102 protein-coding genes and 1 riboswitch (2 of these 103 cut by a window edge) are annotated in these 114640 nt (G+C 59.9%); of the genes, 65 read left to right on the top strand and 37 right to left on the bottom strand.

Going from position 1 to position 114640, the window contains the following annotated elements; translation table 11 throughout:
* The 7 genes from Q0I19_RS01110 to Q0I19_RS01080 form a co-directional block, all read left to right on the top strand.
* Positions 1-1054 carry the 3' end of a hypothetical protein gene (locus Q0I19_RS01110; RefSeq protein WP_294759537.1) on the top strand. 2171 nt of this gene lie to the left of the window's left edge, so 1054 of the gene's 3225 nt are visible here — the last part of the coding sequence; the start codon falls outside the window, past its left edge; it ends in the stop codon at positions 1052-1054.
* 571 nt (positions 1055-1625) lie between these two features.
* Positions 1626-2066 carry an Lrp/AsnC family transcriptional regulator gene (locus Q0I19_RS01105; RefSeq protein WP_294759535.1) on the top strand — a complete coding sequence of 147 codons (441 nt, stop codon included), beginning with the start codon at positions 1626-1628 and terminating at the stop codon, positions 2064-2066.
* Positions 2066-3244 carry an aminotransferase class I/II-fold pyridoxal phosphate-dependent enzyme gene (locus Q0I19_RS01100; RefSeq protein WP_294759622.1) on the top strand — a complete coding sequence of 393 codons (1179 nt, stop codon included), beginning with the start codon at positions 2066-2068 and terminating at the stop codon, positions 3242-3244. Before Q0I19_RS01105 ends, Q0I19_RS01100 begins: the two co-directional genes overlap by 1 nt.
* A gap of 3 nt (positions 3245-3247) precedes the next feature.
* The gene (gene ispE / locus Q0I19_RS01095) at positions 3248-4135 is read left to right on the top strand and encodes a 4-(cytidine 5'-diphospho)-2-C-methyl-D-erythritol kinase (RefSeq protein WP_294759534.1); all 888 of its coding nucleotides are present in this window, start codon (positions 3248-3250) and stop codon (positions 4133-4135) included.
* 60 nt (positions 4136-4195) lie between these two features.
* The gene (locus Q0I19_RS01090) at positions 4196-4783 is read left to right on the top strand and encodes a stage II sporulation protein R (protein WP_294759532.1); all 588 of its coding nucleotides are present in this window, start codon (positions 4196-4198) and stop codon (positions 4781-4783) included.
* Positions 4784-4806: 23 nt separating this feature from the next.
* Positions 4807-8112, top strand: a complete 3306-nt coding sequence (locus Q0I19_RS01085) for a PD-(D/E)XK nuclease family protein (RefSeq protein WP_294759530.1) — start codon at positions 4807-4809, stop codon at positions 8110-8112.
* Positions 8113-8123: 11 nt separating this feature from the next.
* Positions 8124-11585, top strand: coding sequence for a UvrD-helicase domain-containing protein (locus Q0I19_RS01080; protein ID WP_294759528.1), 3462 nt, complete (start codon positions 8124-8126; stop codon positions 11583-11585).
* A gap of 68 nt (positions 11586-11653) precedes the next feature.
* Here the strand turns inward: Q0I19_RS01080 and rpsT are convergent, their stop codons facing one another.
* Entirely contained in the window at positions 11654-11920 is a 267-nt protein-coding gene (gene rpsT, locus Q0I19_RS01075) for a 30S ribosomal protein S20 (protein WP_294759526.1), read from the bottom strand.
* A 136-nt stretch (positions 11921-12056) separates the two neighbouring features.
* Here rpsT and Q0I19_RS01070 point away from each other — a divergent pair, with 136 nt between their 5' ends.
* From Q0I19_RS01070 to Q0I19_RS01020, 11 genes are all read left to right on the top strand, one after another.
* Entirely contained in the window at positions 12057-13118 is a 1062-nt protein-coding gene (locus Q0I19_RS01070; RefSeq protein ID WP_294759524.1) for a stage II sporulation protein P, read from the top strand.
* Between the two features lie 97 nt (positions 13119-13215).
* Entirely contained in the window at positions 13216-14601 is a 1386-nt protein-coding gene (asnS, locus tag Q0I19_RS01065) for an asparagine--tRNA ligase (protein ID WP_294759523.1), read from the top strand.
* Positions 14601-15632: an A/G-specific adenine glycosylase gene (locus tag Q0I19_RS01060; RefSeq protein WP_294759521.1), complete on the top strand. Its 1032-nt coding sequence runs from the start codon at positions 14601-14603 to the stop codon at positions 15630-15632. Before asnS ends, Q0I19_RS01060 begins: the two co-directional genes overlap by 1 nt.
* Before the next feature lie 115 nt (positions 15633-15747).
* The gene (locus Q0I19_RS01055) at positions 15748-15987 is read left to right on the top strand and encodes a phosphatase (protein WP_294759519.1); all 240 of its coding nucleotides are present in this window, start codon (positions 15748-15750) and stop codon (positions 15985-15987) included.
* A 66-nt stretch (positions 15988-16053) separates the two neighbouring features.
* Positions 16054-17277, top strand: a complete 1224-nt coding sequence (locus Q0I19_RS01050; protein WP_294759517.1) for a M23 family metallopeptidase — start codon at positions 16054-16056, stop codon at positions 17275-17277.
* Between the two features lie 34 nt (positions 17278-17311).
* Positions 17312-19231 carry a peptidoglycan DD-metalloendopeptidase family protein gene (locus Q0I19_RS01045; protein WP_294759515.1) on the top strand — a complete coding sequence of 640 codons (1920 nt, stop codon included), beginning with the start codon at positions 17312-17314 and terminating at the stop codon, positions 19229-19231.
* A gap of 95 nt (positions 19232-19326) precedes the next feature.
* Positions 19327-20124 (top strand): dipicolinic acid synthetase, encoded by a 798-nt coding sequence (locus Q0I19_RS01040; RefSeq protein ID WP_294759513.1) that lies wholly within the window; start codon positions 19327-19329, stop codon positions 20122-20124.
* The gene (locus Q0I19_RS01035; protein ID WP_294759512.1) at positions 20111-20695 is read left to right on the top strand and encodes a dipicolinate synthase subunit B; all 585 of its coding nucleotides are present in this window, start codon (positions 20111-20113) and stop codon (positions 20693-20695) included. Before Q0I19_RS01040 ends, Q0I19_RS01035 begins: the two co-directional genes overlap by 14 nt.
* Positions 20696-20753: 58 nt before the next feature.
* Positions 20754-22007: a UDP-N-acetylglucosamine 1-carboxyvinyltransferase gene (locus tag Q0I19_RS01030; protein ID WP_294759511.1), complete on the top strand. Its 1254-nt coding sequence runs from the start codon at positions 20754-20756 to the stop codon at positions 22005-22007.
* A 216-nt stretch (positions 22008-22223) separates the two neighbouring features.
* Positions 22224-23459 carry a cell division protein FtsZ gene (gene ftsZ / locus Q0I19_RS01025; RefSeq protein ID WP_294759508.1) on the top strand — a complete coding sequence of 412 codons (1236 nt, stop codon included), beginning with the start codon at positions 22224-22226 and terminating at the stop codon, positions 23457-23459.
* A 41-nt stretch (positions 23460-23500) separates the two neighbouring features.
* A complete protein-coding gene (locus tag Q0I19_RS01020) occupies positions 23501-24478 on the top strand; it encodes a hypothetical protein (RefSeq protein ID WP_294759506.1) in 978 nt (325 codons plus the stop codon).
* A 56-nt stretch (positions 24479-24534) separates the two neighbouring features.
* On the opposite strand, the gene Q0I19_RS01015 is transcribed toward Q0I19_RS01020, so the two are convergent.
* From Q0I19_RS01015 to Q0I19_RS01000, 4 genes are all read right to left on the bottom strand, one after another.
* Positions 24535-25131: an HD domain-containing protein gene (locus Q0I19_RS01015; RefSeq protein WP_294759504.1), complete on the bottom strand. Its 597-nt coding sequence runs from the start codon at positions 25129-25131 to the stop codon at positions 24535-24537.
* Positions 25132-25139: 8 nt separating this feature from the next.
* Positions 25140-25361, bottom strand: a complete 222-nt coding sequence (locus tag Q0I19_RS01010; RefSeq protein ID WP_294759502.1) for a PC4/YdbC family ssDNA-binding protein — start codon at positions 25359-25361, stop codon at positions 25140-25142.
* Positions 25362-25434: 73 nt separating this feature from the next.
* Positions 25435-26352 (bottom strand): class B sortase, encoded by a 918-nt coding sequence (locus Q0I19_RS01005; RefSeq protein WP_294759500.1) that lies wholly within the window; start codon positions 26350-26352, stop codon positions 25435-25437.
* Between the two features lie 69 nt (positions 26353-26421).
* Positions 26422-26757, bottom strand: a complete 336-nt coding sequence (locus Q0I19_RS01000; protein ID WP_294759498.1) for a hypothetical protein — start codon at positions 26755-26757, stop codon at positions 26422-26424.
* A 303-nt stretch (positions 26758-27060) separates the two neighbouring features.
* Between Q0I19_RS01000 and rfbA the strand changes: the two genes are divergently transcribed.
* From rfbA to Q0I19_RS00930, 14 genes are all read left to right on the top strand, one after another.
* Positions 27061-27945: a glucose-1-phosphate thymidylyltransferase RfbA gene (rfbA, locus tag Q0I19_RS00995; protein ID WP_294759497.1), complete on the top strand. Its 885-nt coding sequence runs from the start codon at positions 27061-27063 to the stop codon at positions 27943-27945.
* Between the two features lie 14 nt (positions 27946-27959).
* Entirely contained in the window at positions 27960-28862 is a 903-nt protein-coding gene (gene rfbD, locus Q0I19_RS00990; RefSeq protein ID WP_294759495.1) for a dTDP-4-dehydrorhamnose reductase, read from the top strand.
* A 3-nt stretch (positions 28863-28865) separates the two neighbouring features.
* Positions 28866-29930 carry a dTDP-glucose 4,6-dehydratase gene (rfbB, locus tag Q0I19_RS00985; RefSeq protein WP_294759493.1) on the top strand — a complete coding sequence of 355 codons (1065 nt, stop codon included), beginning with the start codon at positions 28866-28868 and terminating at the stop codon, positions 29928-29930.
* Between the two features lie 46 nt (positions 29931-29976).
* A complete protein-coding gene (locus tag Q0I19_RS00980) occupies positions 29977-30915 on the top strand; it encodes a hypothetical protein (protein ID WP_294759492.1) in 939 nt (312 codons plus the stop codon).
* 430 nt (positions 30916-31345) lie between these two features.
* Positions 31346-32926: an asparagine synthase B gene (gene asnB / locus Q0I19_RS00975; protein ID WP_294759491.1), complete on the top strand. Its 1581-nt coding sequence runs from the start codon at positions 31346-31348 to the stop codon at positions 32924-32926.
* Between the two features lie 73 nt (positions 32927-32999).
* Positions 33000-33100, top strand: a riboswitch (THF riboswitch).
* Positions 33101-33191: 91 nt separating this feature from the next.
* Positions 33192-33773: a folate family ECF transporter S component gene (locus tag Q0I19_RS00970; protein ID WP_294759489.1), complete on the top strand. Its 582-nt coding sequence runs from the start codon at positions 33192-33194 to the stop codon at positions 33771-33773.
* A gap of 314 nt (positions 33774-34087) precedes the next feature.
* Complete coding sequence (locus tag Q0I19_RS00965) at positions 34088-35422, top strand: BMP family ABC transporter substrate-binding protein (RefSeq protein WP_294759488.1); 1335 nt, start codon at positions 34088-34090, stop codon at positions 35420-35422.
* Between the two features lie 120 nt (positions 35423-35542).
* Positions 35543-37087: an ABC transporter ATP-binding protein gene (locus Q0I19_RS00960; RefSeq protein ID WP_294759486.1), complete on the top strand. Its 1545-nt coding sequence runs from the start codon at positions 35543-35545 to the stop codon at positions 37085-37087.
* Complete coding sequence (locus Q0I19_RS00955) at positions 37084-38187, top strand: ABC transporter permease (protein WP_294759485.1); 1104 nt, start codon at positions 37084-37086, stop codon at positions 38185-38187. Before Q0I19_RS00960 ends, Q0I19_RS00955 begins: the two co-directional genes overlap by 4 nt.
* Positions 38188-38189: 2 nt before the next feature.
* Positions 38190-39182 carry an ABC transporter permease gene (locus tag Q0I19_RS00950; RefSeq protein WP_294759483.1) on the top strand — a complete coding sequence of 331 codons (993 nt, stop codon included), beginning with the start codon at positions 38190-38192 and terminating at the stop codon, positions 39180-39182.
* A gap of 131 nt (positions 39183-39313) precedes the next feature.
* On the top strand, positions 39314-40675 hold the full coding sequence (locus Q0I19_RS00945; protein WP_294759481.1) for an MATE family efflux transporter: 1362 nt from the start codon (positions 39314-39316) through the stop codon (positions 40673-40675).
* A gap of 15 nt (positions 40676-40690) precedes the next feature.
* Positions 40691-41446: an exodeoxyribonuclease III gene (locus tag Q0I19_RS00940; RefSeq protein WP_294759480.1), complete on the top strand. Its 756-nt coding sequence runs from the start codon at positions 40691-40693 to the stop codon at positions 41444-41446.
* 84 nt (positions 41447-41530) lie between these two features.
* Positions 41531-42064 carry a sigma-70 family RNA polymerase sigma factor gene (locus tag Q0I19_RS00935; protein WP_294759479.1) on the top strand — a complete coding sequence of 178 codons (534 nt, stop codon included), beginning with the start codon at positions 41531-41533 and terminating at the stop codon, positions 42062-42064.
* Positions 42061-42585, top strand: coding sequence for a hypothetical protein (locus Q0I19_RS00930; protein WP_294759477.1), 525 nt, complete (start codon positions 42061-42063; stop codon positions 42583-42585). The genes Q0I19_RS00935 and Q0I19_RS00930 overlap by 4 nt, the downstream gene beginning before the upstream one ends.
* A gap of 396 nt (positions 42586-42981) precedes the next feature.
* Here Q0I19_RS00930 and Q0I19_RS11440 read toward each other — a convergent pair whose 3' ends face one another.
* On the bottom strand, positions 42982-43218 hold the full coding sequence (locus Q0I19_RS11440; protein ID WP_366012149.1) for a twin-arginine translocation signal domain-containing protein: 237 nt from the start codon (positions 43216-43218) through the stop codon (positions 42982-42984).
* Between Q0I19_RS11440 and Q0I19_RS00920 the strand changes: the two genes are divergently transcribed.
* On the top strand, positions 43154-44104 hold the full coding sequence (locus tag Q0I19_RS00920) for a hypothetical protein (protein WP_294759474.1): 951 nt from the start codon (positions 43154-43156) through the stop codon (positions 44102-44104). The genes Q0I19_RS11440 and Q0I19_RS00920 overlap by 65 nt on opposite strands.
* A gap of 190 nt (positions 44105-44294) precedes the next feature.
* Here the strand turns inward: Q0I19_RS00920 and Q0I19_RS00915 are convergent, their stop codons facing one another.
* Positions 44295-45956 (bottom strand): putative manganese-dependent inorganic diphosphatase, encoded by a 1662-nt coding sequence (locus Q0I19_RS00915; RefSeq protein WP_294759472.1) that lies wholly within the window; start codon positions 45954-45956, stop codon positions 44295-44297.
* A gap of 170 nt (positions 45957-46126) precedes the next feature.
* On the opposite strand from Q0I19_RS00915, the gene typA reads away from it, so the two are divergent.
* A complete protein-coding gene (typA, locus tag Q0I19_RS00910; RefSeq protein WP_294759470.1) occupies positions 46127-47959 on the top strand; it encodes a translational GTPase TypA in 1833 nt (610 codons plus the stop codon).
* A gap of 72 nt (positions 47960-48031) precedes the next feature.
* On the opposite strand, the gene Q0I19_RS00905 is transcribed toward typA, so the two are convergent.
* Positions 48032-48406 carry a Fur family transcriptional regulator gene (locus tag Q0I19_RS00905; protein WP_294759468.1) on the bottom strand — a complete coding sequence of 125 codons (375 nt, stop codon included), beginning with the start codon at positions 48404-48406 and terminating at the stop codon, positions 48032-48034.
* A 297-nt stretch (positions 48407-48703) separates the two neighbouring features.
* On the opposite strand from Q0I19_RS00905, the gene Q0I19_RS00900 reads away from it, so the two are divergent.
* The 6 genes from Q0I19_RS00900 to Q0I19_RS00875 all read left to right on the top strand — a co-directional run bounded on the left by Q0I19_RS00900 (position 48704) and on the right by Q0I19_RS00875 (position 52941).
* On the top strand, positions 48704-49279 hold the full coding sequence (locus Q0I19_RS00900; RefSeq protein ID WP_294759467.1) for a DUF3793 family protein: 576 nt from the start codon (positions 48704-48706) through the stop codon (positions 49277-49279).
* 352 nt (positions 49280-49631) lie between these two features.
* Complete coding sequence (locus tag Q0I19_RS00895; protein WP_294759465.1) at positions 49632-49844, top strand: FeoA family protein; 213 nt, start codon at positions 49632-49634, stop codon at positions 49842-49844.
* Between the two features lie 21 nt (positions 49845-49865).
* Positions 49866-50090, top strand: coding sequence for a FeoA family protein (locus Q0I19_RS00890; protein WP_294759462.1), 225 nt, complete (start codon positions 49866-49868; stop codon positions 50088-50090).
* 19 nt (positions 50091-50109) lie between these two features.
* Positions 50110-52272, top strand: coding sequence for a ferrous iron transport protein B (feoB, locus tag Q0I19_RS00885; RefSeq protein WP_294759461.1), 2163 nt, complete (start codon positions 50110-50112; stop codon positions 52270-52272).
* Between the two features lie 6 nt (positions 52273-52278).
* Positions 52279-52452, top strand: coding sequence for a FeoB-associated Cys-rich membrane protein (locus Q0I19_RS00880; protein ID WP_294759460.1), 174 nt, complete (start codon positions 52279-52281; stop codon positions 52450-52452).
* A 117-nt stretch (positions 52453-52569) separates the two neighbouring features.
* The gene (locus tag Q0I19_RS00875) at positions 52570-52941 is read left to right on the top strand and encodes a metal-dependent transcriptional regulator (protein ID WP_294759459.1); all 372 of its coding nucleotides are present in this window, start codon (positions 52570-52572) and stop codon (positions 52939-52941) included.
* 48 nt (positions 52942-52989) lie between these two features.
* Here the strand turns inward: Q0I19_RS00875 and Q0I19_RS00870 are convergent, their stop codons facing one another.
* The 3 genes from Q0I19_RS00870 to asnB (Q0I19_RS00860) form a co-directional block, all read right to left on the bottom strand.
* The gene (locus Q0I19_RS00870; protein ID WP_294759457.1) at positions 52990-54450 is read right to left on the bottom strand and encodes a UDP-N-acetylmuramoyl-L-alanyl-D-glutamate--2,6-diaminopimelate ligase; all 1461 of its coding nucleotides are present in this window, start codon (positions 54448-54450) and stop codon (positions 52990-52992) included.
* Positions 54451-54492: 42 nt separating this feature from the next.
* On the bottom strand, positions 54493-55725 hold the full coding sequence (locus Q0I19_RS00865; protein WP_294759455.1) for an ATP-grasp domain-containing protein: 1233 nt from the start codon (positions 55723-55725) through the stop codon (positions 54493-54495).
* Positions 55726-55786: 61 nt separating this feature from the next.
* Positions 55787-57637 (bottom strand): asparagine synthase (glutamine-hydrolyzing), encoded by a 1851-nt coding sequence (gene asnB, locus Q0I19_RS00860; RefSeq protein WP_294759454.1) that lies wholly within the window; start codon positions 57635-57637, stop codon positions 55787-55789.
* Positions 57638-57874: 237 nt separating this feature from the next.
* Here asnB (Q0I19_RS00860) and sufC point away from each other — a divergent pair, with 237 nt between their 5' ends.
* From sufC to sufU, 5 genes are read left to right on the top strand one after another with little or no spacing between them, the layout of a single operon-like run.
* A complete protein-coding gene (sufC, locus tag Q0I19_RS00855) occupies positions 57875-58633 on the top strand; it encodes a Fe-S cluster assembly ATPase SufC (protein ID WP_294759453.1) in 759 nt (252 codons plus the stop codon).
* Positions 58630-60048: a Fe-S cluster assembly protein SufB gene (gene sufB / locus Q0I19_RS00850; protein ID WP_294759451.1), complete on the top strand. Its 1419-nt coding sequence runs from the start codon at positions 58630-58632 to the stop codon at positions 60046-60048. Before sufC ends, sufB begins: the two co-directional genes overlap by 4 nt.
* 35 nt (positions 60049-60083) lie before the next feature.
* Positions 60084-61169 carry a SufD family Fe-S cluster assembly protein gene (locus Q0I19_RS00845; RefSeq protein WP_294759450.1) on the top strand — a complete coding sequence of 362 codons (1086 nt, stop codon included), beginning with the start codon at positions 60084-60086 and terminating at the stop codon, positions 61167-61169.
* A complete protein-coding gene (locus Q0I19_RS00840; protein ID WP_294759621.1) occupies positions 61144-62364 on the top strand; it encodes a cysteine desulfurase in 1221 nt (406 codons plus the stop codon). The genes Q0I19_RS00845 and Q0I19_RS00840 overlap by 26 nt, the downstream gene beginning before the upstream one ends.
* On the top strand, positions 62361-62789 hold the full coding sequence (gene sufU / locus Q0I19_RS00835) for a Fe-S cluster assembly sulfur transfer protein SufU (protein ID WP_294759449.1): 429 nt from the start codon (positions 62361-62363) through the stop codon (positions 62787-62789). The genes Q0I19_RS00840 and sufU overlap by 4 nt, the downstream gene beginning before the upstream one ends.
* 57 nt (positions 62790-62846) lie before the next feature.
* Here the strand turns inward: sufU and Q0I19_RS00830 are convergent, their stop codons facing one another.
* The 6 genes from Q0I19_RS00830 to Q0I19_RS00805 all read right to left on the bottom strand — a co-directional run bounded on the left by Q0I19_RS00830 (position 62847) and on the right by Q0I19_RS00805 (position 68096).
* Positions 62847-64034 carry a DEAD/DEAH box helicase gene (locus Q0I19_RS00830; RefSeq protein ID WP_294759448.1) on the bottom strand — a complete coding sequence of 396 codons (1188 nt, stop codon included), beginning with the start codon at positions 64032-64034 and terminating at the stop codon, positions 62847-62849.
* Between the two features lie 114 nt (positions 64035-64148).
* Positions 64149-64727 carry an RICIN domain-containing protein gene (locus tag Q0I19_RS00825; RefSeq protein ID WP_294759447.1) on the bottom strand — a complete coding sequence of 193 codons (579 nt, stop codon included), beginning with the start codon at positions 64725-64727 and terminating at the stop codon, positions 64149-64151.
* Between the two features lie 137 nt (positions 64728-64864).
* Positions 64865-66010 (bottom strand): DUF2812 domain-containing protein, encoded by a 1146-nt coding sequence (locus tag Q0I19_RS00820; protein WP_294759446.1) that lies wholly within the window; start codon positions 66008-66010, stop codon positions 64865-64867.
* Positions 66003-66359 (bottom strand): PadR family transcriptional regulator, encoded by a 357-nt coding sequence (locus tag Q0I19_RS00815; protein ID WP_294759444.1) that lies wholly within the window; start codon positions 66357-66359, stop codon positions 66003-66005. Before Q0I19_RS00815 ends, Q0I19_RS00820 begins: the two co-directional genes overlap by 8 nt.
* A gap of 118 nt (positions 66360-66477) precedes the next feature.
* Positions 66478-67032: a DJ-1 family glyoxalase III gene (locus tag Q0I19_RS00810; RefSeq protein ID WP_294759443.1), complete on the bottom strand. Its 555-nt coding sequence runs from the start codon at positions 67030-67032 to the stop codon at positions 66478-66480.
* Positions 67033-67052: 20 nt separating this feature from the next.
* Positions 67053-68096 carry a PTS sugar transporter subunit IIC gene (locus tag Q0I19_RS00805; RefSeq protein WP_294759442.1) on the bottom strand — a complete coding sequence of 348 codons (1044 nt, stop codon included), beginning with the start codon at positions 68094-68096 and terminating at the stop codon, positions 67053-67055.
* A gap of 152 nt (positions 68097-68248) precedes the next feature.
* Between Q0I19_RS00805 and Q0I19_RS00800 the strand changes: the two genes are divergently transcribed.
* The gene (locus tag Q0I19_RS00800; protein ID WP_294759440.1) at positions 68249-68572 is read left to right on the top strand and encodes a hypothetical protein; all 324 of its coding nucleotides are present in this window, start codon (positions 68249-68251) and stop codon (positions 68570-68572) included.
* 61 nt (positions 68573-68633) lie between these two features.
* On the opposite strand, the gene Q0I19_RS00795 is transcribed toward Q0I19_RS00800, so the two are convergent.
* Both Q0I19_RS00795 and murC read right to left on the bottom strand, forming a co-directional pair.
* A complete protein-coding gene (locus tag Q0I19_RS00795; protein ID WP_294759438.1) occupies positions 68634-70265 on the bottom strand; it encodes a hypothetical protein in 1632 nt (543 codons plus the stop codon).
* Between the two features lie 80 nt (positions 70266-70345).
* Positions 70346-71713 carry a UDP-N-acetylmuramate--L-alanine ligase gene (gene murC / locus Q0I19_RS00790; RefSeq protein ID WP_294759436.1) on the bottom strand — a complete coding sequence of 456 codons (1368 nt, stop codon included), beginning with the start codon at positions 71711-71713 and terminating at the stop codon, positions 70346-70348.
* Between the two features lie 230 nt (positions 71714-71943).
* Here murC and Q0I19_RS00785 point away from each other — a divergent pair, with 230 nt between their 5' ends.
* The 3 genes from Q0I19_RS00785 to Q0I19_RS00775 all read left to right on the top strand — a co-directional run bounded on the left by Q0I19_RS00785 (position 71944) and on the right by Q0I19_RS00775 (position 73922).
* Positions 71944-72159, top strand: coding sequence for a hypothetical protein (locus Q0I19_RS00785; RefSeq protein WP_294759434.1), 216 nt, complete (start codon positions 71944-71946; stop codon positions 72157-72159).
* 105 nt (positions 72160-72264) lie between these two features.
* On the top strand, positions 72265-73005 hold the full coding sequence (locus Q0I19_RS00780; RefSeq protein WP_294759433.1) for an ATP-binding cassette domain-containing protein: 741 nt from the start codon (positions 72265-72267) through the stop codon (positions 73003-73005).
* Positions 73002-73922, top strand: a complete 921-nt coding sequence (locus Q0I19_RS00775; protein ID WP_294759431.1) for a SufD family Fe-S cluster assembly protein — start codon at positions 73002-73004, stop codon at positions 73920-73922. The genes Q0I19_RS00780 and Q0I19_RS00775 overlap by 4 nt, the downstream gene beginning before the upstream one ends.
* A gap of 48 nt (positions 73923-73970) precedes the next feature.
* Here Q0I19_RS00775 and Q0I19_RS00770 read toward each other — a convergent pair whose 3' ends face one another.
* Positions 73971-75140, bottom strand: a complete 1170-nt coding sequence (locus tag Q0I19_RS00770) for an AI-2E family transporter (RefSeq protein ID WP_294759428.1) — start codon at positions 75138-75140, stop codon at positions 73971-73973.
* Between the two features lie 162 nt (positions 75141-75302).
* Between Q0I19_RS00770 and Q0I19_RS00765 the strand changes: the two genes are divergently transcribed.
* A complete protein-coding gene (locus Q0I19_RS00765; protein ID WP_294759426.1) occupies positions 75303-75737 on the top strand; it encodes a DUF523 domain-containing protein in 435 nt (144 codons plus the stop codon).
* 54 nt (positions 75738-75791) lie between these two features.
* On the opposite strand, the gene Q0I19_RS00760 is transcribed toward Q0I19_RS00765, so the two are convergent.
* Both Q0I19_RS00760 and Q0I19_RS00755 read right to left on the bottom strand, forming a co-directional pair.
* Positions 75792-78035, bottom strand: a complete 2244-nt coding sequence (locus tag Q0I19_RS00760) for a hydratase (protein ID WP_294759424.1) — start codon at positions 78033-78035, stop codon at positions 75792-75794.
* 14 nt (positions 78036-78049) lie between these two features.
* Positions 78050-79042, bottom strand: a complete 993-nt coding sequence (locus Q0I19_RS00755) for an isocitrate/isopropylmalate family dehydrogenase (protein ID WP_294759423.1) — start codon at positions 79040-79042, stop codon at positions 78050-78052.
* 272 nt (positions 79043-79314) lie between these two features.
* Here Q0I19_RS00755 and Q0I19_RS00750 point away from each other — a divergent pair, with 272 nt between their 5' ends.
* Positions 79315-80688 (top strand): citrate synthase, encoded by a 1374-nt coding sequence (locus Q0I19_RS00750; protein ID WP_294759422.1) that lies wholly within the window; start codon positions 79315-79317, stop codon positions 80686-80688.
* A 69-nt stretch (positions 80689-80757) separates the two neighbouring features.
* On the opposite strand, the gene Q0I19_RS00745 is transcribed toward Q0I19_RS00750, so the two are convergent.
* Complete coding sequence (locus Q0I19_RS00745; protein ID WP_294759421.1) at positions 80758-82179, bottom strand: glycine--tRNA ligase; 1422 nt, start codon at positions 82177-82179, stop codon at positions 80758-80760.
* Positions 82180-82292: 113 nt separating this feature from the next.
* The gene (gene hisS, locus Q0I19_RS00740) at positions 82293-83537 is read right to left on the bottom strand and encodes a histidine--tRNA ligase (protein WP_294759420.1); all 1245 of its coding nucleotides are present in this window, start codon (positions 83535-83537) and stop codon (positions 82293-82295) included.
* Between the two features lie 117 nt (positions 83538-83654).
* Between hisS and Q0I19_RS00735 the strand changes: the two genes are divergently transcribed.
* From Q0I19_RS00735 to Q0I19_RS00705, 7 genes are all read left to right on the top strand, one after another.
* Positions 83655-84809: an MFS transporter gene (locus tag Q0I19_RS00735; RefSeq protein ID WP_294759418.1), complete on the top strand. Its 1155-nt coding sequence runs from the start codon at positions 83655-83657 to the stop codon at positions 84807-84809.
* A 381-nt stretch (positions 84810-85190) separates the two neighbouring features.
* Complete coding sequence (locus Q0I19_RS00730) at positions 85191-85892, top strand: hypothetical protein (RefSeq protein WP_294759620.1); 702 nt, start codon at positions 85191-85193, stop codon at positions 85890-85892.
* 20 nt (positions 85893-85912) lie between these two features.
* Positions 85913-86911 (top strand): GGGtGRT protein, encoded by a 999-nt coding sequence (locus tag Q0I19_RS00725; protein WP_294759416.1) that lies wholly within the window; start codon positions 85913-85915, stop codon positions 86909-86911.
* 297 nt (positions 86912-87208) lie between these two features.
* Positions 87209-88306, top strand: a complete 1098-nt coding sequence (locus Q0I19_RS00720; protein ID WP_294759414.1) for a linear amide C-N hydrolase — start codon at positions 87209-87211, stop codon at positions 88304-88306.
* 155 nt (positions 88307-88461) lie between these two features.
* A complete protein-coding gene (locus Q0I19_RS00715; RefSeq protein WP_294759413.1) occupies positions 88462-89208 on the top strand; it encodes a tRNA threonylcarbamoyladenosine dehydratase in 747 nt (248 codons plus the stop codon).
* A 59-nt stretch (positions 89209-89267) separates the two neighbouring features.
* The gene (locus Q0I19_RS00710; RefSeq protein WP_294759412.1) at positions 89268-90137 is read left to right on the top strand and encodes an ATP-binding protein; all 870 of its coding nucleotides are present in this window, start codon (positions 89268-89270) and stop codon (positions 90135-90137) included.
* Between the two features lie 115 nt (positions 90138-90252).
* A complete protein-coding gene (locus tag Q0I19_RS00705; RefSeq protein ID WP_294759411.1) occupies positions 90253-91107 on the top strand; it encodes a hypothetical protein in 855 nt (284 codons plus the stop codon).
* A gap of 53 nt (positions 91108-91160) precedes the next feature.
* Here Q0I19_RS00705 and Q0I19_RS00700 read toward each other — a convergent pair whose 3' ends face one another.
* From Q0I19_RS00700 to Q0I19_RS00685, 4 genes are all read right to left on the bottom strand, one after another.
* A complete protein-coding gene (locus Q0I19_RS00700) occupies positions 91161-91901 on the bottom strand; it encodes an amino acid ABC transporter ATP-binding protein (RefSeq protein WP_294759410.1) in 741 nt (246 codons plus the stop codon).
* Positions 91894-92718 (bottom strand): amino acid ABC transporter permease, encoded by an 825-nt coding sequence (locus Q0I19_RS00695; RefSeq protein WP_294759409.1) that lies wholly within the window; start codon positions 92716-92718, stop codon positions 91894-91896. Before Q0I19_RS00695 ends, Q0I19_RS00700 begins: the two co-directional genes overlap by 8 nt.
* A gap of 69 nt (positions 92719-92787) precedes the next feature.
* On the bottom strand, positions 92788-93657 hold the full coding sequence (locus Q0I19_RS00690) for a transporter substrate-binding domain-containing protein (protein ID WP_294759408.1): 870 nt from the start codon (positions 93655-93657) through the stop codon (positions 92788-92790).
* 215 nt (positions 93658-93872) lie between these two features.
* Positions 93873-95603, bottom strand: coding sequence for a carbon starvation CstA family protein (locus Q0I19_RS00685; RefSeq protein ID WP_294759407.1), 1731 nt, complete (start codon positions 95601-95603; stop codon positions 93873-93875).
* 450 nt (positions 95604-96053) lie between these two features.
* On the opposite strand from Q0I19_RS00685, the gene fba reads away from it, so the two are divergent.
* A complete protein-coding gene (gene fba / locus Q0I19_RS00680; protein ID WP_294759405.1) occupies positions 96054-96917 on the top strand; it encodes a class II fructose-1,6-bisphosphate aldolase in 864 nt (287 codons plus the stop codon).
* 60 nt (positions 96918-96977) lie between these two features.
* On the opposite strand, the gene Q0I19_RS00675 is transcribed toward fba, so the two are convergent.
* Positions 96978-97841, bottom strand: a complete 864-nt coding sequence (locus Q0I19_RS00675; protein ID WP_294759404.1) for an AAA family ATPase — start codon at positions 97839-97841, stop codon at positions 96978-96980.
* Between the two features lie 72 nt (positions 97842-97913).
* Between Q0I19_RS00675 and Q0I19_RS00670 the strand changes: the two genes are divergently transcribed.
* The 6 genes from Q0I19_RS00670 to Q0I19_RS00645 all read left to right on the top strand — a co-directional run bounded on the left by Q0I19_RS00670 (position 97914) and on the right by Q0I19_RS00645 (position 107799).
* Positions 97914-100541, top strand: a complete 2628-nt coding sequence (locus Q0I19_RS00670) for a peptidoglycan-binding protein (RefSeq protein ID WP_294759402.1) — start codon at positions 97914-97916, stop codon at positions 100539-100541.
* A gap of 3 nt (positions 100542-100544) precedes the next feature.
* Complete coding sequence (locus tag Q0I19_RS00665; RefSeq protein WP_294759400.1) at positions 100545-101234, top strand: peptidoglycan-binding protein; 690 nt, start codon at positions 100545-100547, stop codon at positions 101232-101234.
* A gap of 487 nt (positions 101235-101721) precedes the next feature.
* Positions 101722-102504, top strand: a complete 783-nt coding sequence (gene rlmB, locus Q0I19_RS00660; RefSeq protein WP_294759399.1) for a 23S rRNA (guanosine(2251)-2'-O)-methyltransferase RlmB — start codon at positions 101722-101724, stop codon at positions 102502-102504.
* A 35-nt stretch (positions 102505-102539) separates the two neighbouring features.
* Positions 102540-105947, top strand: coding sequence for a hypothetical protein (locus Q0I19_RS00655; RefSeq protein WP_294759398.1), 3408 nt, complete (start codon positions 102540-102542; stop codon positions 105945-105947).
* Positions 105948-106025: 78 nt separating this feature from the next.
* Complete coding sequence (locus tag Q0I19_RS00650) at positions 106026-106889, top strand: putative manganese transporter (protein ID WP_294759397.1); 864 nt, start codon at positions 106026-106028, stop codon at positions 106887-106889.
* Positions 106890-106917: 28 nt separating this feature from the next.
* Positions 106918-107799 (top strand): aldose 1-epimerase family protein, encoded by an 882-nt coding sequence (locus Q0I19_RS00645; RefSeq protein WP_294759395.1) that lies wholly within the window; start codon positions 106918-106920, stop codon positions 107797-107799.
* 72 nt (positions 107800-107871) lie between these two features.
* Here Q0I19_RS00645 and Q0I19_RS00640 read toward each other — a convergent pair whose 3' ends face one another.
* From Q0I19_RS00640 to hisG, 8 genes are all read right to left on the bottom strand, one after another.
* Positions 107872-108699 (bottom strand): histidinol-phosphatase HisJ family protein, encoded by an 828-nt coding sequence (locus tag Q0I19_RS00640; protein WP_294759394.1) that lies wholly within the window; start codon positions 108697-108699, stop codon positions 107872-107874.
* A gap of 1 nt (position 108700) precedes the next feature.
* A complete protein-coding gene (gene hisIE, locus Q0I19_RS00635) occupies positions 108701-109357 on the bottom strand; it encodes a bifunctional phosphoribosyl-AMP cyclohydrolase/phosphoribosyl-ATP diphosphatase HisIE (protein ID WP_294759393.1) in 657 nt (218 codons plus the stop codon).
* 70 nt (positions 109358-109427) lie between these two features.
* Positions 109428-110186, bottom strand: a complete 759-nt coding sequence (gene hisF / locus Q0I19_RS00630; protein ID WP_294759391.1) for an imidazole glycerol phosphate synthase subunit HisF — start codon at positions 110184-110186, stop codon at positions 109428-109430.
* An 18-nt stretch (positions 110187-110204) separates the two neighbouring features.
* Positions 110205-110921 (bottom strand): 1-(5-phosphoribosyl)-5-[(5-phosphoribosylamino)methylideneamino]imidazole-4-carboxamide isomerase, encoded by a 717-nt coding sequence (gene hisA / locus Q0I19_RS00625; protein WP_294759389.1) that lies wholly within the window; start codon positions 110919-110921, stop codon positions 110205-110207.
* 10 nt (positions 110922-110931) lie between these two features.
* Positions 110932-111549, bottom strand: coding sequence for an imidazole glycerol phosphate synthase subunit HisH (hisH, locus tag Q0I19_RS00620; RefSeq protein WP_294759387.1), 618 nt, complete (start codon positions 111547-111549; stop codon positions 110932-110934).
* Between the two features lie 23 nt (positions 111550-111572).
* Positions 111573-112637 (bottom strand): histidinol-phosphate transaminase, encoded by a 1065-nt coding sequence (gene hisC, locus Q0I19_RS00615; RefSeq protein WP_294759386.1) that lies wholly within the window; start codon positions 112635-112637, stop codon positions 111573-111575.
* 25 nt (positions 112638-112662) lie between these two features.
* Positions 112663-113949, bottom strand: coding sequence for a histidinol dehydrogenase (gene hisD / locus Q0I19_RS00610; protein ID WP_294759384.1), 1287 nt, complete (start codon positions 113947-113949; stop codon positions 112663-112665).
* Positions 113946-114640, bottom strand: the final stretch of a protein-coding gene (hisG, locus tag Q0I19_RS00605) for an ATP phosphoribosyltransferase (protein ID WP_294759383.1). The gene runs 889 nt beyond the window's last position; the window shows 695 of its 1584 coding nt (coding positions 890-1584); the start codon falls outside the window, past its right edge — the gene reads right to left on this strand; it ends in the stop codon at positions 113946-113948. Before hisG ends, hisD begins: the two co-directional genes overlap by 4 nt.

Raw genomic sequence — 114640 nt, 5'->3', positions numbered from 1 at the left:
AATCACCGGCAAAAAACAAGGCGTCGGCGGCATCGTCGGCAACATGGAAATGGGTTCCGTGCTGTCCAGCTGGAACTACGGCAATGTGACCGCAGCGGACGCCACCTGTGTGGGCGGCATTGCGGGAACCAGCAAGGCTACCATCCGCGAAAGCGGCGCCAAATGCCGCTTGGCCGGTGCCAAGCAGGTGGGCGGCATTGCGGGCAGCGGCTACGACATCGACACCTGCCGTGCCATGGTCGTTATAGATGCAGGTACCGAGCAGCTCGGCGCGATCGCCGGCACGGTGGACGACCCGCGCTCGGGCAATATCACAGGCAACACCTTTGTGGACGAGGGCGTGGCCGGTTTGGACGGCGTAAGCTATGCCGACATTGCCGCCCCGCTGCCCTTTGATGCGTTCGCTGCCCAGGAAAACCTGCCCGGCGCGTTTAAGAAAATCACCGTGCATTTCAATGCCAAGGGCAACTGCGTGGCGGAGTTCACGCTGGACTACGGCGGCAGCTTTTCTGCAGAGCAGTATCCGGAAGTTCCGCAGCAGGACGGCAGCTGGGGCACCTGGTCGGACGTGGATTTGACCAACCTGACCTTTGATGCCGTAGTAGAAGCCGAATACAGCGATAAGACGAGCGTTCTGCAAAGCGAGCAGCAGCGCGATGGCCGTGCCCTGCTGTTGGTGGAGGGCAGCTTTGACTCCAACGACAAGTTGACCCTGCAGCCCTGCGAGGAAAATCCGCAGCCCGGCACGCTGGAAAGCTGGCTACTGCCCGTGCAGGACGAGATAGCGCACACGGTGCGCTATCTGGCCCCGCACGACCCCGACACGCTGCAGCTGTGGCTGAAAACCGCCGACGGCTGGCAGGCATGGGACGCACAAACGGACGGCAGCTACCTGAAATTTACCGCACCCGCCGATGCCACAGCCTTTGCGGTGACGGAAAACCCCGTCAGCGGCAGCCGACTGCTCATCGCGGGCATCGGAGCCGCCGTGGCGGTCGTGCTGTTGCTGCTTTTGCGCAAACACTGTAAGCAGAAAAATAAAAAGAAGGCGTAAAAGCTCAGACTGTCGATAAACCTAACGGGATGATTGCAACCTTTCGTTTGGTTTGTAGGGAACGGTCTTGACCGTTCCGTGCCGCCGTGCCAAAAGTACGACGTAGCGAGAAAACCGCGCGCCTTCCGGCGCGATTTTATGCGCTGCGCGCGGCCAGATGTGCGGATGGGTCAAGGCCCATCCCTACAAATCTTCTGGTAACAGACTTTTTCTACAAGCTGAGCGTAAACGCTCTTATAGGGGCGAGCATCGCTCGCCCGTACCCGATTGCCTTGTAAGAAACCACCGCGGAAAACGCGATGCTGCGCCAAGTTGGCGGGCGACCGATGGTCGCCCCTACACATCCCATAGACCAAGAATGTGTTCTTTGACACGTCAAGCCCTCCCCCTACAGGGAGGGCTTTTGCGTTGCCGGTTTCGTTGCCGGTTTTCAAAAAACCTTTGCAATTTCCGGCGGCTATGGTATACTTATACTGTATTCGTATACGGCGGCGCCTTTTGCGTCCGCCGCCCATAGAGAGAGGTGTGCATGATGGAAGAATTGCTCCGTATTTTGGAAAGAAACGCCCGTATGCCGATTGAAGATATCGCCGCCATGATGGATAAGACCCCCACCGAGATCGCCGCTATGATGGATGACGCCGCCGCCAAGGGCTTTATCCGCGGCTTTGAAACGCTGGTCGACTGGGAACGCGCCGGCATCAATCAGGTCGAGGCTGTCATTGAGCTGCGTGTGACCCCCCATAAGGCCCGCGGTTTTGACGATATTGGCATGACCATCGCCCAGTTTGATGAGGTCGATACTGTGCTGCTGATGAGCGGCAGCTACGACTTGCAGGTCATCATCAAGGGCCATAGCTTTCAGGAAATCGCCATCTTTGTGGCCAAGCGCCTGTCCCCGCTGGACGACGTGATCTCCACAGCCACCAGCTTTGTACTGCGCCCCTACAAGCGCAGCGGCCGCCTGTACCTCGAAGAAGAACCCGATGAAAGAGAGTGTACCGTACTGTGATGAACTACGACGAATTGCTTTCACCGGCTGCCAAACAGATGCGTCCGTCGGGCATCCGCAAGTTCTTTGACCTGGCTGCCGATATGCCGCACTGCATCTCGCTGGGCGTGGGCGAGCCGGACTTCAAGACCCCGTGGAGCGTCCGCGACGCCGGTATCCGCAGCCTGGAACAGGGCCGTACCAAGTACACCGCCAACGCAGGGTTAAAAGAACTGCGCGCCGAGGTCTGCAACTACCTTGCCCGCCGCTTTGAGCTGCACTATGAACCGCAAAATGTGCTGGTCACGGTCGGCGGCAGCGAAGCCATCGACCTGGCTATCCGCGCGCTGGTCAAGCCGGGGGATGAGGTCATCATTCCCGAACCCTGCTTTGTCTGCTACGAACCGATCACCCAGCTGGTGGGCGGCGTGCCTGTGCACATTGCCACCCGCGCCGAGGATGAGTTCCGCCTGACGGCCGAGCAGCTCAAGGCAGCCATCACCCCGCGCACCAAGCTGCTGATTTTCCCTTACCCCAACAACCCCACAGGCGCTGTGATGAGCACTGCCGACATGGAATCCATCGCAGAGGTGCTGCGCGGCACCGATATTCTGGTGCTTTCGGACGAAATTTACTCCGAGCTGACCTACGGTCTCGACCGCCATGTGTCCTTTGCGTCGCTGCCCGACATGGCCGAGCGCACCATCGTGGTCAACGGTTTCTCCAAATCTTACGCCATGACAGGCTGGCGGCTGGGTTATGCGGCCGGGCCTGTGCCCATCATCAAGGTCATGACCAAGATCCACCAAAGCTGCATCATGTCCGCGCCGACCACCAGCCAGTTTGCGGCCATCACCGCGCTGCGCCAGTGCGACGACCAGATCGAGATGATGCGCGACGAATACAACCGCCGCCGCCGCTATGTGGTGAAATCGCTCAACGACATGGGGCTTACCTGCTTTGAGCCGCGCGGGGCATTTTATGTGTTTCCGTCCATCCAGATCAGCGGCCTGAGCAGCGAGGAATTCTGCGAGCGCCTGTTAAAGGAAAAAGAAGTTGCCATCATTCCCGGCTCTGCATTCGGTGCCTGCGGCGACGGCTACGCCCGCATCAGCTATGCGTACAGCGTGGACCACCTGCAAACTGCCATGCGCCGCATCCGCGCCTTTTTGCAGGAAAACGGCTGGCTGAAGGAGTAAACTATGCAAAAACGTTCCGTGACCGTGCTGGCCCCCGCCAAGCTGAATCTTTCGCTGGATGTGGTGGGCACCCTGCCCAACGGCTACCACGATTTGGACATGGTCATGCAGACCATTGACCTGTATGAAAAAATCACGCTGAGGACAAGCCGCGACCTGCGTCTGGCTCTGCCCGGCAGTTTTGTGCCTGCCAACGACAAAAACACTGCCGTCAAGGCCGCCCTTGCCTTTTTTGACTACACGGGGCTGCTGGCCGGTGTGGATATGAACGTTTATAAACGCGTGCCCGTGCGCGCCGGCATGGCGGGCGGCAGTGCCGACGCCGCCGGTGTGCTGGTGGGGCTGAACGAGCTGTACGGCGCCAGGCTGTCCATGAGCGAGCTGTGTGCCATCGGTGCGGGCATCGGGGCCGATGTGCCCTTTGCCCTGCTGGGCGGCACCTGCCGCGTGCGCGGTGTGGGCGATTTGATGAAAGCCCTGCCGCCCTGCCCGGACTGCCGCTTTGTGGTGGTCATGCCCAGCGTGGGCGTCTCGACCCCCGAAGCCTTCGCCCGCTATGATACCATGGGCAGCCCTGTGCACCCCGACTGCGAAGCGCAGGAACAGGCGATCCGTAAAAACGATCTGGCTGCCGTCTGCGCCGCCGCAGGCAACGCCCTGGAGCACTGCTCCGGTGCGGTGGAAACGCCTGCCATCTGCGAGATTCTGCGCGCCAACGGTGCCATTACCGCCCAGATGACCGGCAGCGGTGCCGCCGTGTTCGGCATTTTTGCCGACGATGCGCAGGCGCGGGCCGCTGCCGCCGTGCTGCGCAAAAGCTACAGGCAGGTCTATGTCTGCCGCCCCACCACGGGCGGCCCGCGCGTGACCGCCGTGCGCACTTTGGGTTAAAAATTTGTATACATCGCCCACCCTTATCCCATACTGTTTGTAGTCAAGGGAGGGTTGGCGATGTTTTTTACTGTACAGCGCAAAAGAGTGGCAAACCGGATTCTGGCGGCGGCCTTTGTACTTACCGTTTTGGCGGCCCTTGGGCATGCATTTGCGGCGCAGCAGGTCTGCCGCGATACCGTGCGGCTGCATATTTTGGCCAACAGCGATACCTTGCCCGACCAGCTGCTGAAATTGCAGGTGCGGGACGCCGTTCTGGACGCCCTGCCCGCTGCGCTGGCCGCAGCCCCCGACGCGCAAGCCGCCGCCGACATACTGCAAGCCAATCTGCCCCGGCTGCAAAGCGCCGCGCAAGCCGCCCTGCGCAAAGCCCACAGCGGGCAAACCGTGCAGCTGCAGTTGGAACACTGCCATTTTGACGCCAGGGACTACGGCACCTTTGCCCTGCCTGCAGGGCAGTATACCGCCCTGCGTGTGGAGCTGGGCCGGGCAGACGGGCACAACTGGTTCTGCGTGGTGTACCCGGCGCTGTGTGTGGCAGGGGCAACACCGCACTATGCCACAGGCGCGCAAAACGCGCTGGTGTTTGGCCGCTATCAGGTGCGGCTGGCCGCGTGGGACGCCTTACAAAAGGCGCTGCACCGTTAAATATAAAGGAACAGGTACACACTATGCTCACCTTATTGCTTGGCACCTCCGGCAGCGGTAAATCCTACCGTATGCTGGCAGAGCTGCGCGCCCGCGCCGAGCGCGGCGAACACAGCCTGCTGATCGTGCCGGAACAGTTCACCTCCTCCACCGAGGGGCTTTTGTACCGTACACTGGGGGACAGCCTGTCCGCCTATGTGGAAAGCTACTCCTTTACCTCGCTGGCGGAAACGATTTTGCGCCGCTACGGCGGTGCCGCCGTGCAGACACTGGACGAAGCCGGGCGTGCCCTGCTGGTGCGCCGCGCCGTGGACAGCCTGCTGGACAAGGTGGTGTATTACAGCCGCCAGCGCAAATCCGCCGCCTTCTGCGAGAAGGCGGCGCAGACCATCGGTGAGATGAAAAGCGCCGGCATCACCCCCGATGCACTGGCTGCCTACGCCGCCGTGCCGGGCATGGACCAAGAGAAAATCGACGAACTGGCGCTTATTTATGGTGCGTATGAATCGCTTTTGGGGCAGAGCGTCATGGATCCCACCGACCGCCAGCAGCTGGCGGCGGAGCGTTTGCAGCCGGACTTTTTTGCCGGGCGCGCCGTGTTTGTCGATGAGTTTGATACCTTCAACGCCCCCAAACGCGCCCTGCTGGCGGCCATGCTGCCGACGGCGGATGTGACCGTCTGCCTTTGCTGCGACGGGGAAACCGACCCCGACCACGGTCTGGGGCTATTCAGCGGTGCCAAAAAGGTGGCGGCCACCCTGCGCCGCATGGCCGCTGACGCAGGGGTGGACGTACACACCGAGATCCTGCGCGACGATCTGCGCCATGCCGATGCCCCCGCCCTGGCCGAACTGAACCTGCTGCTGGCCGATCCCACCTACACCCCCGAACCCCTGCCCGCCGATGCCCCCGCGCAGATCACCTACTGCGCCGCGCCCACCCGCCAGGCCGAGGCCAAGGCCGTGGCGGCCGAGATTGCCGCCCGCGCACGGCAGGGCACACCCTACCACCGCATGGCCGTTATCTGCCGCGACACCACACGGTATCTGGCGGCGCTGCGGTACGAATTTCGGCTGCAAAATATCCCGCTCTTCTGTGACGACGCCACCACCCCCGAAAACACCGCCCCCGCACAGGCCGTGTTTGCCGCGCTGGACATTTTGCGCATGGGCCTTGGCAGCCGCACGGTACAGCGCCTGATAAAAACAGGGCTGGTGCACCTGCCGGAGCGGGTGCTCTGCGCGCTGGAAAACTACACCTATACCTGGGGACTTTCCGCCGAGGACTGGCGCCGCCCCTTCACCCGCAGCGCCGCGGGCTATGACGGCATGGAGACCGAGCAGGAGCAGCAGGTTTTGGCCGACGCCGAAACCGCCCGCGCCGCCATTGTCCCCACGGCACAGGAATTTGCCGCCAAGGCAAAAGGAGCCTCCGCCGCCGAGCTGACCAAACAGATTTTTATATTTCTGCAGGCACTGGGGGCCGAGGACTCTCTGAACGAGCTGGCAGCAGACCTGCGCGCCGCCGGACGCCTGCCGGAAGCCGACGAGGCCCTGCGTGAATGGAACGTTGTGATGCGGCTGCTCAACCAGCTGGCGCTGCTTCTGGGGGACGAGGTCTTTGCCCCCGCCGATTACGCCGAGCTGTTCACCCTGCTGCTGCGCACCACCGACATGGGTCATATCCCGCAAAGCCTGGACAGCGTCATTGTGACCTCTGCGGGGCGTATGCGCCTGCCGGAAACCGACGCCGTGTTTGTTGTGGGCCTTACCGAAGGAGAGTTCCCTCAGACGCCCGGCGACCGCGGCCTTTTGAACCACGCCGATCGCGATATCATGATGCGCGAGGGCGCCGACCTGCCCGACTGCTTTGAAAACAAACTGCTTCGTGAGGGCATCTGCTTTTACAAAGCGCTGACCGTGGCGCGCCGCTACCTGTGGCTGAGCTGGCCCGCCGCCGCCCACGGGCAAGACACCGCCCCCGCCAGCGCCGCACTTTTGCCTGTACTTACGCTTTTGCAGGTGCCGCCCTACACGCCCTCGGCTGCGGACATGGCAGCGGCACCCACCGCCGCGCTGGATCTGTACAGCAGCCTGTGCCAACAGCCTGAGCAGGGAGGTGTGTGCGCCGCTATCCTGCAGGTGCTGAAAGAGACCCCCGCCGCTACCCACGGCTTTGACGCCGTGCACCGCGCCATCGGGGCCGGCGGCTTTACGGTGGTGGACACCGCCGCGCTGGAAACCGTGCTGGGCAAAAGCCTGCGGGTCAGCCCCACCAAATTTGAGCGGTACCAGCTTTGCCCCTTCAGCTATTTTATGCAGTATGTGTTGGGCGCTGCACCGCGCAAAAAAGCAGAACTTGCCCCCAACATCAGCGGTACGCTGACCCACTGGGTGCTGGAAAACGCCCTGCGCCGCCAAGGCGAGGGCTTTACCGAACTTTCTGCCGAGGAATTGGAAACCCTGGTGGACGCACTGGTGCAGGAATATATCGACGCCAACCTACCGGGTATGACGGTGCGTATGCAGTATCTGGTGCAGCGCATCCGGCGCAATCTGGTGGGGCTGCTGGGCTTTTTGCAGCGGGATTTCCGCCAGTCCGGCTTTAAGCCTGTGGCGTTTGAGCTGCGCATCAACGACCGCGATGACGGCACCCCCACCGTGCCGCCTGTGGAGCTGGAAGCCATGGGTGGGCATACTGTGCGCGTGGTAGGCACTGTGGACCGCGTGGACGCCATGCAGCTGGGGGAAACGACCTACCTGCGCGTGGTGGACTACAAGACCGGCGGCAAGAATTTTGCCTTAAAAGAGGTCTACTGCGGCCTGGACTGCCAGATGCTGATCTATCTTTTTACGCTGGAACGCAACGCAGGCAATTTGTTCCCGAACGCACAGGCGGCGGGCATCGAATACCTGCTGGCCGACCCCGCACAGGAAAGCATTACCCGCACCGAGGCGGACGAGCAGGACGGCAGCCTGCTGCCCACCTACCCGATGAACGGGCTTTTGCTGGATAACGAGAGCGTCTACCGCGCCATGGACACCCGCGCCACCGGCGAGTTTGCGCCCATCAACTTCAGCGCCAAGACCGGTAAGCCCCTGAACGCCAAAAATTCGCTGGCCGACCGCGACAAGCTGGACAAGATCCGCGCGCATCTCGACACGCTGCTGACCGCCATGGCGGACGATCTGTACGGCGGCAAGGTGGACGCCCTGCCGCTGGGCGGCGCAAAATCGCCCTGCCAGTACTGTGATTTCCGCGCTGTCTGCGGCCACACCGACGGCCAAAACGAGCGCGAGCCAAAAATCCCGCAAGATTTGTTTGAATAAGAGGTATTTCTATGCCCGATATCCAATTTACCCCCGCCCAACAGGCCGCCGTTGAGGCCCGCGGCGGCAGTCTGCTGGTGTCCGCCGCAGCGGGCTCCGGCAAGACGCGCGTTCTGGTTGAACGGGTGGTAGGGCTTATCACCGACCCAAACCACCCCATAGAAGCCGATCAGCTGCTGATCGTGACCTTTACCAACGCTGCCGCCGCCAAGCTGCGCGGCGACATCGCCGCCCGCCTGGGGGAAGAGGTGCGCGCCCACCCCGAAAACGCCCGCCTGCGCCGCCAGCAGATGCTGCTGCAGCGGGCCTCCATCGGCACGGTGGACGCCTTCTGCCTGCACTTTGTGCAGCAAAACTTTGCCGCGCTGGACATACCGCCGGACTTTGAAACCGCCGAGGAGGCTGACCTGGCCCGCATAGAGCAGGAAACGCTGGCCGAGGTGCTGGAAACCGCCTATCAGGATGCGGATTTCCGCGCCTACGCCGATTTGTTTGACCGCGGCCGCAGCGATGCCACCGCCGGCGAGACCGTGCTGGAGCTGTACCGCTTTGTGCGCGCGCTGCCCCACCCCGACAGGGCGCTGCAGAACTTCGCCGAAAGCTGGCAGAACGACGCCGCCCCGCAGGATACCCCCTGGGGACGCGAACTGTTAAAAATTGCGTACCAACGCGCCAAAGACGCCCGGCGGATGCTTTTGACCGCCGCCACCCTGGCCACCCGTGACGATGCGGCCCAAACCGCATACAGCGGCGTTTTGCAGGACGATGCCGACCGCGCGGGGCGCATCTGCAAAAAACTGGAATCCGACGACTGGGACGCCATCGTTGCAGAGCTGGACGACACCGCCGGTGCCAACCGCAAGGCAGGGCGCATCAAGGGCGGCAAGGAATCCAACGCCACGGCGCTGGCTGTGTCTGAACTGCGCGACCGCGCCAAAAAGCAGCTGGCCGCCCTGCGCACCGACTGTATCCTGTGCACGGCGCTGCAATGGCAGCAGGACCGCGAAAAAGCCGCGCCGCTGGTGGCAGCCCTTGTGCGGGTGACCCGTTTGTTTTCCGAAAAATGCTTTGCCGCCAAATGCGCCGAAAAAAAGCTGGACTACGCCGATTACGAGCACTTGACGCTGGATCTGCTGGTGGACGGCGAAAACCGCCGCACCGCGCTGTGCCGTGTTGTCAGCGGGCGCTATGCCGCCATTTTGGTGGACGAATATCAGGACACCAATGCCCTGCAGGACGCTATCTACTTTGCCTTGGCCCACACCGAGGCGGACAACCTGTTTTTTGTGGGAGACATCAAGCAGAGCATTTATCGCTTCCGGCAGGCCGCGCCCGAGGTGTTCATCGAAAAACAGCAGGTCTGGCTGCCGTACCCGCAGCCCGCGCCGCTGGCATCGACGCTGAGCCTGGACCGCAACTTTCGTTCTGCGCCCCGCGTCATTGACGGCATCAACTACTTCTTCTCGGTGCTGTTTTCCGAGCAGGTCGGCGGTGTCGAGTACGGCGACGGCCAGCGCCTTGTGGTGGGGCTGCCCAACCCCGACTACCCCGGTTTCTGCGAGCTGGATGTGACCGTCGGCACTGTCGAGCAGGACGCCGAGCAGATAGCCCGCCGCATTGCCGAGATGGTGGACGCGGGCTTTGCCGTGCGCTGCAAGCAGGGCACACGCCCCTGTACCTACGAGGATTTTTGTATCCTCTTGCGCGGACGCAAGGATTTTACCGCCTACGAGGCCGCCCTACGAAAGCACGGCATCCCCGTGTTTGCCGATACATCGTCCGATATTTTGGATACACCTGCCATCCGCCCCTTTGCGGCGCTTTTGCAGGTGCTGGATAACCCCGCGCAGGATATCCCACTGGCCTCGGTTTTGCTAAGCCCGATGTTCCCCTATACGCCCGACGACCTGGTGGCCCTGCGCGCCCGCTGCCCCAAGGGTAGCCTGTATGCCGCCGTCCTGTACAGCGGGGGAGAGCGCTTTGCCCCCTTTGTCGAAGCCCTGCAGGAGTACCGCCGCCTGGCCCGCACACTGCCGATCGACCGCCTGCTGGAGGAACTGCTGGCGCGCACGGGGTATCTGGCTGCCGTGGGCACCCTGCCCGAAGGCCCGCGCTGCCGCGAGGATCTGCTGGCCTTTACCGGCTGGGCTGCCGGGGCGGGGCGCAGCGGGCTTTCGGCACTGTGCCGCGCCATGGAATCCGCCAAACGCGGCAAGGGGCTGGTGTTAAGCCCTGCCGGGCAGACCCGCCCGGGCTGTGTCTCGATTATGACGGTGCATCGCTCCAAAGGGCTGGAATTCCCCGTCGTGTTTGTAGCAAACACCACCCACAAATTCAACCAATCAGACGCTGTGCGCCCCGTGCTCAGCCACAGCACACTGGGCGTCGGCGTTATGATGCGGGCGGGCAGCACCTCCAAGCGCTACAAGACATTGCCCTACGCCGCACTGACCCAGACCATCCGCGCAGAGACCGTCAGCGAGGAGATGCGCATTTTGTATGTGGCGCTGACCCGCGCGCAGGACGCATTGATCATCACGGCGCCCATTGCCACGGCGGCGGGTACCAAGCTGCCCGCACTTTGCGCCCAGACCGAGGCCGCAACCCCCGAAATGCTGCAAAGCATGAGCAGCTGGGGCGCCTGGCTGATGACGGCGGCGCTGCTGCACCCCGACAGCCACGCCCTGTGGGATCTTACGGGTATGCTGCCGCACAGTCTGCCCACCCGTGTGCCGCTGGCTGTGCGGGTATACACGGGGCAGGAGGCCGAGGTCGAAGCCGTGCAGGCGGACCTCGCCGCACCTGATGCCGAATTTGCACAGCGTCTGCAGCAAAACTTTGCCTGGCGCAGCCCCCGCGCCGCGCTGGAAACGATACCCGCCAAGGTCAGTGTCAGCGCCGTGACCCACGCTGCCAAGCCTGTGGCGCTGGAACGCCCGGCATTTATGCAAAAATCCGGCCTGACGGGCGCCGAGCGCGGCACGGCGATCCATGCCTTTATGCAAAGTGTGCCGTTTGACAGCCCCGCGCCCGACCTTACCGCCGAGGTACAGCGCCAGATCGACGCCGAACTTCTGGACAAGAATTTGTCCGAAAAGCTGCGTCTGGACGATGTGCGGCCGTTTTTTGAAAGTGCCGTCTGGCGGCGCATCCGACAGGCCCGGCAGATTTTGCGCGAGGAACCGTTTATCACCGCACTGCCCGCCGACCGTATCGTGCCCGGCAGCAATGTGCCCGATGCCGAGGTGCTGGTGCAGGGCATTGCCGACCTGGTGCTGGTGTTTGACGACCACGCCGAAATTCTGGACTACAAGACCGACCGCAGCACCGATGCGGACTTTTACCTGCGGGAGTACGCCGGCCAGCTGCGCCTGTACCGCCGCGCCTTTGCCCAGCGCCTGAGCGTCCCTGTGACCAAGCTGACCGTTTACAGCTTTACCATGCAGCAGGAAATCGACGTGCCGCTGCGGTAAATCGCGGCATGGCCGTAATAAAAATGAAAATGCCCGCCGTTTTCACGGCGGGCATTGTTCAAGTGATTTTACTGAGCAGCGGCCTTGTTGGCGCGCTTAGCCATGCGGCTGATCTTGCGGGCAGCGGTGTTCTTATGGATGACACCCTTGCTCTGGGCAGAGTTCAGTGCAGAGGCAGCAGCCTTGATGGCAGTCTCTTTGTCAGCAGCGTTGCTTTCGATGGCAGCGTCAGCCTTCTTAATCACTGTTTTCAGGTTGGACTTGATGGCCTTGTTGTGCATAGCCTCTTTCTTGGCCTGAACAACACGGTCCTTCTGAGATTTGATATTAGGCATTCGTTCCACCTCCTTGGTTCCCCATAACAGTACAAGTTATCTTACCACGTTTTGCGCCGACTTGCAAGGCCTTTTTGAAAAATAATTCTAATTTTCGATGCAAAATCATAAAATTATGGTCAAAGGGGGTGCAGCCATGCCCAAAAAACACCTTGCATGGGTCGCCGTGGGGCAGACGATCCTGTTTTTGCTGTGCACGGCGGCGGGGTTTGCGGCGTTTTTGCAGCTGCCTCAGCGCAAAATCGCGCGGCAGGTTCTTGCGGCAGCCGCCGTGCCGACCGCTGCCGAAGCCCCACAGCCTACCCCCGCACCGACCCCCGTCCCGACTGCCGCCCCTGCCCCTGCTGCGCCCACGCCCGGCCCGACGCCCGCTGCCACCCCCACACCTACACCGCCGCCGAACGCAGGGGCGATCCGCAGCGAGTATCTTTCCCCCGATGCGGGCACCGTCAAGCTGGCGGCAGGCACCATCCGCAACATGACCGAGCACGCGGACGCCGACCTGCTGGCCGCCGTGACCACCGCCAACCTGCCTTTCACGGTGGACGTCGGCAGCGCCGAGCCGCAGGTTCTGATTTTGCACACCCACGCCACCGAAACCTACCAGACCCATCCCGAACTGTATTTTGACCCGGATTTCACCGCCCGCACACGCAATACGGCGCTGAATATGTGCGCGGTGGGGCAGGTGATGGCCGATGTGCTGAACGCTGCGGGCATCACGACATTGCACGACACCACCCTGCACGATTCGCCCAGCTACACCGAAAGTTACGCCCGCAGCCGCGCCACGGCGCAAAGCTACCTGCAAAAATACCCCAGCATCAAAATCGTGCTGGATGTGCATCGCGACGCCATCGAGGACTCCGACGGCACGCGCGTCAAGCCGCTGTGCCAGATCGACGGGCAGGACACCGCCCAGGTCATGCTGATTGCGGGGTGCGACAACGGCACCACCGCCAAACTGCCGAACTGGAAACTGAACCTGCGCTTTGCCGCCGCATGGCAGCAGGAGATGGCGGCGCAGTATCCGGGGCTTGCGCGCCCCGTGCTGTGCGGCTACCGCTTTTATAACCAGGACCTTGCCGTCGGGTGTTTGCTGCTGGAGGTCGGCGGCCATGCAAATACCCTGACCGAGGCCAAGCGGGCAGGGGAGCTGGCCGCCATGGCACTGGTAAGCGCACTGACGGATTCCTGATTTCTACCGCCAACCCGCGTCAGCCCCTTTACTTTTTTGCAATAACCATATATAATAGGATGTATTCATAAGTATAAAAATGAGGAGTGGACTACCTATGCAAAGAACCGAACTTGCATCGCTGTACAAATCCACCCCCGCCGACGGCACCAAGGTGACTGTCTGCGGCTGGGCCAAAACCGTGCGCGATTCTAAAAATATCGGCTTTATCTCTCTGTCTGACGGCAGCTGCTACAAGCCTGTGCAGGTCGTTTTTCAGGCCGACAAGCTGTCCAACTATACTGAGATCGCCAAGGCGGGTCTGTACACCAGCTTTGAGGTCACCGGCACACTGGTCGTGACCCCCGGCGCCAAGCAGCCCTTTGAAATTAACGCCGACGAAATCACCGTGCTGGGCAGCTGCGGCGGCGACTATCCGCTGCAGAAAAACAAGATGGGCATGGACTACCTGCGCACCATGACCCACCTGCGTCCCCGCACCAACACCTTCAACGCCGCGTTCCGTGTGCGCGGTCAGGCTGCCTTTGCCCTGCACCAGTTCTTCCACGAGCACGGCTTTACCTATGTGCACACCCCCATCTTCACCGGCTCTGACTGCGAGGGCGCGGGCGAGATGTTCCAGGTCACCACGCTGGACCTCAACGACCTGCCCCGCACCGAGGACGGCGCCGTCGATTACTCCAAGGACTTCTTCAAGCGTGCCGTCAACCTGACCGTTTCCGGCCAGCTGGAGGCAGAGGCCATGGCTATGGCGCTGGGCAACGTCTACACCTTCGGCCCGACCTTCCGCGCCGAAAAGAGCTACGACACCCGCCACGCCGCCGAGTTCTGGATGATCGAGCCGGAAATGGCATTTGCCGACCTGAACACCTATCTGGAAACCGCCGAAGCTATGACCCGCTATGTCATCCGCTATCTGCTGGATCACTGCCCCGATGAGCTGGCGTTCTTCAACCAGTTCTTTGACAAGGGTCTGATCGAGCGCCTGAACCTCGTGGCCGACAGCGACTTTGCCCGCGTCACCTACACCGACGCCATCGAACTGCTGAAGAAAAACAACGACAACTTCCAGTACAAGGTCGAGTGGGGCACCGATCTGCAGACCGAGCACGAGCGCTATCTGACCGAGCAGATCTTCAAAAAGCCCGTCTTTGTCACTGACTACCCGAAGGAGATCAAAGCCTTCTACATGCGCCAGAACGACGACGGCAAGACCGTTGCCGCCGCCGATATGCTGGTTCCCGGCATCGGTGAGCTGATCGGCGGCTCCCAGCGTGAGGAGCGTCTGGACGTGCTGGAAGCCCGCATGAAGGAGCTGGGTCTGAACACCGCCGACTACGACTGGTATCTGGACCTGCGCCGTTACGGCAGCGTCAAGCACGCCGGTTACGGTCTGGGCTTTGAGCGCCTGCTGATGTACGTTACCGGCATCCCCAACATCCGTGACGTCATCCCGTTCCCGCGCACCTGCGGAGGCTTCTGATGCAGCCCATTGCCGCCCCGCTGCTGCAATGGTTTTACGCAAATAAAAGGCTCCTGCCCTTTCGGCAGGAGCCTTCTGCGTACCATATCTGGGTCAGTGAAATCATGCTGCAGCAGACCCGTATGACCGCCGCCGTGCCGTACTACAACCGCTTTATCGCCGCTTTGCCTGACCCGGCGGCGCTGGCAGCCTGCCCCACCGACGCCCTGCGCAAGCTGTGGCAAGGGCTGGGGTACTATAACCGCGTCAATAACATGCAAAAGGCGGCGCGCATCGTATGCGAGCAGTACGGCGGCGAACTGCCTGCCGACTACGCCGCCCTGCGCGCCCTGCCGGGTATCGGGGATTACACCGCCGGCGCCATTGCCAGCATCGCCTTTGGGCTGCCCGTGCCCGCCGTGGACGGCAATGTCCTGCGCGTTTTTGCGCGGCTGTACAACGACGATGCCGACATTATGACCCCCGCCGCCAGGCGGCTGTTCACCGGGCGGGTCATCGACCAGATGCCCAAGGATACCCCAGGTGCCTACAACGAAGCCCTGATGGAGCTGGGCGCGCTGGTCTGCATCCCCGGTGCGCCGCACTGCGAAACCTGCCCCTTGCAGCCGCTTTGCCAAGGCTGCGCGGCGGGCCGCGCCGACAAGCTGCCCGTAAAACCCGCCCCCAAGGAAAAACGCACCGTCCCCGTGACGGTAGCGCTGATTTCGAGCGAACAGGGGCTGCTTTTGCAGCGCCGCCCCGCCAAGGGGCTGCTGGCCGGGCTGTGGCAGCCCGCCGCATGGGAAAGCGCCTTAACGCGCGAACAGCTGCAGGCCGAGCTGGAAAAGCTGGGCGTACACGCAACGCTGGGCGAAAGCCTGCCCCCCGCCAAGCATGTGTTTACCCACCGCATCTGGCAGCTGGGCGGCTGGCAGGGGACAGCCCCCGCTGCGCCCCTGCCTGCGGGCTATGTCTGGGCCGCCCCGAACCAACTGGCCGAGGTCTACCCCATACCCAACGCCTTTGCGGCGTACCGCACACTGTGGCCCTGATTTTGCGCTGTAAAACGGCAGATTGATACCAAAAATTTACATCTTCGGTGTTGTAAATTTTGGCAAAGTCGGGTATAATTACCTTGTAATATTATTGCGAAGGGAGAACCCCCCTATGATGAAGAAATCTACCTTTGGTGCCGTGCTGGCCTTTATGTTTGCCGCTGCCGGTGCTTTGACCGCCGCCGCGTTGTATCTGTATCACCGTGAGAAGGAACTGGACGAGTACGAGCGCCTGCTGTTCAGTGATGATATGGAAGATTATGACGACGATGAGGACACCGTCTACGAGAAGATCCAGGACGATGACACCGCACCTGCTGAGGATACCGACCCGGACGCCATCAAATTCTGATACCAACGATTCATGCCGGGCGCAGCCGTGTCTGCGCCCGGCATGTTTTAACAGGAGAATCCCAACATGCGCAGATTCCTTTTATGGCTGGTCATGGTGGCCGCCACGCTGGCGTTGATCCTGGGCGGTTCCGTCGGCTACTTTTACAGCCGCGCCGGTGCAGCCGACCTGCCGCAGCAGCCGGTTGTTTTCGGCGGGGCAGAGCTTACCTCCAACGGCTGGGACTGGACGGTCCCCGTTTTGGGGGACAGGCTTTCCAAACAGGTGCAAAGCCCGACCAACCTGTCGGTGCAGCATCTGGGAACCTTCAGTGAAGGCGTTCCCGCGCTGGAATTGCCCGGCTGGGTCAGCCGCGCAAAAATTACCGTGACCGCCCCCTCCGGCGTGCAGTGGAGCGGCTCTGCCGCCGAGTTTGACAGCTATTCCTATGATGCCAACGGCACCTACCGCCTGACCCTGACCGTCTGGCACGTTGCGGACGAAGCCTCTGAACCGGAGGGCTGGTCTGCCTACTGTGCGGACTTTACCCTGCAGCAAAAGCCCAAGGTGGCGCTCAGCGCCGACCGCGCGGTGCAGGGCAGCGTCGTGGCCCTGTCCCTGACAGGTCTGGTAGAGGGCGAACCTGCTTTGCAGACCGACCTCGGCACTGTATGGTTCCGCAAGACGCAGGCCGGTTACATGGGGTACATCCCCGTAACATACAACGCAGAAAGCGGCGTACACACGTTGGATTTGAGCTGCGGCGACTTTTCGCAGCAGCTGGAACTGACGGTAAGCTCCGCCCAGACCGACACCGTCACGGTGGCCGAGGATACCCGCACGGGCGGCGAGGAATACCGCAACAATATCTGGCCGCTGTTCACCACAGGCAGCGCCGAAAAATTGTGGCAGGGCGCCTTCCGCGCACCCAGTGCCGCAGCGGTGCAGCTGCATTACGGCGATGTACAGATGGTCAACGGCGCCCGCGTCGGACAAGCCACCGGCCTTGCCTATGCCCCCGCCCCCGGCGAGCAGGTCACCGCCCCGCAAAGCGGCAAGGTGCTGTTTGCGGGCAGCCTGCAGCTTACCGGCGGCACGGTGGTCATCGACCACGGCTGCGGCGTAAAAAGCTATCTGTACGGACTGGCAGCCATAGACGTACAGGTCGGTCAAAATGTGGAAACAGGAACCGTTTTAGGTGCCGCCGCCGACAGCGGCACAGATTACGAGCTGCGCATCGGCAGCAAGACCGTGGACCCCGAATCGGCCATGACAGGCCGCGGCGGTCTGCAATTCCGAGAGTATGAATGATTTCCCAACGGGGAATTTTGGGGAAGGTTTGGAAATGGAAGACGAGAAAAAACTGACGGCTCCGTCGGTCAGCTCACAGCAGGAAACCGCGGCAGATAAGAAGTCCGCCCCTGCCGAAACGCAAAGCCAACCGGCAGATACCGCCGCAGCGGCAAGCCCTGCCGCTGACGCACCGAAAAAGCCCGCCAACACAACACGGAAGAAACCCTCCGCCACAAGAAAGAAAAGCACCACCGGCACAGCGGCAAAGAAAACCGCCGATAAAGCGACAAAGAAAACCGGCACCACAGCGGCCAAAAAGTCCGCTGCCACGCCCAGGAAAAAGCCCGCCGCCAAGCCGAAGCCGACCGCCGAGACGGCCAAAGCACCCGAAGAAGCACCGAAGCAGCCTGACGCAGCGCCCGAAAAAACCGACGCAATGCTGCCCGAAACCGCTGCTGCCGTGCCGACGGAAGCCACGGAGGAGGCCGCCCGCAAGGAAAAGCGCGCCGCCGACATGACCCGCACACTGCAAATTACCATCGAGCAGATCATGGAGGAATCCGAAAAACGTGCACAGGCCGAGGCCGACGAACAGGCCGCCCGACCCACATCGGAACCCACCCCCGAGGATGAGTACGATGCGGACGACGAGCCGGAGGTGACCGCACTGGATATCCTGCACAGCGTCGCCAAGGGTCTGAGCAAGTGGCTGCTGCTGGTCGTGCTGTTTGTGGCGGTCATCGCGGGCGGCGGTGTGGCATGGCTGTACCGTTCGGCCACGCCGGACATGATCCCGCAGATCGAAGTCACCTTTGCGGGGCAAACGCCCACGGTCAGTGCTTATAACTGGAAAATCCCCGTTGTGGGGCATCTTTTCCGCCGCAGCTACAAAGAAACCGTCAGCTCCAAGCCCACGGCGCTGGAGCAGGACGTCACAGAGCTGACCCCCCGCCTGCGCGTCACACCTGTCGACTACACCACTGCGTTCACGGTCGCCGATGCCGACGGGCAGGAGGTCTACTCAGGCACAGCCGAAGGCTTTTCGTCCTATCGCTTCACGGCCAACGGCAATTATACTGCCAAACTGGTCATTACCCGCGAAAAGGAATACGCCGACGAAACCGAGGTTATCGGCTCCGAAACGCGGCTGTTCAGCTTTACCGTCAGCCACAGTCCCTCGCTGCGCATCAGCCCGGCGCGCTCGACGCCCGGCAGTGTGGCCGCTGTCTGCGTGGGCAAAACGCTGGACGGCAAAGAGCCGCAGCTGCAGACCTCGCTGCCGCACACGGCCTTTTTGGCCACGGCCAACGGCTGGGTCAGCTACCTGCCCCTGGCCCGCGACACCGAACCCGGCAATTATGAGGTCGTGGTCACGGCGGACGGCTTTGCCAAGCCGCTGATGCTGACTGTCTCCGCCGGCGACTTTGCCTACGTCGATTATTACAGCGCCAGCCAGCGCAACGCCTACTATATCGGGGACGAGGACATGCCCGCCGCCGTAAAGGCCTGCCTGCCCGGCGCAACGGCACTGCCCCAATGGCTGGAGGACGGCTTTGCCGAGCCTCTTGCCGACTATACGACACAGCTGGCCTTCGGCACGACCGAGTATGTGGGCCGCCCCCGCGACGAGCGCGACACCGACCCCGGCACCGGTGGGCGCACCAGCGTGAATGTTGTTGTAAAAACGCCTGCGCGCGGTATGCTTACCGCCCCGGCGGCGGGCCGCGTCATGCTGGCCGATGAGCTGCCCGACCCCTACGGCAACACGCTGGTGATCGACCACGGCTGCGGGCTGCTGAGCATCTTCTACGGTCTGCAGGAACTGCAGGTCGAGCACGGCGATGAGGTCAAGCAGGGCCAGGAACTGGCCAAGGCCTACCGCATTACGGTGGCTGAGATGCGCCTGATGGGCGTAGCCATCGACCCCGAACCGATCTGGCAGAACCGCAGCGACGCCTTAAAACAGCAGTAACTCCTTCAGGAGGCACCTTTTATAAGGGTGCCTCCTTTTTTCACGCCCGGCGCGACCTTGGCATAGTATGGCGCAAACACAAGGGGGTGGCCGCTGTGGCTAAATGTATTTGCATCGTCGGGCAGGACGCCCGCCAGTGCGCGGCCGGGCAAGTGCTGCGCCGCGCCGGGTATCGGGTGACTGATCCTTCCGGGGCAGGGCAGGCGGAATACCTGCTGCTGCCTATGTCCCAAAGCCGTGTCGGTGACGAACTGGCCCGCTGCCTGCAGGCTGCACGGCCGGGCACCGTCGTGCTGGCAGGGCGTCCTGGTGCGCCTGTGCGGGCTGCCGTGCGGCAGGCGTATCTGCCGCTGATCGATTATTTTGAGCGCCCGGAGCTGGAATGTCTGAACGCCGTGCCCACCGCCGAGGGCTGCCTGCAGCTGCTTTTGCGGCTGCGGCAGTACACCGTGTGGGAGAGCGAGTTTCTGGTATTGGGCTACGGACGCATCGGAGCCGCCGTGGCGCAGCGGCTTTTGGCTCTGGGCGGGCGGGTGACCGTGGCGGCGCGCCGTGCCGAGCAGTTGGCCTATGCCCGCTGTGCGGGCTGCGGAACTGTACCGCTTGCCCGGCTGGAGCATATTTTGCCGAGGCAGACAACGCTTATCAATACGATACCCGCGCCGATCCTGCCCCGCAGCCGTCTGGCGCTGCTGCCGCCGGGGGCGCTTGTGCTGGACCTTGCCAGCCTGCCCGGCGGTACCGACTTTACCGCCGCACAGGAGCTGGGTCTGCAGGCCGAACATGCACTTGCGTTGCCCGGCAAATGTGCCCCCAAAACCGCCGGCTTGCTGATCGGCCAGACGGTACTGGCTCTCTTGCAGGAAAGGAGCGACCCTCATGACAAGACCTGACACCCCGCGTGTGGCGGCCTTTGCGCTGTGCGGCAGCTTTTGCAGCTTTGATGCCGTACTGCCGCAGATCACGGTGCTGGTGCAGCGCGGCTGGACGATTTTACCCGTTTTAAGTTACAGTGCGGCCGTGCAGGATACCCGCTTCGGCACGGCCGCCGCCCTGCGCAAGACGCTTTGCCGCCTTACGGGGCATGAACCGCTGACAACCCTGCAGCAGGTCGAGCCGCTCGGCCCCAAACATCTGGCAGAGATGCTGATCATCGCCCCTGCCACCGGCACCACCATGGCGATGCTGGCGGCGGGCATCAGTGCAACGCCCGTCACACTGGCAGCCAAAAGCCTTTTGCGGGGCGGCAAGCCGGTGGTGGTCGCGCCGTCCAGCAACGATGCACTGGCGGGCACAGCCCCCGCACTGGGGCAGCTTTTGCAGCGCCGCCACTACTATTTTGTGCCCTTCGGGCAGGACGACGCCCTGCACAAGCCGGCCAGCCTGAAAAGTGATTTTACCCTTTTGCCGGACACGGTGGAGTGTGCGCGGCGCGGCGTGCAGCTGCAGCCCCTGCTTTTGTAATAGCCCGCAGCCCGCGCCCATATACATGGGTAATGACTTTGTGTAACGGGGGCAGTGTATGCAGACTATCATCATCACGGGCGGGCGCACCCTGCAGGGGACTGTGTGCCCGGAATCTGCAAAAAACAGCGTACTTCCGCTGATGGCGGCCGCCTTGCTGTGTCGGGGGCGCGTGACGCTGCACAGTGTGCCGCGCCTGGCCGATGTCGAAACCAGCATCGCCCTGCTGCGGGCCGTGGGCGCTGATGTGCAGCGGCGCGGAGCCGACCTTGTGCTGTGCGCCGACACCCCGCTGTGCGGGCAGATTCCTGCCCGACTGTCCGGCGCGATGCGCAGCTCGGTGTTTTATCTGGCCCCGCTGCTTTGCCGCACGGGGACGGTGCGTCTGCCGCTGCCCGGCGGCTGTCGGCTTGGGCCGCGTCCGGTGGATATCCATTTGGCAGGGCTTACCGCGCTGGGTGCCGCGGTCGAATTGGAGGGGGACGCCGCAACACTGCGTGCCGCCGACGGGCTGCGCGGCGCGGATTTCACGCTGCGGCTGCCCAGTGTCGGTGCCACGCTGACCCTGATGATGGCCGCCTGCTGTGCCGTGGGCACCACCGTGCTGCGGGGCGCTGCCTGTGAGCCGGAGGTAGCCGATACGGCACGGTTTTTGACCTGCTGCGGGGCGGATATCCAAGGCGCGGGCACACCCACGCTGGTCATACAGGGGGCCAGACCGCTGATGGGCACGGCCTACACCCCCATGCCCGACCGCATCGCCGCCGCCACCTATGCCGCCGCGCTGGCCTGTGTCGGGGGAGAGGTGACCGTTGCGCACTGCAGCCCCCGATACTATGCGGCATTTCTGGCATTTTTGCGCAAATGCGGCGTTGAAATTTTTTGCGGCGATCATTCAGTGACCCTGCGCCGCGATGCAGCTGTGCCGCTGCACGGCGGGCACAGCCTGTGCGCCAACGCCTGGCCGGCCTTTGCCACCGACACCGCCCCTTTGGCCGCCGCCGTACTTCTGCAGGCCGATGCGCCGAGCGAAATCTACGACGCCCTGTTTGCCCGCCGTTTTGCCTGCGCCGCAGGCTTTGCCGCCATGGGGGCGGTTTGCAGTGAGCAGGGCAGACGGCTGCAAATACAGGGCATCGCACGGCTGCACGGTGCCGAGGTCGAAGCCCCCGACCTGCGCGGCGGGGCCGCTTTGCTGTTGGCCGCCCTGGCAGCCGAGGGCACAACGCTGCTGCACGATGCGGGGCATCTGGCGCGCGGCTATACCGATTTGCCCGGACATCTGGTTGCCTTGGGCGCATATATACGATAAAAAGTGCATTTTTGTGGTTTTTGGCGGTTTTTTTGCCCGCCTGCGGAGCACAAACAGGTAATTTTTTATGAAAATTTCTCTTAGCTATTGAAATTGACAGGAAAATTTGGTATTCTAATAATCAGTTATATACAAAAAATACGGAGCAGTGTGCCCATTTGTGGCCGTTCATCTGCTTTCCCATGAAACAATAAATACTTTTAGGGGGACATACTCATGGCTTTCGTACTCGACGAAGAAATGCAAAATGTGACCAACATTAAGGTTATCGGTGTTGGCGGCGGCGGCGGTAACGCTGTAAACCGCATGGTGGAGTCCGGCCTGTCCGGGGTCGAGTTCGTCGCTATGAACACCGACCAGCAGGCTCTGCTCAACTCCAAGGCCACCCAGAAGGTTCAGCTGGGCGCCAAGCTCACCAAGGGCCGCGGCGCCGGTGCCGACCCTGAGGTCGGCCAGCGCTCTGCCGAGGAGAGCAAGGACGAAATTTCCAACGCCCTGAAGGGTGCCCAGATGGTCTTTATCACCGCCGGTATGGGCGGCGGCACCGGCACGGGCGCTGCCCCTGTCGTGGCCGAGACTGCCCATGACCTGGGCATCCTGACCGTCGGCATCGTCACCAAGCCCTTCGCCTTTGAGGGCAAGCGCAAGATGAGCCTGGCCGAGCAGGGTATCGCCAGCCTGATGATGCACGTCGACTCTCTGATCGTTATCCCCAACGAGCGCCTGAAGCTCATCAGCCAGGAGCGCATCACCCTGATGAACGCCTTTGAGGCTGCCGACAACGTTCTGCGTCAGGGTGTCGAGAGTATCTCCAGCCTGATCAACATCCCCGCCTTCATCAACCTGGACTTCGCCGACGTGCGCTCCATCATGAAGGACGCCGGCTTTGCCCACATGGGCGTCGGCGTCGCCAAGGGTGCCGGCAAGGCCGAAAATGCCGCCAAGGCTGCCATTTCCAGCCCCCTGCTGGAGACCAGCATCGCCGGTGCGCGCGGTGTCATCATCAACATCACCTCCAGCCCCGACATCGGCCTGGATGATGTCGAGACTGCCGCCTCCATGGTCACCCAGTCTGCCCACCCCGATGCCAACATCATTTGGGGCACCGCTTTTGATGAGCGCCTGAACGATGAGATGAGCATCACCGTCGTGGCCACCGGCTTTGAGAGCACCCCCGAGGTGGATGCCCCCATCCAGGCTCACATGGACGCCAAAACCACCCAGACAGCCGCCCCCGTGCAGGCTGCCGCGCCTGTCAAGCCCGCTGCGCCCGTGCAGCCCGCCGCAGCCAAGCCCACCATCAACCCCGTTATGCCCAACCCCATCTTCACCCAGAGCTTCAGCACCGGCGTGGACACCCCTGTTTCCGCCCCGAGCGCTGCCCCCGTTGAGGAGGAGGACGACGGCGATTACTTCAACGATCTGCTCAGCATCTTGAACAAGCGTTCCTGATCTGACAAAGGAAATTCTGCCCCGAGAGGATGTGAAAAGTCATGGCGTCTGAACCGAAGAATATTCAGGAACAGGGTTTCCGTTCCAGTCTGTTCGGCTTTGACAAAAATGACGTCCTGGCTTACATGAACACCCTCGCCAACGAGGCGCAGCAGCAGGAATTGGAATATCAGCAAAAGCTGCAGGCTTTGCAGGATCGCATTGATGCCCTGGGCCATGCGCACAGCGGCACCGATGCGCAGACTGCCTCCCTGCAGGAACGGCTGGCTGCCGCCGAGCAGCGCGCCGACGCCGCCGAGGCCAAGCAGCGCGAGCTGACCCAGACATTGGAGGAAGTGCAGCGTCAGGCAGATACTTACCGTGACAGCCAGAAGGAAAGCCAGAAATCCGCCAACATGTGGCAGCTGAAATGCCACGACCTGCAGCAGCAGGCCGAGACCCTGCAGCAGCAGTTGGCGGCCTCGCGCCAGATGAATGCAGCCATCCAGACCCCCACGCCCGACGCTGTGCGCAGCGCCCAGCTGGAGGCCCGTAAAATTTTGCAGGATGCCAAGCTGTATGCCGACAGCGCCGAAAAAGAATTGCAGCAGCAGGCCGAGCAGCGCAAGACCCGCATGGCGGAAAACGCACGCGGCATTGCGGCAGGTGTCATGCTGGTGCGTGAGCGTCTGGCCCGTGTGGACGAGCGTTTGGCCGCTGCCACGCTGGATCTGGACGGCTTGACCCAAACGATTTATCAGGCTTTGGACGAAACCGAGTCCGAGCTGAAGGAACTGGGCACCCAAATGCGGGATTACGCGCAGGGTACACCGGAAACCGATGCTTCCAACACCGCCCCGCAGCCTGCGGCCGCAGCGGACAAGCCGGAGACTAAGCAGTTCCGCGTCAAGGCGCAGGCGCAGCCTGTACGCCAAAAACCGCAGCCCAAGCCTGCCAACCGTCTGCGCAACAACCGCCGCCCGGTTTCCCAGCTTTTGCAGGATCAAATCGACCGCCTGGACGAGCAGAATAACAAATAACACAGCAACAAGACCCCCGCAGCGAACGCTGCGGGGGTCTTTGCTTCTGTATGCGGTTATTTTGCGTGGCCGTTTTCCACATTGCTGGTGCCCTGCTCCAGCAGGTAGGTGGCGGTCAGGTCTGCAATGTGCAGCTTGACGGCCAGCGGGTAGGTGTTGTAGGCGTCGCTTACGGCAAAGCTGCCACCGCGCACGGCATCATCAAACCCGCCCATGTGCCAGCGTATGGCAATGGCCTCGGCGGTTTTCAGGCGCATAAAATGTTCGATCAGATACACGCTTTTTTCGCCGTGGCCGTAGGGCAGCCGGTCAGCCACCTGATAAAACGGCACTTTTTCCCATTGGCCGGTCTCGTCGTTTTTGACGTTGCGGGTGCCCACCTTGTAAAAATTCGCCTTGCACAAATCGTGCAGCAAGCCGCAGATGGCATAGCTTTCGGCGTTTTCGCCTTCGGTGTAAAAATGCTGCATCATGGCATTGTACACATTGATGCTGTGCATCACAAGGCCCTGCTCACAGGCACCGTGAAACCGTGTGGAGGCCGGCGCCGTAAAGAAGTCGGTCGTTTCCAGCCATTTCAGCAGTCGGTCTGCACCGGGGCGGGTGATGTTTTTCGTGTAAATTTCCACAAACTGGGCATGATAATCCGGCATAGGGGACCTCACAGTTCAATTTCGTTCAGGATATCCTTCAAAGCCTTCAGTTCCTCGGCGGTCATGCTGATGCCCTTGGCCATGCGGCTGCCGTCGGGGGACCAGTCACGGATATCATATTTGGGGGCAGCGCCGTTCCAGCTGATCATATTCAGCTGGCGTTCCCAGCCGCGGGCGTTGGTGCTCAGTACGGCGATGCGTTCGGTAATTTCATAGGTAAATTCTGCCATGGTTCAAAACTCACTTTCCATAATAATCTACTGCATCATCATAGCCGATTTGGCGGCAAAATGCAAGAGATAATCAAGAATTTACCCGCACGGCAAGCAGCGCAAACCGCTTGTCGGTGCCAAAGGCAGTGTCACCGCAGGTCGAAAGCACCAGCAGCCGGTCACCGTACTGCGGCTGTACGCCTGTATCATACAGGCTCAGATCCAGGATGGCCTGCACACGCTGCTTCCATTCCAGCTGGGTGTCTGCGTCAAAAAAGGTGTAGTAGGGCAGGGGATCCTGCCCCAGGGCGGTGTCCAGCACTGCCGCCACCTGCCAGGTGCCCGGCTCATAGATCGTGTCAAAGGTAAAGGTCGGGTGCGCCTGGTAAAAGGCCTCGTCGCGATACTGCAAAAGCGGCGCAAAGCGCGCGCCGTCCGCCATATTATGCCCGTAAATCAGCCAGTTGGCTGTGGCATAGCCCGGCGTCACGCAGCAGTTAGCGTCCATAAACGGCGTGCCGCCCACGGCGTAGTAGCGGTCAAAGCCGCGGCGCAGGTAATATTCGTTGTCGTCGGGGGTCTGCATCACCGGCAGGTCGATGCCGTCCATGCGCAGCCAACCGATCAGATCGGGGTTTTGCTCGTACAGGTCGCGGTAGGCGGGCAGGATATCACTGCCCGCCGTCACGTCCTCGGCAGCTTCGGGGGCCTCGTGCGCAGCGGCATCGGCCGCGTCCGTGTCGGCCAGCACATCGCGGGTGGCCGCCTGCGGCGCCACCGTCACAGTATCGGGCAGGGGCGCAGGTGTCTGCACGGCAGGCGGCGGGGTGGGCAATCCGTCGTGCAGCAGCGTTTGCCGCACGGCCAGTACGGCTGCGGCGGCCAAGGCAGCCACACCCACGACCTGCAGCAGCCCCGCACGTCGGCGCTGCTTTGTGCGCAGCGCCGTGCGCGCCGCAAAGGGATAGTAGGCACTGTCACCCCGCAGCTTGCGGTAACGCTTTGCCATGGCAGCCTCCTTTCAGACAGATAAAACTCGTGCAGATAAAACAAAAAACGCCCCAAAGGGCGTTTGAGATCAGATTCGGCGCAGCATCAAAAGCCCGGCAGAGCAGAAGCAAATCAGCCCCGTGGCCCCCAACAGGTACATCACCGGGAAATCCCCCGTTTCGGGCGTTTCGACTTCCTGCGGGGCGGCCGTGGCCTGCGGCTCTGTGCGGCTGCCGTTGGCGGTGACGATCTCCACCTTGGCGGCGGTCTCATCCACCTTTACGGTGTCGTTTTTCTCACTGCGGGAGGTCGTGCCGGTGGGGGTGGCAGTTTGCAGGGGGACGTTCTCGCCCCGCATCATGCCGCAGGCTGCAAAAAGAACCACGACGACAATCAGCGCCGCAGCACACAAAAAGCGTCTCAAACGAAAACGCCTCCTTACTTTACAATTTGTCAGGAAAAAGGCCAAAACAAGCCGAAAAAATCTATCCGAAATGGCGGAATCACACACCATCGCAATTTACATTAAACGTATTGTATCACAGTTTGCCGCCCGCGTCAAGCGGACAACCCATCCATTCCCAAATTTGGCACGCTGCAGCGGCTCCGCACAGATTTCCCCTTGCGCAAAAGCAGCAAATGCGGTATAATACATTTATTATTGTGTGAGATTATGCCCCGTGGGATGGGCGGCGCGCACGGATATAATATAAAAGGAGATGTTACGATGAAAGGTATTATCCTTGCCGGCGGTGCCGGCACAAGACTTTACCCGCTGACGATGGTCACATCCAAGCAGCTGCTGCCCGTGTACGACAAACCCATGATCTACTATCCGCTGTCCACCCTGATGCTGGCGGGCATCCAGGATATCTTGATCATTTCCACCCCCACGGACACCCCCCGCTTTGAGGCGCTTTTGGGGGACGGCAGCCAGTACGGCTTGCACCTGCAGTACAAGGTGCAGCCCAGCCCCGACGGCCTGGCTCAGGCCTTTATCCTGGGTGAGGAATTTATCGGTGATGACTGCTGCGCCATGGTTCTGGGCGACAATATCTTCTACGGTGCGGGTTTCTCCAAACGGCTGAAGAATGCCGCCGCCAACGCCGCCGCAGGCCGCAGCACGGTCTTTGGCTACTTTGTCAACGACCCCGAACGTTTCGGCGTTGTGGCCTTTGACAAGGACGGCCGCGCCACCTCCATTGAGGAAAAGCCCGCCCAGCCTAAGAGCAACTACGCCGTGACCGGCCTGTACTTCTACAACAACGAAGTCGTCAAGATGGCCAAGCAGGTCAAGCCCAGCGCCCGCGGCGAGCTGGAGATCACCACCCTGAACCAGATGTATCTGGACGCCGGCAAGCTGGACGTGCAGCTGCTGGGCCGCGGTTACGCCTGGCTGGACACCGGCACGATGGATTCCCTCGTCGAGGCTGCCGCCTTTGTGCAGACTGTCGAGAAACGCCAGGGCATCAAGATTTCCGCCCCGGAGGAGATCGCCTACAAGTACGGCTGGATCACCAAGGAAAAGCTGCTGGAAAGCGCCGCCCGCTACGGAAAATCCCCCTATGGCCAGCACCTGAAGAATGTGGCCGAGGATAAGCTGCAATACTGATACGAGGCATTTGTATGAAAATTTTGATTACCGGCTGCCACGGCCAGCTCGGCACCGAGCTGCAGCATCAGCTCGCCGATGAGCACTGCGCCCTGGGCCCCTTGCCGATGCGCCTGCAAAAGGCCACTGTCATCGCTGTCGACGTGGAGGATCTGGACATCACCGACCGCGAGGCCACCATCAACTACATCAGCCGCCATAAGCCCGACACCGTCATCAACTGCGCGGCGTTCACCAACGTTGACGGCTGCGAAACCGCCCGCGATGCCGCCTTTAAGGTCAACGCCCTCGGCCCGCGCAACCTGGCCCTGGCGTGCGAAAAGATCGGCGCAAGGCTGATCCATGTTTCCACCGACTATGTGTTCCCCGGTACCGCCAACGGCGGCATCCCCCTGGACGAATGCTGCGTACCTGCGCCCATTTCCGCCTATGGGCAGACTAAACTTCTGGGCGAACAGTATGTGCAGCGTTTCTGCCGCCGCCACTTTATTGTACGCACGGCATGGCTGTACGGTTACTACGGCAAGAACTTTGTCAAGACCATGGTGCGCTTAGGACAAACCCACGACGAGATCACCGTCGTCAACGACCAGCTGGGCAACCCCACCAATGCGGTGGATCTGGCTTACCACATCTTAAAGCTGGCAGTCAGCCACGATTACGGCGTTTACCACTGCACGGGCACCGGCGTGTGCAGCTGGTATGATTTTGCCGCCGCCATCATGCAGGAGGCAGGGCTTTCCTGCCGTGTGCTGCCCTGCACCAGCGACGAGTATGCCGCCGCCCACCCCGAAAGCGCCCGCCGCCCCGCGTGGAGCGCGCTGGAAAACCGTATGCTGCGCTGCACGGTAGGGGACGAAATGCGCGACTGGCGCGAAGCGCTGAAGGACTATTTTGCCAACTGGAACGGAGAATAAACTATGAAAACTTACCTGATCACCGGCTGCGCCGGTTTTATCGGCTCGAATTTTGTCCACTACATGCTGGAAAAGTACGAGGATATCCGCCTTGTCAATCTGGACAAGCTGACTTATGCCGGCAACCTGGAAAACCTCAAGGACGTCGAGGGTGACGCCCGCCACATCTTTGTGCAGGGCGATATCTGCGACAAGGCGCTGGTCACCGAGCTGATCGCCAAGTATGACCCCGACTATGTCATCAACTTTGCGGCCGAGAGCCACGTTGACCGCAGCATCAAGAACCCTGAAATTTTCGTCGAGAGCAACGTTCTGGGCACCGTCAACCTGCTGCAATGCTGCAAGGACGCCTGGTATGATGCCGACGCCAAGACCTGGAAGGACGGCAAAAAGTACCTGCAGGTTTCCACCGACGAGGTCTACGGCGCCCTGGGTGCCGAGGGTTACTTCATGGAGACCACCCCGCTGTGCCCGCACAGCCCGTACTCCGCCTCCAAGGCCAGCGCCGACATGTTCGTCAAGGCATTCCACGATACCTACGGTATGCCGATGAACATCACCCGCTGCTCCAACAACTACGGCCCGTATCAGTTCCCCGAAAAGCTGATCCCGCTGCTCATCCATAACGCCCAGCAGCACAAAAACCTGCCCGTCTACGGTGACGGTATGCAGATCCGCGACTGGCTGTACGTTATGGACCACTGCAAGGCCATTGACATGGTTGCAACAGGCGGCAAGGACGGCGAGGTCTACAATGTCGGCGGCCACAACGAGCGCCCCAACATCTTCATCGTCAAAACGGTCATTGCCCAGCTGCACGACCGCCTGAAGGACGAGGGCATCAGCGAGGAGCTGATTACCCACGTTGCCGACCGTCTGGGTCACGACCGCCGTTACGGCATCGACCCCACCAAAATCAAGGAGGATCTGGGCTGGTACCCCGAAACTCCGTTTGAAAAGGGCATCGTCCTGACCATCGACTGGTATCTGGCCCACCCCGACTGGATGGCCCATGTCACCAGCGGCGATTACCAGAAATACTACGAGCAGATGTACAAAAACAAGTAATCTTTCCCGTAAAACGCATCTTCCCCAAAGGAGCAGCTAACAAACTATGGCAAATTATAAAGAAGAACAAACCCGCAACAGCCGCCGCCTGGCACGGCAGATTTTAGGCGCTGTGGCCCTGCTGCTGGTGTTTATCGGCCTGCTTACGGTGGTGGGCTGGGGTGTCACCGGTGTGCGTACCCTGCTGGATGATTCCGACCTGCGCAATGAATACGCAGATCAGCTGTACGGCATGGTCATGCTGGACCCTGTGACCTTTGACGACGTAAGCACCGTAGATCAGAGTGTGTTTAAGCAGGCTGCCATTTGGGGCACCGTGTACCGGGCGCAAAAGGACGGCCTGGGTCTGGATCAGTATGAACGCGACGCCGACACCGGCTCTGTCATGCTGCCCAAGCTGGAGATCGACACCTATATTACGAACCTGCTGGGGGCGGATTACGCCCAAAACGTGACGGTGGGTTCCTTTGAGACCCCGGAGTTTATTTATCAGTACAACGAGGAAAAACAGTGCTATCTGGTGCCCGTTACGGGTTCTGTGGCACAGTACACCCCGCTTGTGGAAAAAATCAAGACCAGCGGCCGCCAGCGTGTTGTCACCGTCGGCTATGTACCCACGGCGTTCAACAACGACAACGGTGAGCTTTCGCTGACGGCCCCCACCGAGCCGACCAAATACATGGACTATGTATTTACCCGCAACGCCAAGCGCCAGTGGTGCCTGACCGCCCTGCGGGACAGCGAAATGAAAGTAGCCGCCACGCCCACCCCGACCCCGACGGCAACGACCCTGCCCGATGTGCAGGTCATTCTGGAAAACCAGATGAACGCCTCGTCCGCCCCTGCGGAGGAGGAGGGCGCCACCTCGGCCGACAGCGATGCGGCAGGGGAGGAGACCCCCGAAAGCGCAACCTCTGAGGAGGAAACGGCTGAGAGCACGACCTCCGAGGATACCGCGTCCGACAGCACAAGCAGCGTAGGGTAAAACGAAAAATTTCAAGGCTCTTCCCGAAAGGGGAGAGCCTTGATTTTTTTGCAATTTCCTATTGACACGGCGGCAAAATGGTGCTATTCTTTACCCATTAAAAGCGATGAGCAGGAAAAGTACCGTGCCCATGCCGCACAGAGAGCCGGACACCTGGTGTAAGCCCGGACGGAAACGGCACGCGAAAGAACACCTGTCAGCTGCAAACTGAACCCGCAAAAGGCAGTAGGGGCGCCGTAGGCCGTGCGTTACAGCGGCAGCGTTTCAAAGGTGAACGTGTACGGAAAAGTGACCGTATGCCGTTATTTCGGCTGCGGTAATTTAGGTGGCACCGCGGATCCAAGACAGCGATTCGTCCTAATCGTAGGGCGAATGGGCTGTCTTTTTTGTTGCCGTTCGCGGGGTAAGAAAAGGAAAAGGAGTGTCATCTATGTGCTGTGTTATGGGCTATGTCGGGCATGATCTGCCCAAAGAAAAATTTACGGAGTATCTGCTGCGCACCACAAGCCGCGGTCCCGACGACCAACGCGTCGAAAAGACCGAGTTCGGCTGGCTCGGCTTTGGTCGTCTGGCCATCATGGGGCTTACACCTGAGGGAATGCAGCCGTTTTTCCGCGGCAAGGATTGCGTAGTCTGCAACGGTGAACTGTACGGTTTCCGTCCTGTCAAGGCAGAACTGGAAAAAGAGGGCTACACCTTCTCCTCCGACTCGGACTGCGAGATCATTCTGCCGCTGTATTACAAGTACGGGCTGGATATGTTCCGCCATCTTGACGCCGAGTTCGCCATGATTTTGTACGACAGCCGCAAAAAGCTGGTCATTGCCGCGCGCGACCCCATCGGTATCCGCCCGCTGTTCTACGGCTACAGCGAAAGCGGCTGCATCGCCTTTGCGTCCGAGGCTAAAAACCTGGTGGGACTGTGCCGGGAAATTTATCCGTTTCCCATCGGCTGCTACTACTGCAACGGCAAATTTGTTCGCTACTGCGACATTGCCGACACCCCCGCTTTCAGCCGTGACGAACTGCCGCAGATTTTGACGAACATCCGCGAAAAGCTGGTGGCCGGTGTCGATAAGCGGCTGGACGCCGATACCCCCGTGGGCTTTCTTCTGTCCGGCGGGCTGGATTCCAGCCTGGTGTGCGCCATCGCCGCCAAAAAGCTGGGCAAACCCATCCGCACCTTTGCCATCGGTATGAGCGAGGACGCCATCGACCTGAAATACGCCAAGCAGGTTGCCGACTATCTGCACGCCGACCACACCGAGGTCATCATCAACAAGGATATCGTGCTGGACGCGCTGGAAAGCGTCGTGGCGCTGCTGGGCACTTGGGATATCACGACCATCCGCGCCTCGGTGGGTATGTATCTGGTCTGCAAGTACATCCACGAGAATACCGACATCCGCGTGCTGCTGACGGGTGAGATCTCCGACGAGCTGTTCGGCTACAAGTACACCGATTTTGCCCCGTCCGCCGCCGAATTTCAGGCCGAAAGCCAGAAGCGCCTGCGCGAACTGTATATGTACGATGTGCTGCGCGCCGACCGCTGCATCAGCGTCAACAGTCTGGAAGCGCGCGTACCCTTCGGCGATCTGGATTTCGTGCGCTACGTTATGGCGATCGACCCCGCCAAAAAGCTGAACACCTACGGCAAGGGCAAGTACCTGCTGCGCAAAGCATTTGAGGGCGACTGGCTACCCGAAAGCATCCTCTGGCGCGAGAAAGCGGCCTTCAGCGATGCGGTGGGGCACTCGATGGTGGACGACATCAAGGAGTACGCCGAAAGTCTGTACACTGACGCCGACTTTGCCGAAAAAGCCGCCCGCTACCGCTGGTGCCCGCCCTTTACCAAGGAAAGCCTTTTGTACCGCGAGCTGTTTGAAAAATACTACCCCGGTCAGGCGCAGATGATCGCCGGCTACTGGATGCCCAACAAGGCATGGCCGCATTGCGACGTCAGCGACCCCAGCGCCCGCGTGCTGGCCAACTACGGTGCCAGCGGTGTGTAAAAAGCACTTGCATTTTTTGGGAATTTATGTATAATAATTGGATAGGACAGCCAAACGCTGTCCGAACAATTTTCGCAGAGTAGAGAACCGTGCGTAAAGTGCCTGACCAACGGGGAGTTGTGGCAGGACGAAAGGCAAAACGCGCCTGCGGTACGGTTTTCGCATCCCACTGCTGCATGATGTAGTGCAACGGGGGTGTGCCCGTGCACACTCTTTTGCCTCCTGTTTTATGCGGCAAGCCGCGTAAAATGAGGAGGTATTTTTTATGCAGCAAAATCCGTCCGTCCTTTCTGCCGCTTACTGGCAAAGCGCCAGGGCAGAGCTTCGCAACGTCCGCGTGCTGGCGTTTTCCGGCCTGGTGTGCGCCATGGCCATCGTGCTGGAGAGCTTTCCCGTCTATATCTTAGGCCCCAGCCTTAAAATTTATTTCAGCTTTGTGGTCGTTTCGCTGGGCTGCGCTTACTACGGCCCCGTGGTCGGCATGATTGCCGGCGGCATCATCGACTCGGTCGGCTTTCTTTTGGCGGGTTACGGCGAGCCGTATTTCCCGGGGTATCTCGTCACCGCCGTTTTGTCGGGGCTGATCTACGGTGTGCTGCTGTATAAGCGCCGCCCCACGCTGCTGCGCATTATCGCGGTGCGCCTTATCATCAACTACGGCAGCAATGTTTTGCTGGGCAGCGTGTGGAAGGCCATGCTGTACGGCAAGGGTTACGTCTATTACGCCACCAGCGGCTTTATCAAGAACACGACGATGCTGCCCATCGAGGTGTTTTTGATGTGGGCGGCGCTTACTGCAGCTGAACGCATGGGTCTCGACCGCAAATATTTGCACAAACGCGGGTGAAAAGTCATACTTTTCACCGAAAAATATAGGCAGAAGTATGACTTCTGCCTTTTTTTATTGTGAGTAATGCCCATTGTTTTTACAAAATATTCACGAATTTTCCGTTTTTATCCAAACTTTTTCCAAATCTGTAAAATCCATTGAAAACCCAAAATCAAACGTTTACAATATACACCGTGAGGCAAACAGAAATGCGTCCTGTTGCGGCAATGTCACAGCAGGTAAGGACGCATTTTTTGTTTTTCTTGCAAGGGTAGACACATTGAGGGTGTTTACCGCAACCGTTTTACGCTTTTTAGGGAGGAAAAACACACATGAAGAAATTGATGGGCATTCTGCTGGCCGCCTCTATGGTGTTCAGCTTGGCAGCCTGCGGTTCCACCGCTTCCGGCAGCAGCTCTGCTGCCGCCAGCAGCAACGGTACCGCCGCTGCTGACAATGCTGACAATGCTGACAACGCCTATGCCGGCCTGAAGATCGGTGCCATCGTACTGGGCGACGAGACCGAGGGTTACAGCGCCGCTCACATCAACGGCATCAAGGAAGCCGCTGCCGAGTTGGGCATCAGCGATGACCAGATCGTCTGGAAATATAAGGTTCCCGAGGGCGGCGAGACTACCGATGCCGCCGAGGACCTGGTCGGTCAGGGCTGCAACCTGATCATCTCCAACTCCTACGGCCACCAGACCTACATGGTTGAGGAAGCCGAGAAGTACCCCGATGTCAACTTTGTTGCCATGACCGGCGACTTTGCTGCCATTTCCGACCTGGACAACTTCTACAATGCCTTCACCTCCGTATACCAGAGCCGCTACGTCTCCGGTGTCGTTGCCGGCATGAAGGTCAAGGAGCTGGTCGAGTCCGGCACCCTGACCCCCGAGACCCAGCCCAACAGCTTCACCGCTGACGGCAAGGTCAAGATCGGCTACGTCGGCGCCTTCGGCTATGCCGAGGTCGTTTCCGGCTACACTGCCTTCTTCCTCGGCGTGCAGAGCGTTTACCCCGACGTCGAGATGGAAGTCATGTACACCAACTCCTGGTTCGACATCGACAAGGAGGGCGCTGCCGCCGAGGCTCTGATCTCCAACGGTGCCGTTATCATCGGCCAGCACGCCGACTCCACCGGTGCCCCCGCCGCCACCCAGAAGAAGAAGGACGCCGGCACCATCTGCTACTCCATCGGTTACAACATCGATATGCTGGCTACCGCCCCCACCGCTGCTCTGACCTCCGCCACCAACGTCTGGTCTGTCTGCTACAAGGAGCTGTTCGAGGGCGCTGCCGCCGGCAGCATCCCGCAGGACTGGGCTAAGGGCTACGAGGACGGCGCTGTCGCCATCACCGATCTGGGCCCCGAGGTTGCCGAGGGCACTGCCGAGAAGGTCGCCGAGGTCGAGGCTGCCCTGAAGGACGGCACCCTGCATGTCTTTGACACCAGCAAGTTCACCGTGGACGGCAAGGCTGTTGAGTCTGCCCCCATCGATCTGACCTACTACGATTTCAGCACCGGTTCTCCCGTTGCTGTTTACGCAGGCGAGACCAAGGAAGCTGTCTCTGACGGTTACTTCCACGAGAGCGAGCTGCGCGCCGCCCCCTACTTCACCCTGCGCATTGACGGCATTGTTGAGGACACCGAGCCTGTTGCTTAATTCCTAACGCCGTAATAAAAGGGAAGGCTGCGCCAGTTCGCAGCCTTCCCTTTTGGCGGTTGTATACGATGTTTTCTTTCCCTACGATATAACGACAAAAAACGAGAGGAGCCTGCAACCATGGCGCAGACCGAATACGCTGTACGCTTGGAGCACGTTACCAAGACCTTTGGTTCCGTTGTGGCCAACAAGGATGTTTCGCTGGGGGTACGCCGCGGCGAGATTTTGTCCCTGCTGGGCGAGAACGGCAGCGGCAAAACCACCCTGATGAATATGATCGCGGGTATTTATTTCCCCGATGAGGGCGACATCTACGTCAACGACGAGCCTGTCACCATTCGTTCCCCCCGCGACGCGCTGGACCTGGGCATCGGCATGATCCACCAGCACTTCAAGCTGGTAGACGTTTTTTCCGCCACCGAAAACATTGCCCTGTCGATGGGCGGCAACGAAAAGTTTGACCTGAAAAAGGTCCACGACAAGGCCCGCGCCATCTGCGAAAAATACCAGTTTGCGCTGGATCTTGACCAGAAGGTCTACGAGATGAGCGTCAGCCAGAAGCAGACGCTGGAGATCGTCAAGGTGCTGTACCGCGGTGCCGATATTCTGATTTTGGACGAACCCACGGCAGTTCTGACCCCGCAGGAAACCGAGCGCCTGTTTGCCGTCATCCGCAATATGAAGGCGGACGGCAAGGCGGTCATCATCATTACCCATAAGCTGCACGAGGTGCTGGCTATCAGCGACCGCGTGGCCATTCTGCGCAAGGGCGAGTATGTGGGCGATATTGACACCAAGGACGCCACCGAGGCCACGCTGACTGAGATGATGGTCGGTGAAAAGGTCGAGCTGAACATCGAGCGCCCCGAGCCTGTCGACCGTGTAAAGCGTCTGGACATCCGCAACCTGACCGTGCGCAATGCCGACGGCATCACCGTGCTGGACGACGCCAGCTTTTCCGTGTACGGCGGTGAAATTCTGGGCATTGCGGGCATTTCCGGCAACGGCCAGAAGGAATTGCTGGAGGCTATCGCCGGTTTGCAGCCTGTCGAGCCGTCGGCAGCCATTCAGTTCTTTGCCCCCGAAAAAGAAGATGAGCCGATTGAACTGGTGGGCAAGACCCCCAAGGCCATCCGCGAGGCGGGCATCCACCTGTCCTTCGTGCCGGAGGATCGTCTCGGCATGGGGCTGGTCGGCTCCATGGGCATGACCGACAACATGATGCTGAAAAGCTACGGCAGCGGTAGTTCCCCGCTGGTGGACCGCAAGACCCCGCACGATCTGGCCGAGACCATTCAGCGCGAGTTGGGTGTTGTTACCCCCGATTTGAACACCCCCGTCTCCCGCCTGTCGGGCGGCAACGTGCAAAAGGTGCTGGTCGGCCGCGAGCTGGCCGCCAACCCCATTGTGCTGATGACCGCCTACGCTGTGCGCGGGCTGGACATCAACACCTCCTACACCATCTACCGCCTGCTGAACGAGCAGAAAAAGAACGGTGTAGCAGTTATTTATGTCGGTGAAGACCTCGACGTCCTGCTGGAGCTGTGCGACCGCATCCTGGTACTTTGCGGCGGCAAGGTCAACGGCATTCTGGACGGCCGCAAGGCCACCAAGGAGGAAGTCGGTCTGCGCATGACCCGTCTGGCAGAGGAGGAGCAAGTATGAGCCAAACCGTAACCGCGTTGCATGAGCCGCTGCTGCGCATTGCCAAGCGCGAGGGCACCACGCTGCCGCAAAAAATTCTGGTGCGCGCCGTCGCCATTTTGCTGGCACTGGTCGTGGACGCCCTGTTTATCTTTTTTGTCACCGGGCTGAACCCGCTTTCGGTCTACGGCGTTATGTGGAACGGCACCTTTGCCAACACCACCCGCTTTAACTGGATGCTGCGCGACCTGTCCATTTTGCTGTGCGTCGGCATTGCCTTGGCGCCCGCCTTCAAGATGCGTTTCTGGAACTGCGGCGGCGAGGGGCAGATCCTCGTCGGCGGTCTTGCTTCCGCCCTGATCATGGTGTATCTGGGCAGCAACCTGCCCGCCCCGCTGTTGTTTGCCGCCATGGCCATCGGCAGTATGGCCGCCGGTGCGCTGTGGGCGTTTGTGCCCGCGTGGTTCAAGGCGCGCTGGAACACCAACGAAACCCTGTTCACCCTGATGATGAACTACGTTGCCACCAGCATTGTGGCCTGCGTCACCAACATTATGCGCGGTCAGGCATCCAGCCTTGGCACGCTGAACAAAGCCACCAAGGCGGGCTGGTTCCCCATTATTCTGGGGCAGCGCTACACCATCAACATCATTGTGGTGTTCGTGCTGATGTTCGCTATGTACGGCTACCTGAAATACCTCAAGCAGGGGTATGAGATCAGCGTTGTGGGCGAAAGCGAAAACACCGCCCGCTACGCCGGCATCAATGTGCGCAAGGTCACCATCCGCACGATGATGCTGTCGGGTCTGATTTGCGGCCTGTGCGGCTTTTTGATCGTCGCCGGCAAGGATCAGACCATCTCCACCACCTCGGCGGGCGGACGCGGCTTTACCGCCATCATTGTGGCGTGGCTTGCCAAGTTCAACACCTTCTCGATGGCACTGATTTCCTTCCTGCTCGTGTTCCTGGAGCGCGGCGCTTCCGAGATCGCCTCCGCCTACTCGCTGAACGAGTACGCCGCCGATATCATCACAGGCGTCATCCTGTTCTTTATTCTGGGCAGCGAGTTCTTTATCAACTACCGCGTCATTCCCCGCGGCGCACATAAGGAGGGCAAGTAATTATGCACAGCAGCTTAGTTGCATGGATCATGCGTGCCATTCCTTTCGGCACCATTATTATGTACGGCGCCTTGGGCGAAATTCTGACCGAGAAATCCGGCAACCTGAACCTGGGTGTGCCCGGTATTATGTATCTGGGCGGCTTTGCCGGGTTTGCCAGCGCCTGGGCGTACGAAAACAGCGTACCCAACCCCAACGGCGCGGTCAGCGTGCTGATTGCCCTGTTCTTTGCCATTGTGGCCTCGATGCTGGGCGGCCTGATCTACGCCTTTCTGACCATTTCGCTGCGCGCCAACCAGAACGTCACCGGCCTGGCGCTGACTACCTTCGGCATGGGTGTGGCCAACTTCTTCGGCGTGTTCATTCTGAACGGTGCCAGCTACTCCGCCGCCCCCGTTGCCAACAAGGCGTTTGCCGCCAAAATTCCCGTTCTGTCAGGTCTGGGCGATCTGGGCAGCACGGTGTTCAGCTATGGCTTTCTTGCCTATGCCGCCATCGTGCTGGCCATCGTGCTGCACTGGTTCCTGACGCGCACCCGCGCGGGTCTGAACCTGCGCGCCGTGGGCGAAAACCCCGCCACCGCCGACGCAGCGGGCATCAATGTCACGCTGTACAAGTATCTGGCGACCTGCATCGGCGCGGGCATCTGCGGCATCGGCGGTCTGTACTATGTGCTGGACTACAACCAGGGCATCTGGGCAACCACAGGCCAGATTGAGGCGCTGGGCTGGCTGGCTGTGGCGCTGGTCATCTTTACCACATGGAAGCCCCTCAACGCCATCTGGGGCGCGTATCTGTTCGGTATGCTGTACTGGCTGTACCAGTTCCTGCCCAGCCTGTTGGGCATCAAGATGGCCATCTATATGACCGACCTTGTGCAGATGCTGCCCTATGTGGTCACCATCGTGGTGCTGATCGTGGTATCCATGCACAAGAAAAAAGAGAACCAGCCTCCCGCCCATCTGGGTCTTGCCTACTTCCGCGAGGAACGCTGATTTCCCCAAAACCTATGCCTGCGGCTTTCCGTGGGCATTTTTTTGTTGCGCAGCGCGGGGGATGGTGCTATACTGGATATATACTGGGAAAGTTTGTGGAATTTTTTATAAGTAAAGAGGGGATCGCTGCTATGCAGCCGTTACAAAAAGAGAAGATTTTTACAAACCGCCAGCTGCTGACACTGCTCTGGCCGCTGATCATCGAACAGGCGCTGAACGTACTGGTCGGCATGGCGGACACGATGATGGTTTCCTCGGCAGGGGAGGCCGCCATCTCCGGCGTGTCGCTGGTCGATATGATCAACATGCTCATCATCACGGTGTTCGGCGCGCTGGCCACCGGCGGTGCCGTGGTCACCAGCCAGTATCTGGGCGCCAAAAAGCCGGAGGATGCCGCCCGCAGCGCCGGGCAGCTGGTGGGGTTAAGTGCTCTGCTGGGCAGCGGCGTGGCGGTGTTCTGCCTGCTGACCCGCGCCCCTATGCTGCGGTTGCTGTTCGGCACCATTGCCGACGACGTGATGCAGGCGGCGCTGTTGTACTTTACCATCACGGCGCTGTCCTTCCCGTTTTTGGCGCTGTACAATGCGGGTGCTGCCATTTTCCGCTCCACCGGCAACAGCGCCGTGTCGATGAAGGTTTCCTTCCTTGTCAACGCCATCAACTTTTGCGGCAACGCCTTCTGCGTGTTCGTGCTGAAAATGGGCGTGGCGGGCGTTGCCGTGCCGACGCTGATTTCCCGCGCCGTGGGTGCCATCGTCATTTTGCTGCTGGCGGCGCGCCCGGACTATGTTTTGCAGATCACGCCCTATTCCGTCACCCATTTGCAGCGCTCCACCGCCAAAAATATCCTGCGCATCGGGGTACCCTCGGCCTTTGAAAACAGCCTGTTCCAGCTGGGGCGCGTGCTGGTCGTGTCGATGATCTCGCTGTTCGGCACGGTGCATATTTCCGCCAACGCCGTGGCCAACAATCTGGACGGCGCGGGGTGCATCATCGGCAATGCGATGTGCCTTGCAATGATCACCGTTGTGGGGCGCTGTGTCGGTGCGCAGGATTTTGAGCAGTGCGTCCACTACACCAAAAAGCTGCTTTTGTGGGACTATGTCGCACAGGGGCTCAGCAACGCCGCCATTCTGCTGGCGCTGAACCCCATTTTGAATCTGTATACCCTGAGCGCCGAAACCCGCGCCCTGTCCGCCACGCTGGTTCTCATCCACTGCGGTATGGGCATTTTGCTCTGGCCCATCGGCTTTGTGCTGCCCAACGCCCTGCGTGCCGCCAACGATGTGCGCTTTACGATGCTGGTTTCCATCATCTCGATGCTGGTCTGGCGTATGGGCTTCAGCTGGGTGCTGTGCGTGCAGCTGGGCTGGGGCGCACTGGGCGTATGGTGGGCGATGATCGTGGACTGGGTCTGCCGTTCGATTTGCTTTATCGCCCGCTTTGCGAGCGGCGCGTGGAAAAAACAGGCTGCCCGCAAGCTGGCCGCCTGATTGTGGGAGGAACCTATGAAATTTATCAGCTGGAACGTCAACGGTCTGCGCGCCTGCCTGAAAAAGGGCTTTGAGGAGCAGTTCAATGCGCTGGACGCCGACTTTTTCTGCATACAGGAAACCAAGATGCAGCCCGGCCAGGCAGACTTTGCCCCCGCCGGCTACACCGAGTACATTTACAGTGCCGACAAAAAGGGCTACTCCGGCACGGCGATCTGGGCAAAAACGCCCGCCCTGTCGGTGCGCTACGGGCTGGAGCAGGACCTGCACAACCACGAGGGACGCGCCATCACGCTGGAATACCCCGATTTTTACCTTGTCAACCTCTATGTCCCCAACGCCCAGAACGAGCTGGCGCGCATCGACTACCGTATGCAGTGGGAGGACGACCTGCGCGCCTACCTGCAAAAGCTGGATGCCGACAAGCCGGTCATCGTCTGCGGGGATCTGAACGTTGCGCACGAGGATATCGACCTGAAAAACCCCGGCCCCAACCGCGGCGCGGCGGGCTTCAGCGATCAGGAGCGCGGCAAGCTCAACGAGCTGCTGGCTGCCGGCTTTACCGACAGCTTCCGCCATCTGCACCCCACCGATACCGGGATGTACAGCTGGTGGAGTATGCGCTTTCGCGCCAGAGAGCGCAACGCGGGTTGGCGCATTGACTATTTCCTTGTCAGCGACCGCCTTGCCGACAAAATTGAAAAGGCGGATATCCTGATGCCGATCTTGGGCAGCGACCATTGCCCCGTACTGCTGGAAATGCCGCTGTAAAAAAAATCAAAATAATATCCCCCGCGTTGCAAAAAACGGCGCGGGGGATTCGTATTCATATACAGAAGGCAACAAACAAAGGAGGTGTGGGGACTGACAAACGAAGAATTTACCGGGCTGATGCAGCAGTATCAACGGCTTGTCTACACCGTTTGCCTGCAATTTGTACATGACCCCCACACCGCCGAGGATCTGACGCAGGACACCTTCTTATCTGCGTTTTCCGCCATTGACCGATGCGAGCCGCAGTATTACAAGCAGTGGCTGGTGCGCGTGGCGGCCAACAAATGCAAGGATCACCTAAAAAGCGCGTGGGTGCGCAGGGTCGAGGCACCGGGTGACGACGCCATGCCGGAACCGTCCACATCCCCCGGCAGCGACAACGGCGACCCTGCCGAGCAGCTTGCCAACCGCGCGGGTGCCGAGGAACTGGCAGAGCTGGTACGCGCCCTGCGCGAGCCTTACGGGCGCATCGCCGTGCTGTATTTTTTGGAACATAAAGAAACCGCCGAGATTGCCGCGCTGGTGGGACGCCCGCCCGCCACGGTAAACAGCCAGCTATGGCGCGCCAAGAATCTTTTGCGGCAGCAAATTTTGGAAAGGAGACAGAGGGAATGAGCCTGTTTTTTGACAACAATAAACTCTTTGATGCCGAAGGGCATCTGACCGATGACGGCTTGTACGCCTTAAAGGACGGCACACTGGATGACCTTGGCGCTTTGGAAGCTGCCGAGCATCTGACCTTCTGCGATTATTGCTTACTGCGCTACACGGCGCTGATCGACGCCGCGCCGGAGTGCTTAAAAACCCCCATGCGCGACCTGATCCCGCAGGTGCAAAATCTGATGCGCCTGCGCCGGTTCCGCATTATGACAAACCGCTATGTTTCCACTGCCGCCGCCGTGGCGCTGGCCTTTATGATGTGGCGCTGCATTTCCATCGGTGCGGTGGACATCACCGTGCCGCAGCTGAACCAGGCAACCGAGCCACGCCCCAGCTTTGGGCAGACCGTCAGCACTGTGGTGGGGGGCTTTTACAAAAGCCTTGACAACGCTTGCCGGGATTTCACCCTTGTCGCACAAAGCGGCATTGACCAATTAAAAACACAGAACGGCAGCACGACTGCCCAGGGGGACTGATTCTATGAAAAAGAACGCATTACTGACCTTTATTTTTGCCTGCATCCCCGGCGCGGGGCAGATGTACTACGGCTATATGCAGCGCGGGCTGGCGATCGTTTCGTTGTTTGGCGTCTGTTTTATGGTAGGTACCATCTTTGACCCCTTTATCATTACGCTGCTGATCCTCTGGATGTACAGCTTTTTTGACACCTACGACCTGATCCGCCACCTTGCCGCCGGGGAGCCGAAGGAGGACAGCCTGCTGCTGCTCGGCAATTGGAAAGACTGCAAGGAGCTGATTCCCCAACACAACAAGCTGCTGGGCTGGGGGCTGATCATCATCGGCGGCTGGGCAATGTATGACACGGTCATTTCCAACTGGCTGGCGAACATCCTGAATCGCCTGTTCGACGACTACGGTATAGTGTACAGCATCATCCACGGCATCCCCAATGTGTTTATCGCCGTGCTTCTGATTGCCGCCGGTTTCAAGCTGCTGGGGCTGCACCCGGCAGCACCTGCAGCCAAAAACGACCTGCCGCCGTTCCCCGGCGAGGACGACCACGAATAAGGAGGACTTTGCACAATGGAAGAAATCAAGACTGCGGCTCCCGCACAGGAACCGCCTAAAAAAGTGCGCCGTGTCGGCACCGTTGCCTTTGCCCTGCTGCTGATCGCGTCCGGCTTTTTGCTGATTGCCCAGCAGTTCCTGCCGAACTTTGACCTGCTGTATGTGTTCCGCTTTGCGCCCGCTTTGCTGATTTTGCTGGGCATCGAGGTGCTGATTTACGGCACCAACACCAAGGTACAGATGAAATTTGACTGGCTTGCCATTGTCGGCAGCGCCGTAACCCTTTGCATTGTGGGCGCTGCCACGCTGGCGCCGTATGTCTGGCAGTATATGGGACCTGCCAACGCAGCTGCCGAGAATGCATACGAGCACCGCTTTACCGATGGGCTGTACAACGCCATGAACGATGACCCCGCCCTGAAAAGCCACGTCAGCAGCCTGTTTGTGTCGGTATCGCTGAACCACTACGGCGACAACACCCTGCAGGAGGGTGACAATGTGTACGCCGAAGCCTGCCTCGGCAATACCTACTACGCAACCGCCGAGGACTTTGCCGCCGACTGCCTGCGCATCTATCAGGCTGCGAAAAAGGCGGATATACCCGTGCGCGACTACTCCTTTTACACCGATACCGACCGCAGCAACACAGCGCGCGGCTATAGGTTGGACTTCCTTGCCAGCCAGGCGGAGGCTCTGACCGCCGCCGAGTTGGCAAATCAAGTCGACGAAACCTACTACTATAACGGCGTCATCTACGGTACGCTGGAGGAACGCCTTGACGCCGAGCGCGCGGATACCGACGAAATCGCGAACGATGCGTTTGCCCCCGAAACAGAGGAAACCGCCCCGCTGGAACCCGCCCCCGCCGAGGAACCCGCTCCTGCCGAGGAGCCCGCCCCCGCCGAGGAACCCACCGAGGAACCCACCGAGGACATCGCCGCCAGCGAGCAGACCTATAACGGTTAAACCCGCCGAGAAAGCCTTCCCCCGCAGGGGGAAGGTGGCGCGGAACGCGCCGGATGAGGGGCAACTGTCCAGCAGGCACCCCCTCATCAGTCACCTGCGGTGACAGCTTCCCCCAAAGGGGGAAGCCATAAATACCTGCTTTGACAAACAAAAGCCACCCTTTCGGGTGGCTTTTTTCGTATCTGCGTAGTTATTCCTGATGCGCCTGCAGGGCGGCGAGCAGCGGCGGGATCAGCTGCTTCTTGCGGCTGACGACCCCCGGCAGCACCGCCATACCGTCCTTGACCTCCACATGGAAGGCATCCCGAACGATCTCCTCGGCGTCAAAACCAAACACCATCAAATCGGTGCTTTGGGTTTTCATATCGGTGAACATATAGAAAATCAGCGGCAGCCCCTCGCGGCGGCTTGCCTCCGGCAGGAAGGGACGCACCAGCGCTTCAGCGGCGGCGCGGGAATTGTCGGTCATGTAAATCGACTGTCCTACGCCGAATTTTACATCGCCGCGGCTGAACGCCTTAAAGTCCGAGCGGAAAACATCCTCGGCATCGCGGCCTGTCAGGTCAGCCCCTGCCTCAAACATCTGCTCGGCATAAACGGGGATATCCTCGCCCGCCAGCTCCGCCAACGCCTTGGCGGTCGCTTCGTCCAAAAGGGTCGAGGTGGGGGAACGGAACATCAGCGTATCGCTCAAAATCGCGCTCAGCAAAAGCCCGGCGACCTGCTTGGTGGGCGTAACGCCCTGTTCCTTGTACATCTGGTACAAAATCGTGGCAGTGCAGCCCACAGGCACATTGCGGAAATACACAGGCCCGATGGTTTCCAGGCTGCCGATGCGGTGATGGTCGATAATCTCCAGAATCTCCGCCTGCTCCAGCCCGTCCACGGCCTGGGTGCGCTCGTTGTGATCCACCAGAATGACCTGCTTGCGGTGTACGTTCAGCAGGTTACGGCGGCTGATGACACCGCAGTACTTGCCGTTTTCGTCCAGAATGGGGAAGTAGCGGTGGCGCACGCTGGCCATGACCTTCTGCGCGTCCTCCACGGGCGTGTTTACGCTGAACTTCAGCAGGCGGTTGGTGCGCATAAAGTGGCGCACGGGCGCGGCAGTCGTCACCAGACGGCTGGCGGCGTAGGTGTCGTAAGGCGTGGTCAGAATGTAGCAGCCCTTTTCCTTGGCGCGCGCCACAATGGTGCGGGGCACGGCAGAGCCGCAGCAGACGATCAGCGCCGCCGCGCCGCAGTCAATGGCGCACATCTGGGTTTCGTACCGGTTGGATACCAGCACCAGATCGCCGGGCTTGACCAGCTCCTCCATAATTTCGGGGCTGGTGCCGATGCAGATATTGCCTTTCGTGATGCGGGCGTCCTTATCGCCCACCAGCAGCTCGGCGTCCAGCGTTTCCAGCAGATTGGTCAGCGGGGTGTTGGCGGCAGCCAGAACACCCGTGTCCAGCAATTCCATGTTGGCATCGGCAATATCCTTGATGGTGATAAGCCCCTGCAGCTCGTCGCTTTCGTCGGTGATGCAAAGGGTGTCGATCTCCACCTCGCGCATCAGGTTCCATGCCGCGCGCACGCTCATCTCGCCTTGGATGCCGGGCTGCGTGCGGATGTCAATGTCCTTGATCTGCGGGCTGATATCGGTGCAAAGGCGCGGGGCGTCCACGCCGAAATGCTGCAAAGCAAACTTGGTTTCGCGGTTGACGTGCCCGGCGCGGCGGGCCTCATACAGCCCGGTAAAGCTGCCGCCGTTTTTCAGCCAAGCGTAAGCCAGCGCCGAGCAGATGGAGTCCGTATCCGGATTCTGGTGCCCGATGATGTTAATATGGCGCGGTGCGGTCTTGGGCATAACTTTCCAACTCCTAAAATCAGAATAATTTTCAACTTTTTTATTATACCACACATTTTTTCAATTTGCGATTCTTGACAAATACCATTTTATATCGTAAAATAAAAGGGTATGTGAATACAGGGGCAATGCCCCTTTGGATATGGCTTTTTCACAAGAAGGGAACGTATATGATTCAGGAAAATCTTCGTAACGTCGCCATCATTGCGCACGTTGACCACGGCAAGACCACGCTGGTTGACCAGATGCTGAAGCAGTCCGGCGCTTTCCGCGCCAACCAGCAGGTTGCCGAGCGTGTTATGGACTCCGGCGATATCGAGCGCGAGCGCGGCATTACCATTCTCGCCAAGAACTGCTCTTGCACCTACGAGGGCGTCAAGATCAACATCGTTGACACCCCGGGCCACGCCGACTTTGGCGGCGAGGTCGAGCGCGTGCTGAAGATGGTCAACGGCGTTCTGCTGCTGGTTGACGCAGCCGAGGGCTGCATGCCCCAGACCCGTTTTGTTTTGCAGAAGGCTCTGCAGCAGAACCTGTCTCTGGTCATCGCCGTCAACAAGATCGACCGCCCCGACGCCCGCATTGCCGAGGTCATCGACGAGATCCTTGAACTGCTGATGGATCTGGGCGCTACCGACGAACAGCTCGACAGCCCGATGGTTTTCTGCTCCGGCCGTAACGGCACCGCCAGCTACGACTGGACTGATCCTTCCTCCGGCACCGACCTCAAGCCCCTTTTCGATACCATCCTCAAGTACGTTCAGCCGCCGGAGGGCGAGCCTGACGAACCGCTGCAGATGCTCTGCTCCAGCGTGGACTACAACGACTTCGTCGGCCGTATGGGCGTGGGCCGTGTGCAGAACGGCGTCATCAAGGTCGGCTCCGCCATCCAGGTGTGCGACTGGCACAACCCCGATGTGCATATGAGCGGCCGTATCACCAAGCTGTTTGACTTCAAGGCCAACGGCCGTGAGCCCATCGAGAGCGCCCAGGCAGGCGATATCGTCGCCTTTGCCGGTCTGCCCGATATTTCCATCGGCAACACCATCTGCGATCCAAGCAAGGTGCAGCCGCTGCCGTTTGTTAAGATCAACGATCCTACGGTTGAAATGACCTTCTCTGTCAACGATTCTCCGTTCGCCGGCAAGGAGGGCAAGTATGTCACCTCCCGCCAGATCCGTGACCGCCTGATGCGCGAGCTGCTGAAGGACGTCGCCCTGAAGGTCGAGGACTCTGCCACCAACGATTCTTTCCGTGTCATGGGCCGCGGCGAAATGCACCTGTCCATCCTGATCGAGACCATGCGCCGCGAAGGCTACGAGCTGCAGGTCAGCCCCCCGCACGTTCTGACCCACGAGGAGGACGGCAAGGTCATGGAGCCTATGGAGCGCGTTGTCATCGACGTGCCCGAGGTCTACCAGGGCAATGTCATGACTGCCCTCGGCGCCCGCAAGGCCATCCTGATGAACATGCAGATGATGAACAGCCGTTCCCGCATCGAGTTCCGTATGCCCAGCCGCGGCCTGTTCGGCTATCGCAGCCAGTTCCTGACCGACACCCACGGTGAGGGCATTATGAACACCATCTTTGACGGCTACGAGGAATGGTGCGGCGATATCCAGACCCGTTCCACCGGCTCTCTGATCAGCTTTGACACCGGCGACGCCGTGACCTACGGTCTGTTCAACGCGCAGCAGCGCGGCACCCTGCTGGTCAACGCCGGCGAAAAGGTCTATGCCGGCGAGGTCGTTGGCTGCACCCCGACGGGCGAGGACATCACCGTCAACGTCTGCAAGACCAAGCACCTGACCAATACCCGTGCTTCCGGTTCCGACGACGCGCTGCGTCTGGTACCCATCAGCAAGCTCAGCCTGGAGGGCTGTCTGGAGTTCCTGGCCCCCGACGAGCTGCTGGAAGTCACCCCCGAAAACCTGCGCATCCGCAAGCGCATTCTGGATCACGACCTGCGTATGAAGGCCGCCAGCAAAAAGAATAAGGGCTGATAAGCCATAAAAACACCCCTGCGCCGATAAACGGCGCAGGGGTTTTTGGTTGTATGGGGCGTAAAAGGGGGGTTATCCCTCGTCCTTTTGGCGGCATTTGGGGCAAAGGTAGTGGATGGTCAGCGCGTAGCTGCGCACCTCGGTGCCGATGGCGTTCTCAATTTCGCGCAAAAGCCCCACCACCGGCAAATCGGCAAGGTCGCCGCAGCCGTCGCACAAAAGATGCCCGTGGGGTACGGGGTTAAAGTCGTATCGATCGGGGCCGTCGGGCATTTCCAAGTGACCGATCTGGTTGTCCAGCTCCATCAATTTGAGATTGCGATACACCGTGCCGCGGGCAATGCGGGGCATCTGCTCCCGCGCGCGGGCAAAAATCTCATCGGCGGTCAGGTGGTTGGGGCATTCCTGCCGCATAATATCCAAAATCAATGTCCGTTGACGGGTCATGGCGTTCTCCTTGTAAATAAGAATCTTTCCTAAATTTAAGTGTATAGGAATCTTATTGTCTTGTCAAGTCCTGTACTGTATAAATTACAAATAATGTCGCGGCGGGGCAGGGGAGAAAAAGAAACTGAAAAAACGCTTGACAAGCCCCGCAGCGTATGGTATATTCTTGGTGTTAGTTATTACTAACCGCTGATTTGCTCTGCCGCACACCATAGTTTTGCTCCCTGTGGTGTGCGGATTTCTCGCCATTTGAGTTAGGTATGCCTAACTTTAATACATAGAATAAGGAGATGTCCTATGTCCGCAAGCCGCCGCAGCTTTGCCTTTGACCTTGCCACCCTGTGCGCCCCCACCTTGGCGGGGCTAAAACCCGCCAGCCTGTTCCGCTACCAGCCCGGGGCAGGGCAGGACGGCGGCTCCATGGCCGCCGCATGGCATACAGCCCTGTGTGACCGCGGTGTCGCGGTTCGGGTGCTGAAGGCGTGCCCGCGCACGGGTGCGGTGCTGGTGTATGTTTACCGCCCCGCACAGATCGATACCCTGCTGAAAAACCGCGATGTTCTGCAATTTCTGCAAAGCGAGGGCTACCGCCCCGGCACGACGGACGAGCTGCTGGCACAGCTTTCGCAGCGGCTTTGCTGTGAGGAAGATTTCCCCCATGAGATCGGCATCTTCTTGGGCTATCCGCTGGCCGATGTGGTGGGTTTCATCCAAAACCGCGGGCAAAATTTCACCGCCTGCGGTCACTGGAAGGTTTACACCGACCCTGCCGCCGCGCAGCAGCAGTTCGCGCGCTACAAAAAATGCGAAACTATTTACGCCCGCTGTTACAGGCGCGGCACGCCCATTCGGCGGCTGACCGTGGCTGCCTGATTATAGCAACACCGCATTGCCTTAGAAAGGAGGCGCTGCCTTTATGCGCATACCGTATCCCAACCCGTGGCATCGGGTGTTTGCCAAGCCCGCCTTTTGGGCGGCGCTGCTGATTTTGGCTGCCGCCTTTGCGGCTTCCCGCGTGTTTTAGGCAGGGCGTACGTCAATTTGGCAGGCGGTTAGTCAAAAATAACTGTGCAGAATTCTGAATTTTGGTTATTTTAGGCTAACCGCTTGACTTTATAAGTTAGTCGTGCTAAACTGACATCGTTAAGCGGTTAGAGCGTTCTAACCGCAATGCTTTGCGCCGTATGTTAGGCAGTGCTAACGCGCGGCAGAGGGGAGTGTGCCTATGCCTTTAACAATGGCAAAATCCGGCGAAACCGTCACCATCGTCCGGATCACCGGCAAGGACGAGGTTCGCCTGCATCTGGCAGAGCTGGGCTTTGTGGTGGGGGAGGTCATCACCGTTGTCAGTGAGATCGGCGGCAGCCTTATTTTGCAGGTCAAGGAAGCCCGCATCGCACTGGACCGCACGATGGCGACCCGCATCATCGTACAGTGAACGCAACGAGGAGGAATTTGTATGAAAACACTCAAGGATCTCAAGGTCGGCGAAACCGCCGTTGTCAAGCGCCTGCACGGCGAAGGTCCCGTCAAGCGCCGCATTATGGATATGGGGCTGACCAAGGGCGTTGCCGTGCATCTGCGCAAGGTTGCCCCTTTGGGCGACCCGATGGAGCTGACCGTGCGCAACTATGAGCTCAGCATCCGCAAGGCGGACGCCGAAATGGTAGAAGTAGAGGAGTAAACGAAAGGGGAACGAAGGTATGGCCATTAAAATTGCACTGGCAGGCAACCCGAACTGCGGTAAAACCACCCTGTTCAACAGCCTGACCGGCTCAAACCAGTACGTCGGCAACTGGCCCGGCGTCACCGTAGAAAAGAAGGAAGGCAAGCTGAAGGGACACGAGGATGTCATCATTCAGGACCTGCCCGGCATCTACTCGCTGTCGCCCTACACGCTGGAGGAGGTCGTCGCCCGCGGCTACCTCGTCAGCGAAAAGCCCGACGCCATCCTGAACATCATCGACGGCACCAACATCGAGCGCAACCTCTACCTGACCACCCAGCTGATCGAGCTGGGGATTCCTGTGGTCATGGCGGTGAATATGATCGATCTGGTGCGCAAAAACGGCGACAAGATTGACCTGCACAAACTCAGCAAGGAACTGGGCTGCGCCGCCGTGGAGATCAGCGCCTTAAAGGGTGAGGGCTGCCGCGAGGCCGCTGAGAAGACGGTTGCCGCTGCCAAGGCTGCCCGCAGCGGCGAACTGCCCCACGTTTTCACCGGCAGCGTGGAACACGCCATCGCCCATATCGAGGAATCCATCCAAGGCAAGGTCGATGCACGTTTTCTGCGCTGGTACGCCGTAAAGCTGTTTGAGCGCGACGAAAAAGTGCAGGAAGAGCTGGCACTGGACAAGGAGCTGCTCGCCCACATTGAGCAGCACATCGCCGACTGCGAAGCCGAGATGGACGACGATGCCGAGAGCATCATCACCAACCAGCGCTACGCCTACATCAGCACCGTGGTCAGCAAGTCGGTCAAAAAGAAGCCCCGCACCGAAAACCTGACCGTGTCTGACAAGGTGGACCGCGTTGTCACCAACCGTATTTTTGCGCTGCCCATCTTTGCGGTGGTCATGTTCCTGATGTACTCGCTGTCGATGGGCACCTCGATTGCCGACGGCGGCTGGTCGATCGGCACCTTTGCCACCGACTGGACCAACGATATCCTGTTTGGCGAGATCGTTCCCAATGCGCTGGGCGGTCTTTTGGAGAGCATCGGCATTGCCGACTGGCTGTACGGGCTGATCATGGACGGCATTGTCGCCGGTGTCGGCGCGGTTCTGGGCTTTGTGCCGCAGATGCTGGTTCTGTTCTTCCTGCTGTCCATTCTGGAGGACATCGGTTATATGGCGCGTGTCGCCTTTATTATGGACCGCATCTTCCGCAAATTCGGTCTGTCCGGCAAGAGCTTTATCCCCATGCTGGTCGGTACCGGCTGCGGCGTTCCCGGTGTTATGGCGTCCCGTACCATCGAGAACGAGCGTGACCGCCGTATGACCATTATGACCACCTGCTTCATTCCCTGCGGCGCCAAGATGCCCATCATCGGCTTGTTTGCCGGTGCGCTGTTCGGCGGCAGCACTTGGGTTGCCACCTCGGCCTACTTTATCGGCTTTGCCGCCATTGTCATTTCCGGCATTATCCTGAAAAAGACCAAGCTGTTTGCCGGTGACCCCGCCCCCTTTGTTATGGAGCTGCCTGCCTACCACATCCCCGCGTGGGGCAACGTGCTGCGCGCCACTTGGGAGCGCGGCTGGTCCTTCATCAAGCGCGCCGGTACCGTGATTCTGGCATCCACCATCATTCTGTGGTTCCTGCAGGGCTTCGGCTTTGAGAACGGCGCCTTCGGCATGGTCGAGGATCAGGATAACTCTGTGCTGGCCGCCATTGCGGGCTGCATCTCCTGGATCTTTATCCCCTTGGGCTTCGGCGATTGGCGCGCTACCGTTGCGTCCATCTCCGGTCTGATCGCCAAGGAGAACGTGGTCGGCACCTTCGGTGTTCTGTACCACTACGCGGGCGAGCTGTCCGACAACGGCGACGAGATCTGGCCCGAGGTTGCCGCCAACTTTACCGCCATCTCCGCTTACAGCTTTATGATCTTCAACCTGCTGTGCGCGCCCTGCTTTGCCGCTATGGGTGCCATCAAGCGCGAGATGAACAACGGCAAGTGGACGGCGGTCGCCATCGGCTATATGTGCCTGCTGGCGTACTGCGCAGCACTGGTCGTCTACCAGATCGGCGGTCTTATCACCGGCGAGATCGGCTTCAATGTCTTTACCGTCGTTGCGGCTGCTTTGGTGGCGCTGGTTCTGTACCTTTTGTTCCGCCCCAACAAGTATGAAAACGTGAAGGGATGAGCTTTTATGATGTCGTTTCTGGCTGCCAATTTCAACCTGCCCACCGTGATCGTGGCCGCTATCGTGTTCGGCGGCGTGGGCTGGCTGTTGTACCGCACGCGCAAGTCCGGCGGCTCCTGCGGGGGCTGCAGCGGCGGATGCCACGACTGTGACGGACACTGCTGCCACAGCGGCAAATAAACGCATAGGCGCGGGGCATTTGCCCCGCGCCTTTTTGTGTTCTTGTGCCGGTTTGCCTTGCAAAAAAAGCCCCGCCGTGGTATGATAGAACTACTATAAGTAAAGGGGGATGCCGCCTTGAAGATACACGAATCTGCCGAGGATTATCTGGAACAGATCCTGATGCTCAAAGAGCAGAAAGGCTCCGTGCGCTCCATCGACATTGCCGTGGCCATGGGCTTTTCCAAGCCGAGCGTCAGCATTGCCATGAAAAACCTGCGCGAGAACGGCTATATTTCGGTGGATGCCGACGGCTTCATTACGCTGGAGGAACCGGGTCTGGAGATTGCCCGCCGCATCTATGACCGCCACCGCAAGCTGACTGCCTTTTTTGTGGCGCTGGGTGTTGACCCGGACATTGCCGCCCACGATGCCTGCAAGATCGAGCATGATTTAAGTGACGAAACCTACAGCAAGATGATTGCCTTTGCCGAGCAGTACAAGCAGTGACACAGCGACAAAACGCGCCCCGCATCGAAACGATGCGGGGCGCGTTATTTATTGCTGCATTTCCTTGCAGACGGAACGAATGATATCCCGTTCCGCAAAGGGCGTTTTCACGCCGTTGATCAGCTGGTAATCCTCGTGTCCCTTGCCGGCAAACAGCACAATGTCGCCGGGCCGCGTCATGGTCACCGCCTCGCGGATAGCCTCGGCGCGGTCCACCACAATTTTGTAGGGTGCCCCCGGTGCCATATGCTGCGCAATTTCCGCCGTGATGGCGGCGGGGTCCTCGTGGTCGGGGTTGTCGCTGGTCAGGATGCTGAAATCTGCATAGGCAGAGGATGCCTCCGCCAGCTCGCGGCGGCGCAGCTGGGTGCGCTCGCCCACCGAGCCGAACACGCAGATCAGCTTACGGGGCGCATACGCCCGCAGCGTCTTTAGGGCGCTGGTCAGCGACAGCCCGTTGTGGGAGTAATCGACAATAAAGGTGCGGCCGGGCAGCCCCTCGACCACCTCAAAGCGTCCCTGCACCGTTGTGTGCGCCAGCACGGCGGCACAGCGGTCGGGCGCCACGCCAAAGGCGCCGCACAGGGCAATGGCGCACAGCGCGTCCGACGCGCTGAACGCGCCGGGGCTCATCACCTGCACGGGGGTCGTCTTGCCGCCGTGGCGGCAGGTGAAGGTCACGCCCAAGGCGGTTTCGCTGCGGTACTGCCCCAAGCCTTCGGCGCGGTAGTCGGCAGCGCGGTCAATGCCAAAGCTGACCTGCTGCCCCGCAAAGCCCTGCCGCATATAATCGGAGGTATCGTCGTCGGCGTTATAGACCATCACGCGGGCGTTGTATTCGGCAAACAGGCGGCGCTTGGCGGCCTTGTAGTCGGCAAAATCGGGGTGTTCGCCGGGGCCGATGTGATCCTCAGACAGATTGGTGAACGCCACCACCTCAAAGGGTACGCCGTCCACGCGGTTGTGGCGCAGCGCCTGGCTGCTGACCTCCAGCACACAGTGGTGTACCCCGGCATCCAGCATTTTGCGGAACAAGCGGTGCAGTTCCAGACTTTCCGGCGTGGTGTTGGCGGTTGCCTCATGCTCACCGGCAATGTTCACGCCGTTGGAGCCGATGTAGGCGCAGGGCAGCCCCGATTCCGACAAAATCGCTGCCGTCAGCAGCGCCGTGGTCGTCTTGCCCTTGGTGCCGGTAATGCCGATCAGATGCAGCTGCTCGGCGGGGTTGCTGTAAAAATCGGCACCGATCACCGCCAGCGCGGCGCGGGTGTCGGGGGTCAAAATCTGCACGGCATCGGCGGGCAAATTTACCGTATGCTCGCACAAAAAGGCGCGGCAGCCGTTATCATAGGCGCTTTGGGCGTAGGTGTGACCGTCCGCCCAAGCCCCGACAAGGCAGACAAACAGCGTGCCTGCCTTCGCCTTGCGGGAATCGTACACGATAGCCGCGATTTCCGCATCGGACTCCCCCGTGTGAGGGATCCGAGTGATAAAGTCATTTAGCTTCATAGAACATCCCTTTTTCAGATACAGACAGCCCGTGCCGCCCGATCAGTTTTGACCCGGCTTGGGGTAATAGGTCTTGAACTTCTTGAACTGGCGGCGCAGCTGCTCCAGCACGCAGGCGTAGCGCACAGGGTTCCAGCGCAGGTCGGGGGCGTACAGCAGCGAGCATTTTTCTTTTCCGGCTGCCTTCAGCGCCTTCGCCTTGCGGACAAGGGCGGGGTCCTCGGTGTAGGTAAAGGCCACCTGTGCGGGCACATGGTGCCAGAACACCTCGTTGCGGTTCAAAACGCAGTCGTCGCCGTTGTCGTCCCATTTTTCTACGACCAGACGGGCAAGGTTCATGCCGCCTGCGGTGACGTAATAGTTGCTGCGGCCTTGGCGCAGGTTGATTTCAAACACGCGGAAATCGCCCGGCTCGTCGCTGCACTTGATGTCAAAGTTGGAAAAACCCGTGTAGTGGCAGGCCTCCAGCATTTGGCGGATGTTTTCCACCAGCGGCAGGGCGGCGGTGTCCTCGGTCACGATGGCGGCGTGGTTGCCCAAGCCGTGGGGGGTGTGTTCCTCGATCATCGTGTGTCCCAAACACATGGCGCGAACCTTGCCGCTTTTGTCGGAGAAAGCGGTCAGCACGCGCATATGGTCGTCGCCGCCCGGCACCATCTTTTGCAGCAGCATCTTGTCGGGGTAGCCGCTGGCGTAGACGGTGCGCACGATCTCGGCGGCTTCGTCGGCGGAATGGGCAGTGTAGACCTTTTTCATGCTGTCAAAGGGGAATTTCCAGTAATCCACGCTGGAACTGGGCTTGACGATCAGGGGGTAGCCAAAGCCCAGCTTTTCCTCGCTCAATTCGGCAGCGTCCACGGGCGCGGTCAGCACCTTGGTGGCGGGGTAGGGGATGCCGAACTTGTCGCAGACCTCGTAAAACTCGGCCTTTTTCTGCACGGTGGTGTACAGATCGGCGGCGGGGCCGGGGGCAATATACTCCGGCAGCTCCGCCTTGCGGCGGATGATCATGGCGGCGTAATCGTCGGTGCAGCCGAACAGGTACAGCCGCTTACCGGTATGCTGTGCGGCAAAGTCCTTTAATATGCGCATCATCGTGGTTTCGTTGTCCATATCCGGCACAGTGGTAAAGTGGACAATGCGGGAATACTTGGTCGGTGCCATGGGGTAGCGGCCAAAGGCGTAGCTTTCTACGCCGTAAGCCTCGTGAAAGGCGCGGGCAAAGTTATAGCAGTTTAAATCGGCGCCCAGAAATACAGGTACGATATCGGACATTTGCGGAAACATCTCCCCATCAAAAATTCAAATTTTTCTTTTATCCTGCCACGTCGCAAACTTACGCATCGAACTTTTCAAAGAACTGTTCGTGCCATGTCAGGAAGGTCAGCGCCGTCCAGACCTTGCGGCGGTTGTGCTTGGGGTCTGCCAAAAGCGCCAGCAGCTTATCCTGGTCAAAGTACTCGGCGGCGACGTCGCTCTCAAATTTTGCACGCACCTTGGCGGAAAATTCCGGGTCCTCCAGCCATTTGGCGATCGGCACGGGGAAGCCCTTCTTGGTGCGGTTTGCCCAGGCATCGGGCAGGGTCTTGTTGGCGGCGGTGCGCAGCACGGCCTTGGTGTCGCCGCGCAGCTTGTAGCTTACGGGGTAGGTTTCTGCCTCGCGCAGCACCTCGCGGTCAAGATACGGCACGCGCAGCTCCAAAGAATGCGCCATACTCATCTTATCCGCCTTCAGCAGGATATCGCCGGGCAGCCACAGGTTCAGATCCAGATACTGCTTTTTCTCCAGCTCGCTCAGATCCTTGACGCGGTCATAGATGGGCGCTGCCACCTCGCGCGCGGTGGGACCCACGCGGTATTTGGGCTTTAAGATGTCATACGCTTCTTTTTCGTCAAAGACCAGCGCCTGACCGATAAACCAATCCTCCGGTCTGCCGCTGCCCTTGATGATAAAGTCGTGTCCCTTAAAATAGGGCAGCTGCTGGCTGATATCGCTGGCAATATGGCGCAGCCCGGCGGGCAGACGCTTGTATTTTTTCATCAGGTCGGTGTCGGCGTACCATTCGTACCCGGCGTAAATTTCGTCCGCGCCCTCGCCCGAAAGCACCACCGTGACATGCTGCTTGGCCAGCTGGCACAGGAAATACAGCGGCACGCTGGACGGGTTGGACTGCGGCTCATCCATATGGTACTGGATGTCGGCAAATGCCTCCAGACACTGCTCCTTGGTCAGCATATTGCGGTAATTGCGGATGCCCAGCTTTTGGCTCAGCTCGGCAGCCTCGGTGGTTTCGTCAAATTTGTGGGTGCCGTCGGGGCTTTCAAAGCCGACGGAGAAGGTTTCGTTGGGCATCAGGCAAGCGGTGATATAGCTGGAATCCACGCCGCCGGACAAAAACGACCCCACCTTGACATCGCTGATGCGGTGGGCAGCCACGCTCTCGCGCACGCGGGCGTCGATCTCGTCGGCAGCCTGCTCGTAGGTCAGCGACGTCTTGCGGCGGAAATCGGCGTCCCAGTAGCGCTCGATGTGCATCGTGCCGTTTTCAAAGGTGAACCAGTGCGCGGGGGGCAGCTTGTAGGTGCCCTTAAAGAAGGTTTCGTTCATGGCGCTGTACTGGAAGGTCAGGTAGGAGCGCAGGGCTTCGGGGTTGACCTCACGGCGGAAACCCGGATGCTCCAGCAGGCTCTTGATCTCGCTGCCAAACAAAAGCTCGCCCGCCTCGGTTTTGGTATAATAGAACGGTTTAATGCCAAAAATATCCCGTGCACCGTACATTTTGTTGGTCTTGGTGTCCCACACAACAAAGGCGAACATCCCGCGCAGCTTGGCGGCCAGCGCGGTGCCGTATTCCTCATACCCGTGCAGGATGACCTCGGTATCGCAGTGGGTGGTAAAGATATGCCCCTTGGCCTGCAGCTCGGTGCGCAGCTGCATAAAGTTGTAAATTTCGCCGTTGAACACCACCACCACGGTGCCGTCCTCGTTATACATCGGCTGCTTACCGGCGGCCAGGTCGATGATGCTCAACCGACGAAAGCCCAGCGCCACAGCCGTCTGCGGGGTGTCGCCGCTGAGGTGGTACCCCTCCATATCCGGACCGCGGTGAATGATGCGATCCGCCATTTTATGCAAGATGGCCTCGCGCTCGGCACGCAGCCCGGTAAAGCCTACAAATCCACACATAGTTTTTATCCTCTCTATGCAAGTAACACAGTTATACATTTTTATATTACCACAACTGCCCGCAAAATAAAAGCCTTATGCACAAATTTGGCAGTTTTGGGGGCAAATTCCCTATAAAACGGTATGGATTTGCCGAAATTTCATTTTGGGGGTTGCATTTCCTATCGAATTGGTATAGTATAATTCATAGAAATTCACTGGGTTATAAAACCCCGTTCACAATAAGGAGGCTTTTCTATGAACAGCGCATTGCTGCAAGTCAAGGATTTACAGGTCACAGTGGGGGAGGAGCACAAGGTCCTTCTGGACGGTGTTGACCTTACGGTAAACGCAGGGGAGGTCCATGTTCTCATGGGCCACAACGGGGCGGGCAAATCCACCCTGATGAGCGCCCTGATGGGCGACCCGCGCTACACCGTGACCCGCGGGCAGATTGTGTTCCGCGGGCAGGATGTCACCCACGAGCCTGCCGATGTCCGCGCGCGGCTGGGAATGTTCCTGTCCTTCCAGACGCCGGAGGAGATCCCCGGCATCACGCTGGAAAATTTCCTGCGCACCGCCCAAGGCGCCGTGACCGGGCAGCCCGTCAAGGTGATGGCGTTCCGGCATGAGCTGGCGCGGCAGATGCAGGCGCTGCAGATCGACCCCGCCTACGCCGACCGCTACCTGAACGTCGGGTTTTCCGGCGGCGAAAAGAAAAAGGCCGAGATGCTGCAGCTGCTGATGCTCAAGCCCAAGCTCGCCCTGCTGGACGAGACCGACTCCGGCCTGGATGTGGACGCCGTCAAGACCGTTGCCGCGGGGGTGCGCGCCTACCACAACGCCGATAACGCGCTGCTCATCATCACCCACAACGCCAAAATTCTGGAGGAACTGACCGTGGATTTCGTCCACGTTCTGGACGATGCCCGCATTGTGCGCACCGGCAGCGGCGCACTGGTCAACGAAATTTTGCAGGAGGGCTTTGCCTCGGTAAAGGGGGACGCCGCAAAATGAGGGCTTACGAAACCGAAAAAACCAACGTTGCCGCCGTGGACCGCAGCATCTACGACATCAAGGACGCCGCCAACGCCGCGTTTGAGGTCGGCTCCGGTCTGACGCCGGAGATCGTAGAGCAGATTTCTGCCGAAAAGCACGACCCCGCCTGGATGCGGGACTTCCGCCTGCAATCCCTGCAAATCTACGACCGCACCCCCGTGCAAAACTGGGGACCGGACATCAGCGGACTGGATATGCGCAACATCGTGACGTATGTGCGCCCCAACACGGCCATGCAGGGCAAATGGAGCGATGTCCCCGCCGACATCAAAAACACCTTTGAGCGTCTGGGCATCCCGCAGGCAGAGCGCTCGGGGCTGGCGGGCGTGGGCGCACAGTATGATTCCGAGGTCGTCTACCACAACGTCCGTGCTGAGGTCGCCGCGCAGGGCGTTGTCTACACCGATATGGAAAGCGCCCTGCAGGGCGAATATGCCGAGCTGGTCCGTACCCATTTTATGAAGCTGGTCCCGCCCACAGACCACAAGTTTGCGGCGCTGCACGGCGCGGTGTGGAGCGGCGGCAGCTTTGTGTATGTCCCTGCGGGTGTGCATGTGGAAATCCCGCTGCAGTCGTATTTCCGGCTCAACGCGCCCGGCGCCGGGCAGTTTGAGCATACGCTGATCATTGTGGAAAAGGGCGCTTACCTGCATTTTATCGAGGGCTGCTCCGCCCCCAAATACAATGTTGCCAACCTGCACGCCGGCTGCGTGGAAATTTACGTCGGCGAAAACGCCCGTGTGCGGTATTCGACCATTGAAAACTGGTCCAAAAATATGTACAACCTCAACACCAAACGCGCCAAGGTCGCGGCGGGCGGCACCATCGAGTGGGTGTCCGGCTCCTTCGGCTCGCACACCTCCTGCCTGTACCCCATGAGCATCCTGCAGGGCGATGGCGCGCGGATGGAATTTACCGGCATCACCTTTGCCGGGGCCGGGCAGGAGCTGGACACCGGCGCCAAGGTGGTACACGCCGCGCCGCACACCACCAGCCATATTTCCACCAAGAGTCTGGCGCGTGACGGCGGCATCTCGAACTTCCGTTCCAGCGTTGTCGTGCTGCCGAACGCCGAGGGCAGCAGATCGAGCGTCAGCTGCGAATCGCTGATGCTGGATGACCGCTCGCGCTCCGACACCATCCCCGAGATGGACATCCGCTGCGACAAGGTCGATGTCGGGCACGAGGCAAAGATCGGGCGCATCAGCGAGGATGCCATCTTTTACCTGATGAGCCGCGGCATCTCGGAGGAGGACGCCCGTGCGCTGATCGTAGGCGGCTTTGCCGAGCCGATCGCCAAGGAACTGCCTCTGGAATACGCCGTCGAGATGAACAACCTGATCCATCTGGAAATGAAGGGCAGTATCGGCTAAGGCTGCCGCAACATAGGATTGTATAGGTGATTTTTATGAACACAACACTCAACCGCCTGCCGGTACCCACATGGAATCGGCTTGGCGTGAACACTGCCCCTGCGGCGGCCGCACTGCCCGCCGCACCGATCGGCGGCGTGAACACAGCGCAGGTCGCTGAAAGCCCGCTGCCGACAGGGGTCTGCACCGCCGCGCCGGATTTTGCTGATTTTGCAGCCAGCGGCGTCGGTTCCGATGCTGACGCATGGATACTGCAAAGCGCAAATTTTGTGCGCCATATCGCGGTAAACGAAACCGTATCCGCACCGCTTATCTATGAAACCACGCTGGACGATGCCCACCCGGCAGCCGTTGGCTACCTGACCGTGGACGCCGCCGCCCACACCCGCCTGACCGTTGTGCAGGTTCTGCGCGGCGATGCCGAAAACGGCGCCGCTGCCCAGCTGACCCGTATTCGGGCAGGGGAGGGGGCCGTGGTAACGCTGGTGCAGGTGCAGCTGCTGGGCGCCCGCGCCCGCCGCTGGAATGCCGTCGCCGTCGAAACCGCCCAAGGCGGCAGGGTCGAGCAGGTGCGGCTGGAACTGGGCGGCGCGCTGACCGTGTGCGGCACACGCACCCTTCTGCACCGCCGTCAAGGCTCTTATGAACTGACCGCCGCCTACTGCGGCAGCGGCAAACAACTGTTGGATTTCAACGATGTCAGCGTACACACCGCAAAGGACACCGTTTGCGAGATGCACACCGCCGGTGTGCTGGCGGGTGAGGCGGATAAAATTCTGCGCGGCACCGTGGATTTCAAGCGCGGCGCCGTGAACGGCATCGGCCACGAAAGTGAGGACGTGCTGCTGTTCAGCCCGCATGTGCGCAACCGCACCGCGCCGCTGATCCTCTGCGGCGAAGAACGGGTCGAGGGGCAGCACGCCGCCAGCGTCGGGCGTCTGGACGACGCCAAGCTGTACTATCTGCGCTCACGCGGGCTGAGCGCCGCACAGGCGCGCCGCCTGATGGTGGACGCCCGCTTTGCCCCCGCCATTGAAAAACTGCCCGACGAGGCACTGCGGCAGGAGGTACGCCACTTTGTGGCAGAAAGGCTGGATGCGTATGAACCCTTGGATCGCTGATTTTCCGATTTTGGCGGCGGATGAAAACGGCAATCGCCTTGTCTATCTGGACAGCGCCGCCACCACCCAGCACCCCACCCAGGTGCTGGACGCTGTGGCAGACTACTACCGCCGCGACAACGCCAACCCCCACCGCGGTGTGTATGAGCTGGCGATGCGTGCCACCGATGCGCACGAAAATGCACGCCATACCGTGGCAAAATTCTTCAACGCGCAGGACGACGAGATTGTCTTTACCCAAAACACCACCGAATCGCTCAATCTGGTTGCTTACAGCTACGGGCTGCATTTTCTGCACGCAGGGGATGAGATCGTCCTCTCTGTGGCGGAGCATCACTCCAATCTGGTGCCGTGGCAGCGGGTCGCCGCCGCTACGGGGGCTAAACTTGTGTACCTGTACCCCGATGAGGGCGGGCACCTGACCGAGCAGGAGCTGGACAAAAAAATCACCGACCGCACAAAACTTGTCGCTGTGGCGATGGTTTCCAACGTACTGGGGCTGCGCGCCCCCGTGGAAAGCATCGTGCGGCGCGCCCACGCCGTGGGGGCGGTGGTCGTGCTGGACTGCGCCCAAAGCGCACCGCACGTTCCCGTGGACGTCAAGGCGCTGGACGTGGATTTTGCCGCCTGCTCGGCCCACAAGCTGTACGCACCCATGGGCGTGGGGGCGCTGTACGCTAAGCGGGAACTTTTGGACAAAATGCCCCCGTTTTTAAGCGGCGGCGATATGATTGCCGCCGTACACGAGCAGACCGCCACCTACGCCGAGGGACCGCGCAAATTTGAGGCGGGCACCCGCAACGTGGGCGGCGAGGTCGGCTTTGCCGCCGCGCTGGACTACATGACCGCCATCGGCTGGCAGACCCTGCAGCAGCACGAGCACGCCCTGCTCAAGCAAATGCTGGACGGTATGCGCGCCCTGCCGTGGCTGACCGTCTACGGCGAGCCGACCGCCGATGCCCGCTACGGCGTGGTCAGCTTCAACGTGCGGGACGTACACCCCCACGACGTCGCCACCATTCTGGATGCAGGCGGCGTGGCGGTGCGTGCGGGGCATCACTGCGCCCAGCCGCTTATGGAATACCTCGGCATCGGCAGCTGCTGCCGCGCCAGCGTTGCCCTGTACAACACCCCGCAGGACATTGACGCACTGCTGCAAAATCTGGAAAACGTCAGAAAGGTGATGGGCTTGTGAACCTGAACGAACTGTACACCCAAATTATAACCGAAAACAGCCGCAGCACCGCCAACCGCCACCCCGTGGCGGGGGCGACCCACAGCCTGGAGGGGGTCAACCCCAGCTGCGGCGACGACATCACCCTGCAATTGCGCATTGCCGACGGCGTCATTCAGGACGCAGGATTTATCGGCAGCGGCTGCGCCATCTCGCAGGCGTCGGCATCGCTGATGATCGACCTTGTCAAGGGGCGCAAGGTGACCGATGCCAAGCGGCTGATCGGGCTGTATTTCCAAATGATAAAAGGAAAAATCACCCCCGAGGAACTTGACGAATTGGAGGATGCCGCCGCCTTGCAGGGCATCGCCCATGTGCCCGCCCGCGTAAAATGCGCCGTATTGGCATGGCACACCTTGGAGGAAGTTCTGGATAAAGCATCGTAACAGCGCAAAAAGCAGCCGTGTCGACAAAGCCGACACGGCTGCTTTTTTCTGCCTTTTTTAGAAATAGCACTTGATTTGGAAACGATCTTCCTGCTTGTTTTCCTGCACGACCAGCTTTTCGTGGTTAAAGTCAAACTTCACCGCCTGGCAATCCTCCAGATTGCGGGTCAGGCGCAGCAGCTGATCCACCCGCTTTTCCTCGTCCTTGGTGTAAAACAGGTAGCTGGCACCCTGTCTGCGGGCGCGCCCCGTGCGCCCGATGCGGTGGGTGTAATGCTCGTTTTCGTCGGGTACATCGTAGTTGATCACAGCGTCCACATCCGAAACATCAATGCCGCGTGCCGCCACGTCGGTGGCAACCAGCACATCGATTTCACCCGCCTTAAAGCGGGTCATAATGCGGTTGCGCTCTGCCTGCGACAAATCGCCGTGCAGGCAGTCCACATTAAAGTTCAGCCGTGCCAGCTGGTTGGCAAGCATCCCGGTGTTGTACTTGGTGTTGCAGAAAATCATCACACGCTTGTACCCTTCGCTGATAATGATCTGCGCGGCGTCCGCCAGCTTGTCGCGCCCGGTGGTCAGCAGCTTGTACTGGGCAATTTTGGGGCTGGAATCCTCCACAGGCTGTACGCTGACCTCGGCAGCGTTGTGCTGGTACAGCCAGCCGATGTCCAGCACCTCGCGGCTGATGGTGGCAGAGAACATCGACAGGCTCTTGCGGTGCTTCATCAAATCAATGATGTGGCGCACGTCCTTGTAAAAGCCCATATTCAGCATCTCGTCCGCCTCGTCCAGCACAACGGTTTCCACATCGGAAACATCAATGGCATGGTGGCGGTAGTGGTCCATCAAGCGCCCCGGCGTGGCAACCACGATATGGCAGCCCGCCTTCAGCTGGCGCTGCTGCTTTTCCAGCCCCGCGCCGCCGTACACGCAGACGATTTTGATTTCCGGGCGATACTGCGCCAGATTTTGCAGATCCTGCGCGATCTGCTGTGCCAGCTCGCGGGTGGGGCTTAGCACCACAGCCTGCGGCTTGCAGACGGTCGGGTCCACCTTGGACAGAATGGGGATGCCGAACGCCACCGTCTTACCGGTGCCGGTGGGTGCCTTGGCGATCATATCATGCCCCGCCAGCATCAGCGGGATCGCCTTTTCCTGAATTTCCGTCATTTCGGTAAAGCCCATGGTCTGGGTGGCGCGGATAATTTCCGGCGCGACGCCGGTAAGCTGGGTAAACTGCATAGGTTGTAACTGCCTTTCCGTCAAATTTGTACATTTACAGTCATTATATCAGCATTTTTTGCTTTCTGCAAGACGCAAAAATCCCCGCCCTGTGGCGGGCGGGGACAAAGCGGTTTATTTTTTGGTGGCACGGCGTGCCGATTTACCGCCGGTCTTTTTGGCGGTCTGGGTGCGGGTGGATTTTACAGGGGCTTTGCGGGGGGCTTTCGGGGCGGGGTCAATTTCTTTCAGCAGGCGTTCGGGTACAGGCTCCAGCCGCCACTGCTGGTTTTCGCCAAAGACATCCTGCCAGATCTGCGCCTGTGTGCCGTTTTCCACACGCATACCCACCAGGTCGATGACCTTATCGGCCAGCACGTTGCGCAGCTTGACCTTGCCGCCGCCGGCCTCCACGACCTGCCAGCGCTGCCCGGCACCTGTGGTACTGCTCCACTGGTGCACCCAAGTGCCGTTAACCACGCCGGACATGGCTAGATCCATGACCTTGCCGGTAAAGCGGTTGCGGATGCGGTATTCGCCCTCACCGGCTTCCTCAAAGCTCCACTGCTGCCAAGGCTGACCCTCATAGCTCCACAGCTGTACGGATGCGCCGTTCTCGGTATTGAAATCTGCCACTTCCAGCACACGGCCATTGGCGGCGGCGATGGTATAGAATGCCTCCGGGCGGATAACAGTCTGGGCGGATTTTTTCATAACGGGTTCCTCCTTTGCGGAATCGGCAGCCTGCCGTTCCGTTTTGCAGTCTGCCGTTCCGTTTTTCTTATTATAGCACGTTTCCGCCGCGCGGTTTTGCCAAATTTTCGCCGCCGTTTTTGTCGGTTTTGTCAGGGCTATCCCTGCATTTTCTCCGCCAGTATCGGCAAAAAGTCCTCGGTGCGGTTCGGCATCTCGCCAAACCACAGCGCACTCATCACGGTGTCGCCCTTGACCAGAATCACCTGCTCAAACACACCCTCGTTGTCGTAGGCGTAGGCGGCATCGACCCCCGCGGGGCAGGGGATCGCCACCGGGTCGGGTGCCATATCCTTTTTAAGGCCATGCAGTTCTTTCGCAAGGCGCTGCGCCATCCACGGGGCAGCCGTCCGGTAATAATCCACATACAGGTGGCAGGGTGCGGTGCCGATGTAAGCGTCCTCGTCATAGTGCAGGATGCAGGGTGCCAGCACACTGCCTTGCGCGGTCAGGCTGGTCTTTTCCTGTACCGCGTCGCTGCCTGTCAGGTCGGTCAGCGTGGCAAAGGGCAAAGCACCGTACTCGTCCGCCGAAATCTGCGTCGGCTCGCCCCAGCCTGCCGCCACCGCCACCATACCGACAACCAAAACCAGCGCGCCCAGCACGCTTGCGCGGTAGCGCACTGCCTCAGCGCGCCACGGCTTATTGTGGTCAAGGGGGATTCCCTGCTTGAGCTGTCGGGTCAGCCTGCGCAGGTTCAGCCAGCCGCTGACGCCGTACAGCAGGTAGTCAGCAAAAAGCAGCGCGGCAAGCAGCACCGTACCCGGTGCTTTGACCAGTGTACCCAGCCAGAAAAAGCCGCCCCGCATCCCCATATTCAGCGCCACCACGGCGGCATTCAGCAGCACCACCACGGCGGTGATGCGCGCATCCCGCCGCACCATTTTTAGGCTCAGTGCCTGTACAGCGGGGTCGGTGTCCAGCTCGGGCGCGGCAGGGTCGCTGCAAAGGTAGACAAACAGCTCGCCGCGTGCGGCAACAAACTGCCATCCCTCGCCGGAAAACAACTCCTGCTGCTCCGGGTCGGGGGCTTCGGGCGGGTTCTCAAACAAATTTCCTTCCAGCCGCGCCGCCGTAATGCGGTAGCGCACCTTGGCAGGCTCTGCGCGGCGGAAATGGGCAAACACGCTGCCCCACCGGGTGAGAAACAGACCCTTGGCTGCCTGCTCCTGCAGCCAGCTTTCCATACGCTCCACATCATAAAAATGGCAGGGCAGGGGACGCAATACAACGTCATTACGCATCTTCGTTCACTCCTTTGGTTGTCAGTTCCGCAGGGGAAAGCACCTCTGCCGCGTCTGCGTTTTGCAGGCACCGCAGCAGGCGGCTGCGCTCCCCTTGGTAGGCGGCTTTTCCGGCGGCGGTCAGGCGGTAGTAGCGCTTGCAGCCCACCGTGCCAGCCTGTGTCAAAAAGCCTTCTTTTTCAAATTTGGCCAGCAGGGTATACAGGGTGGCAGGTCCCAGCCGCACCGCACCGCCCGAAATTTCCGCCGCAAAGGCGGTAATTTCGGTGCCGCAGGCGTCGCCGCGGGTCAATGCCATCAGGGTATAGAACATAGCCTCGGTCAGATTCTCCAGTGCTTGCTTGGGCATCTTGGTTCACCTCGTATAACGATATCGTCTAATGATATTGTATTACGATATCTTGGTTTTGTCAATAAAAAAATCCCCGCTTTTTTCAAAAAAGCGGGGAACAGTCTGACGAAAAATTTTACCGCACCACAATGGCTTTGGCAACACGGTCGGCGGCGTCCTGCCCGTTCAGGCGGGCAGCCAGCGCCAGCGCAAAGGGGATCGCCGCGCCCAGTGCCTCACCGGTAATGATGTTGCCGTCCTCGGTGACCTGCTCGCCGGTGTAGGTCGCCCCTGCGGCGGTCAGCGGCGCGTCCATACCGGGGTAGACGGTGGCGCGCTTGCCTTTCAGCACGCCGAAATCCGCCAGCACGGTGGGTGCTGCGCAGATGGCGGCAATGTACTTGCCCTTGGCGGCAAAGTCCTGCACAATGCGGCGCACAACGGTGTCGGCTTTCAGGTTATCCACACCGGGGATACCGCCCGGCAGCACACAGGCGTCATAGGCGTCCGTCAGCACCTCCTCTGTCAGGGCGTCCGCTACCACCGTAATACCGCGCGCACTGGTCACGGCTTTGCTGCCGCCCACTGCCGCAATGGTCACTTCCACCCCGGCACGGCGCAGAATGTCCACGCACAACAGACCCTCGCACTCCTCCAGACCGGGAGCAAAAAATACCAACGCTTTTGCCATAGTAATACCTCCTTACAAAATCAATCCAGTTTCAGGTCGCCGTCCTTGATGTAACCCTTTTTGCGCATAAACTCGCAGAAGATCACACTCAGCACGGCGGGCAGAACAAAGCATACCAGCACAAGGCCCAGCCAGTCAAAGGCAGTCACAGCCTTGCCGGCCTCGACCCAGCCGGTGTACACGCCGATCTGACCCACCAGACCGCAGGTGCCCATACCGCTGGATACGGCAGGGCCGTTCATCTCCAGACGGAACAGGCAGGTCGCAATGGGGCCGGTGATGGCCGCGGCCAGCGTCGGGGGGATCCAGATGCGAGGGTTGCGGATGATGTTGGGCATCTGCAGCATGCTGGTGCCCAGGCCCTGGCTGACCAGACCGCCGACACCGTTTTCACGGTAGCTCATCACGGCAAAGCCGATCATCTGGGCGCAGCAGCCTGCCACGGCAGCACCGCCGGCCAAGCCGGTCAGGCCCAGCGCGGCGCAGATGGCCGCGCTGGAGATGGGCAGCGTCAGCGCAACACCCACCAGAACAGAAACCACAATGCCCATCAGCAGGGGCTGCAGCTCGGTAGCCCACATGATGACACTGCCCACGGCGCTGGCCGCCTTGCCGATGGCGGGGGCAAACAGCACGCTCAGGCCGGTGCCGACCAGAATGGTAACGGCGGGGGTGACCAGAATATCGACCTTGGTCTCCTTGCTGACAATCTTGCCGACCTCGGCAGCGACGATGGCAATCAGGTACACAGCCAGGGGGCCGCCTGCGCCTCCCAGTTCATTGGCAGCGCCGCCTACGGCAATCAGGCTGAATAGCACCAGCTGCGGTGCATGCAGCGCATAGCCGATGCTGGCAGCCATGGCGGGGCCAGCCACGGCGGCGGCATAGGTACCGGCAGTGACCAGAAAAGCAATCCCCAGCTGCTGGCCCAGCGTCTTGATGATGGTACCGATCAGCAGGCTGGCAAACAGCCCCTGCGCCATGGCACCCATGGCGTCAATACCATAGCGGTGCGCGGAAAAAACAACGTCCTTCCGCTGTAAGAAACTCTTAAAATCTTCCATGCAATTTCCCTCTTTCCGAGCCTTTTTGGCAGGCTCATTGCCTGTAATTGTAACACGATGTTGCATAAAAGACAAGTTACGGGCATTGAAAAAAGCCCGCGTATGCGTTAAAATAATATAGACATTTTGTACATAGTTATAAAGGAGTTCCTATGGATAACCGTTCTGTTTCGCGCCGCGTGCGGTTTTCAGCCGCATTGTGCTACGTCAGCGTATTGATTTTGATCCCTGCCTGTACGCAATCCCGCAAGGATGACTTTGTTAAGTTCCACTTAAATCAAGGCTTGGTCGTGCTGGCGCTGGCCACTGTCTGCGGTGCCGTCTCTCTGCTGCCCTATTGCGGGGAGCTGGGCCTGACATTGACCCTGCTGGTGGACGCTCTGTCGCTGGTGGGGCTGGTGCAGGCACTGCGCGGGTATATGACCCCGCTACCGTTGGTGTCATATATCACAAGGAATTTCCACCCGTTTGGGTAAAGAAAAGGCCGCACCCCGTTTTTTGCGGGATGCGGCTTTTTGCGTATATACGGCCTTTCGGTCACTCGGTTTTCAGGTGATACGGCGCAAAGGCGTTGCTGCCTTCGGGCACCGCCGTGACGGTTTTTCCTGTTTGCTCGCTCAAATAGCTGCACAGCGCGTCAATGCCGTGGTAATCCACATACACATCGCTGCGGTCAACGGCATCCCGCAGGGGGTTCGTCATGCCGTAGTTTTTCAGCGTTTGCAGATACTGCGGCGATCCGTTGTACCACCCGCCCTGCATTACAATGTTGGAGAAAAATCCCTTTTCCCGCGGCTGCCAGACAAGGTAGCCGTTGATTTCCGTCGTCTTTTCGCCGGACAGCAGGTACACATGCTCCTTGTCAGCGGCCATAGCCGTCAGGTATTCCTCCTCGCCCTGTGCCAGCTGCTCCAAAGCCTGCCTGCTCGCTGTAAGGCCGTGATAGGTCGGCACAGCCATGGCCAGCGTTACCGCTGCTGCCGCCGCAAGCGCCCATGTACCGCGCCTTGCGGCCATCGGGTTTTCCTTGTCCGCGCGGGCAAGACCCGCCGCCGCAAAAACCGTCGCGCCCAGCATGAGCGATAGTTCGACCCATTCGGGCAGACGGTTGACATAACACAGCAGCAGCATCTCCGCCGCGGTCATACCTGCGGCCCACAGCACGCCGCCGGGGTGCCCGCTTGCCACAGCAAGCCCCAGGCACAAAAGCAGCATCAGCGCCGTGCCTCGGCCGTACAGGCTGCCGCCCAGCGCACGGATATGCCCGCCCAGCGCCCTGACCGCACCTGTCAGGCCGTACCCGTGGATGCGGCTGCTGATTTCCTGCAGCCGCTGCGCCGTGAAATTCTCGGTATCATAAAAATCCCAGCGCAAAAGCTGGGTGTACTCGGCATCGGTCACACCGATGTCAGCCGGTGTGTTTTCCTCACCCAAAAAATTGCACTTAAAATCGCTGAATTCTGTGCGGGCCGCGTTGTACTGCAGGTAGGCCGCCCAGTCGGGGTCGGCCTGATAGGCCGCGCGGTCAACCAGTTTTGCCCCAAACACCAGGCAGAACATGGCCGCCGCCACAGTCAACGCCCGCTTTTTTTCGGGCTTGTCCAAACGGATAAACCTCTGCAGCAAAACCCAGGCCGACAAGCCCCCCACGGCAAAAAACATGTCAAACCGCAGCATGGCCCCCAGCAGCACCAGCGCCAGCCCCAACAGGTTTGCGCGGCTTTTTTTGCCCAGATTCTCCAGCAAAACCACCAGACCCGCGCACAGCGCCAGCGCCGCCGTCTGGGTATACTGAATACGGAACAGTGCATTTGCCCCAAAGGCAGCCATCATCGCCACGGCAAGCACCGCACCCCGCAGACGGCCAAAGTGCCGTATGCCGTAATAGGTCAGCACCGCCGTGCCCGCATACAGCAGCCCCACCTGGGACAGTGCAAACCAGTTCAGGCTGTCGTTCAGGCATTGCAGCCCCCGCAGCAGCCAGCCGTACAGAATATTTACATACACTAGATGCACGCGATCCGGCCCGTAGGCGCCAAACGCAATGTTGGAAAGTATCGCGTCGTCGTTGGTTCTGTACCAAACACCCCAAACCCCGATGACCACCGCAAAAAACACGACGGTCAGGGCGCAGCTCAGGGCGGCATCCTGTTTTTGATCTTTTGTCATTTTGACCACACAATCCGCAAATACAGCAGCACCGCGGTGTAGGTCACATCGCGGTGCTGCGGAATAGCCATTTTAATTTTTTACTGCACCATCATGTCGGCAGCCTTGTACAGGTCGCCGCAGCTCATGCAGACCACCAGGTCCCCCTTGCGGGCATTCTGCTTAACCCAGTCGGCAGCCCCCTGCAGACCGTCGACCACCACACTGCCGGGCAGCCTGGCGGCCAGATCCTCGCTCTTGACGCTGCCGTCGTCAGCCTCGCGGCCGCCCATAACCGGCAGCAGCACGACCTGGTCGGCTTCCTTCAGCACCTTGACAAAGTCGTCCATCAGCATCTTGGTGCGGCTGTAGGTGAACGGCTGGTGCACAGCGATAACACGGTCATAGCCCAGTTCCTTGGCGGTGGCCAAGGTGGCGGCCATCTCGGTGGGGTGGTGGGCGTAATCGTCCACGATCACGGCGCCGTTGCATTCGCCCTTGATTTCAAAGCGGCGTCCGGTACCGTGAAATTCCTTGGCGGCGCGCACGGCGTCCTCAGGCTTCAGACCCAGCGGGCGCACACAGCAGCACATAGCCAGGGCGTTATAAATGTTGTGGTAGCCGGGCACACCCAACTCGATGTGGGCAAAGAAATCCCCCAGTTCGGTGACGTCAAAGGCATAAAAGCCGGGCTTATACTCCACAATATTGACAGCGCGGAAACGAGCCTCCTCGCGGATGCCGAAGCTCAGCACCGGACGGTCGATGGTGTTGACGACGTCCAGCGTATTGCGGTCGTCCATGTTAAAGACCACCGTGTGGGACAGCAGGGCAAACTTCTGGAATGCCAGTTTCAGCTGACCCATGGTGCCGTAGTATTCCAGGTGGTCGTTGTCGATGTTCAGGATCACGCCGACCGCGCTGGTCAGATGCAAAAACGTCTCGTGGTACTCGCAGGCCTCAATGACCACACTGCTGCCGCTGCCGGCCTTGCCGTAGCCGCCGATAAGGGGCAGCTTGCCGCCGATGACGGCAGCCGGGTCCTTGCCCGCCAGCTCCAGCATGGTGGTGATCATGCCGGTGGTAGTGGTTTTGCCGTGGGTGCCGGCGACACCGACGCTCTGGATATAGGCACGGCTGACATAGCCCAGCAGAATGCTGCGTTCCACCGCCTTGATGCCGCGCTCACGGGCGGACTTGAGTTCGGGGTTGTCGTCATGGATGGCGGCGCTGTACACGACCAGATCGGGGTTGCCCAGGTTGGCGGCATCGTGGCCGATATGCACCGTTACGCCCAGGGCACGCTCTGCCTCGGTGTTGTGGGTCTCCTCCACATCCGAACCGGTGATGGCGATACCGCGACTGTGCAGGATCTGGATCAGGGGGTAGGTACCGGAGCCGCCGCAGCCGATAAAGTGCACGGTTTTTACGCCGTCCAGCAGGGCGGAATCAAACATAGGATACATCATTGGGACGTCACCTCAAAAAATCAGCACCCGATTCGGGCGCAATTTTAATTTTACCAGTAGATTTACATTATTATAATATTTTTTTTCGGTAAAATAAACACTTTCTACAAATTTTTGGTATAATGACAGAAAAGGAACTGCATTTCTTGACAGTTTGCACATTCGCATGGGCGGATGTATGACTTTTTGTCCGCCGCCCGGCGTCAAAGTCCGATAAACAGGAGGGTAAAATGGCAAAAATCATCTGGGGCGTTGACCCTTTGGCTATCAGCCGACTGCACGAACCGGCAGGGGAGTGCCCCCTTACCGCCGCCGAATTGGCACGTCTTAGCATACCTGCGCGCAAGCGTGAGCGTGTAAGGCAGGAGCTGACGCGCCTGGCCGCCGATTTTGACAAGCCCACACTGGAAAAGCTCGCCGTGCAGATCGCCCGGCGGCTGTGGTAGGGCAATTCCCCTTAATTCCTGTACATTGGTGGGAATTTGTTCTTGTGCTTTCGGGCGCAACGTGGTATAGTATAGCTTGTTAGTATTTTTGTAAGGAGCATCTCTATGCTGGAATTACGTCATGTCGGCTTTGAAACCGCCGACAATAAAGAGATCCTGCACGACGTCAACCTGACCGTGGAGGAGCGCTTTGTCGCTGTCACCGGTCCCAACGGCGGCGGCAAATCCACGCTGGCCAAGGTCATTGCCGGTATTTATCAGCCCACCTCCGGCCAGATCTTGCTGGACGGCGTGGACATCACCCACATGTCTATCACCGAGCGTGCCAACCTGGGTTTGAGCTACGCTTTTCAGCAGCCCGTTCGCTTCAAGGGGCTGCGCGTCAAGGATTTGCTGAGCCTTGCCGCCGGCAAGGACACCGACGTCAACCAGGCCTGCAGCTATCTGAGCGAGGTCGGCCTGTGCGCGCGCGACTATGTGGACCGCGAGCTGAACGACAGCCTGTCCGGCGGCGAACTCAAGCGCATTGAGATTGCCATGGTTCTGGCACGCGGCACCAAGCTGTCCATTTTTGACGAGCCGGAAGCCGGCATCGATTTGTGGAGCTTCCAGAACCTGATCCGCGTATTTGAAAAAATGTACGAGCAGACCCGCGGCAGCATCCTGATCATCAGCCATCAGGAGCGTATTCTGAACATTGCCGACAAGATCGTCGTTATCAAGAACGGCCATGTCGAAAAGGTCGGCGCCCGCGCCGATATCCTGCCCGCCCTGCTGGGCAGCGCCGATGCGGCCAATCCTGCCTGCAGCGTGCTGGCAGACAAAGTGGAAGGGGTGCGCAAATGATCGACGCGATTGAACAAAACCTGCTGCGGGAGGTCGCCGACCTCGACAGCCTGCCGGTCGGCGCTTACAACATCCGCGCCAACGGCGAGCTGGCCGGGCGCAACACCACCGCCAACATTGATATCGTGACCAAGCAGGACAAGCCCGGCATCGATATCTTTATCCGCCCGTTCACCAAGAACGAGAGTGTACACATCCCCGTCATCCTCAGCCAGACCGGGCTGAAGGACCTCGTTTACAACGACTTCCACATCGGGGAGGGCGCCGACGTCACGATCATTGCCGGCTGCGGCATCCACAACTGCGGCGGCGGCGATGCCCAGCACGACGGCATCCACACCTTCTACCTGGCCAAAAATGCCAAGCTGCGCTATGTCGAAAAGCATTACGGCGAGGGTGACGGCCGCGGCAAGCAGGTCATGAACCCCACCACCATTGTGCATCTGGCCGAGGGCGCGCAGATGGAGATGGAAACCGTGCAGATTGCCGGCATTGATGATACCATCCGCAACACCAGCGGCGATTTGGCCGCAGATGCCAGCCTTGTCATCCACGAAAAAATCATGACCACCGGCAGCCAACGCGCCGTGACCAACTTTGACGTTGAGCTGAACGGCGACAACTGCTCTGCCAACGTGGTGTCCCGCAGCGTTGCCAAGGACAACAGCGTGCAGGAGTTCAACAGCCACATCAACGGCAACTGCGCCTGCGCCGGTCACAGCGAGTGCGACGCCATCATTATGGACCACGCCTCGGTCATTGCCAACCCCGGCTTGGTCGCCAACAATGTGGACGCCAGCCTGATCCACGAGGCCGCCATCGGCAAAATCGCCGGCGAGCAGCTGATCAAGCTGATGACTCTGGGCCTGACCGAAAAAGAGGCAGAGGATCAGATCGTCAACGGCTTCCTGAAATAAGAACCTATACAAAAGCCCCGCTTTGCTGTGCGCAAAGCGGGGCTTTGTTTATTCTTCGGTTTCTGTTTCGGGGGCAGGGGGCAGGTCGTTGCCCTCGCTGTCAATGCCGCGGCGCGCCAGCAGCACATGCACAAGTTCCTGCATCAGGCCGTACAGGGTGGCAAACACCGGCACACCGATGACCATGCCCACCAGGCCGAACAAATCGCCGCCCACAATGATGGAGAACAGCACCCACAGCGCCGAAATGCCGATGGACTGACCCAGAATTTTGGGGCCGATAAAGTTGCCGTCAAACTGCTGAATGACCAGAATCAGAATGACAAAGACAAACGCCTGTACGGGGTCGACCAGCAGCAGAATAAAGATACTGGGCACCGCACCGATAAAGGGGCCAAACACGGGGATAATGTTCGTGATGCCGATGAATACGCTGATCAGCATCGCATAATCCAGCCGCAGAATGGTCATGGCCACAAAGGTGATAACGCCGATAATGGCCGAGTCGATGATTTTGCCAACAAAAAAGCCGGTAAAGTTGGCGTTGGCGTAGCTGCAGATACGCAGCACATTGGCTGCCATCTTGCGCGGGAAAAACGCATGCGTCAGCGTGCGCAGCTGGTGCAGCAGGTGGTCGCGATCCGCCTGCATGTAGGCGCTGGCCGCCACGGCGGTAAAGATGCCCACAAAGTTGGACGCCACATTGCCGATGGACGCCAGGATCTGCGGCATGGCGTCGGTTGCCAGCTTGCTGATTTTGTTGACCAGCGTGGCGGTATCGCTCAGGGTTTGTATGGCTTTGTCTAAATTGACCGCGTAGGTTTCCTGAATGTACAGCAGGGTATCCTTGGCGTTGGACGCATAGGTCGAGAAGTTGTTGAACAGCATCATCACGCTGGCCACAATTTGGGGAATGACCATCCACGCCAGCAAAAACAGCACCAGTACTGCCACGGCGTAGGCCAGCAAAATGGCTACCCAGCGAAACTTTTTGCTGTTTTTCAGCAGCTTTTCCTCAAAAAAATTCACCATGGGGTTCAGTATATAGGCAAGCACCACGCCCCCCGCAAACGGTGACAGAATGTTCAGGAATTTTTGTACGCCGCCCACAAAGTACCCGATATTGTTCAAAAGCAGATAAAACGCAATGCTGGCAAAGGTCAGGCACATCCAGTCCAGCATCGTGTCAGGCTTTTTTTCCAAAAAATTCTTGCTCACACCTTATAGCTCCTTTTTCCGTATTATTACTATTGTACCGCTTTCCGCGCGGGGGGACAAGACCCGCTTTGCATAATTTACAGAACTTTTACGGTTGCGCAAAATCTCTTGTGCGCGTATACTGAGTATAACGATTCTGTGGCAGAAAGGATTGCATACACGATGAAAATTTTGGTCAGCACCTGTCTTTTGGGCGTTCACTGCAAGTATTCCGGCGGCAGCAACCATGTGTCCGGCATGGCCGAGGCTCTGCAGGCGGCAGGGCACACACTTGTGCCTGTCTGCCCTGAGGTGTACGGTGGGCTGCCCACGCCACGCACCCCCGCCGAACGGGTGGGGGAGAAAGTTCTGGCAAAGGATGGGCGCGATGTGACCGCCCAATACCAAAAGGGCGCTGCGGCCGCCTTGCAGCTGGCGCACCTGACCGGCTGCACCGCCGCCGTCCTCAAAGCCAACAGCCCCAGCTGCGGCTGCGGCACCATTTACGATGGCACCTTCAGCGGACGCAAAATCTGCGGCAACGGCGTAACAACGGAGGTTCTGCTTGCCGCCGGGCTGGCGATTTATAACGAGGAAACCTATACCGAGCTGCTGTAATTTCACAGCAAGCAGCGCCCCCGCGGGAATTCCGCAGGGGCGCTGCTGTTTTGTTTAGTGGTTTTTGTAATAATTGATCAGGCAGCCGTCCGCCAGAATCTGCCGTTCGGCGTCGGTCATTGCGCCCAGCCGCACCGCAAAGGGTACAAGGCGTCCGTCCGGCTTGACCGCCACGGCGGGCAGCTGCTCCGCTGCCGTCAGCAGCGCCTTGCGCACGCCGGGCAAAAAGACGTAATCGCCCTTGGCAAGCAGGTCGGGGGTATCGGTCACAAAAGGCAGCATGCCCCAGTTGATGCAGTTGGAGCGATACCGCTTGGTCGCGTACTCGGTGGCGATATTCGCCGCGCCGCCCAGCACGCGCTGGCAGCTGGCGGCCTGCTCACGCGCAGAGCCGTCACCGGGCTTGTTGGCGTAAATCGTCGATCCTACGTTTGTATTTTGGGTATCCACGGCATAGCCGCCCTTTTGCAGGGCTTCGTACACTGCCTGCAATTCGGCAGGCACAGCACCCTTGCGGCGCTCGGCGTCCAGCGCCTGCACCGCCTTGGCGGCGGGCACATAGTCGGGGTCCTTGCGGGACAGCGTAAACTCCGCCAACCGAAGCGGGTTGGAACGGAAGGACGACGTCTCGCCGGAGGGGATCAATTCATCGGTCGTCGTCACAGGGTCGGTGATGTAGCTGACCACCTTGACCAGCAAGTCCTCGCTCAACGCGGGCTGGGCGGGCCAATCCTTGATGTTGGGGCCAAAGCGCAGGGCGTAGTCCGGCTCCGGCTTGCCCCAGCCGTTGTAGACGCGCTTTTCGTACACAGAGCCGTCAAAATGGTAGGCAGGCAGGGTCGGCTCGCTGTCGCAGACCTCGCTGGCGGCGGTCAGGTAGCCGCCGTTGGCAGCCGTGGCGGCAATGGAACGGGCGTCCATCAGCGCCACCGCGCTGATCTGTCCCTCGCCGGGCTTGGAGCCTTCGCGGTTGGGGAAATTGCGGGTCGTGTGACGGATGGACAACTCGCCGTTGGCGGGGGTGTCGCCCGCGCCGAAGCAGGGGCCGCAGAAGCACTCGCGGAAGATACCGCCCGCCGATACAATATCCGCCACCGCGCCGTTTTTGACCAGCTCCAGATAGGTCGGCATACTGTCGGGGTAGACGCTCAGCTTAAAGGCGCCGTTGCCGCAGCTGCGCCCCTTGACAAGGTCCGCCACGGCGCAGATGTTTTCAAACGTGCCGCCGCTGCAGCCCGCCACAATGCCCTGATCCACATAGATACGGCCGTCGGGGCATATCTTGCTCAACAAATCCATCTGCACCTTGCCGCCCAGCTGGCGGTTTGCCTGCTGCTCGATCTCGTGCAGAATATCCTTGGCGTTCGCCTTTACCTCGCGGATGGGGTAGGCATAGCTGGGGTGCATCGGCAGGGCGATCATACATTCCACCGTCGAAAGATCCAGCTCAATGCAGCCGTCATAGTACGCGCCCTCGGCGGGCTTCAGTTCCTTGTACGCTTCGGGGCGGCCGTGCTGCACAAAGTACTGTTTCGTCACCTCATCGGTCTGCCAGACCGAACTCCAACAGGTGGTTTCCGTCGTCATAACGTCAATGCCGTTGCGGTAATCGGCGCTCAGATTGGCAACGCCGGGTCCGATAAACTCCATGACCTTGTTCTTGACATAGCCGTTGGCATAGGTGGCACCCACCAGCGCCAGCGCCACGTCGTGCGGGCCGACGCCGGGGTTGGGCTTGCCGGTCAGGTAGACCGCCACCACACCGGGATAGCTCATATCGTAGGTGCGGCCGACCAGCTGCTTGGCCAGTTCGCCACCGCCCTCGCCCACAGCCAGGGTGCCCAGCGCGCCGTAGCGGGTGTGGGAATCCGAACCCAAGATCATCCGCCCGCAACCGGACATCATCTCGCGGTTGTAGCTGTGGATGACCGCCATATTCGGCGGCACATAGATACCGCCGTACTTGTGCGCGGCGGACAGCGCAAAGCGGTGGTCGTCCTCATTGATGGTACCGCCCACGGCGCACAGACTGTTGTGGCAGTTGGTCATGACATAGGGCAGGGGAAAGCGCTCCATGCCGGAGGCACGCGCCGTCTGGATAATGCCCACATAGGTAATGTCGTGGCTGGTCATTGAGTCGTATTTCAGCCGCAGCTCCTGCATAGAATCGGCGGTGTTATGTGCTTTTAATATGCCATAAGCGATGGTGCCGCAGCGGCCTGCTTCGGTATCCGCCCCGACGGGAGCCGCCTGTACCTTGCCGCCCCGATAGCAAACGCCCGTTTCGTGCAATTTCATAGCCAAACTCCTTTTTACAACCGTTGGATCAGCGCAGCGGTAAATGCCTTTGTACCGGCCGTGCCGCCCACGTCCGCCGTGACCACCTTGCCCTCTGCCGTCTGGTCATAGATGGCACGGTTCAGCCGTTCGGCCTTGTCGGTCATGCCCAGATCGTTCAGCATCATGGCAAAGGCCATCAGAATCGCGCTGGGGTTCGCCTTGTCCTGCCCGGCAATGTCGGGGGCAGAACCGTGCACCGCCTCATATATCCGCGTGGTATCGCCGATATTGGCGCTCGGCGCAAAGCCCAGGCCGCCCACCAGCCCCGCGCACAGGTCGCTGATGATATCGCCGTACAGGTTGGGTGCCACCAGCACGTCAAACTGTTCGGGCTTTTGCACCAGCTTCATGCACAGCGCGTCAATGATCACATCATCGGCGGCAATGTCGGGGTACTCGGCGGCGACATCGCGGAATACACTTAAAAATAAGCCGTCGGTCAGCTTCATAATGTTGGCCTTATGCACTGCCGTGACTTTTTTGCGCCCGTTCTTGCGGGCATAGTCAAAGGCAAAGCGGCAGATTTTGTCGCAGGCGGGGCGGGTGATGAGCTTGACGCCGTTGGCGATATCGTCGTTGAGCATATACTCGATGCCCTTGTACAGGTCCTCGGTATTTTCGCGCACGATGACCACATCAACGTTGTCATAGCGGCTTTTTACGCCCGGCAGTGTGTGTACGGGGCGCAGGTTGGCGTAGGTGGCAAAGCGCTGGCGCAGCTGCACATTGATGCTGCGGAATCCCTTGCCGATGGGTGTGGCCGTGGGGCCCTTCAGCGCCAGGCCGCAATCCTCGATGGCATCCAGCAGGCCCGGCTGCAGCAGCTCGCCCTCCACGGCGGCATACTCCGCCCCGGCGGCAAATTCCTGCCACACAATGCCGGTATCCAGCGCCTCGGAAACAGCACGCACGCTTTCGGCAATTTCACGGCCGATGCCGTCACCCGGAATCAGAACAGCCTTCATAAGTATTTCCCCCTCATTAAATTACACTGTATATTTACCACTATACCCGCTTTGGGCGGCCTTGTCAATGTGTGCGGTAAAATTATTTTGTTTTGTATGCGTGTATCTTAATTTAATAAATTTTTAACCAAATATTTTTGCAAAAACTTTAAGTTTTGCTTGACGCAAGCCCCAAGTGCGGTTAAAATAGTAAATAAGCATTGCAACTCAGCCAAACCCGCCGCGCGGGTCAAAGCAGTATATTTATACATTTGCAAGGAAAGGGGCTGCCTATGTACTATCCCGATGTACCGGCCTTGGAGCCGGACGAGCTGGAACTGCTCTGCCATGAATATATCGAACACAACGCCACGCTGGACCCGCATCTGGCGGATAAACTCGGCGTCAAGCGCGGTTTGCGCAATCTGGATGGCACCGGCGTGCTGGCCGGTATCACCAACGTTTCCAGCGTTATCGGCTACGACAAAAAAGAGGACGGCACCATTGTGCCCATTCCGGGTCGGCTGGTCTACCGCGGTATCGACATTGACACCCTGGCAGCCGAGGCGGACGCCAACGACCGCTTTATGTTTGAGGAGGTCATCTGGCTGCTGCTGTTCGGCTCTCTGCCCACGCAGGAGCAGTTTGCCAAATTCCAAAAGCTGCTGGAGCATCACCGCGAACTGCCCGAAGGCTTTGCCGATGATATGATTTTGAACTCGCCCTCGCCCAATCTGATGAACAAGATGGCGCGCAGTGTGCTTGCCATGTACAGCTACGACGAACACGCCGAGGACAACAGCCTGCCCAATATCCTGCGCCAAAGCATCAACCTGATTGCTGAGCTGCCCACCATGATGGTCAACGCCTACCAGATCAAGCGCCGCGTCTATGACCGTTCCAGCATGTATTTTCACCTGCCCACGCCGGGGCAGAGCACCGCCGAGCATATTTTAAGCACCTACCGCGCCGACCAGAAGTTCACCCACGAGGAAGCGCGTCTGCTGGATCTCTGCCTGCTGGCACACGCCGACCACGGCGGCGGCAACTGCTCGACCTTTACCTGCCGTGTGCTGTCCAGCTCCGGCACCGACACCTACGCCTCCATCGCGGCAGCCATCGGCGCGCTGAAAGGCCCCAAGCACGGCGGTGCAAACCTGAAGGTCATGCACCAGCTTGACCATATCCTTGCCAATGTGGAAAACCCCGCCGACGATGACGAGGTGCGGGAGTATCTGCGCAAGATTTTGCGCAAGCAGGCAGGGGACGGCAGCGGCCTGATCTACGGCATGGGTCACGCCGTGTATACGTTAAGCGACCCCCGCGCCCAAATCCTGAAAACCCACGCCAAGAGCCTGGCTTACAAAAAAGGCTATGATGAGGAGTACGAGATGCTTTGCAGCATCGAGCGTCTGGCACCGCAAGTCTTTGCCGAAGAAAAGCACGGCCCCAAAAAAGTGTGTGCCAACGTCGATTTGTTCAGCGGTCTGATTTACCGTATGCTGGGCATCAGCGAGGATCTGTACACACCGCTGTTCGCCATTGCGCGTGTGCCCGGCTGGTGCGCCCACCGCGTTGAGGAGGTGGAGTTCGCCAACCGCATCATCCGTCCGGCGTACAAGTACCTGGGCCACGACCAGGAGTATGTGCCGCTGAACCGGCGGTAAGAACGTTCCGCAGCAACAGCAAAGCCCCCTGCCTTGCGGCAGGGGGCTTTTATAGTATTTCTATTTACCTCAGAACGCAACCTTCTTGGCAATGTAGTCCTTCAGCTCGCTGATGGGCATACGCACCTGCTCCATGGTGTCGCGGTCACGCACAGTCACGCAGCCGTCGGCTTCGACCTTGTCGTCGCCCACGGTCTGGAAGTCCACGGTGATGCACAAAGGCGTGCCGATCTCGTCCTGACGGCGGTAACGCTTGCCGATGGAACCGGCATCGTCGTAGTCGACCATAAAGTCCTTGGCAAGCTCGTTGCGGATCTCCATCGCCTTGTCGCCCAATTTCTTGGACAGCGGCAGCACGGCGCACTTGAACGGTGCCAGATAGGGGTGCAGACGCAGCACGGTGCGCACGTCCTCCTTGCCCTTGGCATCGACCATATGCTCCTCGTCGTAGGCCTCGCACAGGAAAGCCAGCGCCACACGGTCACAGCCCAGAGAAGGCTCGATGACGTAAGGCACATAATGTTCGTTGGTTTCGGGGTCAAAGTATTCCAGGCTCTTGCCGCTGGCCTCCTGATGACGGCTCAGGTCATAGTTGGTGCGGTCGGCAATGCCCCACAGCTCGCCCCACTCGGTGAACGGGAAGGCGTACTCAATGTCGGTGGTCGCGCGGGAGTAGAACGCCAGCTCGGCAGGCTCATGGTCGCGCAGACGCAGGTGTTCTTCCTCAATGCCAAGGCTCAGCAGCCAGTTCTTGCAGAAATCCTTCCAGTAGGCGAACCACTCCAGGTCGGTGTCGGGCTTGCAGAAGAACTCGCACTCCATCTGCTCGAACTCGCGGGTGCGGAAGGTGAAGTTGCCGGGGGTGATCTCGTTGCGGAACGCCTTGCCGACCTGGCACACGCCGAAGGGCAGCTTGCGGCGGGTGGTGCGCTGGATGTTGGCAAAGTTGACAAAGATGCCCTGCGCGGTTTCGGGGCGCAGATAGCAGGTGGAGGAGGAATCCTCGGTAACGCCGATGGCGGTCTTGAACATCAGGTTGAACTTGCGGATGGGGGTAAAGTCGTGCTTGCCGCAAACGGGGCAGACGACCTCGTCATGCTCGGCAATAAAGGCGTCCATCTCGTCAAAGGTCATCGCATCGACGTCCACGTTCTTGCCCTGCTCGCAGTCGGCGATCAGCTTGTCGGCGCGGTGGCGGCTCTTGCAGGCGCGGCAGTCCAGCAGCGGGTCAGAGAAGCTGGCAACGTGGCCGGTGGTGACCCAGGTCTGGGGGTTCATCAGGATGGCGGCATCCAGACCCACGTTGTAGGGGCTTTCCTGCACGAACTTTTTCAGCCATGCCTTTTTGACGTTGTTCTTGAACTCAACGCCCAGGGGACCGTAGTCCCAGCTGTTGGCCAGGCCGCCGTAAATTTCGCTGCCCGGATAGATGAACCCGCGGTTTTTGCACAGGTTCACGATCATGTCAAGGGTCTTTTCACTGTTCTTCATACATTACTCCTTCCGCATGGCTGGCTGCCACACAAAGCGATTTATTTCCCACCGCGCCGCGTTTTCGGCGCGATAGCCACATTATACCACGCCCCGCCGCGCAGGGCAAGCGCTCAGGCGTTGCCGCCCAAGGTCTTGATGTCGTCGTTGTCGGCAAAGGCCACGGCATTGTAACCGGCAGCCTCCAGCGTTCCGAACTGCTTGCCCAGCTTTTTGGCTTGGGGCAGCACGGTCACGTCGTAGTCGGCGCGCAGGGTCTCGGCCTTGTGCAGCACGTCGGCAAAGTCGGCATCCTTCAGATACAGCAATGCCAGATGCGGCTTGGCGCCGGGGATCTGGTAGCCCTGCTCCAGCAAAATGCCGCAGACACGCTCAAAACCGATGGAGAAACCGACCGCAGGCACCTGCTGCCCGATAAACTTGCCCACCATGTTGTCATAGCGTCCGCCGCCTGCCACCGCGCCGCTGAACTGCGGGCAGGTAACCTCAAACACCATGCCGGTGTAGTAGCCCTGACCGCGCACCAGGCTGGGCGCATAGGCAATGCCGTAGCGTCCGCCGGCGATTTTTTCGCTCACGGCAATGACGTAGCGCAAATCGGCGGTCAGCGCCTCATCGTCGACCTTGGCGGCGACGGTATCCAGGCTGAAATCCCCCGCGCGCAGGAACTCGTCCAGCGCCTGCACGGCGGACTCGGCAAAGCCCTTCTCGGTCAGTTCCTTCTTAACGCCGTCCGCGCCGATCTTGTCCATCTTGTCAAAGCTGATGCAGACGGAATCCAGCTGATCCTCGGCAAAGCCCATCTTCTGCAGCATGGCGCGCAGGATGCGGCGGTCATTGATGTTGACGGTAAAGCCCGTAAAGCCGATGCTCAGCAGGGCGCGGGCGGTCACGTCGATCAGCTCCACCTCGGCATTGGGGGAGGAATCGCCCAGAATGTCGATATCGCACTGCACAAACTCGCGCAGACGGCCCTTCTGCGGGCGCTCGGCGCGGTAGACGCGGTCGGTCTGGATGACCTTAAAGGGGTTGGGCAGCTCGTTGCGGTTGGCCGCATAATAGCGGGACAGCGGCAGCGTCAGGTCATAGCGCAGACCCATATCGGACAGCTGCTTTTCGTCGCCGCTTTGCAGGGCGGCGGCCAGCTTGTCGCCGCGCTTCAGCACCTTAAAAATCAGGTTCAGGTTGTCGCCGCCGTCGCTCTTGTCCAGGTTTTCCATATCCTCCAAGATGGGGGTGGAAATGCGCTGGAACCCGGCTGCGCGGTAGGTAGATAAAATCCGGCCCTGGATATAATCCCGCAGGGCCTGCTCGCGGGGCAGCAGATCGCGCATACCCTTCAACGGTTGTGTTTTCATGGCGGTTGCTCCTTTATACACAATGTAGGATTCAAGTCTTATCCTTATATAATAGCTTGCCCGCCGCATTTTGTCAACGAAAAACGTCCATACTAGCCCCTATGGGGAGGGGATGGCGTGGACAAAGCAAACCGAGGGCCTTTTGTTTTGGCAGCAGGGGCGGCGGTGCAGCTGCTTACCGGTATACCGGCGGCGTGGGGCGTATTTCAAAAGCCGCTGATGCAGGGGTACGCGCTGTCGCGCGGGCAGGTGATGCTGGGCTTTGCCTTTTTGGTGGCAGCCTACGGCGTGGGCTGTGCGGCGGGCGGGCTTTTGCAGGACAAGCACGGTCCTAAGTTTGCCGGGCTGTGGGGCACCGCGCTGCTGGGCGGGGGATTTCTGGCGGCGTCCCTGGTGCCCGCGGGCAACACGGCACTGTTTTTGCTGGTGTTCCCGCTGCCGGCCGGGCTGGGCAGCGCCTTTTTGGCACCGTCTGTGTTGGCCTGTGCGCAAAAATGGTATAAGGGCAAAAAAGGTCTGGCCACCGGCGTGACCGGCGCGGCGATGGGGTTTTCGGGTGCGTTCTACACGCTGTTTGTGCAGGGGGTGGGGCAGCGCTTCGGCATACGGGTGTGCCTTGCCGCCTTGGGTGCGGTGATGCTGGTCGTCTGCGGGGCAGGAGCGGCGCTTTTGCAGGACCCGCCCCCGGCAGCCGCCGCACCGCCGCAGCAGGGGCTTACCTATAAAGAGATGCTGCACACCGCACAGTACGCCCTGTGCGCGGCGGCGGTGGCACTGTCCGCCCCGGCGGTGCTGCTGTTCAGCCCCGAAATTTTGAAGATTGCCGCCGAGCGCGGTGTGCCGGAATCTGCCGCCCCGCTCAGCATTGTGCTGGGTTCGGCATTCAGCGCGGCGGGACGTCTGCTCTGCCCGGCTGCCAGCGACCGCCTGGGCCGCAAGTCGGTTTTGCTGGGCATCTATGCGGGGCTGGCGGCAGGTTCGCTCTGGTTTGCCTTTGCGCAGGGGCAGACGGTGCTGTTTTCCTACGCCTTGCTGACCTTTTTTTATTCGGGCGGTGCGGCGGTGCAGCCTGCCCTGAACAGCGATCTGTTCGGCCTTGCCCACGCAGGGGTGAACTACGGCTTTATCGCACTGGGAATGAGCGGCGGCAGCCTGATCAGCTATATCGGCAGCCAGGCGCTGCCCTTAGCCGCGCGCCACTGGCTGGCAGGGCTGTGCGCCCTGGCGGGCGGTGTCTGCATTGCCTGCCTGCACCCGGTGAAGAAGGAGTGATAGGGGTGAAGCCTGACTGTCAATAAACTTAACGGGACGATTGTGAACCCTCGGTAGGTTTGTAGGGAACGGTCTTGACCGTTCCGTGCGGTCTAGCCGGTAGTACGATGTATCGGTAAACCACGCGCCATTCGGCGCGATTTAATGCGCTGCGCGCGGCCAGATGTGCGGATGGGTCAAGACCCATCCCTACAAATCCTCCGGTAACGGGTATTTTCTACAATCTGTGCCGCCCTGCGGGCGGTTTTTGTCTTTTTGCAGCAATTTTTCCAAATTTCCACAAGTTAGCTTTGTCTAACCTCTTGAAAAACCGACTTCGACCCTTTATAATAAAATTAGCTGTGAAAAGCATAACAATTACGCAAAGGAGAGAATATTATGATCGAATACTCCGCACAGGTCAGCAATATGTGCCCGATCACAAAAGGTCCTAAGCACGGTCCCGCCCCCATCCCCGAAGAAGGCGAATGGGTAAAGGCCTATAAAATTGAGGACATCAGCGGCTACACCCATGGTGTGGGCTGGTGTGCTCCCCAGCAGGGCACCTGCAAACTGAGCCTGAACATCAAGAACGGCATCATCGAGGAAGCTCTGGTCGAGACCATCGGCTGCTCCGGCATGACCCACTCTGCCGCTATGGCCGGTGAGATCCTGCCCGGCAAGACCATTCTGGAAGCCCTGAACACCGACCTCGTCTGCGACGCCATCAACGTTGCCATGCGTGAGCTGTTCCTGCAGATCGTCTATGGCCGCAGCCAGACCGCTTTCTCTGAGAACGGTCTGCCCATCGGCGCAGGTCTGGATGACCTGGGCAAGGGCCTGCGTTCCATGACCGGCACCATCTTCTCCACCAAGGCCAAGGGCGTCCGTTATCTGGAACTGACCGAGGGTTACATCATCAAGACCGCTCTGGACAAGGACAACCAGGTCATCGGTTACCAGTTCGTCCGTCTGGGCAAGATGATGGAAGACATCCGCCACGGCAAGGATCCCAAGGAAGCCTACGAGAAGAACATTGGCACTTACGGCCGCTTCTCTGCCGAGCAGGGCGCTGTCAAGTACATCGACCCGCGTGAAGAATAAGAGAGGGAGGAACATACATTATGGCAACTTTTGAATCCCAAAACCGCCGTATGCCCAAGATCGAGGCCTGCCTGAAGGCAAATGGTCTGGAGAGCCTGGACGCCTGCAACGAGCTGCTGCTGTCCAAGGGCATCGACTGCGATAAGATCATCCGCGGCATCCAGCCCATCTGCTTCGACAACGCCGTCTGGGCTTACACCCTGGGCACTGCCATCGCCGTCAAGCGCGGCCTGAAGAGCGCTGCCGACTGCGCCGCCGCCATCGGCGAGGGCCTGGAGGCTTTCACCATCCCCGGTTCCGTTGCCGAGCAGCGTAAGGTTGGCTTGGGTCACGGCAACCTGGGTGCCATGCTGCTGCATGAGGACACCCATTGCTTCGCTTTCCTGGCCGGTCACGAGTCCTTCGCTGCCGCCGAAGGCGCCATCGGCATTGCCCGTACCGCCAACAAGGTCCGCAAAGAGCCTCTGCGCGTTATCCTGAACGGTCTGGGCAAGGACGCCGCCCAGATCATCAGCCGTATCAACGGTTTCACCTATGTGCAGACCGACTACGACTTCAAGACCGGCGAGCTGAAGGTCGTCAACACCATTCCTTACTCTGACGGCGAGCGCGCTGCTGTTAAGTGCTACGGCGCCAACGACGTTCTGGAAGGCGTTGCCATCATGAAGGCTGAGGGCGTTGAGGTTTCCATCACCGGTAACTCCACCAACCCCACCCGCTTCCAGCATCTGGTTGCCGGCACCTACAAGAAGTGGGCCATCGAGAACGGCAAGAAGTACTTCTCCGTCGCTTCCGGCGGCGGCACGGGCCGTACCCTGCACCCCGACAACGTGGCTGCCGGCCCTGCCTCTTACGGCCTGACCGACTCCATGGGTCGTATGCACGGCGACGCCCAGTTTGCCGGCTCCTCCTCCGTGCCTGCGCACGTTGAGATGATGGGTCTGATCGGCGCCGGCAACAACCCCATGGTCGGCATGACCGTGGCTTGCGCTGTTGCTGCTTCTCAGGCTAACGCCTGATTCCCTTTGCAATAGTTTTTATGGGAGAAACCTCGTTTGTGGGTTTCTCCCATTTTTTATGCCCTTTTTTGTGTATCGCGCCAAACTTGCGCGCGGTACCTTGCGCAGATACAAAAAACTATGATACACTTTATATATAAGGGAGAACCATGCAGGGGCGAGCATTGCTCGCCCGCCAACTTTGCCACAACGCAAATGCCCGCGGGCGACCTATGTTACTCTTGACACAATGGTCGCCCCTACATAATCAACCAGGTTCAGCAGAATCCGCCGATCCGCAAAAAGGAGGGAACCATTATGAAGCTTGCCGCCCGTATCGCTTTGGGGGCGCTGGCTGTTGTGGCCGTGGCCGCCGTCGGCTTCGGCGCGCTGTATGCCAGCCGCATCCGCACTGCCAACTCCATCATTAAACTGACCGACTACGACGATTACAACCTTTACCGCATGCAGGTCAGCTATAACTACGACCTGGACAAAATGATCGCCAACACCACTGCCGACAACCAGAGCTTCATCGACGAAGCCGTCAAGCAGGCGCTGCCGCTGCTGCCCATCTCCATCAAAGCGCCCAGCTTCGGGTGCAGTGCGTTCCGCGCGCAGGCCACGGACGGCGACCACCTAATGGGCCGCAACTACGACTTTAAGCGTGATACCTCGGCCATGCTGGTCTGCACCGCGCCCAAGGACGGCTATAAGTCCATCGCGTTTGCCGCGCTGGATAATCTGGGCATCAAGCAGGCCGACGCCAGCGCCAAGGGCAAGATTGCCAGCCTGCTGGCCCCGTTCGCCTGCCTGGACGGCATCAACGAAAAAGGCGTGTCGATCGCCGTGCTGACACTGGACAGCGAGCCGACCAAACAGGATACAGGCAAGCCTGTGCTGGCCACCACCATGGCTATCCGGCTGGTGCTGGACCGCGCCGCCACCACCGCCGAAGCCGTCGAACTGTTGGAGCAGTACGATATGTTTGCCACCAGCGGCCGCGACTACCATTTTTATATCACGGATGCCACCGGTGACGGCCGCGTGATTGAGTTTGACTGCGACGACCCGGCACGCCCGCTGGTTGCCACGCCCAACCCGCAGGTGACGAACTTTTTTGTGCTGTACAAGGATAACGTGCTGCCCAACCAGAAAAATGGCATCTACGGCCATGGCCGTGAGCGGTACGACGCAATTGAGGAGATCCTGACCGCCAACGCCGGGGCCATCACGCCCGATATCGCCTGGCAGGCGTTGCAGGCATCCAGCCAGGCCCCCAACCCCGAGAACGTGACCAGCAATACGCAGTGGTCGATTTTATATAACAATACGAATTGTACAGCGACCATCGCCCTCCGACGCGATTGGAGCAATACGACCGAGATTGAGTTGGAAAGTGTGACTGCGTTTTAAAGGTGTTGTATTACACAAAAGGCTCCCCTTGATGGGAGCCTTTTTAACGTTCGCTTTCCGCGTCCTGTTGACAAAATGCAGCATCTGTTCTATAATCAGATGCTGTAAAACATAGTAAATCAGTAGTTTAATGCATTGGACGTGAGGGGAACGGAATGCTCAATCAATTTTCGAGAACGGAACTGTTGTTTGGCCATGAGACCATGGAAAAACTGTACAATGCCCGGGTGGCGGTGTTCGGTGTCGGCGGCGTCGGCGGCTATGTGGTCGAAGCCTTGGCAAGAAGTGGCGTAGGCACGTTGGATATTATCGACGACGACAAGGTCTGCCTGTCCAACCTGAACCGCCAGATCATCGCCACCCACGCAACCTTGGGGCGCTACAAGGTCGATGCCGCGCGCGAGCGCATCCTCAGCATCAACCCCGACTGCGTGGTGTACGCGCACAAAACCTTTTACACCCCCGAAACCGCCGCGCAGTTTGATTTTGCGCAGTACGACTATGTGGTGGATGCCATCGACACCGTGACGGGCAAGATCGCACTGATTTTACAGGCGCAGGCGGCGGGTGTGCCTGTCATCAGCTGCATGGGCGCGGGCAACAAATTGAATGCCGCCGCCTTTGACGTTGCCGATATCTATGCAACATCTGTCTGCCCGCTGGCGCGCGTTATGCGCACCGAGCTGCGCAAACGGGGCGTCAAGCAGCTGAAGGTCGTCTACTCCAAGGAAAAAGCCCTGACCCCCCAGCCCACCAACGATACCGGCAGTGACGTGCCCCGTGTCGGGGCTGCGCGCCGCCAAACCCCCGGCAGCACCGCCTATGTGCCCGCCGTGGCCGGGCTGATTCTGGCCGGGGAGGTCATCAACGACCTGACCGGCCGGCACGGCGTCATGGCATAACCGCCGCCCTGAAAACGCCCCTTTCCGGCACCTAACACTTACGCAAGGAGAACCCGCCCATGGAACGCCAAATGGACGAATGTCAAAAAATCGAGCGCAGCATCATCAAAAAATACCGCAAGCAGCTGTGGACCCCCTTTATTGTGGCGGTCAAACGGTACGAGCTGATCCAGGCGGGGGACAAAATTGCCGTCTGCATTTCGGGCGGCAAGGATTCCATGCTGATGGCCAAGCTGATGCAGGAATTGCAGCGCCACAGCGAGGTTCCCTATGAACTGGAGTTCCTTGTGATGGACCCCGGCTATAACGAGGTCAACCGCCAAAAGATCGAGAGCAACGCCGCCTTGATGAACATCCCCATCACGGTGTTTGAAACCAACATTTTTGATGTGGCCAACCAAACCGAAAAGAACCCCTGCTACCTCTGCGCCCGTATGCGGCGGGGACATTTGTACAAAAAAGCGCAGCAACTCGGCTGCAACAAAATTGCATTGGGGCACCACTTCAACGATGTCATCGAAACCACCGTCATGAGCATGTTCTATGGCTCGCAGCTGCAGGCCATGCCGCCCAAGCTGCACAGCACGAACTTCCCCGGTATGACGCTGATCCGCCCGCTGTACTGCATCCGTGAGGAGGACATTCTCGCCTGGTGCCGCTACAACAACCTGGAATTCATTCAGTGCGCCTGCCGCATGACCGAGAGCATGACGGTCAGCGCCTGCGGCAGCAGTTCCTCCAAACGGCAGGAAACCAAGCTGCTGCTGCGTCAGCTGAGCAAAACCAACCCGAATATCGAAAACAGCATCTTCCGCAGTATTCACGCCGTTGCGCTGGACACGATGCCCGGTTTCAAAACCGAAGGGCAGGAGCACAGCTTTTTGGAGCGCTTTGACCGTATACAAGAGCAGTTGGACACCGCAGACTGATGCGCCAGCCCTGCCTTTTCGCCGCACCCTTGCCGGGGTGCGGTTTTTGTTTTGCACCCCTGTATAAACGCCGATCGCCCCGCCCAGACTCTAACGCGAAAGGGGAGGGTGTCTTATGGGGTCGCGACGCGGATTTTTCTGGCAAAGTCTGTTGTTCACGCTTGTGCTGTTGGTGCCCATGATGGGGGTCACGCTCTGGCTGCTGCAGGCGCAGCAGCAGCAACAGACACTGCGTCAGGCAGCGGCGCAGCGGGGCGGCATCACCGTGGAGGCAGGCTCACAGAGCGTGTGGCGGTTCTTGCTGGTCGTGCAGCAGGAGCAGCCCGCCTTTGTGCTGGTGCGGGCGGACAGCCTGCAGCAAACGATAACGCTGTGCGCCCTGCCGGCCGATGTACAGGTCAACGCGCCCGCTGGCACCACCACCATAGGGGAGTGTACGCTGACCGCCGGGGCCGGGCGTGCGGCGCAGCTTTTGCGGCAGACGGTTTTCGGGGACGAAGCTGCCCCCGCGCTGTACTATCTGGCTGCCACACCCGCCACCTGGCAGGGCATGGCCGATGCGGACGAAGTGCGGTGGGACACCTCAGCTTTTCTGAACGCCGACCATCGGAAACGGCTGGGCTGCGAGTCTGACCCCATCGCGGTGCTGACCGCCGCCTCTGCCGCCGAGCTTCTTACCAAGGTGCAGCGCATCTTGCCGGACGACGCAGCCGCTGCCGCCCGCGCCGCCATTTGGTGCGCCTTTTTGCGCCAGCAGCCGACGCTTTTGCCCGAACTGGCCGACCGTTGGCGGCAGTACAGCGCCCGCACACTGACCAACCTGCGCAGCGGCGATTTGACTTCGGCAGGGGAGTGCTTTGGCTATCTCGCCCGGCAGGAGGCGCTGCGCATCGATTACCTGCAGGTGCCGACCCAGGACAACGCGCTGACCGCCGAAGGTCTGCGCACCCTGCGGGAATTGTTGGGATAATGAAAAGTGCCGCCCCATCGGGGCGGCACATTGTATATAACGCAGGTATTTTTTTACTCCTGGCGGAAACGCGCCAGAAATTCTGCCGTGCGGGGGTTCTGCGGGTGGTCAAAGATCTCGGCAGGGGTGCCCTCCTCGGCAATGACGCCGTCCGCCATATAGACCACATGGCTCGAAACATCGCGGGCAAACGCCATCTCGTGGGTCACCACGATCATCGTCAGCCCGTCGGCTGCCAGCTGGCGCATAACGCTCAGCACCTCGCCCACCATCTGGGGGTCCAGCGCGGAGGTCGGCTCGTCAAACAACAGCACCTCCGGCTGCATCGACAGGGCGCGGGCGATCGCCACGCGCTGCTTCTGCCCGCCGGAAAGCTGGCGCGGCTTGGCGTGGATATACGGCGCCATACCGACCTTTTCCAGGTTTTGCAGGGCGGTTTTGCGGGCGGTCTCCTTGTCCTGATGCAGCACATAGCGCAGACCCGCGGTGCAGTTATCCAGCACGGTCATGTTGTTGAACAGGTTAAAGCTCTGGAACACCATGCCCACCTTGGCACGGTAGGCGCAGGGGTCGCTGCCCTTGGCGGTAATGTCCTGCCCATGGAACAGCACCTGACCGTTGGTCGGGGTTTCCAGCAGGTTGATGCAGCGCAGCAGGGTAGACTTGCCGCTGCCGGATGCACCGATCACACAGGTGACATCGCCGGGATTTACGGCAAAATCCACGTCGCGCAGCACGACGTGGGTGCCGAAGCTCTTGGAAAGATGCTTGACTTCAATAACAGCCTCAGACATGGGCGTGACCTCCCTTCATATCCAGATTCTGCGATTCGTGGTTGGGGTCGGGGGCATTGTACATGCCGCTGGTGTAGGCGAGGGTATCGGTCGTGTTCAGGTCGTAGTTCTGCGGACCGTCCAGCACCTTTTCCCACAGGCGCAGCAGGTAGCTGGCCAGCAGCGTCATCGACAGGTAGATGACCATCACGATGGCCGCGCTCTCAAAATAGGTGTACAGCGCGCCGACAACGCTCTTGTGGACAAAGAACAGGTCGGTGATGGAAATGACCGACAGCACCGAGGTATCCTTGATGTTGATGATAAAGTTGTTGCCGATCTGCGGCACGATGTTGCGCAGTGCCTGCGGGAAGATGACGTGCAGCATCGTCTGCCAGTGGTTCATACCGATGGCCTTGGCGCCCTCGGTCTGGCCGGGGTCAATGGACACAATGCCTCCGCGCACGGTTTCTGCCATATAGGCACCCGTGTTGATGGACACGATAAAGAACCCGGCGCTCCACATACCCATCTTGATGCCGAACACCTGCATCATACCGTAGTAGATGAACACCGCCTGCACGATCATGGGTGTGCCGCGGAACAATTCCACATAGCAGCGCAGAACAACGTGCAGCAGCTTGATCAAAAAACGCTTCCATACGGGGTCGCGCTGCTTGTCAACGGGGATGGTCTGCAAGGCGCCGACGGCAAAGCCGATCACGCAGCCGAAAAACGTACCCACCAGCGCCAGCAGCAGGGTCGTGCCCGCGCCGCGCAGATAGCTGGGACCGTACTTGGCAAGAACCTTGGCGCAGTTTGCCACAAACAATTCCATGGAAAATTCTCCTTTTGAACTGCCGCAGCCCCTGCCGCAAAAAACGGCAGGGGCAAGGGCAGAAATGTTTTACTCGCTCAGGGGCTGGGCGGCGATGGCTTCGTCCATCAGGTCGTTGTAGTCGTCGGCAGTCATACCGGACAGTACCTCGTTGATGGCATCGCGCAGGGCGGTGTTGCCCTTCTTCATCGAGATGCCGATGTTGATATCCTCCTGGCTGACCTGGAAGTCATTCTCGCCGCCGCCGAAGTCCAGCAGCGTGAAGTCGGGGTAGGCGACCAGGGCAGCCTGGGCGGTGGGACGGTCGGTGACGACCACGTCGCAGGCACCGCTGTTCAGCGCGACCAGCATGGCGGGTGCGGTTTCCTGGGCGGCCAGGATGTTGCCGTTGGGGATCTGCGGCAGGCAGTTGTCATACCAGATGGTGCCCAGCTGGCTGGTAGCGGTGGCACCGTCAAGGTCGGCCACGCTCTTGGCGTCGGCGTACTTGCTGTCCTTCTTGACCAAGGTCACGATGGAGGCGTAGTAGTACGGGTCCGAGAAATCGACCTGTGCGGCGCGCTCGGCGGTGATGGACTGGCCGGCAATGACGCAGTCCACGTCGCCGCTGGTCACGGCGGGGATCAGGCTGTCCCAGTCCAACTTGACGATCTGGACGTTCTGACCCAGCGCCTCGCCGATCTTCTTTGCCATAATGACATCGTAGCCGTAGGCGTAGTCGCCGGAATCGCGGATCTGAACGGCACCGTTGGTGTCGTCATTCTGCGTCCAGTTGTAGGGGGCGTAGGCACACTCCATAGCAACGGTCAGGGTAGTGGGGTCGCCGTCACCATCGGGGACGGTAGAATCCACGGCAGGGGAGGCAGCGCTCCCGCAGGCGGTCAGACCCAATGCCAGAACGGCGCTCAGCGCCAGGGCGGCAGTGTTCTTCAGTTTCATAATGCACTCCTTTTCGTAAATCGCAAAATCCCTCTATACTTCCAAAAAGTCCCGGCATCCTTGGCGGAATACCGGGACTTGGAACCTAAAATGCAGCCTCCATATGCGGCACAGCGCGCAGCCGCGCCGTTGCGGCTTTACTAAAGTATCATACGCCGATTGGGCGGATTTGTCAAGAAATATCCGTATTTTTATACAGAATATTCAAAAACGCATCAGGCAGAGGCTTTTTCGCTGTTCTGTTCGCTTGCCTTGTAGCTCTTGACGCTGGTCACCACAATGCTGATGCCCAGCACGATCAGCAGCACACCGATGATCAGCTGCAGACCGTTGGCGATGAACACCGCACCCCAAGTGGTTTCCCCTGCGGGGATGCCCACCGCTGCGGCGGTGCGGATCGCCTTGACCATCGCCATAACGCGCTGCACCAGCGCGGTAAAGGTGACGCAAAGCATAATGACCAGCGGGGGGAACAGCATCTTATTGCTGCGCCCGGTCACCTTCAGGAACACGCACAGGGTGACCAGCACCAGGGCGCTCAGCAGCTGGTTGGCAGAGCCGAACAGCGGCCAGATATTGGCATAGCCGATCTGGGTCAGCAGGAAGCCGAACGCCAGCGTCACAAATGTGGAAAAATAGGTGTTGCACAGCAGCTTGCGCCAGCCCTCGGCGTGCTGCATGTCGTCCACGCTGAACAACTCCTGAAAGCTCATACGTCCGATACGCGCCACAGCGTCCAGGCTGGTCAGCGCCAAGGCGGAAACGCACATCGTCATAAAGACGGTAGCGGCATAAACGGGAACGCCGAACATCTCAAAGAAACCGGCAACGCCGCGGCTGAAGATCTGGAACGGGGTACCGGCGGCGGGGGTACCGTCCGCAGCAGCGGCAGCACCTGCCACGCAGAGCGCCAGCACCGCCAGCAGGCTTTCCAGCACCATGGCACCGTAGCCGACCTTGAGCATGTCTTTTTCGTTCTCCACGGTCTTGGAGGACGTGCCGGAGGAAACCAGGCTGTGGAAGCCCGACACGGCACCGCAGGCCACCGTCACGAACAGAATGGGGAACATCGTGCCCAGCTTATCGTTGGTAAAGCCGGTAAACACAGGCAGGTTCATGGTGGGGTGGGCAACCAGCAGACCGACGGCCGCGCCGCCGATCATACCGATAAACATAAAGGTGGTCATGTAATCGCGCGGCTGCTTGAGCATCCACATGGGCAGCACAGCGGCAAAGAAAATATAGACAAAGGTGATGTAACTCCAGGCAGCCTTGCCCAGGATCAGCGGGAAGTTGGCACCCACGGCGAAGGACAGCGCCAGAAAGACGATACCGAACAGGGCCTCTTTCCAGCCGGAGAAGTTGAACTTCTTCTGCACAAAGCCGAACGCAACGGCAAACAGCATAAACATAATGCTGACCATACCTGCGGCGCCGTTGGTGGTGGCAGCCTCGACGAGGGCGCCGTCGCTGCCGTAGGCATTAAAGGTACCTGCGACCATATCGGCAAAGGCGGCAATGACAATGCCGCAGAACAGCCAGCAGAACAGTAGGAACAGCTTGCGTCCCGCCTTGCCGATGTACTTTTCGATCAGCATACCCATGCTTTTGCCGTCGTTCTTGACCGAGGCATACAGCGCGCCGAAGTCGGTGACCGCGCCGAAGAAGATGCCGCCGATCAGTACCCACAAAAGAACGGGCAGCCAGCCGAACGCGGCGGCCTGAATGGCACCGGTGACAGGGCCGGCACCGGCAATGGAGGAGAACTGGTGGCTGAACACCGTCCAGCCGTTGGTGGGGACATAATCCTTGCCGTCGTTCAGGCGAACGGCAGGGGTTTTGGCGGCGGGGTCGATGCCCCATTTGTTGGCAAGCCAGCGACCGTACCCTGCATAAGCAGCTACCAGGCAGACCGCTGCGATCAAAACGATTGCGAGCGTATTCATATACAATTCCTCTTTTCTTAAACCCTCAACAGACGCCTTGTCTGTCTCTCGCGGTGTACTTACTGTAACGCTTTGGTGACGTTTTGTCAACGGTTTGTTCACACTTTAGCAATTTAGTAAAATTCACGTCACGAATGAGAAAAACTATCGTCATATTTGTCAAAAGAGGTGGCTTTGTTCAGAATAAGCTGCCGATAATTCTATTCGGTTGATTGCGAACCTTCGGCAGGTTTGCGGCTATTGCAAATCTCCCCGGCGGGGTGGGGTCGCCCTACAAAAATTTTTCGACTTTTTGCCGCCCACCGCCGCCCCCACCGCACAATGCTTGCTATATCGCGCAGCTTACACAAAATAATTGTTGCTTTTTTGTCAAAGTCAATGTATAATAGGTACATAAGCGCGCAGAGTTCTTCTGCGGCTGGCTTTTATGATTAACTGGAGGTATGAACAATGCTGGTAAATGCTACCAATATGCTGCTGAAAGCACGCGACGGCCACTATGCGGTCGGTCAGTTCAACATCAACAATCTGGAATGGACCAAGAGCATCCTGCTCACCGCACAGGAGATGAACTCCCCTGTGATCCTCGGCGTTTCCGAGGGTGCCGGCAAGTACATGACCGGTTTCAAGACGGTTGCCGCTATGGTCAAGGCCATGGACGAGAGCCTGGGCATCACCGTTCCCGTTGCCCTGCATCTGGACCACGGCACCTACGAGGGCGCTAAGGCCTGCGTAGCCGCCGGCTTCACCTCCATTATGTTCGACGGCAGCCACTACGCCATCGATGAGAACGTTGCCAAGACCACCGAGCTGGTTGCGCTGGCACATGACCACGGTCTGTCCATCGAGGCCGAGGTCGGCTCCATCGGCGGCGAGGAGGACGGCGTCATCGGCATGGGCGAGGTCGCCGATCCCGCTGAGTGCGCCAAGATCGCCGCACTGGGCATCGACTTCCTGGCTGCCGGCATCGGCAACATCCACGGCAAGTACCCCGCCAACTGGAAGGGTCTGGACTTCGAGGCTCTGGATCGCATCCACGCCGCCACCGACAACATTCCTCTGGTTCTGCACGGCGGCACCGGCATCCCCGCCGAGATGATCAAGAAGGCCATCTCCTTGGGCGTTTCCAAGATCAACGTCAACACCGAGTGCCAGCTCAGCTTTGCTGACGCCACCCGCAAGTACATCGAAGCTGGCAAGGATCTGCAGGGCAAGGGCTTTGACCCCCGCAAGCTGCTGGCTCCCGGCGCCGATGCCATCAAGGCTACCGTGCGCGAGAAGATCGAGCTGTTCGGTTCTGCCAACAAGGCTTGATTTCTGCCGTAATACCGCAACAAATTTGCCCGCAGGCGTTTTTGCCTGCGGGCTTTTTTATTAAAATTCTTTTTCGTGACCTTTAAAAAATTCCCATGTAGCGCGCACATTTTCCAACTGCGTCCATCGTTTGGTCACTACCGGCTCTGCATCCAAATCGTACACACGCGCTCCCGGCATGGCCAGCAAAAAAGGCGAGTGCGTGGCAATGACAAATTGACAATTATAGAATCTGGCCGAATCATGCAAATATTGTGCAAGCTCCTGCTGACGTTGGGGCGAAAGACTATTTTCCGGTTCATCAAGAAGATACAAGGCATTCTCGCGGATACGTTCATTGAACACCGCAAGGGCGCTTTCCCCGTTGGATTGTGTGCGCAGATTGACCGGCAGCATCTGTCTTGCCGCCTGCGAGTTGGACAATCTGCGCGCAGCACTGACCTGCTTGAGTTCGTCATAATCCTTCATGCTGTGCAGCTGAAATTTCCGTCGCCGCAAATCATCTAAATCATCAAACAGTTCTTCCCTCCGGGTGTCAATTCTATCGTTTACCGCCCTAAGGTCAAGCATATAATCAAAAACATCATCGCTGGTCAGTATCAGGCTGTTCCGTGGCACCGGGCGTTCTGTTTCGGCAGAGGAAAGCCCCACATAGCTATCAAAAAAAGGGGTTCGATTATACTCAGCGTGTCGTTGCAACCCCAACGCATCCGCCATCACGTTCAGCAAGGTTGTCTTTCCGGAGCCGTTGCCGCCATACAGGATCGTGATTTCCAAAAATTCCAGCGCAGGCAGGCAACGTTCTGCAAAAAGTCCAAACGGGTAGTATGAACTGTAACAATATTGCTTAGCACGCCAGTTATCAGCCAGAAAACGTGCTTCATCCTCCTCACCGGGGAATCGAAACTTTGACAGGTAAATCATTTTCGTGCCTCCTTGTTTATATTGTAGCACAAACCGCCTCTCCCGCATAGCCTGAGGACAGGAGGTGTTTGTATGCCCACTGGCAGTATTTTTGTCTATGTTTCGGTGGCGGGGCAGGCTGCGCCGCTGCCCGGTGCGCGCGTGCAGCTGTTTTCGGAGGCGGACGTTGCGCTGCAAAGCCTTACCGCCGACGAAAACGGTCTTGCCGCATTTGACGCCCTGCCCGCGCCCGACAGGCAGTACAGTTTGAGCGAGTCCAACACGCAGGTACGCCCGTACAGCGTGTATGGGCTTACTGTTTCCGCCGACGGCTGGCAGACCCATCGGCTGGCGGGGGTGCAGGTGTTCGACGGTCAGCAGACCGTGGCGCGGGTGGAGCTTTTACCCGCCGATGACAGCGCCCCGTCGGGGCGGCAGACCAACGTCACGTCGATACCGCCCCACGCGCTGTTTGGCGGGCAGGGCGGCACAGGCCCCGCCCCGCAGGAGCGCGCCCCCGGCGAGGTGCTGAACGAGGTCGTCATCCCGCGCAAGATCACCGTGCATCTGGGGCGTCCCAGCGCCAGCGCCCGCAATGTAACGGTCAGCTTTCAGCATTACATCGCCAATGTTGCCTCCAGCGAGGTGTACCCCACCTGGCCGGAGCAAGCCCTGCGCGCCAACATTTTAGCCCAGATCAGTCTGGCGCTCAATCGCATCTGGACCGAATGGTACCCCAGCCGCGGCTATACCTTTAACATTACAGGCTCGCCGGGGGTCGATCAGGCGTATGTGGCGGGGCGCACGGTTTTTGCAGTCATGGAGCGCCTGACCGCCGAGCTGTTTACCACCTATGTGCGCCGCAGCGGCGACCGCGAGCCGTACTACACCGAATACTGCGACGGCCGCACGGTGACCTGCCCCGGCATGAAGCAGTGGGGCACCGTGGCCCGCGCCAAGGAGGGCAAAAATGCCCTGCAAATTTTGCGCTATTACTACGGCGACCGCGTACAGCTGGTGACCAGCCGCAACATTGCCGCCATTCCGTCCAGCTACCCCGGCCAAAGCCTGAAGCGCGGCAGCACCGGCACGGCAGTGCGGGTGATCCAGCGGCAGCTTTCCCGCATTGCCAAGGATTACCCGTCCTTCGGCAAGCCCGCCGTGACGGGCCATTTTGACGAAACCACCGAAACCGCCGTCAAGCGCTTTCAGCGCCAGTTCGCTCTTACGCCCGACGGCACGGTGGGCAAGGCGACGTGGTACAAGATCAGCTATATCTACGTCAGCGTCAAGGATCTGGCAGAGCTGACCAGTGAAGGCGAAACCGCCGAAGGGGCGCAGTCTGCCGGGTCGTGGCCGGGCACCGTGCTGCGGCGCGGCTCCACCGGCAGCCATGTGGAGCAGGTGCAGTTCTGGCTCAGCGGGTTGGCGCAGTATGACAACACGCTGACAGACCCCGATGTAGACGGGCGGTTCGGCCCCACGACCGAACGCGCCGTGCGCAGCTTTCAGCGCGCCAACGCCCTGACCGAGGACGGTGCCGTGGGGCAGACCACCTGGCAAACGCTGTACCGCGCCTGGGTGCAGCTGCAAAGCGACCTCGGCGGTACGGCCTGGCCGGGGCGGGTCTTGCAGCAGGGCGCGGCAGGGCAGGACGTTCGGCTGCTGCAATTCTGGCTGCGTCTGGCAGCCGACAACTACACGGCGCTGTCTCCCGTGGAGGTGGACGGACGGTTTGGGGCGGCCACGACCCGCGCCGTGCGGGCGTTCCAGACGCAGTTCGGGCTGAATGCCGACGGCATCGTGGGGCGCACAACGTGGAACAAGCTCAAGGAGGTCGGCCTGGCAGTCGCCAATGACCTTGTTGCCCCCGACATAGCCCCCGGACAATTCACGGGCACCTTGCGGCAGGGCAGCAGCGGCCGCAGTGTGCGCGCTGTGCAGTATTACCTGCGGCGGCTGGCGGCGTATTACAGCAACATTCCCGCCGTCACGGTGGACGGTCACTACGGCGCAGCCACGACCCGCGCCGTCCGCGCCTGGCAGGAGCAGGCAGGGCTTGCCGTGGACGGCACGGTGGGCAGCCTGACCTGGCAAAGCCTGTATGACGCCGTGCAAAAGCTGGACACCAGCGGGGCCGTGGTGCGCGCCGCTGCCCTGCCCGTATTGAGCCGCACCCTGAAGCCGGGGGACAGCGGCCCCGATGTCATGCGCCTGAACCGAACCCTGCTGTTTTTGGGGCAGTGGCTGCCGGACATCACCTTTTTAAGCAGCTTTGCCCCCAGCGACACCTTTGACCCCGAACTGGAGATCGCTGTACGCAGCGCACAGGAATACTTTGCCCTGCCGGTCACGGGGCAGGTCACGCAAACCGACTGGCACACCTTTGCCGCCGCCGCACAGGCGCTGTTTGCCGCCAACCCCGCCGCCTCCGCGCCTGAGCCGAGCGGGGTTTGGCCCTCCGCCGCGCTGACGGTGGGCAGCAGCGGCCCCGCCGTTTTGCAGGTGCAGCAGTGGCTGAACCTGCTGGCGCAGGTGGATCAGACCGCCGACTTTGTGCCGGAAACCGGGCATTTTGACGAACTCACCCGCCAGGCGCTGGAAAGCTACCAGCTTACCGCCGGCTTGCAGCCCTTGGGCGTGGTGGATGCCGACACCTGGCAAAGCCTGCAGCTCGCCGCCGAGCAGCTTTGCCGCGAACCACAGCAGGGGGAGGGGTAAGTCATGGCCAAACTGTTTGTTTACGACAGCTACAACGACAAATTTTATAAGTACAATCTCAACGAAAACGACCCCATGCCGTACAGCTACGGCACCACCCTGAGTGTGCGGGAGTTTCGCGGTTCCAGCGGGGCCAACGTGCTGTGGACCACCACCGCCGCCATGGAGGCGTGGAACCTGACCCGCCGCACCTACGGCGGCGCCATTCCCGTGGGGTACGCCTTCAAGCGCATCTGGGAGGGCGGCCACGGCACCGCCAGCCAGCACTATGCGGGGGTGTCCTTTGATGTGGGGCAGGGCACCAACAACGCGATACGACGCAAAATTTACAATGCCGCCCTGCGCAGCGGCGCGTGGGGCTATGTGGAGCCGCTTTCCATGACGCCCACATGGGTACACATTGACCGCCGCTACGGCACCCCCGCCTGTGCGGGCACCACCGCGGGCTATCCCACCCTGCGCCGCGGCCGCCGCAGCACCTATGTGTTGATTTTGCAGGACGCCTTAAACGCGCTCGGCTACTCGACCGGCACGCTGGACGGGGTGTTCGGCGCACGGACGGAAAATGCCTTAAAAGCCTGTCAGCGCCGTTTCGGCCTGAAAGTCGACGGCATCTGCGGCTGCGCCAGCTGGAAAAAGATCACCTCCGCCGTGCTGGGCATCGGACGCACCTCCACCGTCATAGACCGCTAACACACACCGCACGATGCAGCTCTTGCATCGTGCGGTTTTTCATGGACTTTTATGCTTTTTGTGCCATGCCGACTGCCTTGGTATTTTTTGGGCTTTCCGCGCATTTGCCGCCTGTTTTTTGTGGGAAAATTATTAGATTTCCCACTTGACAAACCGCCTTATCCAAACTGTTGAGTGGAAAAGTTTTCCACAAATTGTGGAAAACCCATCGGCTATTCTGTCGGAAACGTTGCCGCATCGGTAGTTTTTAACACTTTCCACAGAGTTTTCCACAAGGGGAAAACTTCGGCTTTTCTACGCATCGTATAAAGCGCGATACAGCGCGAAGCGCCTGTTTTCACCATGTACTTTTGATGCAAGTGTGAACGCGATGTAAAATTTTGCATATTTTTGCGGCAAAGACGCAAAAAAAGATAGCCACGGCGCAGCAAATGTGGTATACTTGTATCTGTATAAGAATGACAAACTACTGGCAGGAGGCCCATCCATGGAAAAGTTCACCCGTGACCCCGCAACCGAGCGTACCGACACCCTAGTCTGGGGCAAAAACCCCGTTACCGAGCTGCTGAAAAGCGGCGGCGCGGTGGACACGGTCTACCTGACCGATACCATTCCCCAGCCTGTGGCGGGCTACTACACCGCCCTGGCCAAAGAGTGCGGCGCCGTCGTCAAGCGCGTACCCGCCAACAAGCTGCAAAAAATGTGCGGCACTGCCGAGCATCAGGGCGTTGCCGCCCGCGCTGCCGAGGTCGAATACGCTTCCCTGGACGACCTGTTTGCCGCCGCCGAGGCAAAAAACGAACCGCCGTTTTTTGTGCTGTGCGACGGCATTGAGGACCCGCACAATCTGGGTGCCATCGTGCGCAGCGCCTACCTGTGCGGCGCGCACGGCGTCATCATCCCCAAGCGGGGCGGCGTCGGCGTGACCGGCACCGTGATGAAATCCAGCGCCGGGGCGGCAGCCCGCCTGCCCATTGCCCGTGTGCCCAACCTGGCCCAGGCGATCCGCACCATTAAAGAGCGCAACGTTTTTGTCTACTGCGCCGACCTTGGCGGTGCACCGCTGTCCAAGACCGACCTTTCCGGTGCCGTAGCACTGGTTCTGGGCAGTGAGGGCGCAGGCCCCGGTGCCCTGACCCGCAAGCTGTGCGACGCCGCCGTCACGCTGGAAATGGCCCCCGGCCAGTCCACCGGCGTGGACAGCTACAACGTCAGCGTGGCCGCCGGCATCCTGTGCTACGACGTTTTGCGCTGCCGCACCCGAAAGTAACATTTTATCGCCCATTTTCAAAGGGAGTCTAAACCATGCCAAGCAAACGTACCAACGATTCGGTGGATCGCATCCTGCAGGAGCTGAGCGTTCAGCAAACCGCAGCCGGTGTAACGGAAACCGTGACCGACCACCAAATCGATGAAATCCTGCGCAGTGTGGGCATTTCCTCGGCATCGCTGGATGACGCCTCGGTCGCGTCGGACAGCCTGGTCTTTGCCGAGTTGTCCGACACGAAGGACGTCCCCCGCCACAGCGAGCCTTCAACGCGCCCCGCGCCACAGTCTGCCGTGCAAAAGCCTGTCGTGCAGCAGCCTGTCGCGTCAAAGCCGGTTGTACAGCAGCCCGCCGCGCCAAAGCCGATACAGCCCGTGCAGCCCCAAGGCAGCGGGGATACCACCAACACCAGCATCATCAAGGGCTTTCTTGTCAAGATGGCTCCCGACGGCGGCGCCGGTGTTGAGGCCCTGAACGAAGGGAAAAATCAGTTTCAGAAATTCTTCCGCGAGACAGCGGCCGTCATTCCCGACGAAAAAGGCCGTATTCGCGAGTCGGGCAAAAAAAAGCGCGGTTGGTTCGGCTTAAAGCACGCCGAGGAGACCGAGCAGTTCGTACCCATCAACGTTGCCCTGAGCAGCCCCCCTGCGCAGGATACCGCCCCAACGGATTCCACCCCCGCGCAGGAGTATTTCCCGGATGAAGAACCCGCGCCTGCGCCGCAGCCGGAGCCTGCCATCCCCGTTCAAACGGCTGCCGCCGCGCCCGCACAGCCGAAGGAGGACACCAAGGAGGTCTGGCACAGCAAGTACACCCGCCCCGCACGGCCCGCCGCGCCGGCGCAAACGCTGGAAATGCTGCGCACCTCCCTGGCCGATGCCGCCAAAGCCAACGACCCCGCCGCCACCGGCACGGTCTACCGCAAAAAGCGCAACACCGTTGAATTTATCCTGCATCAAAAAATCACACCGCCGCCCGCGCCGCAGTACCCCGTAGGGGAGCCTGCCGGCGAACCGATATCCCTGCCCGAAGCCACGGGCTTTACCCAGCAGATCGGCATCCCTGCCGCAGGGCAAAGCGACACCCAACAGTTTTTGGCCGCCTACAACGAGGTGCGCCCCCGCCGTGCACCGCAGCCGACCCCTGCGGCAGCAACGACCCCTGCGACAACACCGCAGCCGGAACCCGCAGCCCCCGTACAAACGCCTGCAGCTCCCGTACAAACGCCCGCTGCCGTACCCAATCAGTCTGCCCCCGATGTGACCCGCCTGTTTGACCCCAACCGTGCACCCGACGACGTTGACCGCCTGGTGGACAGCCTGACCGGCAAACTGCCGACGCTGACCGATATCCCTCAGCCCTCGGCGGACAGCCACAGCGGTTTTACCCAGCAGCTGGGCAGTGTCCCCGCCGCACCTGCCGCGCCTGCCCACACAGGCTTTACCCAGAGCTTTTCTGCCCCTGCCCCCGCCGATGACACCGCCGGTTTTGTCAACAACATTGCCCAGGTCATCAACAGCCAATCTCCCGCGCAGGACACTGCCCGCTTTGACAGTGCCGCCGCCCGCCTGACCGATCTTTCTTCTGAGGATGAGGACGCGGCAGGGCAGGGGACTGCCACCCTGACAGGGCTTCGCAGCAAGCTGTCTATGCCGCGCTTGGGCGGCACACCGACGGACGAACAGCGCGACACCGCCGCCCAGCCCTTTGACACCGCCGAGCTGCCCATAGCCCACGGCCACGAGTACGAGCGCGCCGAGGACGCCCCCGCCGTGCAGCGTCAGCTGGACAATGACCTGCTCTACCAAAGCATTGCCTGCATCGTCACGCTGGCCGCCGCTGCCGTGCTGCTGACCCTGGGCATTCTGGCTGCCGCCCTGCCCACGCTGCCCGGCGTGCTGGCACAGCCGTCGGTATATCCCGGTGTGGCGCTGGTTCTGCTGGCTGCCGCCTGCGCCGTCAACTGGCGTACCGTGCTTTCCGGTCTGGTCGGCTTTGCCGGGACCCCCACGCCCGACAGCCTGGCCATTCTGCCTGCGCTGGGTGCCCTGGTGCAGTGCCTGGTTCTGCTTATCGCCAAGCCCGACGCCTACGGCACACTGCTGGCCGGGCCTGCCGCCCTGGTGCTTTTGCTGAACGCCGTCGGCAAGCGGCTGCATCTTGTCACCGTGCGGGACAACTTCACCCTTGTCAGCGCCAAGGTGGAGCACGCCGTGGCCTACCGTCTGCGCGATGCCGGTGCGCTGCGCGCTGTCACCTCCGGCCTGGCCGAGCCGCACCCCAGTGTGCTGGTCAGCCGCCCCACGCAGGTGCTGCGCGGCTTTTTGGCCAACAGTGCCGCCCACGGCACCAGCGATAAAAACCAGCAGCAGTTTGCGCGGCTGGTCGGCGGCATTGCCCTGGCCGGTGGGCTGTTCACCCTGATTTCCACCAAGAGCGCCGCGTCAGCCGCCTGTATTCTGGCTATGATCCCCTGTTTCTGCGCACCGCTGGCCGGCACGCTGCTCTCCGCTTTGCCGGAGCACAAAATGCAGCGCAGCGCCGCACAGGTGGGTGCGGTCATTCCCGGTTGGCGCAACATCCGCCAGCTGGGCCGCATCAATGTGCTGCAGGTCGCCGCGCGGGATCTTTTCCCCGCCGGGTGTGTGTCGCTTGTCGGCATCAAGCCCGTCAAGGCCGAGCACATCGACCTGGCCATCGTCTTTGCCGCCTCGATGCTCTCTGACGCCGAGCCGACGCTGCGCGACGTATTTTTGAACATGCTGGGCGGCAACCGCGGTCTGCTGGCCAAGGTCGAGGACCGCGAGACCGTCTACGGCAAGGGCTATATCGGCTGGGTGCGCAAGCAGCGCGTGCTGATCGGCAACCGCAAGCTGATGCAGGATTACGGCATCAAGATTCCCAGCGCCGATTTTGAACAGCACCACTCTGTCAACCAGCGCCGTATCATCTATCTGGCCGTGGGCGGCAAGCTGTTTGCCATGTTCCAGGTGGCCTACCGTGCCGACCCCGACACCGCCGCCGTGCTGGAAAGCCTGCACCGCGCAGGTCATTCTCTGCTGGTGGACTGCGACGACTTCAACGTCGATGCCCAACTGCTGGAAACCGCTTACACTCTGCCCACCGGCTCGGTCAAGGTACTGAACACCGCCGAGCGCAACGCCCTGGCGCCTTCGGTGGCCTGGCTGCCGGAGAGTGAGGGCAACATGCTGCATCTGGGCAGCTTTGCCAGCTTTGTCGGCGGTCTGGAGGCCGCTGCCGGTGCAGCCGAGGGCGAGCGCAAGTCCGCCTATATTGTCACGGCATCGGTGCTGCTCAGCTGCGCGCTCTGCGTGCTGTTCACGCTGACGGGGGGCTTGGCCGCCATGCCGCTGCCGGGCCTTGTGGTCTACCAGCTGATTTGGTGCCTGGTTTCGCTGGCGTTTTCTCTGGTTCAACATTATTAAAATAAAAAGGGCGACTGCGCACAGCCTAAAATGCCGCCACGGCGGCGGGGTGTGCGGCGTTGCCAAAAGCGAGGTTTTATGGAACTTATTCTGGATGCCCTGTTGGATGCACTGATCGACGGCGTAAAAATGCTGCCGTTTTTGTATCTGGCCTATCTTTTGATCGAATGGCTCGAACGCCACCACGGCGAGCGCATTGAAAACGCGCTGGCAGGGGGCGGGCAGTGGGGATTTCTCCCCGGTGCCTTGCTGGGCTGTGTGCCGCAATGCGGTTTCAGCGCTGTTGCATCCAACCTGTATGCCAGCCGTGTCATCACGCCCGGCACCCTGCTGGCGGTGTTTATCGCCACCAGCGACGAGGCGATCCCCCTTTTGGCGGCCGAGCCTTCGCAGTGGAGCAGCCTTGTGCTGCTGATCGTCTGCAAGGTGATTTTTGCCATTGCGGGCGGTGCGCTGCTGGACATGCCCCTGCGCCGCGTTTTGCCGCGCTCGCTGTACGGCGGCTATGCCGGCAGTGCAGATGACGTCGACTGCCACGAGGAGCATGAGGAGCACAGCGGCATTTTTCTGGCGGCGTTGCGCCACACGCTGGAAATTTTCGCCTTTATTCTGGTTTTCAGCTTCCTGATCGGCCTGGTATTTGAGTCCGTAGGCGAGGACGTCCTGGTTTCCGCCCTGGGCAGCATGGGGATTTTCCAGCCCATGCTCACCGCGCTGGTAGGGCTTATCCCCAACTGCGCCGCCAGCGTACTGTTGGCCCAGCTCTATGTGCAGGGGGCCATCGGCTTCGGCAGCCTGTTTGCCGGGCTTACCGCCGGTGCCGGTGTGGGCTTGGCGGTGCTGTGGCGGGTAAACCCCAGCTGGAAGCAGAATGTATTTATCACCGGGCTTTTATGGGCAGTCGGTGCGGCAGCGGGTATGCTGCTGCAGCTCGTCCTGTAAGCCACACTTTACACGGAGGGAACTTTGTATGCAGTATTCTGTCGAGAATGAACTCTTGCGCCTCACCGTAGACACCCACGGCGCCGAGGCCGTCAGCGTCATCCACAAGCCCACCGGTGCCGAGCTGCTGTGGCAGGCCGACCCCGCCGTCTGGGGCCGCCACGCACCGATTTTGTTCCCCTACACCGGCAAGCTGACCGGCGGCAAGATGATTGCCAAAGGCATGGAGTATGCCGGCAGCCAGCACGGCTTTGCCCGTGATGTCGAGCATACGCTGGTCAGCCAAACCGCCGACACCCTGGTATTTGAGCTGCACGCCAACGCCGACACCCTGCCCAAGTGGCCCTACGCCTTTGTGCTGCGCAGCACCTTTGCGCTGGACGGCGAAACTGTGCACCACACCCTGACGGTGGAAAACCCCGTCGAGGAGCAGCTGCGCTTCGGCATCGGCTACCACCCCGCCTTTGCGCTGCCCTTTGACGACAAGCACAAGACCGAGGATTACGAGATCCGCTTTGACGGGCTGGAATCCCCGCTGTGCGTCAGCGCCGTGCCCAATGGTCTGCTGAACGGGCAGAGCTATTATCTGGCCCGCAACACCGAGGCGATCCCCCTGACGGATGATTTGTTCGACAACGACAGCCACTGCATGGTCAACCTGCGCAGCGCGCATGTCTCTGTGGTCGAAAAGGATACCGGGCGCAGCGTCATCTGCGATGTTTCGGGTTTCCCGTACACGCTGATCTGGTCGGCCGCCAAAAAGCCGCTGCACTTCATCTGCATTGAGCCGTGGCAGAGCCTGCCGGGCGAGGAAAACGGCCCCCTGGAGTGGGAACAGCGCCCCTGCGCCGCCAGCTTAAAGCAGGGCGAAAGCTGGTCCACGACCCTTTCCACCACCTTTGTGCGGTAATATTCCAAAACAAGAACCCCCTGCCTCAGAGCGCTTGCTCCGGGGCAGGGGGTTCTTGCTTTATGATTTACATTACAGCGGGCAGGCGGTAAAGCCGTCCTTGCCCAGCACCTGGACCTTGGTGTAGCCCAGTTCCTTCAGCTTGGCGGCGACATCCGCAAACCCGAAGGTCAGCGCCTTGACCTCGTGGGCATCGGCGGTGATGACCACATTGCCCGACAGGATCAGCCACTCCTTCAGCAGTTCGTCAGAAGGGAAGTAGTCCTTGCGGAAACCGCGGTACACGCCGCTGGTATTTACCTCCAGCACGCAGCGGTTGCGCGCGGCGGTCATCAGGGCTGCCTTGGCGGCTGCCAGGTAGCGCGGGTCGCTCTCGTCAAAGAACTCGCCGCTGCCGTTGATTTTTTTGATCAGGTCAAAGTGTCCCAAAATCGTGGGCTTTTTCTCCGCCACCTTGGCCACGTTGGCAAAGTATTCCTCCGCCACGGCCAAGCCATCGCCGTCAAAATCATCATCGATGCAGGCGCGCAGATCCTCCTTGCGCCAGTCGATCTCATAATATTTGCCGGTCTTGGGACCTTGCACATAGTGGCAGCTGCCGATCCAGTAATCGTAGCGGGTGGGGTCATCGTCGCTGTACAGATCCCACTCCAGCCCGCACAGGATATCCATCTTGCCGGCGTAGCGCTCCTTCAGCTTTTCGATCTGCGCCTTGTACAGCGCGGTGCGGCTTTGGGTCATGCAATATTCCAAATCGTGGGCGGTGTGGCTGTGCCCGGTAAAGCCCAAGGTCTGCAAGCCGTCCTTCCAGGCGGCAACAGCAACCTCCTCCGGTGTGTTTTTGCCGTCGCACAGCTTGGTGTGAACGTGCACAGAACTCTTCAAGTATTGGTCAGCCATATTACTGCATCCTTTCCTGCTTCACTTTATGGTCGATCACATGTCTTTTTTCCAGTTCCTTGGTGATATCCTCCACCGAAATTCCCAGCTCGATCATCAAGACCATGACATGGTACGCCAGATCGCTGATTTCGTAGACGGTTTCTTCCTTATCGCGCTTGGCTCCCGCAATAATGACCTCGGTGCTTTCCTCGCCCACCTTTTTCAGGATCTTTTCCAGTCCCTTGTTGAACAGGTAGGTGGTGTAGCTGCCGTCCTTGGGGTCGGTTTTGCGGCCCTCGATCAGCGTATACAGCCCCTGCCAGGTGAATTGCTTCAGTTCGTCGGACAGGTACACCGTGTTGAAAAAGCAGCTTTCGGCACCGGTATGGCAGGCAGGGCCGTCCTTGATGACCTCCACCACCAAGGCGTCCTTATCGCAGTCTGCCGTAATAGACACCACGCGCTGCACATTGCCGGAAGTCTCGCCCTTACGCCAGATTTCCTGCCGGCTGCGGGACCAAAACACGGTGCGGCCCTCGGCAATCGTCAGCGCCAGAGTTTCGGCGTTCATGTAAGCAAGGGTCAGCACTTCCTTGGTGTAGTGATCCTGCACAATGGCGGGAATCAGACCGTTGGCATCGAATTGTAAGGATTTGGAATTTTCACGAATCTCCATAGCGAAACGCTCCTAAAATATATAATATAGTGTACCTCTTTTGTGCACATTTGGCAAGGGGTATTTGGGCTTACAGCCGCACTTCCACGCCGTTTTGGCGCAGATATTGTTTTAACGCGCAAATTTCCAGCTGCTTTGTGTGGAAAATCGACGCGGCCAGCCCGGCATCCACAGCGGGGTGGTTGCAGAACAGCTCGCGGAAATCCTCTTTTTTGCCTGCGCCGCCGCTGGCGATAATGGGCACGGCACAGCGCTTGGCCACAGCGTCCAGCAGCTCCAGGTCAAAGCCGTTTTTGACGCCGTCGGTGTCGATGGAGTTGACCACCAGCTCACCTGCGCCGTTTTGGACGCCCTGCTGCAGCCAGTCCAGCGCGTCCATGCCGGTGTTTTCGCGCCCGCCCTTGGCAAACAGCATAAATTTGCCGTCCACACGTTTAATATCGGCCGAAAGCACCACACACTGGTTGCCGTATTTTTGCGCCGCCGCGCTGATGAGCGCTGGGTTTTTGATGGCCCCCGAATTCACGCTGACCTTGTCGGCCCCGCATTTCAGCACGCGGTCAAAATCCTCTAAGCTGTTGATGCCGCCGCCCACCGTCAGCGGGATAAAAACCTGCCGCGCGACCTCGCGCAGAATGTCGGTAAACAGGGCGCGCCCCTCGGCGCTGGCCGTAATGTCGTAAAACACCAGCTCGTCCGCCCCTGCGGCGTTGTAGTAACGCGCCATCTCCACGGGGTCTGCCATGTCCTGCAGCCCCGCAAAGTTCACGCCCTTGACCACACGCCCGTTTTTGACGTCCAAGCAGGGAATAATGCGTTTGGTAACCATACTTTCCCTCCGCTCCTTTTAATTCTGATAGCGCTGCAGCGCGGTTTTCAGGTCAATGCCGCCGGTGTAGACCGACTTGCCCAGAATCGCGGCGTGGCAGTGCATGGCCTGCAATTCCGCCAGTTCCTCTATGCGGGCAATGCCTCCGCTGGCAGTGATCTGCAAATCGGGTATCTGCAAAAGTTCGCGGTACAGCGCCATATTGGTGCCCTGCATCGTGCCGTCGCGGGAGATATCGGTGGCAATGACCGCCTGCACGCCCGCCGCCGCGCACCGTTTGCAAAAGGCAACGCCCGGCTCGGGGGTGACTTCCTTCCAGCCGTTTACCGCCACAAGGCCGTCCTTCATGTCAACGCCCACGGCGATGCGCGTACCGTATTTCTGCGCCATGTGCTCTGTGAAGGCAAAATCCTTGACGGCCACCGTGCCCAAAATGCAGCGGTCAACGCCCAGATCCAGGTACATTTTGATCCGCTGCTCGTCCCGTATACCGCCGCCGACCTCGATTTTCAGCCCGCCCAGCGCTGCAATGGCGGCAATGGTCCGGCGGTTGGCGGTGGTGTCGTCCTTGGCGCCATCCAGATCCACAACGTGCAGATACTTCGCACCTGCGTCCAAAAACAGCTTTGCCTGCGCCACGGGGTCGGCGTTGTAGACCGTCATCTGGTCGTAATCGCCTTGGAACAGCCGCACGGCCTGCCCGCCGCGCAAGTCAATGGCAGGGTAGATGTTCATAGCGTCCTCCTCACAATTCCATAAAGGCCTTCAACAGCCGCAGCCCCGTGTCGCCGGATTTTTCGGGGTGGAACTGCGTGCCGTACACCAGCCCCCGCCGCACCGCGCCCGTGACCGGCAGGCTGTACTCGCTGGTGGCCAGCGTGGACGCCGCGCAGTTTTTGGCGTAAAAGCTGTGAACATAGTAGACATATTCGCCGTTTCGGATGTACTTAAACAGCGGGTCGTCCTCATGCCCCGACACAATGTCCAGCGCGTTCCAGCCGATATGCGGCACCTTTAAGGTGGGATCCCGCAAATCGTCTGCCAGCGGCACCACCTCACCGGGGATCAGCCCCAGCCCCGCGTGCTCACCGTATTCGTAGCTTTTTTCAAACAGAAGCTGCATCCCCAGGCAGATACCTAAAAGCGGCTTTTTCTGCGTTTCTTCACGCAAAACGGGCACAAGGCCGGTGGCGTTCAGCTTGGCGGCGGCATCGGCAAACGCGCCCACACCGGGCAGCAGGATGCGGTCGGCTGCGCGCAGATCGTCTGCTTTATCGGTCACGCAGACCTGTACGCCCAGGCTTTTTACCCCCGATACCAGGCTGAACAGGTTGCCCACGCCGTAATCCACAATGGCTATCATACTTTCTTCCCCCCTAAAATACATCATAACGCCAGAATTTCGTCCAGCGCCGCAAAGAACCGCGCCATCTCGGCGTCGGTGCCGATGGTAATGCGCAGATAATTTTCAATGCGCGGCGCGTCAAAACGGCGTATCAGCACACCGCGCTGCCGCAGCTGCTCAAAAATTTCACGGCACGGCATACGGTCGGTGGTGGCAAACAGGAAATTCGTGTGGGAATCCGCCAGCGTAAAGCCGCGGCGGCGCAGCTGTTCGGCGGTCTGTCGGCGTGTTTTCAGCAGCGCATCGCGGGTTTTGGCAAAATAGGCCTCGTCCCGTATGGCCGCCGCACCCGCCGCCTGTGTCAGCGAATTTACGTTGTAGGGGCTATAACTGAACTTGACGCGGTTCATATCCGCAATCAGCTCCGGGCGGGCGATGCAGTAGCCCAGCCGTGCCCCCGCCAAATTGTGCGTTTTGGAAAAGGTATGCGTGATCACAAGGTTTTCGTAACGTTCCAGCAGCGGCAGACAGCTTGCACCTTGCGGGGCAAACTCTATGTAGGTTTCGTCCACCACCACGATGTTGTCGGGGTTGGCCTGCAGAATTTTCTCAATTTCCGGCACCGGCAGCAGCAGGCCTGTGGGGGCGTTGGGGTTGGCGATCACCACCGTTTCATGCAAGCCGCAGTAGGGGGCTACGTCCAGGGTAAAGTCCTGCCGCAGCGGGATAACATGCTGCGGGATATGCAGCAAATCACACAGCACCGTGTAAAAGCTGTAGGTTATATCGGCAAATGCCAGCGGTGTATCGGCATCGCAGAAGGCGCGCAGCGCCAGCAGCAGGTTTTCGTCGCTGCCGTTGCCGCACAGGATATTTTCCGGCTTAACGCCCCAGTGCGCCGCAATGGCGGCGTTCAGGTCGGCGTTGGTCAAATCGGAATACAACCGCAGCCCCGGCACCGCCTGTGCCACCGCCTGTGCCACTGCAGGGGAGGGGGGATAGGGGTTTTCGTTGGCGTTGAGCTTGACAAGGTTTTTCAGCTTCAGCTGTTCGCCGGGCACATACGGCTCCAGCGCCGACAGCGTTTTGGTAAAATAGCGGCTCATGGGTCGTCCTCCTACGTTCGCGTTCTCACTCCTCGAACCGAATGGTCACGCTCTTGGCGTGGGCGTGCAGGCCCTCGTGCTCGGCAAAATCGGCAATGCGGCTCTGCACCTCGCCCAGTGCCTCGCGGGTGTAGTAGATAAAGCTGGACTTCTTGACGAAATCGTCCACGCCCAAGGGGCTGCTGAACCGCGCCGTGCCGCTGGTGGGCAGGGTGTGGTTTGGCCCGGCGAAGTAGTCGCCCAACGCCTCCGGCACATTTTTGCCCAGGAAGATGCTGCCCGCGTTCCGGATTTTATTCAGCACCGCAAAGGGGTCGTCCACGCAAATTTCCAGATGCTCCGGCGCAATGATATTCACCGCCTCGATTGCCTTGTTCATATCATCGGTCACAATGATCTTGCCGTTGGTGTCCACGCTCTCGCGGGCAATCGCGGCGCGGGGCAGTTGGGGGATCTGCACTTCTAACTCTGCCTGCACGGCCTTGGCCAATTCGGCGCTGTCTGTCACCAGCACGGGGCTGGCCAGCTTGTCATGCTCGGCCTGGCTCAGCATATCGGCGGCCACCCACGCGGGGTTGCAGCTGCCATCCGCCAGCACCAGAATTTCCGACGGCCCTGCGATCATATCAATGCCCACCTTGCCGAACACCTTGCGCTTGGCAGTGGCCACATAAATGTTGCCGGGGCCGACGATTTTATCCACAGCGGGCACACTCTCGGTGCCGTAGGCCAGGGCGGCCACCGCCTGTGCGCCGCCGCTTTTGAAGATGCAGTCAATGCCCGCAATGACCGCCGCCGCCAGAATGTTGGGGTTCACCTTGCCGTCCCGCTCGGCAGGGGTCATCATGACAATTTGCTGCACGCCCGCAACCTTGGCGGGGATAACGTCCATCAAAACGGTGGACGGATACGCCGCCGTGCCGCCCGGCACATACACGCCCGCGCGCTGGATGGGGGTGTATTTCTGCCCCAGCACAATGCCGGGACGGTCGGTCATAACAAAATTTTTGTGCAGCTGCTGCTCGTGGAAATGGCGGATATTCTCCGCCGCCATTTTCAGGGTGGTAATAAACGTCGGATCGTCCTTTTCCAGCAAGGCAAAGGCGTCCTCGATCTCCTGCGCACTCACCTGCACGCTGTCCAGCTGCGCGTGGTCAAATTTGGCGGCGTAGTCGATCAGCGCCGCATCGCCACGCGCGCGGACATCGGCAATAATGGCATCCACGGCGGCTTCCACGTTGGCTTCGGCGCGGATATCGCGGTTCAGGATATCCTCAGGGCGTACTTCATCAAAATCATACAGGCGAATCATTGGGCAAGCGCCTCCTTCATTTTTTGTAAAAGTTCGGTAACACGCTGATATTTGAACTTATAGCTCGCCTTGTTGGCGATAAACCGTGCCGAGATGGGCATAAACTCCTCCAACACGGTCAGGTCGTTTTCCTTTAAGGTCGTGCCGGTTTCGACAATGTCCACAATGACGTCCGACAACCCCAAAATCGGGGCCAGCTCAATGGAGCCGTTCAGCTTGATAATGTCAATATCCCGCCCTCGGCGCTCGTAGTGGTCACGGGCGATGTTCACAAACTTGGTTGCCACCCGCAAAGCGCGGCTCTCATCGTCGACAAACTGCCTGGGGCCTGCCACACACATGCGGCATTTTCCCAGTCCCGTGTCCAGCAGCTCGTACACATCGGCGGCGGATTCCGTCAGAATATCCTTGCCCACAAAGCCGATGTCCGCTGCGCCATGCTCCACATAAATGGCCACATCGCTGGGCTTGACCAAAAAGTACCGCACGCCCGCGTCGGGGTTTTCCACCACCAGCTTGCGGGTGTCGTTGTAATCCTCGTTGGCGCTGTAGCCCGCATTTGCCAGCAAATTGTACATCGTATCGCCCAAACGGCCTTTGGGCAGGGCGATGTTCAGCCAGATTTTTTCGGGCTGCTTTTGCTGTACGGGGGGCAGGGGAGCCGCCAGGCGTTCCAATTCGTCCAGGTACA

The organism is uncultured Gemmiger sp., from assembly GCF_934561205.1.
Lineage (GTDB): Bacteria > Bacillota > Clostridia > Oscillospirales > Ruminococcaceae > Gemmiger.
This window is presented reverse-complemented; position numbering and strand designations above follow the sequence as displayed.

What these genes read in the sequence shown, in the direction of transcription:
- hisC (WP_294759386.1), bottom strand. Translation starts at nt 112,637, where the DNA reads ATGAGCCGCTATTTTACCAAAACGCTGTCGGCGCTGGAGCCGTATGTG.
- Q0I19_RS00785 (WP_294759434.1), top strand. Translation starts at nt 71,944, where the DNA reads ATGGCAAAAATCATCTGGGGCGTTGACCCTTTGGCTATCAGCCGACTG.
- Q0I19_RS00765 (WP_294759426.1), top strand. Translation starts at nt 75,303, where the DNA reads ATGAAAATTTTGGTCAGCACCTGTCTTTTGGGCGTTCACTGCAAGTAT.
- sufC (WP_294759453.1), top strand. Translation starts at nt 57,875, where the DNA reads ATGAACAGCGCATTGCTGCAAGTCAAGGATTTACAGGTCACAGTGGGG.
- Q0I19_RS01055 (WP_294759519.1), top strand. Translation starts at nt 15,748, where the DNA reads ATGATGAAGAAATCTACCTTTGGTGCCGTGCTGGCCTTTATGTTTGCC.
- asnB (WP_294759491.1), top strand. Translation starts at nt 31,346, where the DNA reads ATGTGCTGTGTTATGGGCTATGTCGGGCATGATCTGCCCAAAGAAAAA.
- Q0I19_RS00665 (WP_294759400.1), top strand. Translation starts at nt 100,545, where the DNA reads ATGGCCAAACTGTTTGTTTACGACAGCTACAACGACAAATTTTATAAG.
- Q0I19_RS00830 (WP_294759448.1), bottom strand. Translation starts at nt 64,034, where the DNA reads ATGCAGTTTACCCAGCTTACCGGCGTCGCGCCGGAAATTATCCGCGCC.
- murC (WP_294759436.1), bottom strand. Translation starts at nt 71,713, where the DNA reads ATGATGTATCCTATGTTTGATTCCGCCCTGCTGGACGGCGTAAAAACC.
- typA (WP_294759470.1), top strand. Translation starts at nt 46,127, where the DNA reads ATGATTCAGGAAAATCTTCGTAACGTCGCCATCATTGCGCACGTTGAC.
- Q0I19_RS00905 (WP_294759468.1), bottom strand. Translation starts at nt 48,406, where the DNA reads ATGACCCGTCAACGGACATTGATTTTGGATATTATGCGGCAGGAATGC.
- Q0I19_RS00890 (WP_294759462.1), top strand. Translation starts at nt 49,866, where the DNA reads ATGAAAACACTCAAGGATCTCAAGGTCGGCGAAACCGCCGTTGTCAAG.
- Q0I19_RS00970 (WP_294759489.1), top strand. Translation starts at nt 33,192, where the DNA reads ATGCAGCAAAATCCGTCCGTCCTTTCTGCCGCTTACTGGCAAAGCGCC.
- Q0I19_RS00690 (WP_294759408.1), bottom strand. Translation starts at nt 93,657, where the DNA reads ATGAAACTGAAGAACACTGCCGCCCTGGCGCTGAGCGCCGTTCTGGCA.
- hisIE (WP_294759393.1), bottom strand. Translation starts at nt 109,357, where the DNA reads ATGGAGATTCGTGAAAATTCCAAATCCTTACAATTCGATGCCAACGGT.
- Q0I19_RS00945 (WP_294759481.1), top strand. Translation starts at nt 39,314, where the DNA reads ATGCAGCCGTTACAAAAAGAGAAGATTTTTACAAACCGCCAGCTGCTG.
- Q0I19_RS01015 (WP_294759504.1), bottom strand. Translation starts at nt 25,131, where the DNA reads ATGCCGGATTATCATGCCCAGTTTGTGGAAATTTACACGAAAAACATC.
- Q0I19_RS01090 (WP_294759532.1), top strand. Translation starts at nt 4,196, where the DNA reads ATGTTTTTTACTGTACAGCGCAAAAGAGTGGCAAACCGGATTCTGGCG.
- Q0I19_RS00645 (WP_294759395.1), top strand. Translation starts at nt 106,918, where the DNA reads ATGCAGTATTCTGTCGAGAATGAACTCTTGCGCCTCACCGTAGACACC.
- Q0I19_RS01105 (WP_294759535.1), top strand. Translation starts at nt 1,626, where the DNA reads ATGCCGATTGAAGATATCGCCGCCATGATGGATAAGACCCCCACCGAG.
- hisF (WP_294759391.1), bottom strand. Translation starts at nt 110,186, where the DNA reads ATGGTTACCAAACGCATTATTCCCTGCTTGGACGTCAAAAACGGGCGT.
- Q0I19_RS00715 (WP_294759413.1), top strand. Translation starts at nt 88,462, where the DNA reads ATGCTCAATCAATTTTCGAGAACGGAACTGTTGTTTGGCCATGAGACC.
- Q0I19_RS00705 (WP_294759411.1), top strand. Translation starts at nt 90,253, where the DNA reads ATGGGGTCGCGACGCGGATTTTTCTGGCAAAGTCTGTTGTTCACGCTT.
- Q0I19_RS00950 (WP_294759483.1), top strand. Translation starts at nt 38,190, where the DNA reads ATGCACAGCAGCTTAGTTGCATGGATCATGCGTGCCATTCCTTTCGGC.
- Q0I19_RS01045 (WP_294759515.1), top strand. Translation starts at nt 17,312, where the DNA reads ATGGAAGACGAGAAAAAACTGACGGCTCCGTCGGTCAGCTCACAGCAG.
- hisD (WP_294759384.1), bottom strand. Translation starts at nt 113,949, where the DNA reads ATGATTCGCCTGTATGATTTTGATGAAGTACGCCCTGAGGATATCCTG.
- rpsT (WP_294759526.1), bottom strand. Translation starts at nt 11,920, where the DNA reads ATGCCTAATATCAAATCTCAGAAGGACCGTGTTGTTCAGGCCAAGAAA.
- Q0I19_RS00965 (WP_294759488.1), top strand. Translation starts at nt 34,088, where the DNA reads ATGAAGAAATTGATGGGCATTCTGCTGGCCGCCTCTATGGTGTTCAGC.
- Q0I19_RS01080 (WP_294759528.1), top strand. Translation starts at nt 8,124, where the DNA reads ATGCCCGATATCCAATTTACCCCCGCCCAACAGGCCGCCGTTGAGGCC.
- Q0I19_RS00640 (WP_294759394.1), bottom strand. Translation starts at nt 108,699, where the DNA reads ATGGCTGACCAATACTTGAAGAGTTCTGTGCACGTTCACACCAAGCTG.
- Q0I19_RS00760 (WP_294759424.1), bottom strand. Translation starts at nt 78,035, where the DNA reads ATGAAATTGCACGAAACGGGCGTTTGCTATCGGGGCGGCAAGGTACAG.
- Q0I19_RS01050 (WP_294759517.1), top strand. Translation starts at nt 16,054, where the DNA reads ATGCGCAGATTCCTTTTATGGCTGGTCATGGTGGCCGCCACGCTGGCG.
- Q0I19_RS00685 (WP_294759407.1), bottom strand. Translation starts at nt 95,603, where the DNA reads ATGAATACGCTCGCAATCGTTTTGATCGCAGCGGTCTGCCTGGTAGCT.
- rfbD (WP_294759495.1), top strand. Translation starts at nt 27,960, where the DNA reads ATGAAAATTTTGATTACCGGCTGCCACGGCCAGCTCGGCACCGAGCTG.
- Q0I19_RS00675 (WP_294759404.1), bottom strand. Translation starts at nt 97,841, where the DNA reads ATGATTTACCTGTCAAAGTTTCGATTCCCCGGTGAGGAGGATGAAGCA.
- Q0I19_RS01085 (WP_294759530.1), top strand. Translation starts at nt 4,807, where the DNA reads ATGCTCACCTTATTGCTTGGCACCTCCGGCAGCGGTAAATCCTACCGT.
- Q0I19_RS00795 (WP_294759438.1), bottom strand. Translation starts at nt 70,265, where the DNA reads ATGACAAAAGATCAAAAACAGGATGCCGCCCTGAGCTGCGCCCTGACC.
- Q0I19_RS00780 (WP_294759433.1), top strand. Translation starts at nt 72,265, where the DNA reads ATGCTGGAATTACGTCATGTCGGCTTTGAAACCGCCGACAATAAAGAG.
- Q0I19_RS00810 (WP_294759443.1), bottom strand. Translation starts at nt 67,032, where the DNA reads ATGGCAAAAGCGTTGGTATTTTTTGCTCCCGGTCTGGAGGAGTGCGAG.
- Q0I19_RS00815 (WP_294759444.1), bottom strand. Translation starts at nt 66,359, where the DNA reads ATGCCCAAGCAAGCACTGGAGAATCTGACCGAGGCTATGTTCTATACC.
- Q0I19_RS00775 (WP_294759431.1), top strand. Translation starts at nt 73,002, where the DNA reads ATGATCGACGCGATTGAACAAAACCTGCTGCGGGAGGTCGCCGACCTC.
- Q0I19_RS00845 (WP_294759450.1), top strand. Translation starts at nt 60,084, where the DNA reads ATGAACACAACACTCAACCGCCTGCCGGTACCCACATGGAATCGGCTT.
- Q0I19_RS00915 (WP_294759472.1), bottom strand. Translation starts at nt 45,956, where the DNA reads ATGCCCAAGACCGCACCGCGCCATATTAACATCATCGGGCACCAGAAT.
- Q0I19_RS01030 (WP_294759511.1), top strand. Translation starts at nt 20,754, where the DNA reads ATGCAGACTATCATCATCACGGGCGGGCGCACCCTGCAGGGGACTGTG.
- Q0I19_RS00695 (WP_294759409.1), bottom strand. Translation starts at nt 92,718, where the DNA reads ATGGAATTGTTTGTGGCAAACTGCGCCAAGGTTCTTGCCAAGTACGGT.
- Q0I19_RS00800 (WP_294759440.1), top strand. Translation starts at nt 68,249, where the DNA reads ATGGATAACCGTTCTGTTTCGCGCCGCGTGCGGTTTTCAGCCGCATTG.
- Q0I19_RS00750 (WP_294759422.1), top strand. Translation starts at nt 79,315, where the DNA reads ATGTACTATCCCGATGTACCGGCCTTGGAGCCGGACGAGCTGGAACTG.
- rfbB (WP_294759493.1), top strand. Translation starts at nt 28,866, where the DNA reads ATGAAAACTTACCTGATCACCGGCTGCGCCGGTTTTATCGGCTCGAAT.
- Q0I19_RS00960 (WP_294759486.1), top strand. Translation starts at nt 35,543, where the DNA reads ATGGCGCAGACCGAATACGCTGTACGCTTGGAGCACGTTACCAAGACC.
- Q0I19_RS00920 (WP_294759474.1), top strand. Translation starts at nt 43,154, where the DNA reads ATGGAAGAAATCAAGACTGCGGCTCCCGCACAGGAACCGCCTAAAAAA.
- Q0I19_RS00940 (WP_294759480.1), top strand. Translation starts at nt 40,691, where the DNA reads ATGAAATTTATCAGCTGGAACGTCAACGGTCTGCGCGCCTGCCTGAAA.
- Q0I19_RS00720 (WP_294759414.1), top strand. Translation starts at nt 87,209, where the DNA reads ATGAAGCTTGCCGCCCGTATCGCTTTGGGGGCGCTGGCTGTTGTGGCC.
- Q0I19_RS00725 (WP_294759416.1), top strand. Translation starts at nt 85,913, where the DNA reads ATGGCAACTTTTGAATCCCAAAACCGCCGTATGCCCAAGATCGAGGCC.
- Q0I19_RS00655 (WP_294759398.1), top strand. Translation starts at nt 102,540, where the DNA reads ATGCCAAGCAAACGTACCAACGATTCGGTGGATCGCATCCTGCAGGAG.
- Q0I19_RS00755 (WP_294759423.1), bottom strand. Translation starts at nt 79,042, where the DNA reads ATGAAGGCTGTTCTGATTCCGGGTGACGGCATCGGCCGTGAAATTGCC.
- rfbA (WP_294759497.1), top strand. Translation starts at nt 27,061, where the DNA reads ATGAAAGGTATTATCCTTGCCGGCGGTGCCGGCACAAGACTTTACCCG.
- Q0I19_RS00670 (WP_294759402.1), top strand. Translation starts at nt 97,914, where the DNA reads ATGCCCACTGGCAGTATTTTTGTCTATGTTTCGGTGGCGGGGCAGGCT.
- Q0I19_RS01070 (WP_294759524.1), top strand. Translation starts at nt 12,057, where the DNA reads ATGCCCAAAAAACACCTTGCATGGGTCGCCGTGGGGCAGACGATCCTG.
- Q0I19_RS01020 (WP_294759506.1), top strand. Translation starts at nt 23,501, where the DNA reads ATGGCGTCTGAACCGAAGAATATTCAGGAACAGGGTTTCCGTTCCAGT.
- ispE (WP_294759534.1), top strand. Translation starts at nt 3,248, where the DNA reads ATGCAAAAACGTTCCGTGACCGTGCTGGCCCCCGCCAAGCTGAATCTT.
- Q0I19_RS00805 (WP_294759442.1), bottom strand. Translation starts at nt 68,096, where the DNA reads ATGGAAGATTTTAAGAGTTTCTTACAGCGGAAGGACGTTGTTTTTTCC.
- Q0I19_RS00825 (WP_294759447.1), bottom strand. Translation starts at nt 64,727, where the DNA reads ATGAAAAAATCCGCCCAGACTGTTATCCGCCCGGAGGCATTCTATACC.
- hisA (WP_294759389.1), bottom strand. Translation starts at nt 110,921, where the DNA reads ATGAACATCTACCCTGCCATTGACTTGCGCGGCGGGCAGGCCGTGCGG.
- hisS (WP_294759420.1), bottom strand. Translation starts at nt 83,537, where the DNA reads ATGAAAACACAACCGTTGAAGGGTATGCGCGATCTGCTGCCCCGCGAG.
- Q0I19_RS01060 (WP_294759521.1), top strand. Translation starts at nt 14,601, where the DNA reads ATGCAGCCCATTGCCGCCCCGCTGCTGCAATGGTTTTACGCAAATAAA.
- Q0I19_RS00700 (WP_294759410.1), bottom strand. Translation starts at nt 91,901, where the DNA reads ATGTCTGAGGCTGTTATTGAAGTCAAGCATCTTTCCAAGAGCTTCGGC.
- Q0I19_RS01005 (WP_294759500.1), bottom strand. Translation starts at nt 26,352, where the DNA reads ATGGCAAAGCGTTACCGCAAGCTGCGGGGTGACAGTGCCTACTATCCC.
- feoB (WP_294759461.1), top strand. Translation starts at nt 50,110, where the DNA reads ATGGCCATTAAAATTGCACTGGCAGGCAACCCGAACTGCGGTAAAACC.
- ftsZ (WP_294759508.1), top strand. Translation starts at nt 22,224, where the DNA reads ATGGCTTTCGTACTCGACGAAGAAATGCAAAATGTGACCAACATTAAG.
- Q0I19_RS00955 (WP_294759485.1), top strand. Translation starts at nt 37,084, where the DNA reads ATGAGCCAAACCGTAACCGCGTTGCATGAGCCGCTGCTGCGCATTGCC.
- Q0I19_RS00865 (WP_294759455.1), bottom strand. Translation starts at nt 55,725, where the DNA reads ATGTCCGATATCGTACCTGTATTTCTGGGCGCCGATTTAAACTGCTAT.
- Q0I19_RS01100 (WP_294759622.1), top strand. Translation starts at nt 2,066, where the DNA reads ATGAACTACGACGAATTGCTTTCACCGGCTGCCAAACAGATGCGTCCG.
- Q0I19_RS00870 (WP_294759457.1), bottom strand. Translation starts at nt 54,450, where the DNA reads ATGAAGCTAAATGACTTTATCACTCGGATCCCTCACACGGGGGAGTCC.
- Q0I19_RS01035 (WP_294759512.1), top strand. Translation starts at nt 20,111, where the DNA reads ATGACAAGACCTGACACCCCGCGTGTGGCGGCCTTTGCGCTGTGCGGC.
- Q0I19_RS00650 (WP_294759397.1), top strand. Translation starts at nt 106,026, where the DNA reads ATGGAACTTATTCTGGATGCCCTGTTGGATGCACTGATCGACGGCGTA.
- Q0I19_RS01010 (WP_294759502.1), bottom strand. Translation starts at nt 25,361, where the DNA reads ATGGCAGAATTTACCTATGAAATTACCGAACGCATCGCCGTACTGAGC.
- Q0I19_RS00710 (WP_294759412.1), top strand. Translation starts at nt 89,268, where the DNA reads ATGGAACGCCAAATGGACGAATGTCAAAAAATCGAGCGCAGCATCATC.
- Q0I19_RS00895 (WP_294759465.1), top strand. Translation starts at nt 49,632, where the DNA reads ATGCCTTTAACAATGGCAAAATCCGGCGAAACCGTCACCATCGTCCGG.
- fba (WP_294759405.1), top strand. Translation starts at nt 96,054, where the DNA reads ATGCTGGTAAATGCTACCAATATGCTGCTGAAAGCACGCGACGGCCAC.
- Q0I19_RS00745 (WP_294759421.1), bottom strand. Translation starts at nt 82,179, where the DNA reads ATGAAGAACAGTGAAAAGACCCTTGACATGATCGTGAACCTGTGCAAA.
- Q0I19_RS00930 (WP_294759477.1), top strand. Translation starts at nt 42,061, where the DNA reads ATGAGCCTGTTTTTTGACAACAATAAACTCTTTGATGCCGAAGGGCAT.
- asnB (WP_294759454.1), bottom strand. Translation starts at nt 57,637, where the DNA reads ATGTGTGGATTTGTAGGCTTTACCGGGCTGCGTGCCGAGCGCGAGGCC.
- Q0I19_RS00900 (WP_294759467.1), top strand. Translation starts at nt 48,704, where the DNA reads ATGTCCGCAAGCCGCCGCAGCTTTGCCTTTGACCTTGCCACCCTGTGC.
- Q0I19_RS00980 (WP_294759492.1), top strand. Translation starts at nt 29,977, where the DNA reads ATGGCAAATTATAAAGAAGAACAAACCCGCAACAGCCGCCGCCTGGCA.
- rlmB (WP_294759399.1), top strand. Translation starts at nt 101,722, where the DNA reads ATGGAAAAGTTCACCCGTGACCCCGCAACCGAGCGTACCGACACCCTA.
- asnS (WP_294759523.1), top strand. Translation starts at nt 13,216, where the DNA reads ATGCAAAGAACCGAACTTGCATCGCTGTACAAATCCACCCCCGCCGAC.
- hisH (WP_294759387.1), bottom strand. Translation starts at nt 111,549, where the DNA reads ATGATAGCCATTGTGGATTACGGCGTGGGCAACCTGTTCAGCCTGGTA.
- Q0I19_RS00880 (WP_294759460.1), top strand. Translation starts at nt 52,279, where the DNA reads ATGATGTCGTTTCTGGCTGCCAATTTCAACCTGCCCACCGTGATCGTG.
- sufB (WP_294759451.1), top strand. Translation starts at nt 58,630, where the DNA reads ATGAGGGCTTACGAAACCGAAAAAACCAACGTTGCCGCCGTGGACCGC.
- Q0I19_RS00820 (WP_294759446.1), bottom strand. Translation starts at nt 66,010, where the DNA reads ATGCGTAATGACGTTGTATTGCGTCCCCTGCCCTGCCATTTTTATGAT.
- Q0I19_RS00840 (WP_294759621.1), top strand. Translation starts at nt 61,144, where the DNA reads ATGCGTATGAACCCTTGGATCGCTGATTTTCCGATTTTGGCGGCGGAT.